Below are 113,797 nucleotides of genomic sequence, written 5' to 3'. Positions count from 1 at the left end.
TTTCGGATTCGATGAGTACGCTCTCACAAGCGGCAGGGGGATGAATATGCGATCCGGGCAGCATCGGCACGGAGACGACGCCGCGAGGTCGGCTGAGCGGCTCAAGGTGGGCTTCGTTCTGGCGCGATCGTTCACGTTGTCGGCCTTCGCGCTCTTCGTGGATACGCTGCGGCTTGCCAGCGACGAGCAGGATCGTTCCGGAAGGGTCCTTGCCGACTGGCAGGTGATCGGTAGCACGCGGCACCTGATCACCTCGAGTTGCGGCGTCCAGGTCGCTCCGACGTCCGATTTCGTCGATCCGTCGAAGTTCAATTACATCGTGGTCGTCGGCGGCCTTCTGACGGTGGAGAACCCTGTCGACCAGGAGACCATCGCTTTTCTCAAGCAGGCGGACGCCAAGAAGGTGCCGCTGATCGGCGTGTGCACGGGTTCGTTCATTCTTGCTGCGGCTGGCCTGATGAAGCGGCACGAGTCCTGTGTGAGCTGGCTGCATTATAAGGAGTTTCGGGAGCGGTTTCCCGATCTCAGTGTTCGCTCCGATCGGCTCTTCAATCTCGATCGCCAGCGCGGATCATGCGCGGGTGGCAGCAGTTCCGCCGACATGGCGGCGTTGCTGGTCCGAAAATGTATCAGCCGCGACGCCGAACGAAACGCGCTGGAGGTCCTTCAGATCGAAAAGGCGCGGGCTCCGGCCGACATACAGCCCCGGCGCCCGCTCTATGACGACTATGACGATGCCCGCGTCAAGGCTGCGATGATTACGATGGAACAGTTCGTCGATGGCAGCATGTCTATCCAGAAGCTTGCCGCCATGGTTGGCCTGTCGAGGCGGCAACTGGAGAGGATCTTCATCGACAAGACGGGGATGTCTCCTGCCAAGGCCTACAATCGTGTTCGCATGGAGCGGGCGAAATCGATCCTTGCCCAGTCGAAGGCGCCGCTGATCGAGATTGCGCTGGATGTCGGCTTTGAAAACGCCTCGCAGTTCACGAGAACCTTCAAGCGCACATTCGGACAAACGCCGTCACAGCATCGTGCCGCGTCGAGAGCGCACTAGAGCGCGTCGCAATCTTTCAGATTCGCTCCTCGCGCTTTAGGTCTTTGTTCTCACGCATGTCGTTGCCGCAAAACCGCCGCACACTTTTGCGCGACATGCTTTCTTCAGATCTCTTCCCACGGAAACGTGTCCAGCCGCTCGGCTCCCCTTGCCGTAATCAGAGCCTGGGTTTCCAGCTTGATGCTCTCGGATCCGGCTTCGGCGATCAGGCTTTCGACGTTGAGAACCATGCCCTCCTCGATGATGCCGCTGAAATCAGGGTCGAAATCCGGATGCAGAAGGATACCCGGCCATTCGTCAGCCATTCCGGTTCCGTGCAGAGCAAGCGTGTATCGATAAGGCTGGTATTTCTCCGGAATCCGCCACGACATTTCGTTGAATTCCTGGAAAGTCATCCCAGGCCTGATGATTGAAAGATTGTGCTCGATCTGATCCCTGGCTACCGCGTAGAGTTCCTTCTGCTTGGCGTTCATCGGCACGTGTCCCGCTGTCCACGACCGCGAGAGATCGGCGCAATAGCCGTAGGGTCCGATCATGTCGGTGTCGAAGGATATCATCTCCCCGCGTTTGATGACGTAGTCCGAACATTCCCGATACCAGGGGTTCGTTCTGGAGCCTGCAGTCAAGAGCTTGGTCTCGAGCCACTCGCCGCCGCTGCGTGCGTTTTCGAAGTGAAGCTCGGCCCAGATCTCTCTTTCGGTGCGGCCCGGCTCGGATACCTCGTACATCCGCGCCATGCCTGCTTCACAGACACGGATCGTCCATCTCATCAGCTCGATCTCCTCAGTGCTTTTGATGGATCGCGCCCGCTCGGCTAGCTCCTGACCGTCTAAGAGCGTGAAGCCGCGTTCCCGCAATTCGAACGCGCCGGCGGGTTCGAGCCTGTCCACCGCCACGCGTTTATTGCCGCCATTGCGGCTCACGAGGTCCGCGACCTCGTCCGCCCAGGCTTTCAGGCGGGGTTCGATAAGGTTCCCTGATGTGAAGAATATCCATGACTTCGCCGGCCGGATCTCGTCGATGCCGGGAAGCCCGTCATTGACGTGCTCGGCGCCTTCGAATTCGAAAAGTATCGCCGGACCATCGGCCAGGATCAGAGCGTAGCGCGAGGCGTTGTGCATCGTCCAAATGCTCATATTCGATGAATCGAAGGCATATCGGATGTTAACGGGATCGTAGAGAAGCAGGGCACCGCAGTCCCATTCGCGAATCTTCCCGCGCAGGCGCTCCAGACGATAGCGGCGAGCCCGATCGAGCGTCGTGGCCGGCACAGGACTGATAAGAGGCCGGTCGGCTCCTTCAGGATTGAGATATGCCTGCTTTCGCTCGTCCTTGAAGACCGTCGAGCCGGTCAACTCGGCGGAATCGCTTTCCTCTCGCAACATCTCAGTCAGTCCTTGTTGTCGGTGAATGACGCGACGCCACGGATGTTCAGCGTTCGATGACCAGATCGCTGAGCGGCTTGGAGCAGCAGGGCAGGAAGAAACCGGCGTCGATTTCCCTCTGACGAATTCCGCCATTGTGGTCCATGTCGACCGTGCCTGACGTAAGCTTCGACTTGCAGGTGCCGCAGACGCCATTCGCGCAGGACGACGGGATCCTGACGCCTGACTTCTTCGCGCATGAGAGCACGCTCTGATCGCCTGTTACCTCGATGCTGCGGGCCTGCTTCGAGAAGGTGACCTGAAAGACCTTGGCAGATGCCTCCTGAACCGCAGGGATTTCGGGTTCGTCGATGACCGCTGCGTCGAAGCTTTCCTCCAGGTAGTTCGAGCCGGGCACGCCGAGTTCGGCGGCAATGCCGCGTGCGGCGGCCATGAACGGGGCGGGGCCGCAGCACATCACGGTTCGCTCGGCGATATCGGGAACCGCCAGCCGCATGTAGTCTTTCGAAATACGACCGGTCAGACCGGGCCAGGACGGCTCGCCGGCCACGGTCTCCGGGAGGAAATGCAGGCGAAGGCCTTTCAACCTGCGGGCGATGCAGGCCAATTCGTCGCGAAAGATCAGATCTTGCGGCGTCCGTCCTGCGTGCATGAAGACGACGTCGGCAGGTTCGCAACTGTCGGCGAGTTCCCGCAGAATGGACATGACGGGGGTAATGCCGGAGCCGCCGGACAAAAGCAGAAGCTGGCGTCCCGACGTCTCGGGCCTGACGAAGTGGCCGAGCGGCCCATTCGCCTTGATGGTCGCGCCGGGAACCAGGGTGTCATGAAGCCAGTTGGAGATCTTTCCGCCGGGAACGCGCTTCACCGTCACGGAGAAGGCGTTTGTCCGATGCGGCGAGGAGGAGATGCTGTAGCACCTGTTTTCAGCGTCTCCATTATGTTCCAGGTCGAATAGAAAATACTGCCCGGCCTTGAACGCGAACCGCTTGCCTTCGCGCGATGCGAAGGTGAATGTCTTGACGTCGTGGGTTTCCTGCTGGACGTCCAGGCAGACGAGCGCGTCGTCTTCTTCCGGGTTCCAGAGGTCGTGAAGGGCTGCCCTGGCTGCGGGCATCTGCGGGCTCCTAGTATCCATGGGCGCGCATCCGATCGATGTACCAGCTGGCGAATTTGTCGAGGTTCGTCTCGGAAAAGCGGGAGTAGGGGCCTGGTTGATATGCCGGGTCGAGAGTGCCTGCATGGGAGCGCGCCACGAGATCGGCGTCCTGGTCCGTCGTCGCGACCCAGACATCCGTCAGCTTGTCGAGATCGTAATCCACGCCTTCGACGGCGTCCTTGTGGACCAGCCACTTGGTTCTGACCAGTGTCTTGCCCGCCGAGAGCGGAATGACGGTCGCCACCACGGCATGGTCGCCCATGAAGTGGTTCCAGCTGTTGTGGCCCCAAAGATGCGTGTCGCCGAGATCCTTGCGGGTCATGTGGCCAAGAAGCTTGGAGGATGCGGCGGTGGCGTCGTGGGTCTGGGATTCGCCGGCGCCTGCGATGATCAGCCGCTGGGTGCGGAAGTTGGTGGCGCAGTCGGCGAGCTGCTCGACGGCAGCCGAGGGGAAGCCGTCAGACTCCCACGCCTTCGTCTGCTCTTCATACAGCCTGAAATGTTCCTCGGCCTGTTCGCGATCCTCCGGGCTCAGCGTCTCCGGGTCGAAGCCGAAGTCGAGATCGACGAAGGAGACGCAAAGCTCCGGATGGTTCGCGGAGCAATGGTAGCATTCGCGATTGTTTTCCATCGTGAGCTTCCAGTTGCCATCCTCGATGACATCCGTTTGGAAGGCAACCTTTGCGTTCCGGATGTCGTAGGGGGCAAGGCGCTCGGTCATGGCCTGTTCGAGGATGGCGATGTCCTCGGGCGGATTGTCGGAGAGACAGACATAAATCAGCCCGCCGATCGACTTGAAAGTGACGGGCTTGAGGCTCCGACACTCCTTGTCGAAGTCCTTGCCCATGTGAGGCGCGTAGCTGAGCTCACCCGTCAGTTCGTATGTCCAGGTGTGATAGGGGCAGACGAGTTTTGAGACGATCGTCTTGCCCGGATCGAGAAGGCGGGAGCCGCGATGGCGGCAGACATTGTGCAGGACGCGAATTTCTCCGTCGTCGTCACGCAGAAGGATCAGGCTCGTCTTGCCGATATCGATCACCGTGGCGTCACCGGGTTCGGGAACATCGCAATCGAGACCGACACAGATCCAGTGATTGTGGAAGAAGACGTCGATGTCTGCTTCGAACACGTCTTCCCTAACGTAAAGGCCGGCCGGCAAAGAGTGACCGTTGGCACGAGCGTCGAGAAGGGCGGAAATGGAAGATGGGAGCTTGTTTAGCATCAGAACCTCTTATGCGAGAGCTTCCCTAGATTGCCCTTGTAGTTCCGGTGTTTCAACGGCATAAAAAATTAGGTTCGCATAAGTTTTTGTCATGCGACGAGGAATTCTGGGATGCACTTTAGAAGACGGATCCCGTCGCTGACGGCACTGGTGACCCTGGAGGCGGTGCTCAGAAAGAAGAGCTTCACCACGGCTGCGACCGAATTGGGTGTCACCCAGGCGGCGGTCAGCAGGCAGATTGCATTGCTGGAGGAGGAATTCGGCCAGCCCCTATTCGTGCGCAAGCATCGAGCGATCGAGCCGACAGCGGCATGCATCAACCTCGGAGCCACGCTGGCCAAGAGCTTTGCCGATATTGCCGAGAGCGTGGAAGCGCTCCAGTCGCGCAGCCAGGACGTGTTGACCATAGGAGCGACCGTTGCATTCTCTTCTTTCTGGCTGCTGCCGCGGCTGGCAGAGTTTCGCCGTGCCAATCCGGGCATCCTGGTGCGGGTGATATCCCAGGACAGCCCGATCGCTCTCGATGACGGAGAAGTCGATGTGGCAATTCGATATGGTGTGCCACCCTTCAGCGATAGCACCGTCATCGCCTCGCACGGCGACGTCATCTGCCCGGTCTGCTCTCCCGACTATCTCAAGCGTCGTGGCGATGGCGCGCTCGGCTCCGCCGACGAATTCATCGAGACGGACGTTCTCGATCGTTCCTGGTATAGCTGGGCGCAGTGGTTTTCGCTGACCGGCGCCAACCTCGAGATAAAGCCGTCGCTTCGGTTCAACCACTATACCGAAACCATCGCAGCCGCACGCGCCGGGCAAGGGATTGCGTTGGGATGGCGCATGCTGGTGGGCACCTTTCTGGAGGATGGAACCCTGGTGCAGGTCGACGGCGGCGAGCTTGCCGCGGAAGATCGTTACAACGTGATCGTGCCCGTCAAAGCCAAGCGAAGCAACGCACGCGATCTTGCCGCCGCCTGGCTGACGGCATCATTGCACGGTTGATCGAAGCGTAATCACAAACCCAGCCCCACGGTTGCCGTTCGGTGAACGCCTTTCGGGACGAAGGCGAAGCGATCCGCCAGTCCCAGGAAATCGGCCGCCAGGTGAATGACGGAAAGCCACATTTCCGTTCCCTGCAAGCTCGGTTCAGCACCATCGGCAAACGGGAACCCTTCGCCATCCCGCCATCTATCCAACGCCCTCGATATGACCTTGCGGGCGATCGCCTCGCCGTCGGCCCGCCTGTAGTCGGTCTGCCGGGCAATCAGCAGCAGAGGATGAATCGTATCGAGCAGGTTGCACGCATTGTATTTTGCTGCAACGAAGCCTTTGTGGTTGCGATAGTTGAGATGAACCGTTTCAAGCGAGGCGTGCGGGTGGGGAAGTGCCACGCCGAACTGGGCGTAGGTGCCGCGCGTCAGGCGATAAAAGCCGTTCACCGGTTGAAGCCATCCTTCCGCCGCGGTCGGTTCACCCCACAGCCCCGAAACGCTGTTGGCATTGCGGCTCAGCCACTCGAAGAGCGCCTGCCGTGAATGCCTGATGCCGAAAGACTCCGCATTGAAGTACATGGCAGTTCCGATCGCATCGACCACGCTTCCGGCGTGCCATGCCCGGGTCGACCAGGGCAGGGCGCTCAGCCATTCATCCAGCTCCCCGGCGCCGAGCTCGACCGCATGGACCGGTTGGCGTGGACCGGAACCAAGCAGTTCAAGCGCATAGCCAACCGCAAGGACGTTATAGAGCGCCTTAGAATCATCCTTCAATGCCCTCCCGTGCTCTCGCGCATGCTCTTCTGGGAAAAGGCCGGTCTCTTGGTCCTGAAGACCTTGGAGACGCTCGACTGTCTCCGCCGCATCGAGATCGGGCGGCAGGTGGCCGAAGCCGGCAGCGATCTCGATTGCATCGCAGAGATGCCGGGTCGCCGGTCTGCGGATCCCGTCTGCTTCCAGCGATTCATAGGACCCCTGCGTTTTCCAGCGTGCCAGAATGTCCGGCCATTGGTCTTTTGCCTTCTGACCGAGCCTGGTCAATTGATCTTCAATGTCGCCAGTGCCGGATTTCTTGGGTGCCGAGCCTCGGCTCCGCAGCACCCGGGCGGGTACGCCACCGGCAATCGCCATGGCGGGAATGTCTCCCGTGACCACCGCTCCGGCGGCGATCACCGCACCGTTTCCAATCGTGGCGCCATCGAGGATCACGCAATTGGCGCCGATCCAGACATCGTCGCCGATCACGATGCCGATGCTGACGACGCCCTGGCGGTGTATAGGAATGGTCGGATCGTCGAAGCCATGATTGAAGCCGACGATCGAGGCATGCGAAGCAATCCGCACGCCATGACCGCACGTCACCGTGCCGGAAACACAGGCATAGGGATTGATGGTGCAATCGTCGCCGAGGATCACATGGCCGCGAACGAGCGCGTGCCCGGCGATCCACGACCGCTCGCCCATCGTCAGGCTTTCGGTGAAGACTGCGGCATTCTCGGCGATGTAGGACGTCTCGGCCAGTTCCGCATCGCATGATCGCCTGAGTTCCGCCTTGCGGGCGAGGTGAGTGGGATGACGGAGGTCCGACGCAATGTGTTCCCAGGTCAGGTATTGAAGCCTGCGCGCTTCCTTCTCTTCGCTCACTGACGATTGCGGGCTATTGACGTGATCCATTCTGCTCCTCATTCCCGGGTTCAACCGCCGAATAATCGTCTGCCTTCAGCGATCAATTGCCTCGCTTCATCAGACGGCCTGATTCGTCCAAAAAGCCGCAATTTGTCGGGGGCTGCTGGCCTTACTACCTAGGAAGAAATCGATCGAAATTCCATCGGTCTCGTTTCCATCGAAGGAGTTCGCTGCCTTGTTATCGCTGAACGGCACCTTAACCTTCAATGGCCCTTATGTATCTTTGAACAGACCCTTCCACGACACGTGAGCCATCTGTTTTGATCGTTCTCCCCGTGAATGCACCGTAAATCGACTCAAATCGATATGGCCGTACGGCCTCCGATATGCCTTCCACAGTTCTGGCGTTGAGCGGAATGAGGTTCGGATAGCTGCGCATGAAGCTCACATACTGACGATCCAGCGTGACTTGCATCGTGTCGCCCACGAACAGAGCGCCCCGTCCAGCTTCCAGCCAGGGACAGTGAAGCACCGAACTGCCAGCGAAATGCCCACCGCAACGAATTACGGTCGCCGGACCGACTTGCAAAGTTTCACCCTTCCAAAGGCGAAGTGCCGGACCAGGTCTCTGTACCCATTCGCCGTCATCGGCGTGGAGATAGATCGGCACGTCGCCATAGGCTGTGCTCCACTCGACCATCGAAGAATAGAAGTGTGGGTGTGAAATTGCGATCGCCGTAAGACCGCCCATCGCAGCAATTTGGGCCGCACTCGCCTCGTCAACGAGGCTGAGGCAATCCCAAAGAATGTTGCCATCCGGTCCCTCGATGAGGAAGGCGCGCTGGTCAATTGCGAAGGCAGGTGAGATCTGCAGGCTGTGAACACCCTGCGCTTCTTGGTTCCAGATCACACTGTGTGTCCGGCTGATTGCCGCCATATCCGTCCACCTTTGCCCCGACTGGGGCACGAACTGACGGTCGTCCTCGCAGACCGGGCAGGCTCGCGGCGGCTCAGATCTCTCGCTGAACTGAGCGCCGCAGGCGGTACAGATAAAACAAGTCATGCTCAAATCCTCAACAGGTTTGGGTGCGGCCTCTGCATCGCCAGCAAAACATGCAGCAGATGTCGAATGTTCCCAATTGCATTGTTCCCATCATGTAGTGTTGCGACATGGGAGATTGGAAGGTGCCAGTGAGGCTAGCCCTCGGCCGTGCATGAAGTCGCCCCCGGTCTTGGGACGACGGGGCCTCAAGCCGAGTGAAATGGGTGAGGCGCACGGAAGCCAGGCTAAAACGTTGTCGCTGACGTAACGGAAGAATCGGACTCGCGGAATGAGCATAGCCGCCCTTACAGCTTATCGAGTGCGGGCTGTTCGGTTGCCGGCACTCCTGACATGGCAAGATAGGCGCCACTCAGCATCACGACGATCTGCAAAGACGTCACATGCCACGCATCGATCATCGGCGACGTGCTGAGCCATCTGGAAACCTTGAGGCGAGTTATGCCGCGCTCAGAAGTTCAGCGCTGACCGGCATGCCCATATGAAAGCCCTGGACGCGGTCGATGCGAAGATCCTTCAGAAGGGAAAATTGTGCTGCAGTTTCTACGCCTTCCACCAGGATCGTATTCCCACGATTGCGGATGAGAGCAATCATGTCCTGAAGCATCATCAGACCGCGTGGGTTCGAGCAGTCGTGCAGGAAGGTTCGATCGACCTTGACCGTCTGAAACTCGATTGCCCTCAGCCAGGAGAGGCCCGCGAAGCCGCAGCCGAAGTCGTCAAGCCAGATTTCGACGCCGAGTGCCCGCAGATCGGCGATGCATTTCAGCACCTCCGACTGCATATCCATGTCCAGGCCCTCGGTGACTTCCAAGGCTAGTCGCGACCCGCAGACCCCGCACCGGGCAAGGATATCTGCGACACTGGCAGCAAAGCCGGGGGAACGCAGTTGTATCGGCGACACGTTGACGCTGACGGTCGCCATGCGATCGGTCATCAGTATATCCCGGCATGCCGTCTCGATCGCCCACCTGCCTAGTTCGAGGATAGCGCCACTTCGTTCCGCAACCGGAATGAATGTCTTCGGCGAAACCGCGGAGCCGTCCGGCATCCTGAGGCGCATCAAAGCCTCGACAGCTCTTGCTTTCCCGTTCGTTACGTCGAAGATCGGTTGGTACACGAGCGAGACCAGTTTGCGATCGATAGCGGCCGCCAGCAGCGGGACGAGTTTGCCAGCATGGTCGTCGGGGCGAGGCAAAAACGGATCAAAACTGCGAATGCAGTTTCGGCCACTTGCTTTGGCATTGTAGAGAGCGAGGTCGGCTTCACGTACTATTCGTTCAACTTTCTCTCCCACTTTCTCGCGGGTGAAGGCGACGCCGATGCTGACGGTTACGATCGACATATCGTCTGGTCGCTCGTCGTGAGCAATCGCAAGAGACTCGACTTCCATTCTGATCTTCTCGGCGAGAGTCATCGCGACCTTGGGGAGGGCAGCCGGCATGACCACTATAAACTCCTCGCCACCATATCTGCCGATCATGCCATCGGACGACTCTACAACCGCCTTCAGCGCAATGGCGATGACGGTCAGGCATCGGTCTCCTTCCTGATGTCCGTAGCGATCATTGAAGCGTTTGAAAAAGTCGACGTCGATGAGGAACACGGAGAAGTCGCGGTGTTCGTCTTTCCAGGCGGCCCAGCATTCGTCGAGCCGCCGATCCAGCGCGCGTCTGTTGCCGATGCCTGTCAGATAGTCAGTATGTGAAAGCTCGAGCAGTGACCTTCCGCGCTCGGACGCTTCCCAGTGCTGGTGGCGAGCCTCCGCCGCGTTCAACAACACGTTTCGACGCTCCACGTTCAATCGCCAATTGACGAAAGACGTGAAGGCAAAGCACGAAATGTAGAACATCCCGAAGGCAAGCTTGTAGGTTTGGCTTGAAGGAAAAAATTCCACGATCGTAATGAAAAATGCGCATAGAACGAGGCCCGAGGTGATCACCGAAAGCCGAAACGGGAAACTGAAAAACAGGTTGGCGCCCATCATGAAGATGGCGCCGAATATCATGTAGTATGACATGGCGGTGACGTCGCGGGTAGCAATCGCCGGGTAAAGCCAGCCTACATAGCCCACAAGCAGAGCAGCGGCGCATGTGATGTCAAGCCAGACGGTTTTCGCATTGGCCAGTCGCAGAATTTCGAACGCCAGCAGCGCGATCGTTGCAACGACGAATCGCGCGGCGATCGTCATAGGGGCAACATCGGGGATCAGCCATCGGTCGGGAAGTGCAAAGGCCACATAAACGGCAACCGCCATCCAAAGACCTTGCCGTGAGCTCCGCCTCCGGACAGCATCATTTTCAGTTTTCAGAGATTTGAGAGCCTCGGCGAATGAAAAGCTGGCGGTAGATTCGTCACTCTGGACATTAGTGCAAGCCGCGATCATGCAACGACGCCGGCCTGACAGCCATCTAAAGTATGTTGAAAAGTAAGCCATACTTCGGCGCCCTCCAAAATCGCGTTCGGCGACCTGCAACCGGTTTGTCTTATTGCTTAGCTTTGTTAGAGGGGTAGCATCTGACCCGCAAGAGTAGAATTACCCTTATCCCGTGTGGATTCTAGTCGCATCCTATTTCGAGGTTGATTATGCTTAACGCTATATCAAGGGGATCTCGAAATGGCACAAAGCCTGGTCTTGGACGGTGAAAGTCTTGTTGCGCCCGGCGAAATTCGTCGGGTGGCAAGGAGGGTTGCTGCCCCAGATCCCGGCCACCTGATCGTTGCCAGAGCCGAGCTTGCCCTCAGCCTTGACGTGTCGATCCGTCAGTTCAAGTCCGGCGTCGAGCCCAATGCGATCATCGAGCGTCTTGCCGAGGCCTTGCACCAGATACGGCGGCGCTTTCATCCGGAGGTGTGGGACGTCATCGTTCCGATCGCGCAATCCCATCCCGTTGCTCACTATCTTCATCAAGATCCATTGACCCGCTGGTCGTTCGAAAAACCGCGCGGCTATTCTGGCGACGCACGCCTTCTCGACTTCATATACGGCCGACCTGAAATCGAGGACGCCGTCTTGTCCGCGAGCAACTTGGGACGTTCGATCTACGCCTACACTCGAAATGCTTCGTCATCCGTCGCGGTGAGGGAGCGTCGAGACATTCTGGCTCGCCGCGTTGACGAAATCGCTTCGACCCGGGCTGGTTCCACCGAAGTTCTCGCCATCGCTGCCGGGCATCTTCGTGAGGGGCCTTTGTCGAGCGCTCTCAGCGCCGGCGCGATCAGACGCTGGGTGGCTTTGGATCAAGACCCGATAAGCGTTGGAACCGTCGCTCGCGATTTCGCCGGCACGTCCGTCGAGGCCGTGAACGGGTCGGTCAAATCCCTGCTCGGTGGGAGGCACGCGCTGGGAATGTTCGATTTCGTCTATGCCGCGGGTCTCTATGATTATTTGCCGGACGCGGTAGCCGTAAGGCTGGCCAGGAAGTGCGTCAGCATGCTGAAGCCTGGCGGCACATTCCTATTCGCCAACTTCTCCCCGGAGACCGACGTCGATGGCTATATGGAGACATTTATGAACTGGGCGCTGCTGTTGCGGTCAGAACCAGAGATGGGCTTGATCGCCAGTGAAAGCGTGACCGGGGCGGATGTGAAGGTGTCTGTTTGGCCCGGCTCAAACCGCAGCATTGTCTACTGTGAAATTCAAAAACCGCATTAGGCCGCACGTCTGCCGTCCGATCCGGTAGTCTTTGGGTAGTCCGTTAGTTCAAAATCCGGGAGCGACCCTGTCAGAGGCTGCATGAGAAAAGGGCGTGGCTGCTCTCCGCCACGGCCTTTGAGCTGTTTATCGGCCGGGGCAAATGAGACGGCCCATGGCTGTGTCCAGTGTGGTCGTGCCCTTCACCGGCTCGCCCTCGAACCGGATCCAGCCTTCGTTGAAGCCATCGATCATACGCATCCGCGGGAGGGGGTTCTGCATGCCCTGATCGGTGAAAATCTGCTCCCAGGTGTCGCGGGCGACCGGCTCCGCCCGGACGGGTTTGCCGAGGATGGATGATAGGACAGCGGCGATATCGTTGGGCGTGACGCCCTCTGGCCCCATCAACTCGACGACCTGTTTGCCCACCCACTCGTGCTGCAGCAGTTCTGCCGCCTTGGCTGCGACGTCGAGGACAGAAACCATCGGATAGGGCTGATCGAGCGGCTGCAGGAAACTCGAGAAGACACAGGTCTCGCGCGCCGGCGCGATATCCCAGGCCGTGTTCTCCATGAACCAGCCGGCACGCAGAAAGGCGATTGGCATTGGCAAGGCAGATAACGTCTGTTCGACGAGACCAAGCTGGCTCAAGAGGTTAGGTTCTCTGGCCTGCGCGCCGATGGTGGAGAGGCAAACGACCTTGGCGGGACGAGACGAAAGAAGCGCGGTCTTCAGGGCCGCAATGACAGCGCGCACTTCCATAAAGCCAGGGGTCGGATCGAAGGTCGGCGGGATCAGCAGAAAGACGCCGTCGGCGCCGGCGAAAGCCTTGGTGAGCGCATCGGCGTCGGTCATCTCGGCCAAGGCCAGTTCCGCTCCTTTGTCCTTCCATTCCGCTGCTTTCTCCGCATTGCGCGCGACGGCGCGTATCGGCACCCCTGCCTTCAGCAGACGCGCGGCGACAATGCCTCCGACTTGGCCTGTTACTCCGGTGATCACAAACATGGTTAGACTCCTTCGCTTCCTGCACCGCCAGCAGGTTGGCGGTTTGTTATGCTGATCATGTCCTTTGGCAGCATTTGACTGAAGCGCGCTTCTGTCACATGATTGGTGACTAAAAATCACGGATGCCCGATGTTTGACGGACGATTATTGAATGGCGTGAGCGTACTGGCCGCCGTTATCGAGAGCGGAAGTTTCGCGCGGGCGGCGGAGCTAATGGGACTATCGGCGTCGGGTGTCAGCCGCGCCATTTCCCGACTGGAGGGGCGGATCGGTCTGCGGCTGCTCGACCGGACAACACGCACGATGCGGCTCACCGATGACGGCGCGCGGTTCTACGAACAGGTGGCCCCACTCTTGAGCGGCATCGAAGAGGCTGCGCAGACAGCTGTTGGCGCCAGACAGGCGGTGCGTGGCCGACTGCGAGTCAATGTCGACCCATATTTCTCACGCCTTGTGCTCGGCCCGCGGCTCGGCGCCTTCCTCGACCGTTACCCGGATATCCAGATCGAGGTCATCACCCGCAACGAGATCGGCGATCTTGTCACTGATGGCATGGACGTCGCTGTGCGCTTTGGCGAGCCTGCACAACGGTCGCTTATTTCGCGCCTGTTGATGCAGACACGCGTGATCACGATTGCGGCTCCCGCTTATATCGAGCGACATGGTCGGCCGGGCCGTCCACAGGATTTGAGCGAGCATACCTGTATCCAGTTCCAGGACCCGCTGACTGCAAGGCCTTTCGAATGGGAGCTTCGGCGGGGTGAAGAGGTCGTCTCGATCGAGACCCGCAGCCGCATTTTAGTCAACGATGCCGGCACGACCTTGGCGACCTGCCTTGCGGGGATAGGCATCGCGCAAGTCTTCTCACTCGGGATGGCGGATTATCTGAACAATGGGCAGCTCGTGAACCTCTTTCCCGACTGGTCGGACGAGACATTCCCGCTCTACGCCTTCTATCCCTCGCGTCAGCATGTCCCGGCTAAGGTCAGGGCCTTTATCGATTTCTGCGTCGAGATCATCGAATAGACGGAGGCGCCTCGTCGAGCGCCTCTGCTGACTAAGCCGGCCGCGGCTTTCTGGTTCTGATATAGGCCATTGCGGAAATTCGTCCTGTTGGGTTCTTTCATGCTTGGGAGGAAGCGATTTCAGATTTCCGGGCATGGAACCCTTGTCAGATTCGCTCTATGCGGACCGGATACTCGCCGCGCACCAGCAACGGCTTGAAGCCATTGTCGAAGCGGCCGAGCCGGATCAGCCCGTCCCAGCGGTAATCGGCGTGGAACAGGGCCAGGTTACCCCACGGTTTGAAGTAACAAAGGTCGCCCGGCTGCTCGTTTCCGAAAGCACCGCTGCCTTCTTCGGTGAGCTTGCGCGGCAGATGGACGATCTTTTCGTTCCTGCCGTAGCCCTCGATCGTGAGGCTCAAGGGCAGCATGGAAACGAGATCGCGCGCCGTCGGATTGTCGAAGAGTGTCGCGGTCAGGGTTAGCTTGTTGAAGCCTATCCTGATCCTGACGTCTGTCACTTCGGGATACGCCGGGCCGCGCTCGTCCTGCCCTTGCGCCACGAGAGGGAGAGCGGCGGCCGCCAAGGTTCCGCCCAGCACCGCGCGACGGCTCATGAACGTGGATGTCATCGACATAGCGCGCCTCGCGTCAGACAGGTTGAGCCGTGGGCCGGAACAGGATTTCGTTGATGTCGACATCGTCTGGTTCGTTCACCGCGAAGGCGACCGTTCGGGCGAACGTGTCCGCGCTGACGGCGATCTTGCTGACGAACTCCTTGGCGCCCGCCTGGATGTCCTTTTCGCTGATATGTTCGAGGAGTTCGGTGCTCACTGCGCCGGGTGAAATGATCGTGGTGCGGATATTGTACGGCTTCACTTCCTTCCGCAGCCCCTCCGAGAGGGCACGCACGGCGAATTTCGTCGCGCAGTAGACGGCGGCACCCGGATCGACCACATGACCGTAGACGGAGGACACGTTGATGATGTGCCCCGACTTCTGCGCCTTCATGTGCGGAAGCGCTGCTGCGATGCCGTAGAGCACCCCTTTGATGTTCACGTCGATCATGCGATCCCACTCGTCAACTTTGAGCCGTTCGAGCGGCGCAAGTGGCATCAAGCCGGCGTTGTTCAGCATCACGTCGATGCGACCAAACGCGTTGACGGCCGTGTCGACGAGCGTCTTGACCTGAAGTTGGTCCGTGACGTCGGTTTGGACTGCCTTGGCCCTATAGCCTTTGGCGGCCAGTTCCTCGGCCAGCGCAGCGATGCGGTCGCCACGCCGCGCGCCGAGGACGACCGAAGCGCCACGCTCAGCAAGGTGACGGGCGGTGGCTTCGCCAAGCCCGCTGCTTGCCCCGGTGATGACGACCACTTTGTTTTCAATTCCTTGGGACATGATGATCTCCTGTTTTGAGGTTTCTGAAGGTTCAGGAACGGCGACCGGCGAGCGCGGCAAGGACAGCCGAACCGGCAAGAAGGCAGGCGGCCAGAAGGAAGGTGCTCCACCATCCCGCGGTGTCGAACAGCATGCCGCCAGTGAAAGCGCCGCCTGCAATGGCAAGTTGGATCAGCGCCACTTGCAGCCCACCTGCCGCTTCCAACTCACCGGGGACGATAGCGGCCATCCATGTGTTCCAGGCGACCGGAAGCGGCGTCGAGAAAAATCCCCACATGACGAGCAGGGATGCGGTAACCGCCGCGAACGGCCCGAGAGCGATCAGCAGCAGGGCAAGGACCGAAAGAGCAGCCGGCAAGCCTACGAGAACGAAGAGGAGGTGGCGCCGGGCGACGAAGCCAATGACGGAGGTTCCGGCCAGTCCACCGACGCCAAGGCCGAGAAGCACCATGGACAGAACATTCAATTCCAGTCCCGTGACGCCTTCGAGGAACGGACGAAGAAAGATAGACAGGGCGTTCTGGCCGATGAAGGCGAGACCGGTCGCCGCCATTCCAATCGCGAATGTGCGATTGCGCAGCAGCCCGAATATTCTGGCCACCGACACGGTTGATGTCGCCGGCATCCTCGGCAGAACGACCAGTTGCCAGACGAGCGCTGCTATTCCGATCGGCACCGTGATGAAGAAGGTTCCGCGCCATCCCATCAACCCGCCAAGAAAACTGCCGAGCGGCGCGGCAAGGACGAGGGCGAATGCGGTGCCGCCTTGAAGAAGCGCAATGGCCTTGGGCAGATCACGGTCTGAAGCCAGGCGTGCCAGAATAGCCGTCGATAGCGACCAGAAGCCGCCGATCGAAACGCCGACCAGGGACCGCCCGACGAGAAAGACAAGGAAGTTGGGTGCGAGGGTAACCGCCAAGCTCGATGCAACAAGAACCGCCGTATAAAGCAGGACGATAGATTTCCGATCAATCTTCGCCAGGAAGGCATTACCGAAAAGGCTGGTGATGACCGCAAAGACTCCCGACACGGTGATCGCTAATCCAGCTTGCCCCTCTGAAATAGAGAGGTCCCTGGCGATCGGGGTCAGAAGGCTCACAGGGAGAAATTCCAACCCCACCAGAAGGAAAGTGAGAAGCGAGAGGCAGGTCACAGCAGACCATGAGGTCGCCGTGTCGTCCGTCAGTGAGGTCTCATTCAATGTCAACTCGACGGTCATTCACGTTCTCCTGTCCGTTGCCAGATAGATAGCCGGACTGGTTTTGCGCGACTAGAAGTTATAATCTGAACATCGTGATGAAGGAGATTCAACAATGCGGCGCGACGAGTTCACGGAAATGCGTGCGTTTCTGGAGGTGGCTCAAGAGCGGAGTTTCACGCGCGCTGCATCAAAGTTGGGAGTCACGCGCTCGGCGTTGAGCCATACGATCAGCGCGCTCGAGGCACGGCTCGGCGTCCGGCTTCTCTCCCGCACGACGCGTGACGTGGCTCCCACAGCGGCCGGTGCGCGCCTGGTGGAAACTATCCAGCCGCATTTCGAGAGTATCGCTGCCGGGATCAGTGCCCTCGGCGCGCTGCGCGACACGCCTTCGGGCACAGTCCGCCTCGTATGTCCCGATGACGCGGTGGAGCTGGTCTTCCGTTCGAGGCTGCCGGCATTTTTACGGGATTGCCCCGATATCACCGTGGAACTCATCGTCGACAACGGTTTCACAAATATCGTGGAGCGCCAATTCGATGCCGGCGTGCGGCTCGGCGAAGCGATTGCGCGCGACATGGTGGCCGTTCGCATTGGACCCGATATCTCTTACGCCGTGGTCGGATCACCCGAATATTTTGCGGCCCGCACTGTGCCTTCGACCCCGCATGACTTGACGAACCACAATTGCGTCAACCTGCGTCTCCCGACGTCAGGCGCTCTCTATGCCTGGGAGTTTGAAAAGGATGGCCGCGAGTTCAGCGTACGTGTGGAAGGCCAGCTCGTGATGAGCAACATAGGGCCGGCGATCAATGCCGCTCTCGACGGCGCCGGGCTGTCTTATGTGCCGAGAGACCTCGTCCGGCAATATTGTGACAGCGGTCAACTGAATGAAGTGCTGGCCGACTGGGCGCCAACATTCCAAGGGTATCATCTCTATTACCCCAGCCGGCGCCATCCATCCCCTGCTTTCTCCGCCTTCGTCGAAGCCTTTCGCTACCGGCATCGGTAACCAATGCTCGTGTCGGGAGGTTCCGCCGGACAAAGGGGGCGCAAGGCGCAACACGCTGCGCCCCTTGTTCATCGAAGGTTGCCGAGGGCCGTTACCGGGCGCTGTCGATGATTGCGCCGCCGTCGGGGGTAAGGCTGTATCCCGTAATGAATTGGGAGTCCCTGCTGGCCAGGAAAAGCACCACCGGGGCAATGTCGTCTTCCGGCGAGCCGAAACGAGCGAGCGCGTTTGTCGGGGGAGGGATGTCCTTATTCTCGGCGCCCCAGGTGTCCGCGACCGGCAGAACGTTGTTTACGGTGATCTTGTCGGCACCCCATTCGCGTGCCGCCGTGCGAGTCAGCGCACGTACCGCCTCCTTGGCCATGTTGTACGGACCGTAACCAGCCAGTCCCACGGTGCCGGCCATCGAACCGAAATTGATGATCCGCCCGTCTCCGCCTTCTCTCAGGTGAGGATAACAAGCCTGCATGAAGCGCAGATACGCGATCGGCCCGGTGTCGAAGTTCCGTTGCAATTGCTCGACCGAAAGGTCGATGACCGACGACGAGACCGCAGAACCATCGAAAGCATTGTTCACGAGAATGTCGATGCGGCCATATGTTGCGACAACCTTGTCCACCGCGGCCGTGATTTGAATGGCTTCAGCGACGTCGCAGACGACGCCGAGGGCGGTGCCGCCCGCTTCGACGATATCATCGACAACGCGTTCGACGCCTTCGGATGTCCGCGAAAGAACTGCGACCTTCGCGCCTTCGGCCGCAAACAGCTTTGCGGTGGCGCGGCCAATGCCGCGGCTTGCGCCAGTGATAACGGCAATTTTTCCATTGAGTCGACCCATGTGTATCTCCATTTGATAAGGCTTAGGAATCATCGAGGTGTCAGAGGGCAGCGGCCTGGACGTAAGGCGAAGGGACGTCGCGGACGTCGTTCTGCGTCATGAATGAGGTGATCAGCAGCGCCAGGCCGATCGCCGCTGGCAGAGCGCCGACAGGTTTTCGAACGCCGATATGCGCCAGACCCGACAGCAGCAGATGAAAGAAGATACCTGCATAGGCTAGATCGCTGAGCGGCACGCTGACGCGCGAAAGGATTGCGATCGGGCCGAAGACCTTAACAATGATCATGAACGGAACGAGGCTGTTCGCGCTGTATCCGAGTTCCGTCAGCGCTTCACGAACCCACTGTTTCCTTGTGGCGTACATGTAGGCTGAAGCGAGATAGAGCGCGGATAGAAGTGCCGTGCTGATCCAGTATCCGTAAAATTCAAGCATAGTTCATCCCTGTCGCTGCCCAGGCAGCAACATTCCTCTCGTCGAGTCTGTCGGTTTCTATGTGAGGGGCGCTCCTTTTACTGCGTCCCTGATGCACGGATGGAAAATGTCGTCTAAGGTCTATCTTTGCAAGTAGGATGAATTACTTGCAGCTAGTATGGAAAACCAGACCATGGCCGATGGCGAAATCAATATGCATGAGGAGATGCGTCGCGCATTCGCGCTGCTCTCCGGCAAATGGAAGCTGGAAATCATGTGGCTGCTCCATCAGCGGATCCACCGGTTTGGCGAACTGAGAAAGGCTATTCCCGGCATTACCCAACACATGCTGACGGCGCAACTCCGCGAGCTCGAAGCAGACGGGCTCGTGTCCCGCACCATCTTTGCGGAGGTTCCTCCGCGCGTCGAATACGAGATCACCCAAAAAGCGCGGGGCCTCGGTCCCACCATGGAAGCGTTGACGACATGGTGGAATGAGTACGGGAGGAGTGTGCCGGTGAAACCGAGCGCACGCGGTCGGAAAGCGAGAGATGGCTGAACTGCCTGTGGGTCGATTGATCATAGTGGCGCGATAGCCGATAGCAATGACGATATCGCAGTCCGTCCGGCGGCTACTCACCGGCAGTTCGTCATCTCAAGGATCACATTCACGAAAAACTCGAACCGGACTTGTTCCAGCCTTCCTTGACCGTTTCCATCGCGACATTCGTCGATGTGTTGGCAACGTGGGGCAGTGTCGAGATGCGCTCGCCGAGGACACCGCGGTAGCGGCCGATATCGCGCGTGCGGATCTTCAAGAGATAGTCGAACCTGCCGGCGATCATATGGCACTCTTCGACTTCGCTGATCTTCTTGATGGCATCGTTGAAGCTTTTCAGCGCGTCTTCGCGGGTATCGGAAAGCTTCACCTCGACGAAAGCAATATGGTCGAGCTGCATTTTCGACGGATTGAGGACGGCCTTGAAGCCTTCGATATATCCTTCGCTGATCAACCTTTTGAAGCGGATCTGGCACGGCGTCTTCGACAATCCGACACGCGCGGCGAGATCGGTGATCGACAGCCTGCCGTCCTCGGTGAGTGCGGTGAGGATCTTTCTGTCGAACTGGTCCAATTCACTAAAGATGTCGGTTTCAGTAGCCATTTGAACTCTCGCGGGCGAATTAATAAGTTCATACAGCCTGGAAACGGCCGAAATCAAGTGAGATCGCGATTTGCGGCTGTGGTAGATTGTAGGCCGGGCAGAAGAGTGCTGAAATCGGTATCGGCGCCGCGCTCAACACGGGGATCATAAATGCACAACAAAGAAGCGGATGACGATCGGACGCCGGATTTGCTCGCGCACTACCGGCCGCTGGCGATCAGGGCCGTGGCCGCGGCGCTCACCCTCAAGCGCGACAGACCGGAGGCGCGCCCGCTGCGAGAGACGGAATATTCCGGCCCCGCCTGCACGGACGATGCACAGTGGGACGATGAGCCCGGCATCTCGTTCATCCGTTAAACCAGACATCGATTGGTAGGTACTTTCATGTTGAACGCAGCGATCGACCCCGCCTCCTCCAATGATCCGGCCGATGGCGCGCCATTCTCGGCCTTTGCCCCACCGATCCGACCGCAATCCGAACTTCGCCAGGCCATTACGGCAGCCTATCGCCGGCCGGAAACCGAATGCCTGCCGCCGCTCGTTGCAGCAGCGCGCGTCTCCGAGGCAAAACGCTATGACATTCGCAGCACGGCCCGCAGCCTGATCGAGGCGTTGCGCGCCAAGCACAAGGGGACCGGTGTCGAAGGGCTGGTGCAGGAATACTCGCTTTCCAGCCAGGAAGGCGTGGCGCTCATGTGCCTCGCCGAAGCGCTGCTGCGCATTCCGGATACCGAAACCCGGGACGCGCTGATCCGCGACAAGATTGCCGAGGGCAACTGGACCTCCCATATCGGCGGCGGAAAATCCATGTTCGTCAACGCCGCCACCTGGGGGCTCGTCGTTACCGGCAAGCTGACGTCGACGGTCAACGATCGGAGCCTTTCGGCAGCGCTGACGCGGCTGATCGCGCGCGCCGGCGAGCCGGTCATCCGTCGCGGCGTCGATATGGCGATGCGGATGATGGGCGAGCAGTTCGTCACCGGTGAAACGATCGCGGAGGCGCTGAAACGCGCCCGGCCGCTGGAAGCACGCGGCTTCCGTTATTCCTACGACATGCTCGGCGAGGCCGCGACGACGGGCGCCGACGCCGAGCGTTATTACCGGGATTACGAAAAGGCGATCCACGCCATCGGCAAGGCGTCGGACGGGCGCGGCATCTATGACGGTCCGGGCATATCGATCAAGCTTTCGGCCCTGCATCCGCGCTACAACAGGTCGCAGGCCGGCCGGGTGATGAGCGAGCTGCTGCCGAAGGTCAAGGCGCTGGCCGTTCTCGCCAAGACCTATGATATCGGCCTCAATATCGACGCGGAGGAGGCCGATCGGCTGGAGCTTTCACTCGATCTCCTCGAGGAGCTTTGCTTTGCCCCTGATCTTGCCGGATGGAACGGGCTGGGCTTCGTCGTGCAGGCCTATGGCAAGCGTTGCCCCTTCGTCCTCGACTACATCATCGATCTCGCACGCCGCTCCGAGCGCCGGGTCATGGTGCGTCTCGTCAAGGGCGCCTATTGGGATGCGGAGATCAAGCGCGCCCAGTTGGATGGACTCGACGACTATCCGGTCTATACCCGCAAGATCTACACCGATGTCGCCTACGTCGCCTGCGCGCGCAAGCTGCTCGATGCTCCGGATGCGGTCTTCCCGCAATTTGCCACCCATAATGCGCAGACGCTCGCCACGATCTATCGTCTGGCGGGTCCTGATTTCACCGTCGGCAAATACGAGTTCCAATGCCTGCATGGCATGGGCGAACCGCTCTACGACGAGGTTGTCGGGAAGGAAAAACTCGACCGGCCTTGCCGCATTTATGCGCCTGTGGGAACGCATGAGACGCTGCTCGCCTATCTGGTTCGGCGTCTTCTGGAAAATGGCGCCAATTCCTCTTTCGTGCACCGCATCTCCGATCCGAATGTCTCGGTCGAGGCGCTGATCGCCGATCCCGCCGAAATCGTCGCGGCCATGCCCGTTATGGGCGCGCCCCACGCGCAGATCGCCTCGCCGAAGGCTCTTTACGGTAACGCCCGGGCCAATTCCGATGGTCTCGATCTCTCGAACGAGGCCACACTTTCGGATTTGGCTGAGGCGCTCATCTCCACGGCTGCTGCCCCATGGCATGCGCTTCCCCTCCTTGCCGACGGCTCTACGGAGGGGGTGACGCGCGATGTTCTCAATCCTGCCGATCACCGGGATGTCGTCGGCACGGTAACCGAGGTGAAGGTCGAGGAGGCTGCGCGCATCGTTCGCATGGCTGCGGATCATGCGCCGCAATGGGCTGCCGTGCCGCCGGCCGAGCGTGCTGCCTGCCTGGAACGGGCCGCCGACATCATGCAGGCCCGCATCAAGGTGCTGATGGGCATCGTCATGCGCGAGGCCGGCAAATCCGCGGCCAACGCCGTCGGCGAAGTGCGTGAGGCGATCGACTTCCTGCGCTACTATGCCGAACAGGCGCGCAAGACCCTCGGCCCCTCGCATGCACCCCTCGGCCCGATCGTCTGCATCAGCCCCTGGAATTTCCCGCTGGCGATTTTCACCGGACAGGTCGCCGCAGCCTTGGTGGCCGGCAATCCCGTGCTTGCCAAACCCGCCGGCGTCACGCCGATTATCGCTTCGGAGAGTGTGAAGATCCTTCACGAGGCGGGCGTGCCTGTCGGTGCCTTGCAGTTCGTCCCCGGCAGCGGCCGTCTCGGCGCCGGCATGGTCGGGGCGGAAGAGACGGCAGGCGTCATGTTTACCGGGTCGACCGAAGTTGCCCGCCTGATCCAGGCGCAATTGGCCGAACGGCTGTCGGCGAGCGGCAGGCCGATTCCGCTGATCGCCGAAACCGGCGGCCAGAACGGCATGATCGTCGACTCCTCGGCATTGGCCGAGCAGGTGGTGGCCGACGTCATTGCCTCTGCCTTCGACAGCGCCGGTCAGCGCTGCTCGGCACTCAGGGTTCTCTGCCTTCAGGACGATGTCGCCGACAGGACCCTCAACATGCTGAAGGGCGCCCTCCGCGAGCTGACGATCGGCCGTACCGATCGGCTGAGCATCGATGTCGGCCCAGTCATCAACGACAGCGCAAAGACGGAGATCGACCAGCATATCGAGCATATGCGCGGCTTAGGCCGCAAGGTGGATCAGCTGCAGTTGCCGGAAAGTGCGGCGGCGGGGACCTTCGTTCCGCCAACGATCATCGAGATCAAATCGCTGTCGGACCTGACGAGGGAGGTCTTCGGACCGGTCCTGCATGTCATCCGCTTCAAGCGAAACGGTCTCGACCGGCTGATCGACGACATCAACGCATCGGGTTACGGCCTCACATTCGGGCTTCACACCCGGCTCGATGAAACGATCGCGCATGTGACCAGCCGCATCAAGGCCGGCAACCTCTATGTCAACCGCAACATCATCGGCGCCGTCGTCGGCGTGCAGCCTTTCGGCGGCCGCGGCCTGTCGGGAACAGGCCCCAAGGCAGGCGGTCCGCTCTATATCGGCCGGCTGGTGCAACGTGCGCCCGTGCCGCCGCAGCAGGATTCCATTCATACGGACCTTGCCCTTCGTGACTACATCGTCTGGCTCGACAAGAAGGGCCTGTCGGGTGAGGGGGAAGCGGCGCGTGGATATGCGAGCCGTTCGGCGCTCGGGCTCGAACGCGAACTCACCGGTCCGGTGGGCGAGCTTAATCTCTACGCGCTCCATCCCCGCGGTCGTATTCTCGTCGTGCCGCAGACGGAGGGCGGGCTTCATCGCCAGATCGCCGCAGCCCTATCGACCGGCAATCACATCGTCGTGGACTCGGGTTCGTTATCGAGGTCAGTCCTGGCGGATCTTCCGGCGGCTGTCGCCGGCCGGATTTCCTGGACCTTGGACTGGGAAAAGGACGGGCCGTTCTCCGGTGCCCTCGTCGAAGGGGATCGCAACAGGGTTCTGGCCGTCAATCAGAAGATTGCTCACCTGCCCGGTCCGCTTCTGCTGGTCCAGGCCGCAACGACCGAAGAATTGGCGAGCGATCCCGAGGCCTATTGCCTGAATTGGCTGCTGGAGGAGGTGTCGACCTCGATCAACACCGCGGCTGCCGGCGGAAATGCAAGCCTTATGGCCATCGGCTGAGTGACAAGACGAGGGCGCAGAAAATGTGCTCTCGTTGGCATGCATGCGCCCTTGATCGTCGGGAAGGGTGGCCGAAAGCCGGCCCATCCAATGGGTTTGCCCAAGCCTGAGAAAACCGCGGTCTTTCATGAGCAGCATAAGCGTCCGCATTCCCCCGGCAGCTCGGCCGCCTCCGCGGTCTCCCGTGCGGTGCAGCCCTGTCCGGGGCGAAATCAGGCAGGTCTGTTGGTATTCATGCCGCCGCGTGCCATCCATCGCGGATATGGCGGTGGCCTTCGCGATAGACTGCTTCCGGTGTCTCGGAGAAGTCGCGCCAGACCTTTGTTGCGGCGGCGAGCTCCTTGAGCGCCCGGCCGAAGGCCTCGATTGTCAGCCACCCGTCGTAGCCGCTCGCGCGTAGCGCCTTGAACGTCTCCGCCCACGGAATGTTGCCCCGCCCCGGTACGCCGCGGTCGTTCTCCGAAATGTGGACATGCACGATGCGGTCACTGTTTCGCGTGAACGCGCCGATGGGATCGGCTTCTTCGATATTGCTGTGGAACGTGTCGTACATGGCGCGGATATGCGGATGTCCGACCGCGTCGATATGGGCCGCAAGATCGTCCATCGTGTTGAACAGGTAGCATTCGAAGCGGTTCAGCGCCTCAAGCCCGATCGTGATGCCGTGCTTTGCTGCATGGTCGCCGATCGCCCGTTGCGAGGAAACCGAACGCTTCAGTTCCGCCGCGCTCGGCCCGCTTCCAGAGAACTTGCCGAGCGTCGAATGTAGCGGGCCGCTGAGCAACGTCGCGCCCAGCGCATCGCTGCAGTCGATTGCCCATTTCACGTAGTCGATGCCGCGCCTGCGGGTCGCGGCGTCGGCGGCGATCAGGTTCATCTGCGGATCGCCCATGGCGGAAACGGCGGTCCGTTCCAGGCCGATCCGGTCAAGCATGTCTGCCAGCCGATGGTAGTCGTCGGGTGTGCCCGAAAAGATCGGGATCTCGACGCCGTCAAACCCCGTGTCCTTGATATCGCGTAACAGTGCCTCGTGTTTCCGGCCGACACTTGTCGTCCAGAGAAACATGCACATGCCGATCTTCATCTCCCCTCCACTTGGCCTGCGGCCACTCCGAGATGGTTTCAACGTCCTATCATTTTTCCAGATCTGGTCATACCAAATCTTGGAATCTGGTCAAGCCAGTTTATTACAAGCTTGGGGTGCCGGATTCGCGCCTAAGCGAGAAAATCAGTATTAAATATCGACCGCCTAAAGAAATATCGACCTTTTGGCCCCGTCTTGCAGAGGGTTAAGAATTGAGCTAGAGCTTTCAAATAACGAGAATTGGCCAAACCAGATTGCCGAAGGTGGCGAGAGTGGCCAACCATAACATGACCTTTTGCCGCCCGATTGGCGGTGGACCGTGCTGCAACTGTCTGGGAGGACCTCATGCATCTTTCGACACATAACTGGATGCGGGCCGAACCGCTCGCCGTTACGCTGAAGCGCATCAGGAAATATGGCTACGAAAGCATCGAGATATCTGGGGAGCCGGCGCAGTACGACATCAAGGAGACGCGCGCGCTGCTGAAAGAGCATGGCATCCGCTGCTGGGGCGCCGTTACGCTGACGCTCGGCGAACGCAATCTTGCCGCCAAGGATGAAGGCCAGCGCGCCAGGTCAGTGGACTATGTCAAGAGCGTCATCACCATGGTCAGCGAACTCGATGGCGAGATCGTCACCCTCGTGCCGGCCACCGTCGGCAAGGTGGTGCCGGATGGCACCGAGGAGGAAGAGTGGACATGGGTGGTGGACGCTACCAAGGAGTGTTTTGCCCATGCCCAGAAGAGGGGCGTGCGCATTGCCGTCGAGCCGCTCAACCGTTTCGAGACCTATTTCTTCAACCGTGCCGCCCAAGCGCTGGCGCTCGCCGATGCCGTCAGCCCCGAATGCGGGGTTTGCCTTGATGCCTTCCACCTGAACATCGAGGAGGAAGACATGTATGAAGCGATCCGGCTCGCTGGAAAGCGCCTGTTCGATTTCCACGTCGCCGATAACAATCGTTTTGCCGCCGGCCTCGGCCAGCTCGACTGGCCGAAGATCATCGGCACGCTGAAGGAGATCGGGTACGACGGCGCCGTCACCAACGAATTCGTCGCTCCGGTCGACCGCACGCCGGCCTCAAAATATCCGGACATGGTCGAGCGTAACCCCGTCGATATTCCCCCGGAGCAACTGAAATTTATCCAGGACCACGGCTCGAGCGTTCTCACTGAGAAGTTCTACGACGATCAGATGCGGATCACTGCCGAGACGATCCTGCCGCTGATCAGGTAACGAACGGAAGACATATGCCCTGTGGCTCGCGGGCCGTGAGGGGCAGGGGATCCGAGACATGCGCATTAAGACCGTAGAGGCCTGGTGGATCAAAATTCCCATCGAGGCGAGCCGTCAGCACCGCAGCGACTTCGGCCGACTGACGACCTTCGATAGTGCGATCCTACGGATCGAAACGGACGACGGCATCGTCGGCTGGGGAGAGGGCAAGAATGCCGCGGGCAGTTCGGGCACCTATGGCACGCTGGTACACATGATCAATCACGAGATTGGGCCGAAGCTCATCGGCCGCGATCCTGCCGACATCTCCACCATATGGGAAATGCTCTACAACGGCGTACGCCACGAGACGGCGGCGAGTTCAGGTCACGCCATGCCCGAGATCGCGCGGCGCGGTCTTTCCGTCGCGGCGATCAGCGCGGTCGACATAGCGCTCTGGGACATTCTCGGCAAGTCGCTCGGCGTCCCTGTCTGGAAGCTGCTGGGTGGGCGCAAGGCGGACAGGTTGCCCGCCTATGCCTCGGGCGGTTGGGAGAGCGTGGACCGGATCGGCGAACAGCTCCGGTCCTATGTCGCGGCCGGCGGTTTCAAGTCAGTCAAGATGCGCGTCGGCGCGATGGATCGTGCGCTGCATGTCTCGGCATCGCGCGTGCGGGCGGCTCGCAAGGCGATCGGCCCCGACGTCGACCTGATGGTCGATGCACACGGCACGTATACTGTTGCGGAGGCAAAGCGCTTCATCCAGATGGTCGCCGATTGCGACCTCGCCTGGTTCGAGGAGCCGGTGATAGCCGATGACAAGCCGGGCATGGCGGAGGTGCGCGCGGCTGGGAACGTGCCGATCGCTGCCGGCGAGAGCGAGGCGACACGTTTTGCCTTCCGAGATCTTGCCATGCTTCGGGCCGCCGACATATTCCAGCCGGATCCCGCCTTCTGCGGCGGCATTACGGAGGCGATGCGCATCAGTTCGCTCGCCAGCGCCTTCAACCTCCGTTTCGCGCCGCATCTTTGGGCCGGCGCGCCCTGCTTCTTCTCCGGCCTGCATTTGTGCGCGGCTTCCCCGGCAAGCTTCGTCATCGAATATTCGCTCGGCGCCAATCCGATGATCCATGATCTTGTCGAGGACACTGTGTCGGTGAAGGACGGTATGGTAGAGATCCCGGACAGGCCTGGCCTGGGCTTCACGATCAATCAGCGGGTCCTGGAGACTCACGCGCAAAGACAGTGACGATGAAAGAAAATTCCCTCCTCTCCGATCTCGCGGCACATCTTTTCTCGAACTCGAGCGGCAACGGCCGCACGCCATCGGAGCGAGAGCTTGCGGAGCATTTCGGCGTCAGCCGGGGCCAGGTTCGCGAGGCACTGGCCATTCTGGAGGCAATGCGCATCGTCGAACGCCGGGCCAAGTCGGGCATCTACCTGACGACCACGGAGGCGAGCGTGGAGGCAATGGCACTTTTTGCCCGCGCCGGCGTGCCGCTTGATCCTATCCTGATCTACGAGACCGTGGAGCTTCGCAAGATCCATGAGATCAAGGCCGCGGAACTCGCATGCGATCGGGCGACGGAGGAGAATTACCAGCAATTGCGCGATATCCTCGCTGCGTCCGAGGCGAAGCTTGCCGCCGGCGAGGGGCTGGCGCGCGAGGATCGGGACTTCCATTTGGAGATCGTCCGAGCCACCAAGAACAGCGTCTTCCATCGGGTGTGCAGCGTCTACTACGTCATGGGCGAGCACCGCCTGCCGATCTATTTTGCCGACGCCGCCCGCAGCCGGCGCTCGCATGAGGAACATATCCGCATCTATGAGGCGCTGCTTGCCCGAGACGGCAATCTGGCCCAGGCGCTGATGAGCGCGCATCTTCAAGGCGCGGAAAGCTATTGGAAGGGTCTCATCGGCGGTCCAGCGACGACAGCCGGATAGGCGCAACCGGCGGGAGGGCCGATGAGCTTCATCTTTTCCACACATCCCCTGCACCCCGCGGCCAAGACCATGCTTGAGGCTGCGGGTGATCTGCGCGTCGCTTCCGCGCCCGATCCCGAAACGTTGCTGCGAGAAGGCCGCGGCGCGGGCATCGTCGTCATACGCGCGCCGATCCCGCCGGCCTTCTTCGAAGATGCGCCGGCGCTTCGCGCGGCGATCCGCCATGGTGCCGGGCTCGACATGGTGCCGATGGATGCGGCGACCCGGGCCGGCGTACTTGTCGCCAACGTCCCGGGCGCCAATGCCTCGACTGTCGCCGAGCACGTCTTTCTCGTGACGCTGGCCCTGCTTCGGCGCTTCCGCCTGATGGACCGCGACCTGCGTCAGAACGGCTGGGTGGCGGGCCGCGCCCAATCGGATACGGCCGTCGACCTCGCCGGCCGCACCATGGGCATCGTTGGAATGGGCAATGTCGGCAAGGCGATCTTCAAGATCGCGAAGTTCGGTTTCGGACTGGAGGTGGTCGCCACGAGCCGGTCGCCGGAAAGCGTGCCGGACGGCGCGCGTTTCGTCACGATCGATGAGCTTGTGGCGACGGCTGACATCGTGGTGCTCTGCTGCCCGCTGACGCCGGAGACGACCGGCTTGCTCAATGGCGGTCGCATCGGGCGCATGAAGCCCGCGGCCATTCTGGTCAACGTCTCGCGCGGCCCCGTGATCGATGATGCGGCGTTGATCGAGGCGCTGCGCGATGGTCGTATCGGCGGAGCCGCGCTCGACGTCTTCGCAACGCAGCCGCTGCCGCTCGACCATCCCTATCTCGGCTTTGACAACGTCATCGTCACGCCCCATCTCGCTGGTCTGACGGAAGAGAGCATGATGCGCATGGGAACAGGCGCGGCGAGCGAAGCCCTGCGCGTCATCAAGGGCGACTTGCCCGTTAATTTGCGCAATCCCGAAGTGGTAGAACACTACCGCCGGCGCTTTCCCGCATAGCGCCTCGTCGCGACAATTCGAAACGCTGGCTGCCCCTGCCGTGCCGCCGAGACCGCTGGCATCCTTCGGACCGATCAGGTCAGCCCGCGTGCCGCAGGCTTACACCGCTTCCGGCATCAAACAGCACGACCTTTTCCGGATTCCACGAAAAGCGAACCTCATCCTCGATCCGAAGCGCCGTCTGTGTCGGCACGGTCGCGTGGATGAACTTCTCGCCGGTGCGCAGCGTCACGATCTTTTCGACACCGTGATTTTCCACGTCGTGGACCCGTGCTTCGCCGGGCGCGCCGCTGTCGAGAAAAATGTCCTCGGGACGGATGCCGAAGGTGAGCGGACGACCGTCTGTCGCGATCCCGTGTCCGTTGCCGAGGGGCAGCCGATAGCCCTCGCTCGCCACTGCCTCGCCGCCGGCAAGCGTGCCGGCAATCAGGTTCATCGGCGGCGAACCGACCGCGCGCGCGACGAAGGTGTTGACCGGGTTTCCGTAGATCTCTTGCGGCGTACCCGTCTGCACCAGTTGACCATTGTTCAGGACGCCGATTTTGTCGCCCATCGACATGGCCTCTATCTGGTCGTGAGTGACGAAGAGGAAGGTCGCGCCGAGGTTCATCTGCAGGTTTTTCAGCTCGGTGCGAAGTGCTTCGCGAAGCTTCGCGTCGAGCGCCGAAAGCGGTTCGTCCATCAAGAAGACCCGCGGTTTGCGCACGATGGCCCGGCCGATCGATACGCGCTGCATCTCGCCTCCCGACAGCCGGTCCGTCTTGCGGTCGAGCAGATGCTCGATGCGCAGGGTTTTCGCAACGCGGTCGACGCGCTCCTTGATTTCCCCGGGTTCAACGCGACGGATACGGGATTTCAACGGAAATTCCAGGTTCTCCCGCACCGTATAGCGCGGGTAAAGCGAGTATTGCTGGAGCACCAGGGCCACGTCGCGCTCGGCGGCACCCCAGTCGGCGACGTCCTGCCCGTCGATGAAGATCTGGCCTGCGGTCGGCTTTTCGAGACCGGCGATTAGGCGCAGCGTCGTCGTCTTGCCGGCGCCGGTCTGCCCGAGCAGCACGAAGAACTCGCCGTCAGCAATGTCGATGTTCAGGTTTTTCAGCGCCGTGTAGCTGCCGAAGGTCTTGGTGATGCCCTTGAGTTCGATATGCGCCATCAGAGTCTGATCCCCAGCGACGAGCCGGTCGCGGTGTTGAAGAAATGTGCCTGGGCGGGGTCGATGCGTGCCCAGACGGCTTCGCCGGGACCAGGCACGAAACCGCTCTTGGTCCGTGCCCTGATCATCTGGTGACCGACCTTCAGGTCCACGATGTCGTGGGAGCCAAGAGGCTCGATGATATGCGCTTCGACCGGCATGAAGCCCTCGCGGGCCTCCCGTGAAACGAGCACGCCCTCAGGGCGTACCCCGAGTGTCAGCTTGCCGTTCTCGGCCCTTGCGTCAGAGAGGCGGTTGGCCAGTACGGCGGGGAACTCGAAGCCCGTCGTCCCGTCGCCGACCTGCACGCTGGTATGGCCGCCCGTTTCGCTGACGGTCGCCGGCGCCATGTTCATGACGGGGCTTCCGACGAACTGGGCGACGAACGTGTTGGCGGGTTGCGCGTAAACCTCTTCCGGCGTGCCGATCTGCTGAAGGATGCCCTCGTGCATGATGACGATGCGGTCGGCGAGCGACATGGCCTCCACCTGGTCATGCGTCACGTAGATGGTGGTTGAACCCTGCTTGATATGCAAACGCTTGATTTCCGCCCGCATCTCCTCGCGCAGCTTCGCGTCGAGCGCACCGATCGGCTCGTCCATCAGCATGGCCTTTGGCCGTCGCACCAGCGCGCGGCCGATTGCGACACGCTGCATGTCGCCGCCGGACAGCGCCGAAGGCTTGCGGGCCAGCAGACCGGTGATGCGCAGCACACCGGCGATCTCGCGGACCGACGCATCGACATCGGCACGGCTCATCCGGGTAGCGCGGAGCGGGAAGGCGATGTTCTCGTAGACCGTCATGTGCGGATAGAGCGAGAAGGATTGGAACACCATGGCGATGTCCCTGCCGGATGCCTTGATATGCTGCACCGGCTGCCCGTCGATCAGAATGTCGCCTTCGTCGATCGTCTCGAGCCCCGCGACGGCGCGCAATGTCGTCGTCTTTCCGCAGCCCGATTGTCCAAGCAGCACGATGAATTCATTGTCGGCGATGGCGAGATTAAGGTCTTTGATGACCTGGACGGCACCGAAATATTTCTGGATCCCGCGAAGTTCGATCTGCGTCATGAATGGCTGCCTTCGTCTGGTTGCGCGTCCCGCGGGATTTTGGTCGTCACCATGAAGGCGATCAGTCCGACGAGCGTCATCGTCATGCCGTAGCGATGCAGAAATAGGTTCCAGGGCTGGCAGAGCGCGATAATGCCGAGGATCATCAGATACTGCGAAGCGGGTTCGAGAAATCTCTGGTTCAAGGCGCGGAAGGTCATTTGCGGATCGCTCCGAAGCTCATGCCGCGCAGGAGATGGTTCCTGAGCAGGAAGGTGAAGATGGCGACCGGTAGCAGGAACAGGAACGTGCCGGCCGCAATGACCGTCCAATCCGGCAGGCCCGAGCCGACCTGGCTCGGAATGAAGGGTGGAGCCGTTTGCGCGCGCCGGTTCGTCATGATCAGCGCAAATGCATATTCGTTCCAGGCCGTGATGAAGCAGAAGACCGCGGTCGCGGCGATTCCGGTCGCCGCTTCCGGGATGACGATCTTGAAAAAGGCCTCCATCCGCGTGTAGCCGTCGACGAGTGCGGCCTCCTCGTACTCCTTCGGGATCTCGTCGATGAAGCCCTTCATCAGCCAGACGGAGAAGGAAAGGTTGAAGGCGGTGTAGAGGATGATGAGGCCCCAATGCGTGTCGTTGAGGCCGACGACACGGTACATGAGGAACATCGGGATCGCGACGACGACGGGCGGCAGCATGCGCGTCGACAGGATGAAGAAGAGAAGGTCTGCCTCCCCCTTCACCTTGAAGCGCGAGAAGCCGTAGGCTGTGAATGTTCCCATGCCGACTGCCAGCACCGTGGACGTGATGGCGACGATCAGCGAGTTCATGAAGCGGTTCGGATAGCCGGATGGCTGCACCTCGCCGCGACCGGAGCGGACGATCTTCTCGCCGCCGTCGAACACCATCCGCTCCCACCAGGGGGCGGCGGCATATTCTTCGGGAGTCGGCGTCCCGCGCAATTGCGAGCGCTTGGTGAAGAGCTTCACGAAGGGCGAGAGTTCCGGCTCGAAAAGTACCGTCGGCGGAATGGTGGTAGCAAGGTTGCGCGGCTTGAAGGCCGTCGAGGTGATCCAGTAGATTGGCGCCAGGAAGATCAGCGTGATGACCAGTACGGCGGCGATCGCCACCCGGTTCAGCGCGCGTTCGGAGCGGGTTTGGACGGCAGCCATCTCAGCGCTCCTTCACTTTGTTGAGGTACTTGACGTAGATGTTGGTGATGGCGAGAACCATGATGAGCACGATGTAGGCGAGTGCGCAGGAGCGCCCCGTCTGCCATTCCTGGAAGGCCATCTTGTAGAGCCGGATGGAGATCACCTCGGTCGTCGGTTGGCTGGTCAGGATGTAGGCCAGGTCGAAGGTTTTGAAGGCTTCCATCGTACGGAAGATGATTGCGATCATGAGGATCGGCGCCACCAGCGGCAGCGTGATGCGGAAGAAGGTATAGAACGGCCCCGCCCGGTCGATCGCCGCTGCCTCGTAGAGATGCTTTGGCACGGCCGAAAGGCCGGCAAGCGACAGCAGCATCACGAAGGGCGACCACATCCAGATGTCCGTGATTGCGACCGCATAGAGCGCCATGTCCGGATTCGACAGCCACTCGAAGGAGCCGAGGCCGAGTGCGTAGTTGATGATGCCGAAGGACGGGTCGTAGAGCAGCTTCCAGAAGAGGCCGACCACTGCCATCGAGAGCATCATCGGCAGCAGCAGCAGTGTCGTCAGAAGACCCTTCAGCGGGATATCGCGGTTGAGCAGCATCGCGGTGCCGAAGCCGACGATCACCTGCCCGGTAACAGAGACGATCACATATTTCGCGGTGATGGCGAAATTCGACCAGATGAAAGGATCGTTCAGCAGCTCACGGTAGTTCTGCAGGCCGACGAAGTTGGCCGGCGCGTTCGACGAGGCGCGAAAGTCGGTAAAGGAATAGCCGAGCGAATAAATCAGCGGAAAGATGTTGAAGACGATCAGGAACAGGATCGTCGGAATGATGAAGAGATTGCGAATCCGGATGTCGCTCATGCCGCGAGATGCGGCACGCGATTTCGTGTCCAGCGATGTCATGACTGCGGTGGCCAATCCTCTCCTCCTCCGAGAGTTCGGCGCCGGATGCCGGAACGGCATCACGATGCGCGAAGTTGATGCCGGGCGCCGCGCCCTCTCGAGCCGCGCCTTCGGCGCGGAGATGCAGAATGAAAGGGGAGGGGCTAGAGCCCCTCCGCCGAGCGCGGTTGCTACTTGTGGCGTCCATATTTCGCGAACGTCGCGTTCCAGTCCGCTGCCAGAGAATCGAGCACTTCCTTCGCCGTGCCTTGGCCGGCGGTGACGAAGGGATAAATGCGCTGGTTCATCTGGATCAGCAGTTCGGCATATTCAGGCGTTGCCCAGAAGTCCTTCACCTTGAACATCGTCTCGTAGAAGGCCTTGTTATAGGGTGTCGCGTTCTGAAACTCCGGCGATTCAAGCACCTTGGCGCTTGCCGTGTAGCCGCCGAGTTCGGCCCAGCGCTTCTGGGTCTCGTCCTTGATGAACCATTCGAGGAATTTCATCGCCTCTTCCTGGTTTTTTGAGTAGGAGATGACCGATATGCCTTGGCCGCCCAGCGCTGCGAATTGCTCGCCGTTCGGGCCCGCCGGATTGGCAAAGAAGCCGGTAACCTTGGCGTTCGGGTTCGACGCCTCGTTCACCAGGGCCGGGAAGAAGGCGAAGTAGTTCATGCTCATCGCCGCCAGGTTCTCGGTGATCGCCTGGTTGTTCTCGACGAAGAAGGACTTGGCCCAGCCCGGAGGTGTAAAGCCGTAGAGCTCGCGATAAAGCTCGAGCGCCTTGACGTTCTTCTCGGAATTGATGATGCCGTCGACCTTGTAGCTCTGGTAGTCGCCGAGTTCGCCGCCAAACGAGAAGATCGCGTTCTCGACACCCATGACGAGACCGTCATAAGAGTTGTCGGTATAGATGGCGATTCCGTATCGCTTCTGGTCTGGACGGTGGAAGAACTCGGCGATGTCACGCATCTCGGCCCATGTCTTCGGCGGGGCGAGGTCGTAGCCGTATTTGGCCTTGAACGCCTCCATCTCCTTGGGATCTTCGAACCAGTCTTTGCGGTAGGACCAGCCGACGGCGTCGCCTTCGGCCGGAATTGACCAGTACTTTTTCGAGTTCGACGGATATTCGGCGTAGTATTTCACTGTTGCCGGGGCCATCACCTGGGTCAGATTATGCTTGGTGAAGAAGTCGGTCAGATCGACGTAATGGCCGGCTTCTGACGCTGCCCCGATCCACTGGCTGTCGCCGACGACCATGTCATAGGCTGAACCCTTGGCGTTGAACTCGGTGAAGGCCTTGGTCTGGAAGTCAGCCCATGGTGTGGTCTCGACCGTGACTTTGACGCCGGTTTCAGCCTCGTATTCGTTGGCGAGTTCCTGAAGGTAGTTTGCCGGGTCCCACTCGGCCCAGAAGATCGTCAGTTCCTGGGCTTGCGCGGACGTTCCGCAGGCCCACATCAATCCGACACCGGCCAACAGACCGGTCATAGTTTTGCGCATAACGTTTCCTCCCATTTATGCACGCTTCCCGCTTCATCGCGGGCCTCCCGATCCGGCTTCCCGATCCCCCTGGGTGGTGTTCGTGCTGGGGGTCCTCCTCGACCCCTAGCTCGTTTCAGATCTCAAGCCTGAATGTCGTTACCTTGATCTGGTATTACCAAATGCCATTATCGTCAAGCGCAACCTCGGAGAGCTTTCGTCAAAGGCTCGTCTTCAGTCTTTCGACGTCTTTCCCCCGCATTTGCAGGCCTGTCGATGCCCTTTTGTCGGTTCGTCTCACATTCATCATCGGCAATCCAGACCACAATACAAGAATATATTACTGGCACTGGTCTAACCAGTTGGTGTGCCAAGTCTGGGCGCGCCACGTCATGACTCGCTCTCCGCCTGCCGTAACGCGGTATCAACAAGCGCCTTGGCCGCCCACTCGGCAACAGACTGCGCGCTTTCCGAGGTCAGGCCCCAGATATCCTTCAATACGATCAGCACCTCGACGCCGAAGACAAGCGAAAGCGCCTGCGCAAGGCGTTCCCGGGACTCGGGCGGCACGGTGCCCTGCAGCGGGGCCGTCACGCTCTTCAGCAGGTCGACCCGGTGGCCGCGCTTGAACAGCGGCTCGTTGCCGAGCGTGCCCGCCTGACGCTGCGCCCACTGGTCCAGTGAAAGTTTCAGCGCCGCCTTGAAGGTGGCCTCGAACTCGTCGATGCGCGGCATTGCGGTCGCCAAGAGGTCGGCAACGCGGGTGCGCGCATCCGGACTGTCCGACGACCAGCCGAGGATCGGCCCCAGAGCCTCATCCACCACGGCATGCACGAGCGCGGCCTGGCTCGGAAAGTAACGGTAGGCCGTCGCGCGCGAGACTTCGGCAGCCTCGGCGACTTCACTTACCGACGGCGTGATACCGGACTGCATGATCCGCGTTGCCGTTTCGAGCATCAGTTTTCGCGTTCGGGCACGCGGGCCTCGCTCGGTCCTGGCTGTTTCGTTCTGTTGACGTGAGACATCCATGTCTTTATGATACGCACGTCTCACAAATTTGCAAGGGCCCGTCGCTTTGTCCCAACGTGAGATATGCCGGGAGGAAATCCACCCGGTCGCGGAGGGGAAATGAAGCAGATCTACGTGGTCGGCACGGCCGACACGAAGGGCGAGGAGCTTGCGTATCTTGCCGCTTGCATCGAAGCGGCGGGCGGCGGTGTTGTCCGCGTTGACGTCGGCATAGGCGAGTCTGCGACCGCCGTCGATGTGAAGGCCGACGCAGTGGCGGCGTGCCATCCGGACGGGGCTGGAGCCGTTCTTGCCAGCGGGGACCGCGGAAGGGCGGTCGAGGCGATGGGCATTGCTTTCGCGCGCTTCCTTGTGGAGCGCCAGGACATCGCCGGCGTCATCGGTATCGGTGGAGGCGGAGGCACTTCGATCATTACCGCAGGCATGCGCCAATTGCCGCTCGGTCTGCCAAAGATCATGGTCTCGACGCTCGCATCCGGCGATGTTGCTCCCTTTGTCGATGTTTCAGACATCGTGATGATGCCTTCGGTCACGGACATGGCGGGCCTGAACCGGCTGAGCCGCGTCATCCTTCACAACGCCGCTCAGGCGATCACCGCCATGGCCCACCGCCCGGCTGAGGTGACTGCATCCAAACCGGCCCTCGGGCTTACCATGTTCGGCGTTACCACACCTGCCGTATCCGCCATGGTCGAGCGCCTCCGAGCGGACTGTGATTGCCTGGTCTTCCACGCCACAGGCACGGGCGGGCGGGCGATGGAGAAGCTTGCCGACAGCGAGCTCATCTCTGGCGTGCTCGACATCACGACGACCGAGGTCTGCGACCTGCTGTTCGGCGGCGTCTTGCCCGCCACTTCGGACCGTTTCGGCGCCATTGCTCGCAAAGGCTTGCCCTATGTCGGTTCGGTTGGTGCGCTCGACATGGTGAACTTCTGGGCGCCGGAGACCGTTCCGGAGCGCTATGCCGGCCGGCTTTTTTACCGGCACAACCCGAACGTCACCTTGATGCGCACGACGTCGGCCGAATGTGCGCAGATTGGCCGCTGGATCGGCGACAAGCTCAATCTCTGCCACGGCCCCGTACGCTTCCTCATTCCCGAAAAGGGCGTTTCGGCCCTCGACATCGAAGGCGGTCCGTTCTTCGATCCGCAAGCCGACGCCGCGCTTTTCGCCGCTCTCGAGGCGACGGTGAAGCCGACGGCGTCGCGACGTATTATTCGCCTGCCGCTCCATATCAACGACCCGCACTTCGCCGAGGCCGCCGTCGCGGCCTATCGTGACATCGCCAACCCCTGAGAGACAAATCGATGCCAGTCATACCGCGCAACACCATCCTCGAAAAATTTCACGGCATGATCGCAGCCGGCGTGCCGATCGTCGGCGGCGGCGCCGGCACCGGCATCTCCGCCAAGGCCGAGGAGGCAGGCGGCATCGACCTCATCATTATCTACAATTCCGGGCGCTACCGCATGGCGGGGCGCGGTTCGGCGGCCGGACTGCTCGCCTATGGCAATGCCAACGAGATCGTCAAGGACATGGCACTTGAAGTGTTGCCGGTCGTGAAAAAGACGCCGGTACTCGCCGGCGTCAATGGCACGGACCCCTTCGTACTGATGCCGCGCTTCCTCGCCGACCTCAAGGCAATGGGCTTTTCCGGCGTACAGAACTTCCCCACAATCGGCCTCTTCGATGGCCGGATGCGGCAGAGTTTCGAGGAGACAGGCATGAGCTATAATCTGGAGGTCGAGATGATCGCCACCGCCCACGGGCTCGACCTGCTGACGACGCCCTATGTTTTCAACGAGAGCGAGGCGATCGCCATGACGGCCGCCGGCGCCGACATCGTCGTGGCGCATATGGGCGTGACGACCGGCGGCACGATCGGCGCCACATCCGGCAAGTCGCTCGATGACTGCATCGATGAGATCACCGCGATCGCCAAGGCAGCGCGTTCCGTGCGCGACGACGTCATCGTGCTCTGCCACGGCGGCCCGATCTCCATGCCGGAGGATGCGCGCTACGTCCTCGAGCGTTGCCCTGGCTGCCACGGCTTTTATGGCGCAAGCTCGATGGAGCGCCTGCCGGCAGAGGCGGCGATCCGCAAGCAGACGGAAGATTTCAAGGCGCTCGCCATCGGCGCGGTCGTCTGAGGAAGGGCATGAGGAGGCCGTTTCATGGTAAAGGACAAGTACTTCATCTATCCTGAGGATGTGAGCGCCTTCGGCTTCGACTGGGGCAAGCTGTCGCTGACTGTGGCGCCCGAGGTCAACGGCGCCAGCCGCTTTTCGGGCGGTGTCGTCGAACTGCCAAGCGGCGAGGGCCATTCCCGCCACAATCATCCTGGCGCGGAGGAAATCATTTTTGTGATTTCCGGCGAGGGCGAGCAGATGGTCGAGGACGAGACGGGTACTCCGATCACGCGGAAGGTCGCCAGCGGCTGCACGATCTATGTTCCCGAAAGTCGCTTCCATTCGACGAAGAACACTGGCGGCGGACCGATGCTCCTCTTTGTGGTCTACTCACCGGCGGGGCCGGAGCTTGCGCTTCGCGATTTGCCGGACTTCCGCCTGCTGCCGCCGGGCTTCTGAAGTGGCGCATCCATTTTCTGGGAGGAAAGACAATGAACGACAATGCAGGGCAAACGAGGCAGGCCGCCGTGACGCCGTTCGATACGGCCAAGCTCGACCGTCTCATGGAGGAAGCCGGTATCGACGTCGTCGTCGCCACCTCCAAACACAACACGCAATATCTCATGGGCGGCTACAAGTTCATCTTCTTCGCGGCCATGGATGCGATCGGGCATAGCCGGTACCTGCCGATGGTGATTTATGAGAAAGGCGCGCCTGATCACTCCGCCTATGTAGGTAACCGCATGGAGGGCGCAGAGCACCAGAACAACCCATTCTGGACGCCCGCCGTGCATACGGCGACCTGGGGCACGCAGGATGCCGCCGGGCTCGCCGTCGAACACCTGAAGAAAATCGGCAAGAGCGGTGGGCGCATCGGCATCGAGCCAGCCTTTCTGCCATCCGACGCCCGCGACCTCCTTGCCTCTCGGCTGGATGGCGCTCGATTTGTCGATGCCACGCATGTGTTGGAGCGGCTAAGGGCGGTCAAGACGCCGGATGAACTGGCAAGGCTAAGACGCGCCTCCGAACTGATTACCGACTCCATGCTGGCGACGATTGCGGCGGCCCGCGCCGGCTCGACGAAGATGGAGATCATCGAGCAGCTGCGCCGGGAGGAAACGAACCGCGGCCTGCACTTCGAATATTGCCTGCTGACGCTCGGTTCCAGCCATAACCGCGCGGGCTCGCCGCAGGCCTGGGTCGAGGGCGAGATCCTGTCGATCGATTCCGGCGGCAACTATCACGGATATATCGGCGACCTCTGCCGCATGGCTGTGCTCGGCGAGCCGGATACGGAGCTGGAGGACCTTCTGGCCGAAGTCGAATGCATCCAGCAAGCGGCCTTCGCCAAGGTCAGGGCAGGGGCTGCGGGCAGTGAGATGATCGTGGCAGCGGAGGCCGAGCTCAAGGCCTCGCCGTCGGCGGCCTTCACCGACTTTTTCTGCCATGGCATGGGCCTCATCGCCCACGAAGCACCGTTCCTCATGACGAACCACCCCGTCACCTATGATGGCATCGATGCCGACAAGCCGCTGGAAGCCGGGAGCGTGATCTCGGTCGAGACGACGATGCTTCACCCAAAGTGCGGATTCATCAAGCTGGAGGATACGCTTGCCATCACCGATGGCGGCTATGAAATGTTCGGCGACCGTGGCCGCGGCTGGAACCGCGGCGGAGCGTGATTGTAGGCCCAACCGCAAAGAAGGCCCGGCAGATGTCAGCTGCCGGGCCTTTTTCGTTACTTGGTATCGTCGTCTCAGCTGTGGTGGATCTCCGTTCCCAGCACCTTCAGGCATTCGCGGATAAAGGCGGCGAGCGCCGTCCAGCCCTTGGCCGAAACCATGGTGCCATCGACATAGGCTTCGGTTGGCGAGAGGTCGATATAGGTTCCGCCCGCCAGGGTGACTTCGGGTTCGCAGGCCCCAAGTGCACCCACCTTCTTGCCGCGAACGACACCGTCGACCGCGATCAGGATCTGGACCCCGTGGCAGATGGTGAAGATCGGCTTCTTCTCGTCGTGGAAATGACGCACCATTGCCTGCACCCGCTTGTCGGTGCGGATATATTCCGGTCCGCGCCCGCCGGCGCAGTAGACGGCATGATACTGGTCGAGCTGGTTCTCGGCCTCGGAAAATGTCTTGTTGATGGTGACGTTGTGCCCGAGTTTTTCGGTGTAGGTCTGGTCTCCCTCGAAATCGTGCAGCGACGTCCTGAGGATATCGCCGGCCTTCTTGTCCGGGCACACGACGTGCACCGTGTGGCCGACCGCCTCCATCGCCTGCTGATAGACGAAGATTTCGTACTCCTCGGTGAAATCGCCGGTGAGCATCAGGATTTTCTTGCCTGGCATGGGTTCTCCTCCTCTTGTCAGATCGGGCAGGCACGATCGTGCCTGCCGGGTTGCTCAGATTTCGTCGAATGCCGGCAACAGCCGGTCGCGCGAGTGTTCGATATGAATGCGCATTGCGTTCGCAGCCGCGCCCGGGTCGCGCGCCGCAAAGGCATCGAGCAGCGTCTGATGCTCGGCGAGCGCCTCCTCGGTGACGCGGCGATGGAACATCAGGCGGAAGATATGGAAATGCGTGTGCTGGAATGTCAGCATCTCGCGGATCAACTCGTTGCCGGCAAATTCCATGATCCGGTCGTGAAAGATGGCGTCCTGGCGCGCGAAGGCCGAATAGTTCGCTCGTTCGTCCCTGTTGTCGCTGCGTGTCATCACGCCTGCGGCCTCGGTGAGAATGGCGAGCTTTTCGTCGTTCATCGCCTCGGCTGCCTTCGCAGCGCCGGCAGGTTCCAACAGTAGACGCAGTTCATAGAGCTCGTCGAAGCGGTGGCGCGTGATCTGGGGCGCGGCACGATAGCCAACGAGATGCTGCTTGACGACAAGGCCTTCGCCTTCAAGCCGGCCGAGGGCTTCGCGGATCGGCGTATGGGAGACGTTGAACTCCTTGACCAGGTTGTCGACCGTGATGCGCGTCCCTGGCGCAATCTTCAACGACATGAGCTGGTTGAAAATTGCCTCGTAGACGTCGCCCGCCAGGCTGTTGGCGCGCGGTATCTGGGTTGTGCCCGTTGAGGGTTCCTTCGGTCTCGTTGAAATCATCTGCTGGCTTGCCTCTTGACAGGTTCAATCGCTAGCACGATGCTGCGGCCAAGACAATCCTATATCCTATACGATTTAATATAGGGAGGAAAAATCATGCGCGTATCCGAAGCGGCAGCGCTTGCGCTTGCCACCCGCCTGCTGGAAGAGCATGGCGCACCGCGTGACCATGCGGCCCTGCAGGCTCGCGTCCTGGTGACGGCGGAGATGAAGGGGCACCCTTCGCATGGCCTGTACCGGCTTCCGCGGCTGGTCGAACGGATCGAGCGCGGGGTCATTGACCCGCAGACGAAGGGCACCCAGCGCTGGCGCGCGGATGCGGTGCTGGAGGTGGAGGGGTCGTCGGGATTTGGCCCCGTCGTCGCCATGGCCGCGATCGAACGGCTGGCGCCTCACATTGCGGATCTTGGTATCGGCCTTGTCGCCGTGCGCAATGCCAACCATCTCGGAATGCTCGCGCATTATGTGGAGGCCATCGCTGCAATGGGTTTCGTCGGCATCGCGCTCTCGTCAAGCGAGGCGCTGGTCCATCCCTTCGGCGGCACCCGGGCCATGCTCGGCACCAACCCCATCGCCATCGCCGTGCCGACCGCCGAGGAACCGCTCGTGCTCGACCTGGCCACCAGCCTCGTGCCGATGGGCAGGATCCATCATCACGCGGCGACCGGCAGACCTATTCCCGAGGGATGGGCGCGCGATGCGGCCGGTAACCCGACGACCGATCCGGGGCGTGCGAAGACCGGCGCGATTGCGCCCTTCGGCGACGCGAAGGGCTACGGCCTCGGTATCGCTTTGGAGCTGCTGGTGGCAGCTCTTGCCGGCTCGGCGCTCGCGCCGGATGTGCGCGGCACGCTCGACAGCCAGTCGCCGTGCAACAAGGGCGACGTCTTCATTTTGATCGAGCCCAGTCTGGCGCCGGGACTGCCGGCGCGACTGTCGACCTATCTCGATGCCGTGCGCGCTTCACCACCCGCCAGCACTGGCGAACCGGTTCTCGTCCCGGGCGATCGTGCCCGCCGGCGGCGGGCGGCAGCAAGCCGCAACGGTTTCGAGATCGACCAGCGCCTCTGGGAAGACCTCAACGCGCTTTCGCGCCCTCGCATTCTGGCCTTCGAGGGACAAAGATCATGAGCCTGTTTGCCGCCTTGAGGCTGCCGCGGGAAATCCTGTTTGGCGTCGGCCAGCGCCATGCGCTCGCGAGCGTCGCCAGCAGAACCGGCCGGCGCGCACTCGTCTGCACGGATGCGCGTTTTGCCGCAACACCCGTCTTCGCGGAAATGATCGCCGCGCTTGAAGCAGCCGGCATTGTCGTCCTGGTGCATGACCAGACGCTGCCGGACGTGCCGCAAGATACGGTCGCGGTTTGCGTTGAAGCCGCGCGCGGCTTTGAGCCCGATATGGTGATCGGCATCGGTGGCGGCAGCTGCCTCGACATGGCCAAATGCGCCTCACTCCTGCTCGCCCATGGCGGCGCGCTCGCCGATTACTACGGTGAGTTCAAGGTGCCGGCACCCGTCCTGCCGGTCATCGCCGTGCCGACGACGGCAGGCACGGGCTCCGAGGTGACGCCGGTCGCGGTTGTTTCTGATCCTGACCGTATCCTGAAGGTTGGCATTTCCAGCCCATATCTCATCGCCGCAGCGGCGATCTGCGACCCGGAACTGACCTTATCCTGCCCGCCTGGGCTTACGGCGATTGCCGGTGCGGATGCGTTGACGCATGCCATCGAAGCCTTCACGGCCATGCGCCGCCCCGGCGATCCTGAACTCGCGCAGCAGCATGTCTTCATCGGCAAGAGCGATCTCTCTGACCAGTTCGCGCTGCATGCCATCCGGCTCCTCAGCCGGAGCCTGGAAAAGGCCTTCGTCGACGGCGCCGACATCGATGCGCGCGCCGATGTGATGATGGGCGCGCTCGCAGCCGGCTGCGCCTTCGGAACGGCAGGCACCGCTGCGGCCCATGCCGTGCAATATCCGGTTGGTGCCGTGACCCATACGCCGCATGGGCTCGGGGTTGCGACCATGCTTCCCTATGTGATGACATATAATCGCCGCGTCTCGAGCGCGGACATCGCCATTGTCGGTAGGGCGCTCGGCCTCGATCCCACCGGAGTGGAGGACGACGAGACGCTTGCCGATGCCGCGATCGGCGAGGTGAGCCGTCTCTTCGCCGCGATCGGCATCGCGCCGACGCTTGCCGGGCTCGGCCTGCCGGAAGACCGGATCGACTGGGCCGCAGAGCAGGCGCTCGGCATCGGCCGGTTGATCAAGAACAATCCACGCCCCTTCGATGCGGCCGCCATGCGCGGCCTGGTGCGCGCCGCTTATGACGGCGACCTGGCCGCTTCCGCCCTCTGACCTAGGAAAACCATCATGAACGTCAACCAGCATTCTCCGCATCCAGACCACGATCCCTTCGAGCTCAACGCGTTCTGCCGCGGCCTCTATATTGGCGGCGCCTGGCGGCCTGCGGCGGGCGCGGGTCGGATCGAGGTGATCGACCCCTCGACCGAGGCGGTCATTGCCGCCGTACCGGATGCGACCCTTGCGGATGCGGCGGCGGCCGTGGAGGCTGCCGCAGGCGCCGCGGAAAGCTGGCGCGAGACGCCGCCGAGAAAGCGGTCCGAGATCCTGCGCCGCTGCTTCGAACTCATAGTGGAGCGCTCCGAAACGCTTGCCAGGCTGATTTCGCTCGAGAACGGGAAGGCGTTGCGCGACGCGCGCGGCGAGGTGGCCTATGCGGCGGAGTTCTTTCGGTGGAACGCCGAGGAGGCGGTGCGCATCTCTGGTGAGTTCGGCCTTGCCCCGGCCGGTGGAAACCGCATCGTCGTCGATTACCAGCCTATCGGCATCTGCGTTCTCATCACTCCGTGGAATTTCCCGGCCGCGATGGCGACCCGCAAGATCGCTCCGGCCCTTGCCGCAGGCTGCACCGTCATCTTGAAGCCCGCGAGCGAGACGCCGCTGACGGCCTACGCGCTTGCGGCTCTCTACGAGGAGGCTGGCGTGCCGCCGGGCGTCGTGAACGTGATGACAACATCGACGCCAGGCCCCGTCATCGCCGCCATGCTGACCGACCCGCGCGTGCGAAAACTCTCCTTCACAGGCTCGACGGGCGTCGGCCGCACGCTTCTGGCGGAAGCGGCGAAAAGTGTCATCTCCTGTTCCATGGAACTCGGCGGCAACGCGCCGTTCATCGTTTTCGACGATGCGGACATTGACGCGGCGATCGAGGGGCTGATGGTCGCGAAAATGCGCAATGCGGGTGAGGCGTGCACGGCGGCAAACCGCATTTATGTCCAGTCCGGTATCCACGATGCCTTCGCTGAAAAATTTACTCGACGCATGGCCGCCCTCAGGGTCGGCCCGGGTGTGGATCTGAATACCGAGTGCGGTCCGATGATCACGCGCAAGGCGGTGGAGAAGATCGAGCGCCTCGTTGCGGACGCCATTTCGCGCGGCGCGCGCGCGCTCTGCGGCGGACGAACATTGGCAGGACGCGGCTTTTTTTATCCGCCGACGGTGCTCGTCGATGTTTCCTCGGCCTCCGACATGGGGTGCGAGGAGATTTTCGGTCCCGTCGCGCCGCTCTACCGTTTCGAGAGCGAGGCAGAGGCGATCGCTGCCGCCAACGATACGGAATATGGCCTCGCCGCCTACATCTATACCCGCGACATTGGCCGCGGCATGCGGGTCGCCTCCAAGGTCGAGGCCGGCATGATCGCCCTTAATCGTGGACTGGTCTCCGATCCCGCTGCCCCCTTTGGCGGTGTGAAACAGAGCGGCCTTGGACGTGAAGGAGGGCAGCATCACGGTATCGCGGAGTTCATGGAAGCCAAGTACATTGCGACAAGTTTCTGAGGGAGGAACCTGTGGCCGCCGATCCCTTCCGCATTCGTGACCATGTCGCAGATTTCGACGCGATCGTTGGCGATATCCGAGCTCGCAGCCTTGCAACGCGGCGCACTGTCGCCATGGAGGCCAACGTCGCCTACGGGACTGCGCCGGGCGAGACGCTTGATATCTTCCTGCCAAACAGCGCCGGCTCGGATATGCCGATCCACATGTTCATCCATGGCGGCTATTGGCGGATGTTTTCCAAGGAGGACTATTCCTGCGTCGCTGAAACGATCACCGGCGCCGGCGCGGTCGCAGCCATCGTCGACTATTCGTTGATGCCCATGGCGCGAATGGACGTCCTGGTTGGTCAGGTCCTGAAGGCCAAGGCTTTCCTGCTGGCGCATGCCGATCGTTTTGGCGCCACACCAAAGCGGTTCTCCGTCAGCGGCCACTCCGCCGGTGCACATCTTGCAACCTTTCTCTTCCATCGCTCGCAAGCGCCTTCGGGCGTGGTTGCTGCTTTCCTGCTTGGCGGGCTATACGATCTCGAACCCCTGCAGACGTCCTTCCTGCGTGACGAGATCGCCTTGTGCGACGAGGAGGTGCGACGGTTTACGCCCATGCGTCACGAGCACGATCCTGCAACACGTGTCGCTATCATGACCGGCGAACTGGAAACTGATCCGTTCAAAATCCAGGCAAATGCGTTCAAGGACATTCTTGCCGCCCAAGGGCTTGACGTGCAGGCATCGCAGGTCGCAGACGGCAATCACATGAGCACGGTGCGCGATCTCGCCGTCGCTGGCTCGCCTGTGGCGGCAGCATTGCGCGCCTTGATTGCCAATGATGCCGGTGAGGAGCCGAAGCGATCAACCTCCCCTTGACCGCCGGTTTTTAGTGATCGTGGCAATCGAAGCGCGATGCATCGGCTCCTATGGCCGGTACCAAGTCGTGCCGATCCGCGTCGTCGAACGTCGCACAAAGGCCGACCGTGCCCTAAAAATCGGCCACTTTGCCCCAGGCGGTTCCCCCGAAGCGGTCGGGATGGTAGGGCCTCGGATCAACGATCGGCTCATCACCTGTGACGATATCGGCGATCAGATGACCGGCGCCCGGCCCGATGCCGAAACCGTGGCCGCTGAAGCCGGCAGCAAGGATGAAACCCGGCAAGGTGGCGATCTCGCCGATCCCCGGCACGCCGTCGGGCGTGCTGTCGATATAGCCTGCCCAGGCCGCGCTGATGGCGGTCTTCTTCAAGTCGGGCAGAAGCTCGAGCGCCCGCGCATGCGTAAGGGCAATGGTGGCCTCGTCGACCGCCGGCTCGAGGATGCGCATGCGCTCCATCGGCGTCGGCCTGTCGAGCCGCCAGCGGGTGAGAGTTTCGTGACCGGAGCGAAAGCCCTCCCACCCGCCGGGTGCGAGACTGCGCCAGCGCCGGGCGAACATCGGCAGGAACTGCCGCGCGAAGCGGAACTGCTGTGGAGTGGGATCGACGCGGGCGCGGCCGCTGATCGCCAGCGTGTGGCCGCCATCGCGGCGTCGCGTCACCGAAACGGCTGATGTATGCAGCGCATCCGGCAGGCTGCTTGCCCCTGGAGATACGGAGAGGATCGAGGAGCGTATCGAGGCTTGCGGAAATCGAATACCGAGCTGGCGGCAAAAGGAGGAGGCCCAGGCGCCGCCGGCGAGGACCGCAATCTTTGTCCGGATCGTGCCATGCTCGGTGACGACGCCCGAGAGCCTGCCGCCTTCGACGTCGAGGCCGCGGGCCGCACAGGACTGATGCACCGTGCCGCCGAGTTTCAGGATCGCGCGCGCGACGGCTGGCGCAGCGCTCGCCGGATCGGCGGTGCCGTCGGTCGGCGAAAACACCCCGCCTTTCCATGAGGTGCCGGTGGCACGCCCGCGTTCGGTCGCCTCGGCGCTGCTCAGCATAAGTGTCGTGACGCCGACCGAGCGGGCGAAATCGCGCCAGCGTGCCCAGGCGGACAGTTCCTCTTCGCTATTGCTCAGATAGAAGAGGCCGCAACGACGGAACCCGGTGTCCTCCCCGGTCTCAGTGGCGAAGCGCTCCCACAGGTCGAGGCTCTTCGTCGACATCGGCAATTCGCGGGCGTCGCGGTTCTGCTGGCGGCACCAGCCCCAGTTGCGGCTCGATTGTTCGGCGCCGATCAGACCCTTCTCGACGAGGGCCACCTTCAATCCGCGCCGGGCGAGATAATAGGCCGTGAAAACGCCGACGATGCCGCCGCCGATAACCACGACATCAGCGGTGGAGGGCAGTTCCGGCGTGGTGTCGACGCGAGTGAGAGGTGCGGGCATGGGAGAGTCTCCGTTTTAACGGTAGTGTAGCGGATCCGACGCCACGGCTTTGCCGGAGATCGGTTGGCGGCAGCAGAAGATTCCGTGTTGGGAGGATACCAGCAGCCGTTTGTGCTTCGGCCTGTCTCGCAACGCGATCGACAGGCCAACGTCATGTGCTAAGGTTGGTGCCGGGAACAAGCAGCATAATCTGCTGCGTCATTGGCGATCTCCAGCAAGTGAGGGCGTATGAGATGAAACTCGACCGGATCGACGTAAAAATCCTTTACGAACTGCAGAAGAATGGCCGCGTCACGAATGTGGAACTCGCCGAACTGGTCAATCTGTCGCCGAGCCCCTGCCTGATGCGGGTAAAGAAGCTGCAGTCGGAGGGCTATATCGAAGGTTATTCGGCTCAGATCAACGTCAGCAAACTTGGGCAGACGCTGACTGTGTTCACCGAGATCACCCTGAAGAACCATCGGCAGATCGATTTCGCTCGCTTCCTGGCGGCGATCGAAAAAGTTGACCAGGTGATCGAATGCCATCTGGTTTCGGGCGGCTACGATTATCTGCTGAAATTCGTCACCGCCGGGATCGACGAATACCAGACGATCATGGAGCGCCTTACCGATATGGACGTCGGCATCGACAAGTATTTCAGCTTCGTCGTCCTGAAATCGCCGATCATCAAGGCCCACATGCCGCTAACCACCTTGTTTCCGCATTAGGGCTATTTCAGCAAAAGTGAGCAGTTTTTGCGTCACTCATCAGTCCTGCGCGGATACTGCTCTCTCTGTCGCAGGTTGTTCTCCCTATAACTCTAAGCTTCTACCGGTTGGAAGGACTTGCGACAAAATTTCGGCCTTACCTTCCAAAGCCATGTTCGCTGCCACTTGCTGGGCTCCTGCCGCGGAGTCGAGGCTTTCCAGCACGACCTGACCCGGTGGGCGCTTGATCTGGCAAACGCCCAACTCTGGTTTCGAGGAGGGCAGAGCAGTTTGCTGCCTAATTTCTTGAAGCAAATCCGACCCGAGAAATTTCGCGTTAGAATCGTCGCTCAGTGCCGGCAATAAGCCCGCACCAGTTCCGGATCCTGCTGGAGCCCGTCGAGCCAGGCCGGATCGAGCGTTGGCACCGATGAGAAGAGCAGTTGCGAATAGGGGTGTTGCGGCGCCTTCACCGTCAGGGATGTGATTTCCTCGACCTTCCGGCCTCCATACATCACGACGATCTCGTCGCAGATCGCCTCCACCACCGAGAGGTCGTGGCTGATGAAGATGTAGGAGAGGCCGAGTTCGCGTTGCAATTCCTTGAGCAGGTCGATGACCGCGGCGGCGACCACCGTGTCGAGCGCCGAGGTAATCTCGTCGCAGAGGATCAGCTTCGGATCGGCGGCGAGCGCCCGGGCGAAGTTGACACGTTGCTTCTGGCCGCCCGAGAGTTCGCCCGGCCGGCGATGGCGCAGGTTGCGGGGCAGGCGTACCATGTCGAGCAGTTGATCGATCCGGGCGTTCCGCGCCTTTCGATCCATGCGGTGGTAAAAGACCAGAGGCCTGTCGAGAATGTCCTCGACCGATTTTGCCGGGTTGAGTGCGGTATCGGCATATTGGAAGACGATCTGCATCTCGCGCAACTCATCACGCGAACGCTCGCGCGCGTTGCGATGCAGTTCCGTGCCGTCGAAGACGATCTTGCCGACCGCCGCCGGCAGGATGCCGGCGATTGTGCGGGCGAGCGTCGACTTGCCGCAACCGGATTCGCCGATAATGCCGAGATTGCGGCCTCTTTCCACCTTCAGGCTCACATGCTCGACCGCGCGAACGAGCGGCAGGCCGTCAGCCTGGCGCTGCCCATAGCCCGCGACAAGACCTTCGATGCTCAGCAGGGGAGCCGTCGCGGGTTCGGCGAGGCCAGTTGCGCCGCGCGGTTTCGGTTCGAAGGCTGCGAGCAGCTCCCTGGTATAGGGGTGCTTGGCATTGTTGAGGATTTCGTCGGTGGTGCCGGTTTCCTGCGTCTCTCCGCCTTTCAACACCACGATGCGGTCGGCGATCTGCGCGACGACGGCAAGGTCGTGCGAGACATAGACGCCAGCGATACCACCCTTCTTCATCACCGACTTGAAAGCCCGCAGGACTTCGATCTGGGTCGTCACGTCGAGCGCCGTCGTCGGCTCGTCGAAGATGACGAGGGTCGGGTCGCCGATCAGCGCCATGGCGGCCGCCAGACGTTGCAGCTGGCCGCCGGAAACCTGGTGCGGATAACGGCTGCCGATCGTCTCGGGTTCCGGCAGGGACAGCGCCCGGAAGAGCTCGACTGCCCGGGCACGCGCATCGTCCGGCGACATCAGCTGGTGAATACGCGTGACTTCGATCACCTGGTCCATGATCGATTTGGCCGGGTTGAACGCGGCAGCCGCCGATTGCGGGACATAGGCGACTTCGGTGCCGCGCACCTTGGCGCGCTGCTTCTCGCTGAGCGTGACCATGTCCTTGCCGCCGACCGAAACGCTGCCGCCGGAGATACGACAGCCCGCACGGGTATGGCCCATGAGGGTCAGGGCGATGGTTGTCTTGCCCGAGCCGCTCTCGCCGATCAGCGCGACGATTTCGCCCTCGGCAACATCGAGGCTGACACCCTTGATGATCTCGACGCGACGGCCGGAATCGGTGGTGGCTTCGACCTTCAGATCACGGATTTCGATGAAATTGCTCATGACACACTCCGGTCGCGGATTTTCTGCGGCAGGTTGTCGATCAGCAGGTTGACGCTGATCGTCAGGCTGGCGATGGCAAGCGAGGGGAACATCACCGCCGGCGCACCGAATGGCAGGCCGCCGATGTTCTCGCGCACGAGCGCACCCCAATCGGCATAGGGCGGCTGGACGCCAAGGCCGAGGAAGGAAAGTCCGGAGAGCAGCAGAACGATGAAGACGAAGCGGATGCCGAGATCGGCAAGCACCGGCCCGACGATGTTGGGCAGGATTTCCGAGCGAATGAGATAGAGGGTGCTTTCGCCGCGGATGCGCGCAACCGTGATGAAATCCATCGCATTGATGTTGACGGCGAGCGCCCGGGCGAAGCGGTAGGCGCCGGGGATGTAGATGACAGACAGCGTCATGATCAGCACCGGGACCGAGGAGCCGACGGCAGCGACGACCACCAGGCCGAACAGTTTGCTCGGGATGGAGTTGAGCGCGTCGAGAAAGCGGCTGAGGATCGTGTCCAGCCAGCCGCCGGCGACCGCTGCGATCATGCCGAGCACGACGCCGCTGAAGCAGGCGATCGTGACCGCCGCCAGCGAGATACCGACCGTGTAGCGTGCGCCCATCAGAATCCGCGAGAGCATGTCGCGGCCGAGATAATCGGAGCCGAACCAGAGTTCCCGGCTCATCGGGCCGAAATAGTCGAGATCGATAATCTCGCCGACGGGGTAGGGGATGACCCATGGCGCGAAAATCGCGACGAGCGCCCATAAGAGGATGACAGTGAAGCCAATCGCGCCGACGATGTTGAAGCGATAGCCAAACCGGGTTCCGGACAGCCGGCCGGAGGTGGTTTCGGAACTGGTCATGGTCATCGTAGCCTCGGATTGGAAAGGATGGCGATGATATCGGCGATGGTGATCAGGAGCAGGTAGCCCAGGCAGAAGATCATCGCACAGCTCTGGATCAGCGGTAGGTCGCGGGTGGCGACGGCATCCAGCATCAGTTTGGCGATACCGGGATAGTTGAAAATGGTCTCGACGATGATGACGCCTCCGAGCAGATAGGACAGCGAAAGCGCAACGGCATTGACGATCGGGCCGAGCGCATTCGGCAGTGCATGACGAAAAACGATGCGCGGCCGGGAAGCGCCCTTGAGCAATGCCATCTCGACATAGGGTGTGTTGAGCGTCTCGATGACAGCCGCGCGCGTCATGCGGATCATCTGGGCCGAGACGACGAAGGTGAGGGTGATCACCGGCATGGCATAGACGCGCAACAGGTCGGTCAGACTGTGGACTTCATTGGCGAAAGACAGCGCCGGCAGCCATTTCAGATAGACGGCGAAGATGAGCGCTGCGGAGGTCGCGACCATGAACTCGGGCACGGAGATGACGCCGATGGTGATTACCGTGACGATCCGGTCGTAAAGGGTGCCGCGCAGCATCGCCGCAGTGATCCCGAGCGTCAGCGCGATCGGTACGGAGAAAAGCGCGGTGACGCCGGCAAGTTTCAGCGTGTTGACGAAGCGGCCGGCGATGAGAGCGGCGATCGGCATGTCGTTGGCATAGGACGTGCCGAGGTTGCCTTGCAGCAGCCCGACTAACCAGCGCAGGAAACGAAAGAGCGCCGGCTCGTCGAGATGCATGGCCTTGCGCAGGCCTTCGACGGCTTCCGGGGTGGCGGCTTGGCCGAGCAGGATCGTCGCCGTATCTCCAGGCAACAGTGTTGTCGCGAAGAAGACGGCGAAGGAGACGATCACCAGGGTGATCACGGCGACGAACAATCTGCTCAGTACAAGGGATAAGACCTGGCGGTTCACTGGCGTCTTCCCTTTGCGTTCGAGTTAAGTTCCATCAATGCAGATGGAGGAACTGGGGCGCGGCTGCAGCCCCAGTCTGCTTTGCTGTATCAGGCTTCAAGCCAGACATATTCCGCGAAAGCGTATCCCATCTGGCCGCCGAGCGGGTTGGCTTCCAGGCCCTTGAGCTTGGCGGTCGTGGCATCGACGTTCGAGATATAGGCCGGAATGATTGTACCAGCTTCCTGGGCGACCATGCCCTGCATCTCGTTGTAGATCGTCTTGCGCTTGTCTTGATCGAGAGAGCCGCGCGCCTCGATCAGCATCTTGTCGAACTTCTCCGACTTGTAGTGGCTTTCGTTCCACGGAGCGTCCGAGGTGTAGAGCAGGGAGAAGAGGATATCGGGGGTCGGCCGCGGGTTGATATTGCCGAAGTGGATCGGCGCCTTGAGCCAGTAATTGTCCCAATAACCATCAGATGGCACTCGCTGCACATCGAGCTTCATGCCGATTTCGGCGCCGGCCGCCTGGATGATCATGGCCATGTCGATCGACGAGCTCGCCGCATCGGAAGCGATGATCGGGATGGATTGGCCAAGCACGCCGGCCTTGTCGAAGTGGAACTTCGCCTTCTCAGGATCAAAGGCTCGCGCTTTCAGCTCTGCGTCATGATAGAAGTTCGCCGGCGAAACGGGTTGATCGTTGCCGACTTCACCGAGACCGCGCAGCGCCGATTTGACGATCTGTTCGCGGTTGACGAGATACTTCATGCCCTCGATGAAGTCCCGCTTGTTGCCGGGCTCCATATCCAGTCGCATGTTGAGATTGGTATAGTTGCCGGACGTGGTCTTCGACAAGGTGAAGCCGTCGCCCTGGGCCTCGACGAGGCGCATAGAGCGCGGATTGATCGTGGCTGCGAGATGGATGTCGCCCGCAAGCAGTGCGTTTACACGGGCATTGTCGTCGCTGATCGCGAAATATTCGAAGGAATCGACATTCGGGCCGGATTTCCAGTAATTCTTGTTCTTGATCCCGACGGACCGGACGCCCGGCTCGAAGACTTCCTTGACGAAAGCGCCGGTGCCGTTGGCCTTGGTGAAATCGGTCGTGCCGTCGGCGACGATCATGAAATGATGCATCGACAGAATGGTCGGCAGGTCGGCATTCGGGCTGGCGAGTGTGATCTCGACGGTCTGTTTGTCGACCGCCTTGAAGCCGGTCATCTGGGCGGCGATCTTGGCGACCTTCGAGCCGACGGATGGGTCGAGATGGCGCTTCAGCGAGAAAACCACGTCATCGGCGGTCAGCGGCTTGCCGTCATGGAAAGTAACGCCGTTCTTCAGCTTGACCGTCCAGGTCTTCGCATCCTTGGACTCGATCGCTTCGGCAAGCTCCATCTGCGGCGTGCCTGATTTGTCGAGGAAGGTGAGGCGGTTATAGAAGGAGCAGCACCGGACATAGTCGGTGGAGAGCGACGCCTTGGCGGGGTCGAGCGTATCGGCCGTCGAGGACGACCAGCCGGCCGCCTTGAGCGAGCCGCCGGAAACGGGCGTAGCGGCGAGCGCCTTGCCGGCGCGGCCAAGCACGAGCCCGCCAGCTGATATGGCCACGCCGCCCGCAAGCATCATATGCAGCAACTCGCGACGAGTGGCGCCACGACGGATGGCGCTTTCGACTATGGCGTCGTCGGATCTGGTCCAATTGGTGATCTTGTCGTTCATCTCATTCCCCTTTTCTTGTGTGGCGGGCTGCCCGTTGCGGGCAGGCCCGATCTGCTTCAAAGTCAGGCGCGCGCGGCGGCCACGGCATCGGCAAGGCCGGCCATGGAGGTGAAATGGTAATCGGGTTTGGTGAACTCGGCCGGTTCGATCGTGCCGCCGTAACCCTTCTCAGCATGGCGCCGCTCGATCCAGCAATTGGTCAGCCCGAGTTTCCTGGAAATCCCGATGTCGTGGTACTGGCTCTGGGCGACATGCAGGATGTCGTCCTTCGAATGTCCTTCCGAGGCAACGTAGGCGAATACCTTCTCGAAGAAGGCGGGATCGGGTTTCTCGGTCCCGGTATCATCCGCGGTGAAGGCGGCATAAAAGGGATTGCCGAGCTCTTTCTCGAAGAAATCGAATGCCCAGCGGCGGGCATTGGTCATTGCAACAAGGCGGTAATCCTTCGCAAGACTTGCCAGCGCTGCGGCGCTGTCTGCAAAACCGTTCCAGCTCTTCGCCGAGTCCCGTAGCCGCTCGCCATATTTTTGGTCAGTGGGCAGGCCGAGCTTCGGCGCGATCGCCAGGTAGACGCGCACGAGGTCGTCCGGAAAGAGATCGGCATCCTTGGAGTAGCGGGCTGCGCGGTAGAGGCTAAGCGCTTGCTCGCCGTCGACTGTGCTTCCTACCTCGGCCGCGATCTCGGCGAAGCAGGTCTTGAGGCCGCCCTCGAAGTCGATAAGCGTGCCGACGACGTCGAAGGTCATGTATTTGAATTCCGAAAGGCTCTTGCTCACGTGAATTCCCCAGTGTTCGGCTCCGATGGGAGCTCGGCTTCTCGAAGAAGAAAATTCTGTTCCGCTGGCGGGGTCATTGTCCCGCTCTTGTATGGGAAGGCCCGCATCTGCCGGGATCCAGGCCTTTCGTTGACTTCAGTTTGTCACCTGCACTGCGCCGGATTCGCCGAATAGACGCCATGAGGCGGCACAAAATACCGAATCTGACGGTTTCCCGATATTCTCAGACCTGCAGCGCCCGACGCACATCTGGGTCCTCCAGCGTCTCGTCCAGCGTGATGCGGGTGCGCTCGACGATCGCGTCTATCTCCGTTTCGGTGCAGCAGAGCGGCGGAGCATAGCCAAGCACACCATTGCCGAAGGCGCGGATGACGAGGCCGTTCTCCCAGGCGCGATCGAAGATGCGGCGGGCGGGTTCGGCGGATGCCGGCAACGGCGTCTTGTTGACCTTATCGACCACGAGCTCGACGGCAGCGAGCATGCCGCGGCCGCGGACATCGCCGACGAGCGGATGATCCCTCAGCGATTCCAGGCCATGCATCAGCCGCGCACCGGCTCTGACGCCGTTTTCGAGAAGACCGTTTTCATAAAGCTTCAGGACTTCCAGGCCGACCGCGGCGCTAACGGGATGGGCCGAATAGGTATAGCCATGGCCGACGGCAGCAGCACCCGCGCCCTCGGCAATCGTTTGATAGACGTGATCGGCCATCAAGACGGCGCCCATGGGGACGTAACCCGAGGTGAGGCCCTTGGCGGTCGTCATGAAGTCGGGCACGACCTCATCCTCGCTGCAGGCAAAAAGCGGGCCGGTGCGGCCAAAGCCGGTGATCACCTCGTCTGCCACGAAAAGGATGTCCTGCGCGCGGCAGAATTCGCGCATGGCTTTCATCCAGCCTTTCGGCGGCACCAGAACACCGCCCGAGCCCTGGATCGGCTCGACGTAGAAGGCGGCGACGCGTTCCGGCCCGATCGTCTCGACCTTGCTTTTAAGCGCCGCAAGCGAGGCTTCGATGATCGCCTGCGGATTGTCGCCCACCGGGTTGCGATAGGCATAGTGAGACGGAATTTTATGCTGCCAATCGAAGGGAACGCCGAAGCCGGCATGGAAGGCAGGCAGCGCGGTCAGGCCCGCGCCGACTGTCGAGGAGCCGTGATAGCCCTGTTCGACCGAGATGAACTGATCGCGCTCAGGCTGTCCTCGGGCATTCCAGTAGTAGCGGATGAAGCGGACCGTGCTGTCCACCGCGTCGGAGCCACCGAGGGTGAAATAGACATGGTTGAGGTCGCCTGGCGCGCGGTCGGCGAGTTCGCCGGCAAGCCGGATCGCGGGCTCGGAGCCGAGGCCGAAATAGGCCGTCGCATAGGGAAGCTCGCGCATCTGCCGAGCCGCTGCCTCGACGATGCTCTCGTGGCCGTAACCGGCATTGACGCACCAGAGGCCGGCGAAGCCGTCGATCAGCTGCTTGCCGGAGGCGTCGGTGACTGTCGCGCCCTTGGCCGAGGCCAGCACGCGCACGCCGAGCTTTTCGTGGCCGCGATAGGAGGCGACCGGATGGATGAGGTGGGCGCGATCGAGTTCGATGAGAGAATTGCTGTACATGGAGATCTCCGGATCAGCCGAGTGCCTGGCTGGCGAGGGCAAAGGTGGTGACGGCCGGGTCGGCGGCGTGATGGACGAGGGGCTTTTTCATCGTGATTCCGCCGCCGACATGGGCGAGCCCGTGTTCGGCGAGCCATGGCGAAAGCCCGGTCTCGGCCGTGGTGTCGACCCTGAGGAACCGTCCGGGCCGTCTGGCGATGAAATGTTCGATGAGTTTTCGGGCCTCGCCGACGTCGGCGGCCACCACGGGCCCGATCACTTCGCCGCGGCCGAAGGGGCGCAGGCAAGCGAAGCCCGAAACGTGGCCGTCTCGGCGAAGGACGGCGAATGCGCCGATCCCGGCCAAATAAGAGAGCAGCCCTTCGCGGTCGGCGCCGAAGGCAAGGCGGTCGAGTGCCGCGATAGCAGGGAGGTCGGCGTCGGTGGCGGCTTGCGTTTCCGCCGGCGCGGCGATGTCTCCGGCAAGGCCCTGATGTTGCGCCACGGTTCCCGTCTCGTGGAAGCCAAGCTTCTGGTAGAGCGGCAGGCCTGCCGTCGTCGCCACCAGCCTCAGCGGCCGGTCTCCGGCGGCCAGCAATGCGGCGTCCATTAGCTTGCGGCCGAGACCCCTGCCGCGCATTGTCTCGTCGACGATGACCATATTGATGGTCGCACAATCGCCCTTGTACGGCGTGACGAGTACTGTGCCGACGACCCTGCCATCCTCGACCGCAACCATCCCTTCGCTCAAAGCGAGCGCAAGCTGCCAATCTTCCGTCCGATGCGGCCAGCCCGCCTGCCGGGAGAGCGCGACGGCGGCTTCCAGATGGTCGGGGCCGAACGGGACGATTTCGATCTGACTTGCTTGCATGGGGGCGTCCTTCATGTCGTGCCCGCCAGTCTGCCGGAGCGCCGGCGGGCAGATCGTCTGAAGGCCATGGTTCAAGCAGTATCTTATGGCTTTGCCATCATCGGCCGCCGCATCTTATGCTAGAAGCGATCGATATCCATCCTACCCAGGTCCTGTCAGTGCATCATCGCCAGCGCTGCCGTAAAGAAATCTTCGCCTCCGAAGTTTCCTGATTTCAACGCCAGAAGCATGTCGCCCTGCGCATTGCCGACCGTGCGCAGCACCGGCACGCCGGGCGCAATCTCGGGGCCGATCAGAAATGCCGGAATAGCGAGCCTGTCGACTGCCGCGCCCGAGGTTTCGCCGCCGGCGACCACAAGGCGCCGCACGCCTCTCTCCACCAGTTCGGCTGTAATGATCGACGTCGCGGTCTCGATCGCATGGCCGGAGGCCTCTCGTCCATAGATCGATTGCAGCCGGGACACGGTTTCAGGCGAAGCACTCGCGGCGACCACGACGGGGCCGGCGGAGATGCGGTCTCCGGCCCAGGAAATTGCCGCGGCGATCTCATCGGGACCGGCAAGCAGCCGCTCCGGGTCGAGCCGCAGGACGGGCATCGATCGTTCGGCGATGTCGAGTTGATGGAGTGTCGCCTTGGAACAACTGCCGGCAACGATCGCTGAAAGCCCGCCCACCGGGCGAATGGCGTCCGCCGTCGTTGCGCCGCCGGAGGATATCCGGCCGGAGCGGACGAGCGCACGGGCAAGGCCGAGGCCGAGGCCGGACGCACCGGTGGACACCGGCGTCTCGAGAGCGACCTCGCCGAGCGTTTCAAGATCCCGTTCGAAAATCGCATCGGCGATAACAGCAGTGACGCCTGCGGTGCGAAAGGCATCGAGCCTCATTTTGACGGCGCCGGGTCCGGCCGCGATGGTCGTCAGATCGATTAGTCCGACAGTGTTGCGCGATTGTCGGGTGAGCACCCGAACGAGATTTGCGTCATGCATCGGATTGAGGGGGTGGTCCTTGAGCGGGCTTTCGTTCAGCGGCTGTCCGCCAACGAACAGATGGCCAAGATAGACGGTGCGTCCCGTTTCCGGAAAGGCGGGCGTTACCAGTACGATGCCGCCGCCGGCAGCATCGCTCAAGGCCTCGGTGACCGGACCGATATTGCCGGCATCGGTGGAATCGAAGGTCGAGCAGATCTTGTAAAGCACATGGCCGGCGCCCCGCTGACGCAGCCATCGCTCGGCGCTCGCCGCCGCCGCCACGGCGTCCGAGGCCGGGACGGAGCGGATCTTCAGAGAAACGACCACAGCGTCGACATCCGGTAGTGCCAGCGACGGGTCGGGGATGCCGACCGTCTGCACCGTGCGCAGACCGTTCTTCGTCAGCGTGTTGGCGAGGTCGGAGGCGCCCGTATAGTCGTCGGCGATTGATCCGAGCAAAATAGCCATCGTCTAGCTCCGTACAAAAGGTTTGAACCAGCCAAGACCGTCCAGTGTGTGGCCGCGCGGGATGTATTCGCAGCCGACGAAACCGTCGTAACCAAGGCGATCGATTTCGCCGAACAGATAGGGATAGTTCAGCTCCTCCCCATCCGGCTCGTTGCGGGACGGCACGCTGGCGATCTGGATATGGCCGGCAATCGGCAGCAGGCGTCGCAACGCCATGGTGACGTCGCCATGGATGATCTGGCGGTGATAGATGTCGAACTGGAGCTTCAGGTTCGGCAGACCGCATTCGGCGATCAGCCGCTCGGCGGCGCCGAAGTCGTTGAGGAAATATCCAGGCATGTTTCGGCCGTTGATCGGCTCGAGCAGGAGATCGATGCCCTTTTCCGCAAGCCGCCCGGCAGCATAGGTGACGGAGCGCCGATAAGAGGAGGCGGCGTCTTCGTCATGAAGGTCGGCGATGCCTGCCATCAAGTGCAACCGTCTGACGCCCGTTGCCGCCGCATAGTCCAGTGCCCGCTCGACATCCGCTTTCAGCGCATCGAACCGTCCGGGAAGAGCGGCGATGCCACGTTCGCCTGCTACCCAGTCGCCCGGCGGCAGGTTGAACAAGGCCTGCTGCAGATTGTTGCGGGCAAGCCGTTCGGCGATTGCCTCGGGCGTGGCTTCATAGGGAAAGAGGTATTCGACGGCGGCAAAGCCGGCATCGGCTGCGGCGTCGAAGCGGTCGAGGAACGCCCATTCGTTGAACATCATCGTCAGGTTGGCGGCGAAAACCGGCATGTCTAGCGTTCCTTCTACAGGCTCTGCGGCTCTTTGGTGGAGCTGGGCAATTCAGCGCCGGAAAGCCTGGCATAGAGCCGCGCGAGCGAGGAATCGTCATCACGGCCCATGCCGGCCCCGGAGGCGGCCAGATACATCTGCAAGGCCGCTGCCGCGAGCGGCACCGGGTAGCGCTCGGAACGGGCCATGTCTTGGACAATACCGAGATCCTTGACGAAAATCTCGATGCTGCTGAGCGGAGTATAGTCTCCGGCCAGCACATGCGGCACGCGGTTTTCGAACATCCAGGAATTGCCGGCCGAAGCCGTGATCACCTCATAGACCTTGTCGAGGTCGAGGCCCTGCTTGGCGGCAAAGGTTATGGCCTCACAGGCAGCCGCGATATGCACGCCCGCGAGAAGCTGGTTGATCATCTTGAAGGCAGCACCTTTTCCGGCCTCGTCGCCGAGTTCGTAGACCTTGGCGGCCATGGCGTCGAGACCCGGGCGCGCCGTATCGAAGGCCTGTCTGGAGCCGGATGCCATGATCGTCAGTTCGCCACGCGCCGCCTTGGCCGCGCCGCCCGAAATCGGCGCGTCGAGATAATGCAGGCCGAGAGCCTCCACCCGCCCGGCCAGATCGCGCGCGACGGCGGGATCCATGGTGGCCGACGAGACGAAGACGGCGCCGGGCTTCATCGCATTTGCGACGCCTTGAGGCCCGAACAGCACGGCCTCGGTCTGCGCGCCGTTGACGACCACGGAGACGACGATGTCGGCATCCTTTGCCGCAGCGGCTGGGGTCGCCGCGCCACGTCCGCCCTCGGCGACGAAGCGGTCCACTGCCGCCGGCGTGATGTCATATCCAACGACATCGAGACCTGCGCGCTTCATCGACTGGGCCATTCCAAGCCCCATGGAACCAAGACCGATGACGGCCGCGATAATGTCGGGACCTGAGTTTTCAGCAAGCGGTGACATGAGGAGCTTCTCCAGTCTTGTGAGGAAAGGTCTGCGCCCCTCCGGGTATTATCCCGGAGGAGCTGTAGCTCAGCGATTGACGCTTTTCGCAGGAACCGTCAACACGGCCAGCGAACCAATGATTAACGCAGCCGCCAGCAGATACATGCCGGCGCTGTTGGTGCCGGTGAAGTCTTTGAGATAGCCTACCAGAAACGGCCCGAGAAACCCGGCGAGATTACCGACCGAGTTGATCCAGGCAATGCCGGCCGCAGCGCCCGTGCCGGCGAGAAAAGCCGTCGGAAGCGACCAGAACAGCGGCGCGCAACTGATGGCGCCGGCGGCAGCCAGCGAGAGGCAGACAATCGAGACCGTCGTGCTCGTCGCCATCGTCGCCGCGACGAAACCACCGGCGGCGATGAAGGCCGGGACGACGAGGTGCCAGCGGCGTTCGCGCAGCCTGTCGGCGGAACGTCCGAGCGCCAGCATCACGACGAATGTGCAGATATAGGGGATCGCGGAAATCAGGCCGATATTGAGGTTTCCGTTGACGCCCGAGGCCTTGACGATGGTCGGCATCCAGAAATTCAGGCCATATTGCCCGAGCACGAAGCAGAAATAGATCAGGCACATCAGCCAGACGCGGCGGTCGGTCAGCGTTGCGCCGATGCTGTGCGGGCTTGCTGTCTTGGCCCGGTTCTCCGCCTCGATATTGGCCGTCAGCACGCGTTTTTCCTCATCGCTCAGCCATTTCGCGCCCTGGATCGTATCATCAAGGTAGAAGAACGTCGCAACGCCGAAAAGAATAGCCGGAATGGCTTCGATCAGGAACATCCACTGCCAGCCGGAAAGTCCGTGCGTGCCGTGGAAACTGTCCATCAGGAGACCCGAAAGCGGATTGCCGAAAATGGCGGATATCGGGATCGCCGACATGAAGGTGGTGATGATCCTGGCGCGGCGATGGGCTGGATACCAAGTGGTCAGATAAAGAATGATGCCGGGAAAAAATCCGGCTTCGGCAACGCCCAGCAGGAAACGCAGGATATAGAAGACGGTTTCCGACGAGGTGAACATGAAGGCGGCGGAAATGATGCCCCAGGTGACCATGATGCGGGCGATCCACACCCGCGCGCCAACCTTGTTCATGATGATGTTGCTCGGCACTTCAAACAGAAAATAGCCGATGAAGAAAATGCCTGCGCCGATGCCATAGGCGGCTTCCGAGAGGCCGAGTTCGCTCGACATCTGCAGCTTGGCGAAGCCGACATTGACGCGGTCGAGATAGGCGACCACGTAGCACAGCATCAAAAAGGGTACGATGCGCCAGAATACCTTGCCATAGGCACGGTCTTCGAGCGTCTGGGCGGGATGTGCGCCAACAACTGGCGCCTGCGTCTGCAGCGTCATGATTTTCTCCTCCGATTGTTGCCGCCGTCTCCTTGAGATCCTACCGCGGCACGCCATGCCGTTTTTTGGCAGCGCTGCCATTATCATTAATCCATTTTGGCAGCGCTGCCAACGGCAAATTGGTAGCGCTGCCAAAAAAACCTTGCTTCTTGGCGGGAGCGGTGAAAAATGGGGGCAGAGCGGTGGTCATCGGGCGGGCAGGCCGGGCAACCACCTCAACAGTCGGGTTCAAACGTAACGATGGAATTCAAACATCAGGCGACGGTGACGCTTGCCGAGGTCGCAGAAGCGGCCGGTGTTGGCGAGAGCACGGTGTCGCGCGTACTGCGCAACCACGGTTCGTTTTCCGGCAAGACGCGCGAGCGGGTGATGGCCGCCGTCGAGCGGCTGGGCTATGTGCCGAACCGGATTGCGGGAACGCTGGCCTCCACCGGTTCGCGTCTTGTGGCCTTCGTCATTCCCTCGCTGTCCAACATCGTCTTTCCCGATGTGCTGCGCGGCGCCAGTGCCGTTCTGGAGGAGAACCGGTATCAGGCGGTCTTCTCCGTGACCGACTATGATCCGGGCAAGGAGGAAGCGCTCGCCGCCGCGATGCTTGCCTGGCGGCCGGCGGCGGTCATGCTGGCGGGATGCGAGCATACCGAGGGCACGGTGAAGATGCTGCGCGCCAGCGGGTGCCGGGTCGTCGAACTGCTCGATCTGGACGGCGATGCTCTCGATATCGCGGTCGGTTTCTCGAACCGCGCGGCCGGGCGGGAGAGCGCTGCATTCCTGCTGAAGCGGGGCTATCGCCGGATCGGCTATGTCGGCCACGACCTGAACCGCGATACCCGTGCCGGCAAGCGGTTTTCCAGCTTTTGCGAAACGCTCGCTGCGCATGACGCCCCCCTCGTCGCCCGCGAGATTCTCCCAGGCGCTTCGTCCGTGGAAAATGGCAGGCTGGGGCTGGAGCTGCTGCTTGCCCGGACGACCGATCTCGATGCGGTTTATTTCTCCAATGACGACATGGCGCTGGGCGGCTATTTTCACTGTCTGGCTAAGGGAATCGCGATCCCCTCGAAGCTCGCCATTTTCGGCTATAACGGCCTCGATATCGGCCGGGCAACACCGCAGCCGTTGTCGACCATCCGAACGCCGCGCGTCGCGACCGGGGAGATCGCCGCGCAACTGGTCGTCACCAATGCGCCGCCACAGGCCGTCGATCTCGGCTTTGAATTGATCGAAGGGGCAACCGCCTAATATTGGAGGAACTGTCATGTCCGACGCGCGCCTGCGTGAGGAAATCTGCCGATACGGCCGCTCGCTGTTCGAACGCGGGCTGACGCCCGGTTCGTCGGGCAACATATCGCTGCGGCTGGAGGACGGCGGCTGGCTGGTCACGCCGACCAACGCCTCGCTCGGTTTCCTCGACCCGGCACGGATCTCCAGGCTCGATGCCGAAGGCCGGCTCCTGTCCGGCGACAAGCCGACCAAGGAGATCCCGCTGCACACTGCCCTCTATGATACGCGCGGCAGCGCCCGCGCCATCGTCCATCTTCATTCCACCCACGCGGTGGCACTGACCATGCTGCCGGAGATCGATCCGCGCGCCGCCCTGCCGCCGATGACGCCATATTATCTGATGCGCGCCGGCGAAACCGCGCTGGTGCCCTATTATCGTCCCGGCGATCCGGCGGTGGTCGACGCGATCCGCGGACTGGCGGGCAAATATTCGTCAGTGCTTCTGGCCAATCACGGACCTGTTGTTGCCGGCGACAGCCTGGAGGCGGCGGTCTTTGCGACCGAGGAACTGGAGGAAACGGCGAAGCTCTATCTGCTGTTGCGCAACCTCAATCCCCGTTTCCTCAGCCCGGCGCAGGTGGCCGATCTCGTCAACACCTTCGGCCTCGACCTCCCGTCGCATCACGATCATGATCACGACGGCGATTGAATGAGTCACTCCGCCGCCCGTTGACCGCGGGCAGGCGCGCAACCTTCTGCCAAACCCTGCTTTCGATACGATAGATTCTGCTTCCGATGGCGGCAATTCAGGCGAGCTGTGGGTGAAGCGGTGCCTATGATTGTGACACGTCCCCAGTTCCGATCGCTCAAGGATACTCAAATGACGACATTCCGTCCGAAATACATCACCTTCGACTGCTACGGCACGCTGACCAACTTTCAGATGGCGGAGGCAGCACGCGATCTCTACGGCGAAGAGCTCGACGAGCCACGCATGGCGGAGTTCATCAAGAATTTCGCCGCCTATCGGCTCGACGAGATTATGGGTGACTGGAAACCCTATGCCGAGGTGGTGCACAATTCACTCGAGCGCACGTGCAAACGCAACGGCGTGACATTTCGCGACGAAGCCGCCCGGATGGTCTATGAGCGGGTTCCGACCTGGGGGCCGCATTCAGATGTCCCGGCCGGTCTCGCCAAGGTCGCCAAGGAAATCCCCTTGGTCATCCTCTCCAACGCCATGAATTCGCAGATCATGTCGAACGTCGAAAAACTGGGCGCGCCCTTCCATGCGGTCTATACCGCCGAGCAGGCGCAGTCCTATAAGCCACGCTTCAAGGGCTTTGAATATATGCTCGATATGCTGGGTTGCGGACCGGAAGACGTGCTGCATTGCTCGTCCTCCTTCCGCTACGACCTGATGTCGGCCCACGATCTCGGCATCAAGAACAAGGTTTGGGTCAATCGTGGCCACGAGCCGGCCAACCCCTATTACGGCTATGTCGAAATTCCTGACATCTCGGGCCTGCCTGGCGTCGTCGGGCTCTGACGGAGACGCGCGGATGCAATTCGAATCCTACTGGCACAACACCGCCCAGCCCTTTGCCGGCGGCGCTCAGGGCCCCGTCGAAGGACATTATGACGTCGCCGTCATCGGCGCCGGCTTCACCGGGCTTGCCGCTGCGCGCCAGCTTGCGAAAACGGGCGTCAAGGTCGTCGTGCTGGAAGCCGAAAGGGTCGGCTGGGGGGCATCGGGGCGCAATGGCGGCCACCTCAACAACGGGCTCGCCCACAGTTTCCTGTCCGCCAAATCAGCACTCGGCGTGGAGCGGGCCGTCGCCCTCTACAAGGCGTTCGACGATTCCATCGACACGATCGAGGCGATTATCGCCGAAGAGGGGATCGACTGCAATTTCCGCCGCGCCGGAAAGCTAAAGCTTGCCTCCAAGCCGCAGCATTTCGATGCCCTTGCCCGCAATTTCGAGGCTGTTCACAGAGAGGTCGATCCGGACACGGCGCTTCTGACGGCGAGTGACCTGAAAAGCGAGGTCGGCTCGCCTTTTCATGGCGCCATGCTCTCGAAGAAGAGTGCAATGATGCATATGGGCCGTTATGTCGCCGGGCTCGCTACAGCGGCCGCCCGTCGTGGCGCCGTCATCTTTGAAAGCGCGGCGGTGACCGCGCACCGGCAGGGCAACGGTCGCCACAGCCTTGAGACCGCACGCGGCACCGTCACCGCAGACCACGTCCTGGTCGCGACAGGCGCCTATACGCCGTCGCTCTTTAATTATTTCCGCCGCCGGATCATTTCCGTCGGCAGCTTTCTGATCGCGACCCGTCCGCTGACCGACGCCGAAATCGCCGCTACGATGCCGGGCAACCGCACCTGTGTCACGTCGATGAACATCGGCAACTATTTCCGGCTGTCGCCCGACAAGCGGCTGATTTTCGGCGGTCGCGCCCGGTTTTCCGCCACATCGGATCAGCGCTCGGACGCAAGGAGCGGCGACATTCTCCGCGCCAGCCTGGCTGAAATCTTCCCGCAGCTTGCCGGCGTCGAGATCGACTATTGCTGGGGCGGGCTCGTCGACATGACGAAGGACCGCTATCCGCGTGCCGGCTATGTCGATGGTGTCTGGTATGCCATGGGTTATTCCGGCCACGGCGCCCAGCTCTCCACCCATCTCGGCATGATCATGGCCGACGCCATCCTCGGCAAGGCCGACCGTAATCCGATCAAGGGGCTCGAATGGCCGGCCGTTCCCGGCCATTTCGGAAAGCCGTGGTTCCTGCCGCTCGTCGGGCTCTATTACAAGACCCTCGATCGCTTCCAGTAACGGACCGGATCAGTCCGATTGCAGCCGAACCGGCTCGATGGGGGCAGGATTGAGATGAGCACCTGCGCGGAGTTCAACTATCTGGCATCGCTGACGGGATAGATCCTGAGAATCCCAAGGCGGTTATCAGTCGTGATCGCTGCAATACCCGCTTCATATGCGGCGCGGACGATTGCCTCATGCAATTGCTCGGGTTCGCTCTCTCCGGTAAGGACCTCCAAACAGATTCTCACCGCCGTGAGGAATTCTTCACCATCGTCGGTGGGCCATTCCTTCAGCAACAGTTGGGCAGCCTCGTGAGCGGTACGGATCACCTTGCGATCTTTCCCTTCGGCAAAAACAAGAATTATCGTTGGGAACTTTCTCAACATATCGAATCTCATTGCCCCTGAACTCCGCGGGATGGCCAGTGCCAATGCCGGGTCATGGTTCGGACCGAGATTGGCCACACATGCTCGTCAACCATCTTCCGCGTCGTTTGGACAATCACGTGCCTATCCTCCGGTTGGTGGGAAGGAGGAGTTCGCTAGATTGGCTTTTAGCTCGCGGGCTGCCGCCTCAAGGAGTCGCTTGAATTCTTCGGAGGTCACGCCATCCGCGCGCATCACGATGGCGATCAGTGGATCACGAAGAGCTTCGGTTATCGTCAGCTCATCGTTCTTTCCGGCAGTTGCGCCAACGGGGCAACAATATTCCGAGGAAAATAGCGCGATCATGGACATACCTTACATTCGGGGTGTTTTAAGAGAGTGCAGCTCGGCTTGATCGCCTTTGAGGTCCAATATCCATTGGCGTCCCCGGGCGACCGAGTGTTTCGAAAGGCAGTTTTGGGCGATCTGCGACACCGCAAGGCCGGCGACCAATGGGTTGTCGACGGTGGCCGGCGGGGTGCGAAAGCCGCCGTCGGTTGCAACTTGGGTGGCGCAATGGCAGACGGAACATGCGTCCTCATGCACCAAGACCAACGGACCTGCCATGCAATAGTTTGCAGAGCGGCCGACATGTAGATGCGGCGGCAGGCCGGCTTTCAATGCTCGGCAGGCCGACAGGAGATCTTGGGTTGGATGAGAATCGTCGCCGGCGAGGATGAAGAACGGGTTATTAGCGTAGTCTGCGATTAACCGTAGCGCCGAGGCGCCTTCCGCAAATTCCGGCAGCGCGAAGACATAGGCCGAGAAACCCGCGGCCAGATGGGTCGCTAGCCTGTCCGTCTTCAGCCAGCCGAGATCAGCCTCGCTTGCCCATGGGAGATGATTCAAATCGTTTTCGTCGATACGATCCGCATCCACGAGAAGGAAATGGCGCGCGCCGAGGGCCGCAAGCTGGATGGCGATCTGTGAGCCCAAGTCGCCGCATCCGATGATGACAAAGTCGATATCGCCAAACCGTGCGATGTCGCGTTGCCGATGGAGAGGCGCCAGGATGGCGTCGTGGTGATCGATTGCGGCGGAGTCATATTCGTCCTCCGCCGGCATATCGGAAGCCTTCAACGAGACGACGAATGCAGACCTGGTAACATGGGGGCTCTGTTCCTCGACAGAATCGGCACTATTGCCGGTGAACAGAGCCCCCCGGCCGCCCCGCCCAAGGCTGTGGGTGACGAGGTTTGGGAAGTCGACGGACGCGGTGGCGGCCGCCGATAATCGTTTGGACCGATAGTTGACCATCACATCGCCTCCATCTCGCTGGGCGCAACTCCGCGGATCGTCGCGGCATAGTGACCGTAATCCTCGCCCATCGCATGGTCGGGGGTCTTCACAATCACGTGGAATTTGCCGTCGTACCAGAGGCTGAGATTGTCGCCGCTGTCATCGATCTCTCGCCGGCCCATCCGAGGATCGATCGGCTCCTTGCCGCGCAGCAGCATCTGTCCGATATCCCAGGCTTGGCGATCGAGAACTCGCTGGCGCTCGGCAAGATGCGCCTGCCGGTGCGCAATGGGTTCTTCGGCAAGCAACTGGCTGACGAGGAACAGGATCCGACTGCTCCAGGAAGGAATGGCGGCGATGTCTGGGAGGTCGAGGAGGACATGGCCGCCGAGACGTTCGATACCTTTCCGAGCGATGTCGATAAGCGGCACTTGCCGCGCGGCATAGGCGATTATGAATGCCGCTTTACGGGAGCGGCGCTCAGGATCCGCCTCGGTGGATAGGCATGCCATGCGCAAGGCGCACTCCCAGGGAATGGTGTAGGCCGTATGCAGGATGCTCTCGAGCGTCTGTAAGTCCTTCTTGTATGGGGAAACATATTGGAACTCGCCGGGCAGGGATGCCGCCGCCGAGGTCGTATAGAACCCGAGCAGGATATTCCCCGCCTCATGAAGCAGTTGGGCCGCTGTCGCGGCATGATCGCCGGCGCGCAATCTCTCTCTGGAAAGGACGATGAGCGCGCTGCCCGGCAATTCGTTCGAACTCGAAAAGGAGCACTGCGGTTCGCGCCGCACGCCAACGCAAAGCGTGTGCAGGCCGGCGATCAGACGCTGATGGCCGTACTCGTCCAAGTCCGCGATCAATGCGAAGGCCTTCTCCAGATGGTCGGCGATTCGATCCAATTCCGCATCGTCGGTGATCGGATAGCCGGGCCGGGGATAGTCCGGCATGCATTGGCGGAGGAGGGCTTGCATGATACGGCTTCGCGCCGGACTTTCGATGTGCACGAGGCCGATGCCGCAAGAGAGCCGGCACGCTGTCTGACGTTCGAGTTCAAGATCCGATGCGATCAGATCCGGCTGCAGATAGCGGCCGACGACCTGCACATCGGGGCGGGCTGCCTGCCATTCCAGACTGCGCGCGAGCGCACCCATCCAGGCTGCAAGTACGGATGAACGGTAGGGGTCGGCGCCGACCGGTCCGGCAACCGCTGGCGGAAGCTCCGGTAGGCGAGTGTATCCGCCATCTGCAAGGTCGGGGAAATAACCTGACAGTGCCTCTACCCCAGCCGAACAACCGGCGAGCTTCGAAGCCGCCGCAAGCGTGCGGCCATATTGGAAGCGTCGCTTCAAAAGGTTGCGTGTTGCCACGCGCTGCAGGGAGACGGAACTTGCCATCAGGGGATTGCGCTTGAGCAGGAGGCGCGCCTCATCTGCCAACTGTTGTATGCGTGACGCGGACATCGGCAGCCTCCGTGAGTTTGTCTTCGGGCGGATCAAGGTTGCATCTCAGGCAAGAATGCCGGAGTTCGGGCCGGCTTCGTCGAGTATCGGAACGGTATGCGCCGTCCGTTGAGAGGCACTATTGCCCAAGGGCGTCATTCGCCCGCCAGTACCGCGTTAAAAATCCGTAAAAAGGGGCGTAAACAAAGAAAAAGCCCCCTCGATAGAGGAGGCTTGGAATCTTTCGAAAAGCATCCCCGGGCTTCAGATGGCCAGAGCTGCCTGTACCGCCGCCCGCGCATTTGGCAGGCCCGATCCAAAGAAATAGGCCATCTCGACGGCGTCCTCGTTTTCGGCGTTCATGCAATCCGCCGTCAATTTCCTCGTTCCGGGCGCGACAATGGCGTCCAGGCGGGATGCGGTCTTCAGAATCGATTTCACTTGGGGCCCGGAGAGGCGGTCACCCAGATTGTGGCGGCTTTTGTAGGCCCGCTGTATCAGGGCACATAGCCCGCCCACCTGCGCCGCCGCGCCTGATGTGCCTCCGAAGGTGGTGTAGTATCCGCCCCCGATGCCGGGATTGGTTCCGAACGGCACGACGGCCGACCACGGATCGGAGCCATGATCATAGCCGAAAATCCCCGATAGGTCGGTCGTCAGCAGCGAGAAGTGCGAATAGCAGTATTCCCGCGTTCGAAAAACGCTGTAGTCGTGCTGTGCGGCAAATGGAGAAAGCCGGTCGAGGCGCAACTGATGCCTGTTGAAGACTTCCCCGTCGTCGGAGGGGGAGACAACCGTCAATCCTTCGCCGTAATTGCTGTAGCCCGAACGGAAACCTTCGACGGTAACGGCTCCAACTGCAATGACGCCGTTGTTGTCGGCGGCAAGACTTGCCGGATAGATCAGCTGGCTCTCGCCACTGTTTCCTGCGGCGCAGACGATCGGGATGTGCCGGCTGATGGCGAGGATGAGCTGTTTGAGGACATGCCATGGGCGATCCGGATTGGAGCCTTTCTGCGCAGCCTTCGGCTCCAGTTCAGGCCCACCCTGATCAGCAACGGCAATGCGCGTGAACAGATTGGCGGCATCCTGGTTTTTCCACAATTCCAGGTCGGCCTTCAGCTCGTTCTTCGGATCAACGATGCTGTGTTTCGGGTCAGGCAGACCGCGCGGCAAGACGATCACGTCTGCTTTCTGAAGATAGGCATAAAGGAAGGCCGCAATAAACTGCCTGACATCGTCTTCGAAGGAGGTTCTGATCGAGATGAGCCTTGAGAAAGGATCAACGCCGAAATAGGGGATGACATTGCGATTGCCGCTCGTCCGCAGCTCGTCGCCATTTCCGTAGAAGGCTCCTTCCGGCGGAAGGCTTGGCGTGCCTTCTTCCGCAACAACGGCGGGTTCGCCGACGATCAGCCCTGCGCAGCAGGTACCATGCGACGCAAACAGCGATTCCGGATTGTAGAGCCGCCGGAGAACCCCTTCCGACGCGGCGTATTCGGCAACCAGATCACCGAGATAGTCCCGGTCGTCGTTCGAAAGGCCCATATTGCCGAGCGGAGCGATGTCGAGCCCGCCAAAGAAGGCATGTCTTTCCTCACGGTCAAAGGACGTGGTCGTATCGAGAATTTCGAGCACGCGGGCGCCGTAACGATGGGTCGTCAAATCGATTGACGCCTCCCGGTCAAGCCGGGTTGCCAGATTGGGATGATCCGGAGATACGCCGACATCGATCAGCGCGACCCGTGCCGGCCGCAACGGGCCGGCGGATACGATGGCATCCCAGACCGTGCCGGTGATGAGGGGATCGGGGAGCGCGCGTGCGGCGCTCACGTCGGGCGCTGGAGGCGTCGGCGGAGCCGATCCGTATTCCGCGTCGACTACGCCAAGAGCAGTCAGGTGCCAGAGATAGTAGTAGTTGATCGGCGCGGGACCAGGCATTTTTGTTTGATCCGTCATGGTTGTAACCCTATTGAGCAGCGGTTGGAGAATTCAGACCCATTCGTCGTGTACGGCCTGGAACAGAGGACCGAACGCGTCGTGGAGGTAGGGAGCGAAGCGTCGGGCGAGATCTCGCCCTGCCTGTGTGTCGCTCGGATAGTGCAGGCCGGCCCATTCGCGATTTTCGGCGACGTTCTGGGCGATGCGGGCAAGCTCGTCGGTGGCCGGATGTTCCGGCAGGATCGTCGAGAACGCGAAGGCGATCGAAAAGCACTGGAACGAATGGTTGCTGGGATAGGACTCGTGGACCGGCACGGCCAGCAACGGCCGCAGCATGGGCTCAAACTGGTTTGGCCGCAGCCGGTTGAACTGGCTCTTGTAGATCAGTCCGACATATTCGCAGGCCGTCAGGATCGCCTGGAAAAGCCCTTCCGTCTGCTCGAATCCGCCGAGATCCTCGATATGCAATGCGCGGGTAAATTCCCCCACGGAGATCGTCGACTCGATTTGGATGTCGGGCAGGCGCCGCACACGCTCGCGGTCGCGGCGCTGCATAGAGAGCAGCACCGTCGTTTCGAGGCGGGTATAATCCGGGCCGGGCGGCGGAAGTATATCCAGCATTTCCCAGGTGAAGCGCCGCGCCGCGGTATAGGCGTTGCGTGACGGCTGCTGGTGCAGCCTGCGCAGCTCGAAGGAGGGGATAAGCTGCGACACGCCGAGGCTGGCGCCGTCCATCGTCGACTTGTTCTTGTTCTTGTTTTTATTCTTATTTTTGTTCTTGTTTTTGTTCAGCGATGCCTTGTTGAGCACCGACTTATTCGCCACGCTCGTGAGGACCGAGGCTACGGCCATCGTCGCCATCATAGGCCCTGCCAGAGGCGATGCATCTTCACCCGTGCCGGGGAAAAGCGCAGGTTCGGAGGCTGCATCAGGTGCTGCCGGCGACGCACCGGCGAGAGGATCAGCAGCGGCATCGTCCCTGGGTTCGCATGGGAGGACCGTATCCGGCTCAATCCTGAATTTATAACTGTTTAGAAATAAAACTAATTTTGATTGCGATTCGTGGGCAGTGTCCGCTTCCATTGCAGCCTCCTTGCGCGATGATGTGAAGAATTGTCCGGGGCTCAGCGCAGCTTGGCGCCGGCCTTGAGCAGGCCGTCGATCAAGATCTGGCCGCCGCCTGTGTCGAGCAGCGGATAGCCGCTGCCGCGGAAGTCGTTGATGGAGAAGCCGCCCTCGACTGCCTCAAGACGCTGCAGGTAATGCCGCGCGCCGCCGAGATCGTTGGAATGGGCATGACTGGAGGCAAGATAGCGCAGCAGGCTGTTGAAGTTCGGCCGTGCCCGCAAGGCTTCTTCGCCTGCAGTTATGGCTGCGGCATGGTCGCCTGCAAGCGCTGCCGCAATGCATTTGGTCGTATCGAAGTAATATTTATGCGGGCTGTAGACGCCGAGCTCTTGTACCCAACGCGCCATCGCCACCGCCTTGTCGGGCTGGCCTGCATAGCAGTGCAGCATCGCGTAGAGGTCCCAACCGAGCGGCAGGGCCGGATTCAGGCGGATCGATTTTTCGAACAGGTTGGCCGCATAGTCGTATTCGCCGAACAGGAACGAATGGACGTGGCCGACGAGCGCGAGCGACACGGAATTCTGCGGATCGAGTTCCAGCGCCTTGCGTGCATAGGCCTGGGCTTCCTCGATCAGATGCGCGTCCAGCGCGTTGAAACGTTGGCCGACCTGGAAAGTCCGAATGAATGACAGCCAGGCAAAAGTCGATGATCGCGGCTGATACTGGATCTGTGCTTCCAGGCGCCGTTCCGCGTTATCGAGGTCGTCGCGCGACAGCCGAAAGATCGCACTGACGGCGTCGATCAGGAGACCGTCTTGCGACAATCGGCTGTCGGTTGCCTGGAACTCCTGGAAATAGGCCAGCTGATCGACGGCCTGGCTGATCAGCGCAGCGGCGATGCCGAACTCGCCCCGCTCGAACTGCGTGCGGTTGATTGCCTGACTGCCCAGCCAATGAATGCGGTTGTTGATCAGGTGCTTCATCACCAGCTCGATCAGCACCATGTCACCATCAAACGTCAGGCGAAGCTGTAGGCATATGGGAAGGCTGATCTGCTGTTCGTTCTCTTCAATATGCTGCAAGGTGAAGGAGAGGTCGGTGACGCCAAAGCCCAGCCCATCGATGATGGCTTTTGCAATGAGGTTCTGGAACCGTGTCGCAGCAATTTGTCCGCCCTCTCCGGCACCCACCACGATGGGGGACAGAAGAGCCATCATCCATTGCCAGCCACCGCCGCCCCGCCGCCCATCTGGGCCGCTGCTGGCGCTGTCCACGGGTTTGCCTGTTCTCGACGTATCCGGGGCGCCTGTTAAAGGCAGCAGGGCGGAATGTTTGGCGATATCGCGGCTCGGTTGCTGTCGCGGCTCGAAGACGTCGTGGACTTGTCCTTCATCGAGGCGGCGATACCAGTTTTGCCGTTCCAGCGCCAACCAGTCCTCGAATTCGGGATCGCGGATGTCGATGCCTTCGAGCAATTCGTCGGTGACTTGATCTGGAGACCGCTCCGTCCGAATCATCAGGTCGGTATCGAGCACGAGTCGGTCCGTATCCAGCCAAACGGTATTCTTATCCGCAATCAAGAGATCACGTGCCGGTCCCAGACTCTTATGAATGTCCAAAAGCGCCTGGCGTAGACTGGCTGCCGCCTGGTCGTCGGAGCGATCGCTCCATAACTTGTCCCTAAGCCAGATTCTCGAGCGCGAGCCCCGGGTGGACAATGCAAGCATCGCCAGAAGAGCCTGTGCCTTTTTGGATTTCGGAGCAACCGACCGCCCCCCGGCGTCCACAAGGGCAAAAGGCCCGAGCAGGAACATCCGAAACGGATAGTGCCCCTTGTTCATGCGATCCACCGGCCCCGCCCCCGCTGCCTCCGATACGCTCGTTTGGCGGCCAGAAGACCTAGCATCCAGGGGCCAGTCTGCCACAACTTCGGCTCCTGGCAAGCAACCGGGAAGGGAAACCGGGATTGCGAAATGTAAATCTATGCTATGACGATGATCGAACTGAAGCATAACCGGTTGAAATCCCTCTGCGTAACTTCGCAAACCGGCCGTAGCATCCTGCCGTCAAAGCAGCGTCAAAGAAATGTTGTTTGGGTACCGTAATTCTGCAGGCATCCGCCAAAGGCTGCGGAGTACTTAAAACGACGTGTCGGAGTTGCTCCAGCAGGAGCATCGACAGTCGCTCCGATCATCCAGCGCCGGGATGATGTCCCGGCGCTCTTTTGTTTTCCTGTAGTTAGGCGAGCCCGCCGATGTGGAAGCTCTTCATCTCGAGATATTCCTCGATGCCGCACTGCGCGCCCTCCCGGCCAAGACCGGATTGTTTGACGCCGCCGAAGGGTGCGACCTCGGTCGAGATCGCCCCTGTGTTCAGGCCGACCATCCCGAATTCGAGCGCTTCGGCGACACGCCAGGAGCGTTTCAGGCTCCCGGTGTAGAAATAGGCCGCAAGCCCGAAGGGCGTGGCGTTGGCGATGCGGATTGCCTCTTCCTCGTTGTCGAAACGGAAAAGCGGGGCAACGGGTCCGAACGTCTCTTCGCTGGCGAGCTGCATCTCGGTCGTCGCACCGCCAAGCACCATTGGCACCGCATATTGATTGCCTTCAGGCACGGAATCTGCGGTGGCGAGGATCCTCGCTCCCTTTTCCACCGCATCGTCGACATGACGCTTGATCTTCTCGATCGCCGCCTTGTTGATCATCGGCCCGATATCGGTGCCGGCATCCGTGCCGGCCCCGACCTTCATGGCCGATACGCGCGCGGAAAGTTTGGCGGCAAAGGCCTCATAGACGCCGGACTGGACGAGAAGCCGGTTGGCGCAGACGCAAGTCTGCCCGCCATTGCGGAATTTCGATGCGATCGCGCCTTCCACGGCCAGATCGAGATCGGCATCGTCGAAGACGATGAAGGGCGCGTTGCCGCCGAGTTCGAGGCTGAGCCGCTTGATGCTGTCGGCCGCACCGCGCATCAGCAGCGAGCCGACGCGGGTCGAGCCGGTGAAAGAGATCTTGCGGACGGTTTGGTTCGCCATCAGTTCGTCGCCGATGCCGGCCGGCATGCCGGTGACGATATTGATCACGCCCTTGGGGATGCCGGCGCGCTCCGCCAATACGCCGAGCGCCAGCGCCGAATAAGGGGTGAGGTCCGATGGCTTGACGACGACGGTGCAGCCTGCGGCGAGCGCCGGTCCGACCTTGCGGGTGATCATCGCATTCGGAAAATTCCACGGCGTGATGATCGCCGACACGCCGACGGGCTCCTTCAGAACGACGATCCGCCGATCTGCCGTCGGCGAGGGAATGGTCGTCCCGCCGATGCGGCGCGCCTCCTCGGAAAACCATTTGATGAACGAGGCGCCATAGCGGATTTCGCCGCGCGCTTCCGTCAGTGGCTTGCCCTGCTCTCGGGTGAGGATCAGCGCCAGATCCTCGATATTGTCGAGCATCAGATCATGCCAGGCTTCCAGCAATGCGCCGCGCTCGGCATTGGTCTTTGCGCGCCATGGACCAAAGGCCTTTTCCGCCGCGGCGATCGCCGTCCTCGTATCGGCTCCGTTCATGTCGGGCACCGTGCCCAGCACATGCTGGGTCGCCGGGTCGATCACCTCGATCGTGCGCCCAGCTTCAGCCCCGCGCCATTCTCCGTCGATCAGCCCCTGCTGGCGAAGCAGACTGCTATCTCTTAATCCGTTCATTCTGTTCTCCATTGATCAGCCGAGTGCCGAAAGCACCGATGCCGTGATCGCGTCGGTCTTGTCCTTGCCGGGAATTGCGCCGATGCCGCGCGCCGTTGTTGCTTCGATTGATGCCATCACCCTTGCGGCAGCAGCCTTTTCTCCCAAATGCTCCAGCATCATCGCGCCCGACCAGATGGCGGCGATCGGATTGGCGATGCCGAGATCAGCGATATCGGGCGCCGAGCCGTGGACCGGTTCGAACATCGATGGCGCTGAGCGATCGGGATTGATGTTGGCGGAGGCGGCAAAACCGAGGCCGCCCTGGATGGCGGCGCCGAGGTCGGTCAGGATATCGCCGAACAGGTTGGAGGCGACCACGACGTCGAGACTATCAGGCGCCATCACCATGCGGGCGGCCATGGCGTCGATATGGTAGCTGGTCACCTCGACATCGGGATATTCCGCTGAAAGCCTCTGGGTGATCTCGTCCCAGAAGACCATCGAATATTTCTGGGCATTGGACTTCGTCACCGAGGCAAGCTTGCCGCTGCGCGCACGCGCTTGCTCAAAGCCGAAGCGCAGAATGCGTTCAACCCCCTTGCGGGTGAAAATCGAGGTCTCGACCGCCACCTCATTATCGGTGCCCTGGTGGACGCGGCCACCGGCGCCGGAATATTCGCCCTCGGTATTTTCACGAATGCAGAGGATGTCGAAGCCATCAGCCCTTAACGGCCCCTGCACACCCGGCAGCAGCCGGTGCGGGCGGATATTGGCATATTGCACGAAGGCCTTGCGGATCGGCAGCAGCAGCCCATGCAGCGACACCGAATCCGGCACTTTGCTGGGCCAACCGACGGCGCCGAGCAGGATGGCATCGAAGGGCCTGAGCGTTTCGATGCCGTCGACGGGCATCATGCTGCCGTTCTCCAGATAATAGTCGCAGGACCAGGGATAGCTGGTTGCATCAAGAGAAAATCCGTTCGATTGAGCTGCCTTTTCGAGCACGGCCCAGGCGGCTGCCGTCACGTCGCGGCCGATCCCGTCTCCGGATAGAAGGGCGATCTTGTAGGTTTTCATCGCAGGTCCTCACAGGCTGATGAGCACACTCTTGCTCTTGCGGTTGGCGAGATAGGCTTCGCGGCCGAGATCCTTGCCGATGCCGGACTGCTTGTAGCCGCCGGTCGGCAGGATATGGTCGCGTGAGCGGCCGTAGCGGTTGACCCAGACGGTGCCGGCCTGCAGGCGGCGGGTCACGCGGATGGCGCGTGAGAGGTCGCGGGTGAAGAGGCCTGCGGCAAGCCCATAGGCCGGATGGTCGGCGAGGCTCAGCGCCTCCTCCTCGTCCTCGAAGGTCTGAATGGTCAGGACCGGTCCAAAAATTTCCTCCAGAACCGCCGGCGACGTTGCCGTCACGCCGGAAATCAGGGTCGGTGCGTAGAAATAACCTTCGCGGTCGAGCCGGCGGCCACCGGTGAGGCACTCGGCGCCGTCGTCGATCGCGGCGCGGATGATGCCGTCCATGCGGGCGATCTGTCGTTCGGAGATGACGGGCGAATAGTCGGTCGCCTCGTCCCAGGTGGGGCCGGGGCGGATGGCCGCCAGCCTCTCGACGAGTGCGGCTGCGAGCGCGTCCGCCACCTTCGCCTCGACGATCAGGCGGGAGCCGCAAACGCAGGCTTGACCGGCGTTGGAGAGAATGCTGCCGGCGATTGCGCCCGCCGCAAGCTCGAGATCGGCATCGGCGAAGACCAGTTGCGGGCTTTTGCCGCCGAGTTCCAGCGTCATCGGCTTGACGCCGGTGCGGGCGATATTGGTCATGATCGCCGAGCCGGCCGCCGTCGAACCGGTGAAGCTGACCTTGGAGATGCCGGGATGTCCGGTGATCGCATTTCCCGTGGTCAGGCCGTCGCCGAGCACGATGTTGACGAGACCGGCCGGCAGGCCGGCTCGCACCGAAAGTTCGGCGAGATAGAGCGTCGAAAACGGCGTCATTTCCGATGGCTTCAGCACCACCGCATTGCCTGCCGCCAGCGCCGGACCGAGCTTCCAGCCGGCCATGGACAAGGGAAAATTCCAGGGGGTTATGGCGCCGACGACGCCATAGGGTTCCGTCATGATCATGCCGAAGTTCGCATCGTCGGTCGGGACGAGGTCGCCGCCTTCCTTGTCGGCGAATTCGGCAAAGAAGCGGATCTGTTCGGCGGTGACGGCGATGTCGCCGGCGACGAGATGGCCGATGGGACGTGTCGAGGAGAGCGCTTCGAGCCTGGCGAGGGTCTCCGCCTCGGCTTCGATCAGGTCCGCCCAGCGCTGTAGCGCCACGGTGCGCTCGCGCGGCCGCACGCCACCCCAATTGCTCGTCTTCAGTGTTTCTCTGGCGGCTTCGACGGCCTGGTCGACCAGGGCCTCGTCAGCCAGCGGGCAGCCTGCATAGGACTTGCCGTCGGATGGACGATGCATGTCGATGACGGTTTCGGCCGGAACCAGCCGGCCGCCGATGAAATGTCCAACGGGCGGGGAAATCGTGTTCGGATCGAAGCTGAGTGTCATCGCATGTCCTCGGGATGGGCTGAGACAAGCCTAACCGGGGAAGGCGAGCAGCATGCGTCGACCGGCGATGCCGCAGCGGCGAAAAATTGCGTTTTCGCCGCCGCCGCAGTCAAATCTACGGCGTCACGTCACGTCACGGTGACGTAGATCTTGCGCACCGTCTCGATCGTCTTCCAGACGCCAACGAAGCCCGGCTTCATGACGAAGCTGTCGCCGGCCTTGTAGACCACCGGTTCGCCGCCTTCCGGGGTGAGTTCGATCAGGCCGGACAGGATATGGCAGAACTCGAACGTCTCGCCCTTGATCGAGCGCGTCTCGCCGGGTGTCGCTTCCCAGACGCCGCTATGAACCGTCTCACCGCGGGCGACATCCTGCGCCCAGGTCTTGAAGGCAGGATTGCCCGAGATCAGGCGTTCGGGGAGGGGCCCGGACTCGCGCGGCGCGAAGGATGGGTTGGTGTCGATCGTCTTGAGGAGGGACATGATTTTGCTTTCCTAGGTTGAGAACTCAGTAGCCACGGTTGCGATCGACCAGACCGATCGGATCGACGCCCGCCTGATGTCGTTTGATGTTGCCGATGACGGCCGCCGCGGCGGTTTCAGGCTGGGTGACGCTCGCAATGTGCGGCGTCAGCAGGATCTTCGGATGGTTCCAGAAGGCGTGGTCCTGAGGCAGCGGCTCCGGATCGGTGACGTCGACGACGGCGCCGGAGAGATGCTCGGTGTCGAGCGCGTCGACGAGCGCCTGATGATCGAGCTGAGGACCGCGACCGACATGGACGAGTGCGGCAGCGGCCGGCAGTCTGGCGAAAAGCTCGGCATTCAGGAAGCCCCGCGTCTCGTCCGTCAGCGGCAGCAGGCAGACGAGAATGTCGGTGGTTGCAAGCAGAATGTCGAGGCCGTCCCGGCCGCTCAGGCATCGGACGCCGTCGATCTCGCGCGGGTTGCGGCTCCAGCCCGAAAGCGGAAAGCCGAAGGGCTGTAAACGTTCGAGCACGGCGCTGCCAAGCATGCCGAGCCCGAGCACGCCGATGCGGCGTTCCGAGGCCTGCCTAGGAGCGATAGCCTGCCAGGTCCGGCGCCGCTGCTGGTCGAGATAGGCCGGCAGGCCGCGATGCAGCGCAAGGACTGCCAGCGTCACATATTCCTGCATCATCCTGATGATGCCGTCCTCGACCATGCGCACCACCTTCACCGAAGCAGGCACTGCATCGATACGGAGCTGGTCGATGCCGGCGCCGATCGAAAACAGGATTTCGAGATTGCGATAGCGTGCGAGATCCTCCGGCACCGTCCAGGTGATCAGGTAGCGCACGGCGTCCGGTTCGACCGACTTGGGATCCATGGAGAAAGCAATGTCGGGCAGTTCCCGCGCGAAGGCTTCGGCGAATATGGCGCCGCGCTTCGCATCGGAATTGAAGAGAAGGGTCATGGCGTCGGCTCCTTGATCCGATGTCATCAGGTGCAGCGGCGGCCAAGCGCCTCGACCATCGCCTGGCAGGCGAGCAGTTCGCCGGCGAGGATGAATTCGTCCGGCTTGTGGGCGCGGCCGATGTCGCCCGGTCCGCAGATGATCGCATCGATGCCTGCGCGCTGGAAAAGCCCGGCCTCCGTGCCGTAGCTGACGGCGGCGAGCGGCTCGATGCCGGTCAGTTCGCCGAGCAGAGTTGCAAGCGGCGCATCGGCGGCAAGTGAAAGCGCCGGATAGGCGCTGAGTTCGCGCCATTCAACCTGAAAGCCGAACTGCGACAGCGCCTCGGCCGATGTTCGAAGGGGCGCTAGCAACGCGGCGGGATCGACGCCGGAAATAGCCCGCGCCTCGAACTCGGCCTCGCAGCTGTCGGGAATGATGTTGACCGCCTGGCCGCCTTTCAGCGTGCCGACCTGAAGCGAGGAGTAGGGCGGTTCGAAGACAGGCTCATACGGGCCGCGCGTGAGCCGTTCGGCTTCGGCGCGAGCGCAAGCCAGGACGTCGGTAATGGCATGGATTGCGTTCAGTCCCTGGTCCGGGCGCGAGGAATGGCCGGACCGGCCCCTGACCGTCAGCCGGGCGGCGGCCTTGCCCTTGTGGGCGCGGATCGCCCGCATGCCGCTCGGCTCGCCGATGATCGCGCCAAGCGGAGTTGCACAGAGCTCCGGCAGGCGGGCGATCATGTGCTGCACGCCGCGGCAGCCGGCCTCCTCGTCATAGGAAAAGGCAAGGTGGACGGGGCGGCGAAGCGGTGTTTTCGCCAGCGCGGGGACGGCCGCGAGAACCGCGGCCAGGAAGCCCTTCATATCCGTGGCGCCGCGACCGTAGAGGCGGTCCGCTTCGGCGCGCAGGCGAAACGGGTCGCTGGTCCAACCGCCTTCGGCGGCGGGGACCACGTCCATATGGCCTGAGAGGATATAGCCCGGCTCCCCCTTTGAGCCGATTGTGGCGAAGAGGTTCGAGCGATCGCCCTCCGGGCCGGGAAGCTCCGTGACGACGGCGCCGTGGCTTCGCAGGTAGTGCCGAATCCACGCCACGATCTCGCCGTTCGGCGTGCCGACGACGGAGGGGAAACCGACGAGCCTTTCGAGAATTTCAATGGCCTGCATCGGTGACCTCACAAGCATGCCCTGCTTGCCGAGACGGCCATGCCGCCGACGGAAACGACAATTCGGCCCAGCGGGATGTTAGAGGTGTTTGCAACTGGGCTGAGGGAGGTGACATTTCCGGGCTCTCACAGTGAATGGCGACTCCGGCCGCTGGATCTGTCGATGAGTCTAGAGGGAGGCGCAGGCGTTACTTGCCGAAAGCGCATCGGGATTTGGTCGATTGTTGTGTTTGCGCAGGCTTCACCAGTGAATTGTGTCGAACGATCTGTTTTAGTCTGGGCGGAGAAGTTTCCGGGCGCAGACTTGGCCAGAAAAATGCGGCAGGAGGGCGGGAGTGAGTGAACTGATATCCGAATCCAGGTTCGTCGATAGTTTCGAGACGCATATCGCCGGGATCGACAGCGTTGCCCTTGACCAGTTGCACGCACTTTCGATGACCGTCGCCTGGCCGCATCGCGGTGAGGACTGGCAGTTCCTGCGGGAGTTCGGACAGGGCATCGTGGCGATCGATGAAATCGGCCGTATCCTGGGCTCTGCCATGTGGTTTCCCTATGACGCGCAATTTGCCACGGTCGGTATGGTCATCACCTCGCCGCGTCTTCAAACCAACGGCGCCGGTCAATGGTTGATGGGCCATGCGCTGAATCAGGTCGCCGGGCGGAACCTCGGGCTGAATGCGACGCGCGCAGCGCGCCGTCTTTATCGGTCCCTGAATTTTGTTCGGGAGGCGCTCGTCTTTCAATGCCATGGCGAAGCGATATTGCCGCCGGATGTGGCGCCGCCGTCCGGCGCCGTGATACGGGCCGTCGAGGCTGGCGATCTGGAAGCGATCGCCGAATTGGATTGCGTGGCCTTCGGCACGGATCGCAAACTGCTCCTGGCCCGGCTCCTGGCAAATTCCAAGGGCATCGTGTTGAGCCGCGCCGGCCGGATCGAGGCATTCTCGCTTTGCCGGCGGTTCGGGCGTGGCCATGTCATCGGTCCGGTTGTGGCGCGCAGTGACGCAGACGCGATCGCCGTCGTCCGCCCGCATGCGGCCGAGCATGCAGGGGCGTTCCTGCGCCTCGACACACGCGAGCAGGGCGGGACCTTTTCCGATTTCCTCTCCCGCTGCGGTCTTCCTGTCTACGATATCGTGACGACCATGTCGCTCGGTGGCCCTTGGCTTCCGGTTGCCGGACGCGCGATGGCGCCCGAGCCGAAGACCTATGCGCTCGTCAGCCAAGCACTCGGTTGACACAAGCCTACTGACGATCGTTGTCGGGTTTTAGGCGCCGGGACAGATGGGTATGCAGGTCAGAGCCTGCTGACGTTCGAATTCGGGCCGGAACGAGCGGTATTGCCAGAAACCCTCCGGGCTTTCCTTGCGGTATACGGTCTCGAGCCAGAACACTGTGTCATCCGTCGGCAAGACAGGATGCCACGCGTACCATTCCGACCAGATTTTTCCTGCCGGGTCGCTGTCCATGATCGCCACTCGCCTCCTCATCATCGGCGCAACTCGAACATCCGTGCGGCACGGGAGCCGTTGCGGTCCCGACGTGCCTCGGCAAATGTTCTGTTGTGGAGAATAACAGCGAGAGAATATTCTTCAATGGAGATCATTTTCCCGTATTGCGCGAAGTCTTTCTTGTCGGCGGTCGGTGGATGTTTCAGGTTGTAAGATGTGGCTCTGTTGACGAATAATTTCGTCGGTAGATGCAACGCCTCGATTGGGCTTCGACACCGGGCGATGAGCTGCGGTGTTCAATCACCACTGATCTGTTTGCGTGATGGTTGGATGGCTTAGCTAATCGAACGCAGCCCGAGATAGGCCGCCAAACTGACGGCGGAGAGGGCGATCGTCAGCCTGGGTCTCGCATCGTCGAACATCGCCGCCAGCGAAAGGCCGAGCATCAGGATGATGGATTTTGCCCAAAGCTCCTGATCGGAGACGGTGAAAGCGATTGCCGCCAGAAAGACGGCGCTTGCGACGATCGTCACAGGGGCGGATTTCTCAGCGAGATCGCCGCCTGGGAAATACGGCAGGAGAAAACGGCGCATGCTCAACCCTGAAGCGACGCTCAGAAGAAGACAGGTCAAGACAAGTTGCAACATTAAGGTCGTCGCCGATCGATCTGCAGATGGCCTTGCGGATGCAAACCGCATGCCAGCCTCAAACCCGCAAATCCTCATCCGACAGAGGCAATGCCGCCGCCTGCATGGCTATTTCCTCGGCGTCGCGATCCTTTTTTCGGCAATCGCTTGCCTGTTCGGTCCGCGGATGGCGTTTTTTCGCCCAATGCCGAAATCGGCTTGAGCCTGCGCAATGATTTTTATATAGAGAATTATCTGTCGTCTTAATTCCGGAAACGAGATCTTTTCATTGGACCTTTCATCGATCGAGATATTCCTCGCTGTCGCCAGCGACCGCAGCGTGACGAAGGCTGCCAAGGCTGTAGGGCGGGTACCGTCGAATGTGACGACGCGCATCCAGCAGTTGGAAGAGGACCTCGGGGTTTCCCTCTTCAGCCGTGACGGCAAGAAGATGACGTTGACACGCGAGGGCGAGACGTTTCTCGCCTATGCCAACCGGCTTATGGCGCTTGCGCTCGAAGCGCGCCAGGCCGTGCGGCCTCTCGCCCCATCGGGGACATTGCGGGTCGGCACCATGGAGAGCACGGCGGCAAGCAGGCTGCCGGCGGCGCTGACGCAATTCAATCAGATGTGGCCGGAGGTGTCGCTTCATCTGACGATGGGGGCGTCTCGCGATCTGACCCGCGACGTTCTCTCTGATGCGCTGGATTGTGCGCTGATTGCCCGCCTGCCGAAGACGATGCGCGAGGAAGACTCGAGCTTCGATGCCGAACTCAAGGCGCTCGAGATCGAGCCGGTCTTTGTCGAGGACCTGTTGATCGTGTTGCCGTCCGGGCATCCCTCCATCAAATCCGCCGCCGACCTGCGTGTCGGGTCGCTCGCCGCTTTGGAGCCCGGTTGCACCTATCGCCGGATCGCCGAAAACTGGGCGCGCAAATCGAGCGCCCTGCCGACGAGCGAACTCGGCTCCTACCACGCGATCCTGGCGAGCGTTGCGACCGGCAACACGGCGGGTGTCATGCCGCGATCCGTCCTTGACCTCATGCACTGGCCGACGCATGTCCAGACCCACCAGCTAGGCCCCGTCGAGACGCTGCTCGTCTATCGCAAGAATGATCGCCCCAGCGCCTTCAACGCATTCCACGAAGTCCTCAGCGCGACAAAAGGCAGAGATGTCAGGCTGGCGACAAACTAGTCCGCACGTCTTCCTCTTTGGTCCGCTAGATAATCCTCGCTTAAAATTGGTCTTGTCATGCAGTATCCCGTTTCCCCGAAAGTGGGACCGAGCCGCTTCCGCTTGTTCTCACCTATATTGGCCGGTGCGACCTTACGAGAGCGATTGATTGCATGTCTCGGCGCTTTGCTGGCCATCGGTCTCACCGGCGTCATCAGCGGCTATATGTTCGGGCAGGGGCCACATCTTCCGCTGATCGTCGCGCCGATGGGCGCGTCCGCGGTGCTGCTTTTTGCGGTGCCGGCAAGCCCGCTTGCACAGCCTTGGTCGATCATCGGCGGCAATACCATTTCCGCCCTGATGGGGATTATTGCTGCCTATTTCATCCGCGATCCGATCATCGCGACCGGCGTCGGCGTTTCGCTTGCCATCGGCGCGATGTCCTTCACGCGCTGCCTTCATCCACCCGGAGGAGCCGCCGCACTGACCGCCGTTCTCGGCGGCCCTGTCGTTGCCGGCTGGGGATTCCTTTTTCCCTTCGTGCCCGTCGCTTTGAACTCCTGCATTCTCGTCGGCCTTGGCCTGCTGTTCCACAAGCTTTCCAAGCGGAATTATCCGCACGTCGTTCCGAAACCGGCAGAGAACACCCATCAGACGATCGACCTGCCATCAGCCGTGCGGGTGGGTTTTCGCGAGGAGGATGTCGATGCGGCCCTTGAGGCGCTCGACGAAACCTTCGATATCGACCGGGCAGACCTTAGCCGGCTGCTGCAGCAGGTCGAGCTGCAAGCGGCCATCCGCTCAAACGGCAAGATCAGCTGTGCCGATATCATGTCGCGCGACGTGATCGCCATTGGCGAAGCTTCGGAACCGGATGCCGCACGGCATCTTCTTTTGAAGCACAATATCCGTACGCTGCCGGTGAAGGACCCGGAGGGCCGTCTCGTCGGCGCTATCGGCTTGCGGGAGTTGTCGATGAGCACCGAGACCATCGGGCATGCGATCTCGAGGCCAGCAGTGGCGAGACCTTCGGATCCTGCTCTGTCGCTGTTGCCCGTCCTGACAGACGGGCGCACGCATGCCGTCATCATCGTCGACGACGATTACCGCATCCTTGGCCTGATATCTCAGACGGATCTGCTGAGCGCAGTAGCGCGGCTGCTGCCAAAGGAGGACAATGCGATTCCGGCGGTGGCCTGAGCCGTGAGCGTGGAACTTAGCTGGAGAAAAAATCGGTGCTGATTGAGCGCGATTCAAATGGCGATTTTATCCTGGAATCATCGGAGCTGGCGAAACGGTTCGGATTGTCGCTGGCCGATCTTCGCCGCCACATGCGCCATGGTTCCGTCGTCAGTTCCGTGGAAATCGGGACTGCCGAACATGAGGGGACAAAACGCGTGTCGCTTCGGCTCGGCAACAGGCTTTGGCAAGCCGTTCTGAACGATGAAAATGAAGTGCAGCAGGAACAGATGACCGTTCTTCGGGGTAAATCCTCCGGACGGCATCCGCGCTAAATCGACGCCAGCTGTCGGCAGATTGGCCATGCCGGCTGGAAGCCCCTTGTTCAGTGCAGTCCGAGATAGGCTTTGCGGACCTCTTGGTTATCGAGCAGGGCGGCGCTGTCGCCTGAAAGGTGGATGCGGCCGTTGACCATGACATAGGCCCGCTGCGACAGCTTCAGTGCATGGTTGGCGTTCTGCTCGACGAGAAATATCGTTTTGCCCATCGCAGCGATCTCCCGCAAAACTTCGAAAACGCGCTTGACGATCAGCGGCGCCAAGCCGAGCGACGGTTCATCGAACAGGATCAGCTCGGGCCGCGCCATCATGGCGCGGGCGATGGCGAGCATCTGCTGTTCGCCGCCCGACATGGTGCCGGCGGTCTGATTTCGGCGCTCCTTGAGGCGCGGGAAGAGCTCGAACATGGTGTTCCGGTCTTCTTCGAAGCGGGCCATGCCGATTGGCGTCGTGCCCATCATCATATTCTCTTCGACGGACATCTCCTGAAAGATCTGACGACCTTCCGGAACGAGCGCGATGCCGCGCCGGGAAATCCTGCTGGTCGGCATCTGGGAGATATCTTCGCCGCGATGCAGTATCTTGCCGGATGAGGCGCGCGGCGCGCCGAAGATGGAGGAAAGCAGCGTGGTCTTGCCGGCGCCGTTTGCGCCGATCAGGCTGACGATCTCACCGGCTGAGATATGGACGTTTACCGCCTTCAGCGCTTCTACCGGGCCGTAATGGGCGTGAACGCCGGCGAATTCGAGAAGCGGTACCTGCGTGTCGGACGACTGGCTCATGCTGGTACCTCTTCTTCGCTGACCCCGAGATAAGCGGCGACGACGGCCGGGTCGTTGGCGACATACTCAGGCGTGCCGTCGGAGATCACCTCGCCATGATCGAGCACGACGATGTGGTTCGAAATGCGCATGACGAGACCCATGTCGTGCTCGATGACGAGAACCGTCTGCTTGTGATCGGTACAGAGCCGTTGGATGACCTCCGCCAGATCGAGCGTTTCGGAGGGGTTGAGGCCCGCGGCCGGTTCGTCGAGGCATATGAGGCTTGGACCCGTGCACATGGCGCGGGCAATCTCGACGCGGCGCTGCCGGCCGTAGGGCAGTTCGCCGGCAAGACGGTTGGCGTCGTCGGCAAGCTTCATCTGTCCAAGCCAGTGATAGGCGCGGTCGACGGCGTCTGCCTCGGCCTTGCGAAACGCCCCGGTTCGGAAAACGCCGCTGAGAATATTGTTGCGGGTGGCCAGATGCTGGGCGACCAGAAGGTTCTCGATGACCGACATTTCCTTGAACAGGCGGATGTTCTGGAACGTCCTGGCAATCCCGGCGCGCGTCACGAGGTGCGAGCCGCCGGTCATCGGTTTCGTCACCAATTGGCCGATATCCGTCGGACCATCGCGTCCGTTCAGCATGATACGGCCTTCGCTGGAGCGGTAGAATCCGGTGATGCAGTTGAACATCGTCGTCTTGCCGGCGCCGTTGGGGCCGATCAGGGCGGTGACATCACCGCGTTCGACGGAGAAGCTGACGTCCCGGTTGGCGACGATGCCGCCGAAACGCATGGTGACATTCTGCACTTCGAGGATGGGTTCGTTCATCGCCCCGCCTCCGCCTTGCCCTCAAAGGACAGTTCGGTGCCGATGCCTTCTTTCATCGAGCTCGGAAAGAATGCCGGACGCTTGATGCGGACCAGGCCGCGCGGTTTCCAGATCATCATCACCACCATCAGGATGCCGAAGACCAGAACGCGGTATTCGGCGAACTCACGCAGAAGTTCCGGAAGAATGGTGAGAACGAGAGCTGCCGAGATGACGCCTGCCGTCGATCCGAGGCCACCGAGCACGACGATGGCGAGGATCAGCGCGGATTCGAAGAAGGTGAAGGAGGTCGGGTTCACGAAGCCCTGTTGCGCGGCGAAGAAGACGCCGGCGAGGCCGCCCGTGGAGGCGCCGAGCATGAAGGCCGTGAGCTTTGTGAAGACGTGATTGACGCCGAGCGAACGGCAGGCGATCTCGTCTTCCCGCAGCGCTTCCCACATGCGGCCAAGAGGGATGACGCGCAGCCGCTCCACGGCGTAGATGACGAAGCAGACGATGAGAAACAGCACGAAATAGAGGAACCAGAACCGGTAGTCCGCACTGTAGGGGATGCCCAGATATTCATGAATGGGAACGCCGCCCTGTTTGGCCGTACGGGTGAATTCGAGGCCGAGGAAGGTGGGTGCCGGAACCGGAGCGCCGTTGGGGCCGCCGGTGAATTCCAGCCAGTTGTTCAGCACCAGACGAATGATTTCGCCGAATCCGAGCGTGACGATGGCAAGATAGTCGCCATGCATCTTGAGAACGGGGAAGGCGAGGATCATGCCGAAGAGACCGGCCAGAAAAGGCGCAAGGACCAGAGCGCCCCAGAACCCGATGCCGAGATATTGCGACCCGAGCGCCAGGAGATAGGCTCCGACGGCGTAGAAGGCGACGTAGCCAAGGTCCAGCAGACCCGCAAGCCCGACGACGATGTTGAGCCCCAGGCCGAGCAGGCAATATATCAAGGCGAGGATCGCAATGCCCAGGAAGTATTTGTCGGCAAAGAACGGCAGGCTCAACCCGGCGAAAAACAACAGGGCAAGGACCAGCATCGGCGACCGTTCCTTGCCGGTCATGACGGTCACACCGGCGCCGTTGCCTGCCATGCCCCGGGTGAGCTTTCGGCCGAGGCTGCTCATCTGGAACAGCGAGAGTGCCGATCGGCCTGCCGTGACGACGGCCGCCAACAACACCGCGCGCATCAATTCGTTCGTGAACGAAAATCCGTCGAGCACCAGCCCCGAGATCGGGCCGAACAGGATGAGGGAGACCGTAAAAGTGAGGAGTGCTTGCTTGAAGAGTGCGCGAAGGCGGTTGGATTCCATGGTTCGTGCGCCTCTTCAGACTTTTTGGATTTCCGCCCGGCCAAGCAGGCCATACGGTCGGAAAAACAGGAGAGTGATGAGCAATGCGAAGGCGAAGACGTCCTTGTAGTCGGTGCTGACATAGCCGGCGAACAGAGCCTCGGTCAGGCCGAGGACGATGCCGCCGAGTACGGCGCCGGGCAGCGAGCCGATCCCGCCGAGAACCGCGGCCGTGAAGGCCTTGATGCCCATGACAAAGCCGATGAAAAAGTTGAAGGAGCCGTAGTTGAAGGTAACGAGCGTGCCGCCGACGGCGGCAGTGGCCGCGCCCATGACGAACACCGCCGAAATGATCCGGTCGGTATTGACCCCGAGTATCGCGGAGATCCGGATATTCTGCTGGGTGGCGCGGCATTCGCGGCCGATCCTGGTGTAGTTGATCACATAGGTCAGCACGCCCATGGCGATCAGCGACGCGAACAGGATCACCGTCTGCATGTAGGTGATCTGCGCGAAGTGGGTATCGTTTCCGATGCGAAACGCCCCCTGGATGAGCGTCGGCACACCCTGGTCGCGTGCGCCCTGGGCGATCTGGACGTAGCTCTGCAGCATCAGCGAGATGCCGATGGCCGATATCAGCGGAGCAAGCTTGGTCGAGCCGCGAAGCGGACGATAGGCGACGCGCTCGATCACCCAGCCATAGACGGCGGTGATCGCGCAGCTGATCACCAGCACTGATATCAGGGCGAAGGGAACCGACTGAACACCGAAATAACCGAGAGCGGCAAGCGTGATGGCGGCGATATAGGCCGATACCATATAGACGTCGCCATGGGCGAAGTTGATCATCCGGATGACGCCGTAGACCATGGTGTATCCAACCGCGATCAGGCCGTAGATCGTCCCCAGCGTGATGCCATTGAACAATTGTTGAACCAGGATGTAAAAGTCCATGGTGAACCCCTCTTATGGTTTTCGGGGATGGATAAGCCGGCCGAACCTAAAGCGCGTCGCGATCTTTCAGAGTCTCTGGTCGCGCTTTAGGTCCTTAGTTTTCCGCATGTCGTTACCGCAAAACCGCTGCACAGTTTTCCGTGACAAGCTTCAGGTCCGGCCGGCTCGGGCAAAATGCCTTACTTCACCAAGACAGGGGTTCCCTTGTCGTCGAAGTTGTAGAAGACGAACTTGAAGTCCTTGATGTCGCCCTTGGCGTCCCAGGTGATCTTGCCGATGGCGGAATCGACGGTGTTGTTGCGAAGATAGTCGGCCTGGGCCTTCAACTCGTCGCCGGCCTTCAGCGCGGCAATGACGGCCTGCGCATTGGCATAGCCATAGAGCACGTAGTTGGCCGGCGTGATGTTGGCTTTCTTCAGCGAGTTCTGGACGCCCTGCGTCGAGGGATCGGCCAGCGGATCGGGCGTTGCCGAATAATAGACGTTCTTCAGGTTTTGCGCGCCGCCGGCTGCCGCGATGAGTTCCGTCTGGGCGAAGGCGTCGCCGCTGACGACGACCACGTCGACACCCTGCTCCTTCAGCTGGCGGATCAGCGGACCGCCTTCGGGGATGAGGCCGCCGAAGTAAACGGCGTTGGCGCCGGAGCTCTTGATCTTGGTGACGAGCGCGTTGAAGTCGCGTTCGCCGCGGGTCAGGCCCTCGTACATCACAGGCTTGATTCCGCGCGCTTCGATCGTCTTCTTGACGGCGTCCACCAGGCCTTGGCCATAGGTGTCCTTGTCGTGAATGAGCGCGATCTTGTCCCGCTTCAGCGTATCCAGAATGAAGCTGCCGGCAACGACGGCCTGCTGGTCGTCACGGCCGCAGCCACGGAACAGATTGTCGAAACCGCGATCGGTGACGGTCGGATTGGTCGAGGACGGCGTCATTTCGAGGATGCCGGCATCATTGTAGATTTCGGAAGCGGGAATCGTGTTGGACGAGCAGAAATGCCCGATCACGGCCTGGACCTTGTCCTGGTCGACGAAACGATTGGCGACGGAAACGGCTTGCTTCGGTTCGCAGGCGTCGTCCCCCTTCACCAGTTCAATCTTCTTGCCATTGATGCCGCCCGACGCATTGACGTCGGTGACGTAGGCGGACACGCCGCTGAACACCTGCTCGCCGAAGGTCGCATTGGCGCCGGTATAGGGGCCGGCGACGCCGATCTTGATCGTGTCGGCCGCCAAAGCGTTGGAAAACAGCAAGGCGGAGGCGACGGCGGTGGCGCTAAGAAGTGTCGAGATGGATTTCATGTGTTTTTCCCTCTGGTTGAAGCCATTCGATTTTTAGTCATTCTCGACGCGGTTTAAGTCCGCGTTCATGCTTCGTCGTTCGGCGAAGCTATTATTTTTGCTGTGTAATTCGTTCTCGTTGAAAACACTAAGAAGAGCGGGTTTCGAGATTTTCGATCCTTTTCTTAATTGACACTTATATGATAAGTGACATATACGAAGATCGTCAAGCGGAAATGTTGCGACATCGCTTGCAACAGTGAAGAATGGCAGGATCGATGATCGCGCAAGCGCGGTCTCAAAGGTTAAGAAAGCGGGGAACAAGACGGTGAGCAGCACGCCACGAAACTGCCGGGTGGGCGTCGATATCGGCGGCACCTTTACGGATATCGCTCTCGACCTCGATGGGACGCTTCACTCGACGAAGATCCTGACGGACTATACGGCGCCGGAGCGGGCAATCCTGAAGGGTGTGAAGACCGTCGCAGACATGGCGGGCATCGCTCTTTCAGAGATCGGCATCCTCATCCATGGCACGACGCTTGCCACCAACGCGCTCATCGAGCGGCGCGGCGCCAAGACCGCCTTCGTGACGACGGAAGGTTTTCGCGACGTGCTTGAAATGCGCACCGAGAACCGTTTCGAGCAATATGATCTCAATATTTCCCTGCCGCCGGCTCTCATCGCGCGCGCCGACCGCTTCGTCGTGCGTGAGCGTATCGATGCGGCGGGCAAGGTTCTGCTTGATCTCGACGAGGCTTCGGTCGCAGCCGTCGTCGAGAAGGTCGTGGCAGGCGGTTATGGGAGTGTCGCAATCGGCTTCATCCATGCCTATGCCAACGGCGCGCACGAAGTCGCCGTCCGCGACGCGATCCTGAAGCGCCTTCCTGGCCTCTCCGTTTCGATCTCGTCGGAGGTTTCTCCGCAGATGCGCGAATTCGAGCGCTTCAATACGGTCTGCGCCAATGCCTACGTCAAGCCGGCGATCAAATCCTATCTCGACCGTCTCGTCGTGTCGCTGAAGGATATCGGAGTCGGCTGCCCGGTTTTCATGATCCACTCCGGCGGTGGGATCGTGTCGGTCGAGAGCGCCTCCGAGTTTCCGGTGCGCCTGGTCGAATCCGGTCCGGCCGGCGGCGCGATCTTCGCGGCCGACATCGCCCGCCAATACGGTCTCGACACGGTTCTCTCCTTCGACATGGGCGGAACCACCGCCAAGATCTGCCTGATCGAAAACCAGGTGCCGATGACGGCCAAGACGTTCGAGGTCGCGCGCACCTATCGATTCCGCAAGGGATCCGGCATGCCGATTTCCATCCCTGTTGTCGAGATGGTCGAAATCGGCGCGGGCGGTGGTTCGATCGCTTCGGTCGACGCAATGCGTCAGATCCGCGTAGGGCCGCATTCGGCAGCCTCCGAGCCGGGCCCGGCATGTTATCAGCGCGGCGGCAAGAACCCCACCGTCACCGATGCGGACCTGATCCTCGGCAAGCTCGATCCCGCCAATTTCGCCGGCGGCGCGATCCCGCTTTCCGTCGAGGCGAGCCGCCAGGCGATGAGCGACGATATCGGTTCGGTCATCGGCCTCGACCCGGAGGCTTCCGCTTACGGCACGTGCGAAATGGTCGACGAGAACATGGCCAATGCCGGCCGCGTTCACACCGTCGAGAACGGCAAGAATATTTCCGATTTCACCATGATCACCTTCGGTGGCGCGGGACCGCTGCATGCCGCACGGCTCTGTGAAAAGATGGGAATCTCGACCTTCCTCGTTCCGCCGGGTGCCGGCGTCGGTTCCGCGATCGGTTTCCTCAAGGCGCCATTCGGCTATGAGTCCGTCCGCAGCGCCGTCTTCAAGCTGTCGAATTTCGAATATGCGGAGGCCAACCGCCTCCTGGAAGCGATGAAGGCCGAAGCGCTTGGCTTCGTCGAAGGCGGGCTCGACGCAGGCTCCCCGGTGATCGAACGCACGCTCTTCATGCGCTATGCCGGGCAGGGCTGGGATATTCCGGTCCCGCTTGCCGACGACAATTTCGACGCCGCGAGTGCTGAGACGATCGCGGCCTTGTTCGAAAGGGAATATGAGCGCTTCTTCGGCCGCGCCATCGAGGGTCTCGATATCGAGATTGTCAGCTGGTCGGTCAAGGCGAGTTCGCCGCTGCCGCCGGTCGAGCGCATCGCCTCCATCGCCGAAGGCAATGTCGTGCAGCCGGGCAAGACCCGCCGCCTGTTCGAGGCTTCGCAAGGCGCCTATCTCGAAGCCGGCATTCACGAGCGTACCGGTTTGAAGCCCGGCGACGTGATCAAGGGTCCTGCGGTCATCGTCGAGCGTGAGACCTCAGCCGTTCTCACCTCTTTCTTCAAGGCCATCGTTCAGCGCGACGGCAGCCTTCTCGCAACCCGGATCTGAGGATAGTCACATGAACCAATCCATGATCGATATCCATATGCAGGTCATGTGGAACCGGCTGATCTCCGTCGTCGAGGAGCAGGCGCAGACCCTGATCCGCACGGCCTTCTCCACCTCGGTGCGCGAGGCGGGCGATCTGTCGGCCGGCGTCTTCGACCTGGAAGGCCGCATGCTGGCGCAGGCGGTCACCGGCACGCCCGGCCACGTCAACGCCATGGCGGAATCCGTCGCGCATTTCATTCGCGACATTGGGCCGGACAATATCTTCGAAGGCGACGTCTACATCACCAATGACCCGTGGAAGGGGACGGGCCACCTGCACGACATCACCGTCGTCACGCCCTCCTTCCATCACGGCAAGCTGGTCGGTTATTTCGCCTCGACCGCGCATGTCGTCGATGTCGGCGGTCGCGGTTTCGGCCCGGATGCCCGCGAAGTCTATGAAGAGGGCATCTTCATTCCGATCATGAAGTTCTTCGAGCGCGGCGAGCTGAACCGCACGCTGATCCATATCGTCCGAAACAATGTTCGCGAAAACGACAAGGTTGTCGGTGACTTCTATGCGCTTGCCGCCTGCAACGAAACGGGCCAGCGCCGGCTGGTCGACATGCTGACGGAATTCAATCTCCCTGATCTTTCAACGATCGGCGGCTTCATCCTCAAGCATAGCCGCGAGGCAACGCTGGAGCGGCTGAAAAACCTTCCGCATGGCTCCTGGAACTATAGCCTCGACCTCGACGGCTATGACGAGCCGGTGCATCTCGCCGCCAAGCTGAGCATCGGCCCCGATGGCGTCGTGGTCGATTTCGACGGCACCTCAGGCATGAGCAAGTTCGGCATCAATGTGCCGCTCGTCTATGCCAAGGCCTATGCCTGCTACGGCATCAAATGCGTCGTGGCGCCGGAAATTCCAAACAATGCGGCCTCGCTTGAGCCCTTCGAGGTGGTGGCGCCGGAAGGCTGCATCCTCAATGCCAAACGGCCGGCGCCGGTCGCCGTCCGCCACGTTCTCGGCCATTTCGTCCCGGATCTCGTGCTGGGCGCGCTGCATCAGGCGCTTCCAGGCCAGGTCCCGGCTGAGGGTGCGAGCGCGCTCTGGAACCTGCATATGAGCGTGCGCCCCGTCTCCGATCAGATCGGCGGCAAGGGCGCGGAAATCCTGATGTTCAATTCCGGCGGCACCGGCGCCCGCGCCACTCTCGACGGCTTGAACGCCACTGCCTTTCCGAGCGGCGTGCACACGATGCCGATCGAGGCGACGGAGAATGTCGGTCCCGTCATCATCTGGCGCAAGGAATTGCGCGAGGGGTCCGGAGGGGCCGGCGCGCAGCGCGGCGGTCTCGGCCAGATGATCGAGATCGAAGCGGCCGAGGGCTTCAGCTTCCGCTTCTCCGCCATGTTCGACAGGCTTGGCCACCCCGCGCGTGGCCGCGAAGGCGGACTGAGCGGCACGGCCGGCGCAGTTGCGCTCGACGACGGTACGGTTCTCAAGGGCAAGGGGCTGCAATTCGTGCCGGAAGGCCGGCGCCTGGTTCTGTCGCTTCCGGGCGGCGGCGGTTACGGCGATCCGGCACACCGCCCGGCTGACGCGATCGAGCACGATCTGAAACATGGATACATCACAGAAGAACAGGCTGAAGCCTACGGCAGGAGCCGGACCAAGGGAGGCGAGGCATGAATATGATTGCATTCGAAAGTACACGCGTTGCGACGATCAAGTCCTCACCGTCCATGGCGGTATCGGTCGCCGCCAAGGCGATGCGGGCCAAAGGAGAGCATGTCGTCGACCTTTCGCTCGGCGAGCCTGATTTCGAGACGCCGGATCATATCGTTCAGGCGGCGATCGAGGCCATGCGCAAGGGGCTTACCCGCTATACTGCGCCGGACGGCCTGGTGGAGCTGCGCGAAGCGATCGTCGCCAAGTTCAAACGTGAGAACGGCCTCGACTACGCCATGGATGAGATCTCCATCGGCAACGGCGCCAAGCAGATACTCTTCAATGCATTTCTGGCCACGCTGGAGCCCGGCGACGAAGTGGTCGTGCCGGCGCCTTACTGGGTCTCCTATACCGACATCGTCATCCTGCATGGCGGCATTCCCAAAACCGTGTCTTGCGGTGTCGAGGACGCCTTCAAGATCACAGCCGAGCGGCTGGAAGCAGCCATCACGCCGAAGACGCGTTGGTTCCTGTTCAATTCTCCCTCGAACCCGACGGGGGCGATCTATACGGCGGACGAACTGAAAGCGCTTGGCGCGGTGCTGGCTCGCCACCCCCACGTGGCGATCATGTCGGATGAGATCTACGAACATATCGTCTGCGGCGACGTGCCCTTCACGTCGTTCGTCGTCGCGTGCCCGGAGCTGAAGGACCGCACGCTCATCATCAACGGCGTATCCAAGGCCTATGCCATGACAGGATGGCGCCTCGGCTATGCGGCCGGTCCGCGGGAACTGACCCGGGCCTTGAACAAGCTTCAGTCCCAGAGCACGACCTGCCCGTCCTCCATCACCCAGTTTGCGGCCGCCGCAGCGCTCAACGGTCCCCAGGACTTCGTCAGGACGGCGGTTGCCGAATACAAGGCGCGCGGCGAACTGGTCGCAAGGGGCTTCAGCGCGATACCCGATCTCGATGTGCGAGCTCCGGAAGGGGCCTTCTACCTCTTTCCGAAATGCGCCCACTATATCGGCAAGACGGCGCCCGACGGCGCCAGGATTTCCAACGATACGGAACTGGCCTCCTATCTCCTCAGGGAAGGCAAGGTCGCAACCGTTCCCGGCGCCGCTTTCGGTGTCGAACCCTATATTCGCCTTTCCTTCGCGACATCGCGTGACAATCTTGCCATTGCCATCGAGCGCACCGCCGATGCACTGGCCAAACTTCGCTAAAGGGAAAATTCGATGACTGATTATCAGCGTACGCTTCTGACTGGCGCGGCCGGCGCTCTGGGAACCCAGCTGCGCAAGTCAGGAACAAGGCTTGGCAAGATCGTCAGGCTGTCTGCACGCAGGCCCTGCGAGAACGTCAAGCCACACGAGGAAGATGTTCCGGCGGACCTTTCCGACTTCGACGCCGTTTCGAAAGCCGTGGAGGGTTGCGACGCCATCATTCATATGGGCGGTCAGGGGCTGGAAGCCCCCTGGAACACCATCCTCAACGCCAACATCGTCGGCAGCTACAACATCTATGAGGCGGCCAGGCAGCATGGCGTCAAGCGCATCGTCTATGCCAGCTCCGTTCACGCCATCGGTTTTTACGAGCGCACCGAGACGATCGACGGCGACGTTCCGACCCGCCCCGACAGTCTCTACGGCGTGTCGAAGACCTTCGTCGAAAACCTCGGCAGTTACTATTTCGACAAGTTCGGGATCGAGACCGTGAGCCTGCGCATCGGCTCGTCCTTCCCGGAGCCGACGGACCGGCGCCACCTCATCACCTGGCTTTCCTATCGCGATTGCCGCCAGCTCGTTGAAAAGAGCCTGTCGGCCGAACGCGTCGGCTTCATGGTCGCCTATGGCATGTCCAACAACAGCCGGGCGTTCTGGGACAACCGCACGGCGGCATCGCTTGGATACAAGCCGGAAGACAGCGCCGACGACTACGCGGACAAGGTCTTCGGCAAGACGAAACAGGGCGATCCCAACGATCCGGCGGTGCGCTTCCAGGGCGGCAGCTTTGCCGCCGCCGGCCACTATGAAGACGAGAAAAAGTGAGACGCCCTGATGCAAGCTTCCAAGTCATCCTATGACGTGGTGATCGTCGGTGGAGCAGTGGTCGGCAGTTCGACGGCATATTTTCTGGCGACCAATCCCGACTTCAACGGATCGGTCCTGGTGATCGAGAAGGACTGGACCTATCAGCGTTCGGCGACGGCGCTGTCTTCCAGCTCTATCCGTCATCAGTTCTCGAATGCGATCAATGTCAAAGTCTCGCAGTTTGGGACGGAGTTCATCCGCAACTTCAAGGAAAATGTCGCCGTCGATGACGACACGGCGGAGATCGGCTTTCATGAGGCCGGTTATCTGTTCCTCGCCGAGGACGATCGCGGCGATCAGGTTCTCCGGCGCAATCACGAAACCCAGATCTCGTGCGGCGCGGAAGTCACGCTGCTCGATCCTGATGGTCTCGGCCGGCGGTTTCCCTGGCTGAACCTCGAAGGACTGACACTCGGCAGCACCGGCGAGCGGGGCGAGGGCTGGTTCGACAGTGTCGGTCTGCTGCAGGGCTTTCGCAAGAAAGCGCGCGCGCTCGGCGTCGAATACATCGAAGACGAAGTTGTTGCCGTCAATAGAGAGGGAGACCGCATCGTTTCCGTGTCGACGAAGAGCGGCCAGACGATCGCCTGCGGCACGATGGTCAATACATCAGGCACCAACGGCAAGAAAATCGCTGGGATGGCCGGGCTCGACGTTCCCGTGGAGCCGCGCCGACGCTCGCTGTTCGTCGTCGATTGCCGCACGCCTCTGGAAGGAAAAGTGGGCCTGACGATCGATCCTACCGGCGTCTTCTTCCGGCCCGAGGGCAAGTTCTACCTGATGGGCACCTATCCCAAACATGACCCTGAGGTAGACCCCAACGATTTCGATGTCATGCACGACGAATTCGATGAGGAAATCTGGCCGATCATGGCGAACCGGGTTCCGGCCTTCGAGGCAATCAAGGTCGTCAACTCCTGGGCCGGCCACTATGACTATTGCACCCTCGATCACAATGTCGTCCTCGGACCGCATACCGAGGTCGGCAATTTCCTATTCGCAAACGGCTTCTCGGGGCACGGTCTCCAGCAGTCGCCGGCGATGGGACGGGGTCTCTCGGAACTGATTACCTATGGCGGCTTCAAGACCCTTGATCTTTCGCCATTCAGCTACGAGCGGGTAGTAGCACAGCGCCCCTTCCTCGAAGACGCCGTCATTTAACGAATAGCAGAGGGGCTCCCCGATGAAAAACGAAACATCCAAGCGCAGCGGCGGCCAGGTGCTCGTCGATGCCTTGCGCATCCATGGTGTCGAGCGCGTGTTCGGCGTGCCGGGCGAAAGCTATCTCGCTGCCCTCGACGCCCTTCACGACGTGGAAGACGCCATCGAATTCATCGTCTGTCGGCAGGAAGGCGGCGCCGCCTACATGGCGGAAGCCTACGGCAAGATGACCGGCAAACCCGGCATCTGCTTCGTGACCCGCGGGCCGGGCGCGACGAACGCGTCCGTGGGCGTGCATACGGCCTTCCAGGATTCGACGCCGATGATCCTGTTCATCGGGCAGGTGGCGCGTGATCAGATGGAGCGCGAGGCGTTCCAGGAGATCGATTATCGCCGCATGTTCGGCCAGATGGCAAAGTGGGTCGTCGAGATCGAGGATGCTGCCCGCATCCCTGAGCTCATCAGCCAGGCATTCCACCGAGCCGTCAACGGCCGGCCGGGACCGGTGGTCGTCGCTCTTCCGGAAGACATGCTGACCGATATGGTCGATGTTGCCGACACCCCGCCTTACAAGAGGGTTGAGGGCTTTGCCGGTCCGCAGCAATTCGAGGAATTGCTCGGCCTTCTCGCCGAGGCGAAGCGCCCGATGGTCGTCGTCGGCGGCGGCGGCTGGACCCAGCAGGCCGTTGCCGACCTGAAGGCGTTTTCGGAAGCCTTCGGCCTGCCGATCGCTGCCTCCTTCCGCTGCCAGGATCTGTTCGACAATACGCACGAAAACTATGCCGGCGATCTCGGCCTTGCGGCAGGGTCGAAGCTGATCCGCCATATGAAGGATTGCGATCTGCTGATCTCCATCGGCGCCCGTCTCGGCGAGATGACGACAGGCGCCTATACGCTGATCGACATTCCGGTTCCGAAGCAGTTGCTCGTTCACATCCATCCGGGCGCGGAGGAACTGGGGCGCGTTTATCACGCGCGATTGCCGATCAATGCCAGCGTCGCTGGTTTCCTGTCGCAGGCGGCAAAGCTGAAGCCATTAGCTGCCCCGGTATGGAAGGATTGGACCAGGACGGCCCATGCCGACTACCTCGAAAACCTCGATCATCCCATGGTGCCGGGTCCGGTGCAGATGGGCGATATCATGGAATGGCTGCGCGGCCATCTCAAACCGGATGCCATCCTGACCACCGGCGCCGGCAATTATTCCGCCTGGGCGCATCGCTTCTATCAGTATCGCACCTTTCGCACCCAGCTCGGACCGACGAACGGTTCCATGGGCTACGGCGTGCCGGCGGCGATCGCTGCCAAGATCACCGATCCCGCGCGCACGGTCGTTGCCTTCGCCGGCGACGGATGTTTCCTGATGAACGGTCAGGAACTCGCAACCGCCATGCAGTATGACGCTCGCGTCATCTTTCTCGTCATCAACAACGGCATGTATGGCACGATCCGCATGCATCAGGAGCGTGAGTATCCCGGCCGCGTCTCCGGCACCCGCCTGACGAATCCGGATTTTGCCTCGCTGGCGCGATCTTATGGCCTCCACGGTGAGACGGTGGAAAAGACCGAGGATTTCGCCGGCGCCTTCGAACGCTGCGAGTTATCCGGCAAGCCGGGTCTCATCGAAATCCGAATCGACCCGGAGGCGCTGACGCCGAAAATGAGCCTGACGCAAATTCGCGACCAGGCAATCGCCCAGGGAAAGTGATCGCAGGCAAAGGCGCCGCCTCAAAAAGCCGGCGGCGCCTCAGCAGACCAGCTTTAATTGAAGTCGCTTGAGGGGCGTGAAAAAGGGCGAGATAGGAGCGCAGGATGTGTCGCAGCAGGCGGACCATCCTTTCCCTCCCCCTGACTCAATCCTCGGTTTCGCTGCTCGTCGGCTCATTGAGCATCGTGCGGTAACGATGGAGGCTTTCCTCCAGATGGACGATCAGCGCGGCCTTCGCAGCCTTGGCATCACCCTGGGTGATGGCGGCCAGGATAGCGGCATGTTCCTTGTTGATTTTCTTCAGGTAGGTGCTGTAGCCGCGCGCCGATTGGCGATGCTTGAGCACGAGGTCGAAATTGATGCTCTCTATCACCGCTTCCAGAAAACTCGGGAAGTGGGGATTGCGGGTGGCGCGGGCGATCGCGAGATGGAATTCGAAATCGGCGCGTGCCTCGACCTCGGCATCCTCAGTCACCAGGTTTTCGAGGTTGTCGTAGGCGCGGGCAATTTCAGCCAGCGCCTCCGGCGTGCGCCTCGACGCGGCAAGGGCGACGGATTGGATCTCAACGCCGAGCCGCAATTCCAGGATCTGCATCGCGGAACGAATATCCTCGATGCGGCTGATTTCGAAATTGAGGGTCTTTGCGTCCTTGTCGCTCACATAGACGCCGGCACCCTGTCGCGTCGTGACCCTTCCGCCCACCTTAAGAGAGGTGAGCGCCTCGCGAATGACGGTTCGGGACACGCCGAACTCTTCGCACAGCTGGGCGCTTGACGGAATTTTCTCGCCGGGAGCATAAAGGCCGGAGTCGATCCGTTCCATCAGCTTCGCAACGACGATTTCCGCAAGATTGCCTCGTTGCGTGATGATTGACACTGGTTTGCTCCGATTTTCACGATAAAATTTAGCACATATCACATATCATGCCACGTCTGATTGCGGAACGTCGGCTTTTTCAGACATTATCTTATCGATCACCTGAAAGGGATGCGGGATGCGCTTGTTGTCGATTTCCTTCACCTGCGAGCGGCATGAATATCCGGTGGCCATGAGACTGTCGGTGTCGCCGGCGGCATCGATCTCCCGCTTCCAACTCATCGCATAGAGGCGCTCGGAGATCGGCCGATTGCGGGCCTCGTGGCCAAAGGTGCCGGCCATTCCGCAGCACCCCGTTTCTGCTGCCTGAAGGTCGATGCCGAGGCTTCCGAATACGCTTTTCCATTGTGCGATGGAGGCGGGCGCATTGGTGCGTTCGGTGCAATGGGCCATCAACCGGAAGCTCCTGCCTTTGCTGGCGGAGGGGGAAGCGGCGAGCCTGTCGAGCTTGGCGATCAGCCATTCCTGCGGAAGGAGAATGGTTGCCTGCAGCCTCCCTTTGTATTCGCTGCGAAAGGCGAGCGTCATCGACGGATCGAGCCCGACCAGCGCCACGCCTGTATCATCCAGCCGTTGCAGATAGCGCGCGGTCCGCTCGGCCGCAGCCTCAAAGCGTCCGAGATAGCCATGCACGTGCAGGGCTTTGCCATTGACATGCGACGCCGCGAGGAAGGGCGATAGCCCCATTTTCCGCGCGAGTCCAATTGCGGCGAGGGCGACCTCAGGATCGAAATAGGCGGTAAACGCATCGGCGACAAAGATGACGCTCTGCTCCCTCTCACGTGGCGACAAGGCCTCGATTTGCGGAAGGGTCGCAAGCGGCACGCCAAGGCCGGCGGCTTCCTTCGCCAGAGAGATCCGCGGCAGGCGAGGCAGGGACGTCAGGCCGGCAACGCGCATCATCATCCTGCCGGCTCGCGTGCCGACGACCAGGTTGTAGGCAGGTCGTATCCGGTGGACCAGCGGCAGGGTGGTCTCGATGGCTGCGACCAGCGGATCCTTCAGCGGACGCAGGTAGCGTCCGTAGTAAAGCTCCAGGAATTTGGAGCGGAAAGCCGGGACGCTGACTTTCACCGGACATTGTCCCGAGCAGGCCTTGCACGCCAGGCAGGTGTCCATTGAAGCGCGGACCTCGTGGGAAAAGTCGTCGCGATTTTGAGGATTCAGCGAGTTGAAAACGCGCCGAGCGAAGCGCGCGAGCGGAACGCTCTGCCGCAGGCGTTTTGCCTCCTGGCGAGGATCGATGCCTTTCTCGGCAAGCAGCCTCAGCCATTCCCGCATCAGAGCGGCGCGGCCTTTGGGCGAAAAACGCCGGTCGCGTGTCGCCTTGTAGGAGGGGCACATCGGGCTCGTTTCGTCGAAATCGAAACAGGCGCCGTTGCCGTTGCAATAGGCGGCGTTGTCGAAGGCTGCGCGGATCTCGTTGCCGATGATACGGTCGGTATCTCCCCGCAGCGGAACCTCGTCGATCTTCAGCAGCGCTTGGCCGGAAGGAGTTGCGATCTTGCCCGGATTGAGGCGGTTTTCCGGATCGAAAGCCCGTTTGATCTCCTGCAGGCTGGGATAGAGATCGCCGAAGAATTCCGGCACATATTCGGAACGTACCCCCTTGCCGTGCTCCCCCCAGAGCACGCCGCCATATCTGCGCGTCAGCGCCACCACGCCATCGCTGACCTCCCGGACCAGCCGGACATGGTCATTGCGGGTGAGGTCGAGGGCAGGCCGCACGTGCAGGACGCCGGCATCGACATGGCCGAACATGCCGTAGGAAAGGCCCGCGCCATCAAGCAATGCGCGGAACTCGCGGATATAGGCCGCGAGGTTTTCCGGCGGCACGGCGGTATCCTCGACGAAGGCGACGGGCCTGACCGGCCCGTCCACATTGCCGAGCAGGCCGACCGCCCGTTTGCGCATCGACCAGATCGCCTCGACGTCGGTATGGCTCCGCGCGATCGTATAACCCAGGTGACGGGCATCTGCGCCCGTGTCGAGAGCGGCGATCACTTCGGCCAGTTTGCGGTCGAGTTCGGCTTCATCGTCGGCGAGCACTTCAGCGATATTGATGCCGTTTGTGGTTCCGCCTGCATCGTCAGGGAAAAAGCGGGCAATGCCCGTCCAGACGATGTCGCCCCTGGCGAGGCCTAGAACTTTTTCATCGACCGTTTCCACCGAGGCGACATTCAGCGCGACAAGCGTGCGGGCATCCTCCAATGCCGTGTTGAAGTCCCCGTAACGAATGTTGATCAGCGCCGCATGGGCTGGAATCGGTAGAAGGTTAAGTTCCGCTTCGGCGATCATCGCCAGCGTTCCCTCCGAGCCGCAGAGAATGGCATTGAGGTCAAAGCGTCCGTCGCTGCGCCGGATGTGAGCGAGATCGTAACCGGTCATATAGCGATTGAGTTTCGGAAAAATCTCGGCGATCCGGTCGCGTTTTTCACGCGCGATTCGGTCGACCGTCCTGTGGATCTCACCGACGCTGTCCTCACGCGCGACGATCTCTTCGAGCGCCGCTTCATCGAGCGGGCGCGACCACCAGTCGGTTCCATCCGCGAGCACGATGCGCAATCCCAGCACATGGTTGCTGGTCTTGCCGTAGAGGCATGAACCCTGGCCGCAGGCATCGGTGGAGACCATGCCGCCGATGGTAGCGCGATTGGAGGTGGAGAGTTCAGGCGCAAAAAACAGGCCGTAGGGCTTCAACGCTTGGTTCAGCTGATCCTTGACCACGCCCGCCTGGACCCGAGCAATTCTCCTGATCGGGTCGATTTCGAGAATGGAATTCATATGTCGCGAACAGTCGACGACGATGCCTGAGGTGAGGGATTGACCGTTCGTGCCGGTTCCGCCGCCGCGCGGCGCGACGGTGATCCCCAGAAAAGCCGGCTCCGACAGCACGGCCGCCGTAATCTGCAGGTCTTCGACGCCTCTGGGGAAAAGGATACCGGCCGGCTCGACCTGATAAATGGAATTGTCGGTCGAAAAAACGGTCCGGCTCGCCGCGCCGCTTTCGATGTCGCCACCGAACCCCGCCTCGATGAGCCGCTGGAAGAATCCCGCAGCGGGAAGGGGGATTGAACCGTTCGGCCGGAGGCGTGGAATCATGTCGAGACCTTCAGAATGCACTTGAGCTTTATCGAAGTTGGCATATAAGTGATAACATACAATGCCAGCGGTGCAACGCAAAACACTGAGGTGGAACTTTGAAGAACCAGACCGCAATCATCGTCGGCGGCGCTTCCGGGCTCGGATTGACGACGGCCAAACTGATGATCTCGCATGGGGCGACCAGGATCGGGCTCATCGATCGTGATGAGCAGTTGCTTGCCTCTTCGGCCGAGGCGCTTGCCGCGCTCGGCGCCGAGGTCGCAACCGCGGTTGCTGACATTTCCCGGGCGGAAACGGCTCATCGCGGGTTCAACGAGATCGCCGGCAAGCTCGGTCGGGTCCACGTGCTCGTCAACAGCGCTGCCATCTATCCGAGACGCCCTATCCTCGAGATCACCGACGAGGAATGGGACCTCGAAAATGCGATCAACGTGAAGGGTACCTATCATATGATGGTGGCCGCCGTTCTTCATATGCGCCAGCACGTGAACGCGCCTGCGGTTACCGGGCGGATCGTCAACGTGACCTCGGTCGATGCTTTCAAGGCCCATCCCCAGAATGCGCATTATGCCGCAACCAAGGCGGCTGTCGTCAGCCTGACGAAATCCTTTGCCCAGGAATGCGCCAAGGACCAGATCCTTGTCAATTCCGTCGCTCCTGCCGGCTTCGCCACGGATCGCGCCAAGGAGCTGGGATTCCTTCCGGAACTGGCCAAGGCCAGCGCGCTTGGCCGCGCGGCCGAGCCGGTCGAAATGGCGGAGTGGATCGTCATGATGGCATCGAGCCGCAACACCTATGCCACCGGCGAAAACGTCGTCGTCAGCGGAGGCTATATCTATGTCTGAGCCGCTGCCCTATCGGGTCGCCGTGGTCACCGGTGCGACGAGCGGCATCGGCCGCGCCACCGTCGGCAAACTACGCGAGATGGGGCTGACGGTTTATGCCGTTGGCCGAAACGCCGAGGCTCTTGAGGAACTCGCGCGGGAAAGCGGGGCGAAGCCGGTCCGTGCCGATGTACGCGATACCGCGGAAATCGTCAGGCAGCTTCACGGAACAGACGTCGATATCCTGATCAACAATGCCGGCATTCTCTCGACACGGGCGACATTCAACGAGATCGAACCGTCCGAGATCGATGCCATGATCGACATCAATCTCAAGGCGCCGATGCATCTGACCCGCGCATTCCTGCCTGCTATGGTCGAGCGAAAGCGCGGCCACCTGATCTATATCGGTTCGAGCGGCGGTCAGGCGCCCTATCCGAACATGGCCGCCTACGGCCCGTCGAAGGCCGGGCTCAGCCTGTTTTGCGACAATTTGCGCTGCGACCTGCTCGGGACCTCGGTTCGTGTGACGGAGGTGGTGCCGGGCCGCGTCCAGACGGAGCTTTATCGAACCGCAATGGCGGGCAACCAGGCGCGGACCCTGCTCTATGACGGCTACCGTCCGATACAGCCCTCTCACATCGCCTCGATCATCTCGAATGCCATCGAGCTTCCCGTCTTCGTCGACGTCGCCAGGATAGAGGTCTTCCCGACGGACCAGGCGACCGGTGGCGGCACCATGGTCAAATTCCCGGAGCAGTAGGCGGGCGCTCGCTCGTTTCGAAGAGGCCGCGGGTCGCCTCGACCATTGACTGCAGGTGATCGGGGTCGCGCACGCCCTGCCGGTAAAGCTCGATGATGATGCTCGCCATTCGTTCGGCTTCGTCGCTGTTCCTTACCACCCCGTAATCGGTGCTCAGCCTGTCGAAGACGCGCTGGCAGGTTTCAAGATCGCGGGAGTCCAGCGGCACCTGCGATCGGTTTCTGATCGTTTGAACCATCTCTATTCCCTCAGATAAGGCCCGCCCAGCGAGGCCGGCGGGCCGGCAAACGCCTTAGAAGTCCATGCCGGGGCCGGCGGGCATTGGCGGCGGCGCGTCCTTCTTGGGCTTGTCGGCGATCATGGCTTCCGTCGTGACGAGAAGACCGGCGATGGAGGCCGCATCCTGCAGCGCGGTGCGAACCACCTTGGCCGGATCGATGACTCCCTGTGCATAGAGGTCGCCATATTCGCCCGTCTGCGCGTTCCAGCCGTAGGAGAACTCGCTTTTCTCGCGCAGCTTGCCGACGATGACCGAGCCTTCCGCGCCAGCGTTTTCGGCGATCTGGCGAGCCGGAGCCTCGACCGCGCGGCGAACGATGTCGACACCGACGCGCTGGTCGCCATTGGCTGTCTTGAGGTTGTCGAGCGCCTTGACGGCGCGCAGCAGCGCCACGCCGCCGCCCGGCAGAATGCCTTCCTCGACCGCCGCGCGGGTTGCATGAAGCGCGTCGTCGACGCGGTCCTTCTTTTCCTTCACTTCGACTTCCGTCGAGCCGCCGACGCGGATGACGGCAACGCCGCCGGCGAGCTTGGCAAGACGTTCCTGCAGCTTCTCGCGGTCGTAGTCCGAAGTGGTTTCTTCGATCTGGGCCTTGATCTGGGCCACACGGCCTTCGATGTCGGACTTGGCGCCTGACCCATCGACGATTGTGGTGTTTTCCTTCTCGATCGAGACTTTCTTGGCACGGCCGAGCATGTCGAGCGTGACGGATTCGAGCTTGATGCCGAGATCTTCAGAGATGACGGTGCCGGCGGTCAGGATGGCGATGTCTTCGAGCATGGCCTTGCGGCGGTCGCCGAAGCCGGGCGCCTTGACGGCGGCGATCTTGAGGCCGCCACGCAGCTTGTTGACGACGAGCGTTGCGAGGGCTTCGCCTTCGACGTCTTCAGCGATGATAAGCAGTGGCTTGCTGGATTGGACGACGGCTTCGAGAACCGGCAGCATCGACTGCAGGTTCGAGAGCTTCTTCTCGTGGATGAGGATATAAGGTTCTTCGAACTCGACCCGCATCTTGTCGGCATTGGTGACGAAGTAGGGGCTGAGATAGCCGCGATCGAACTGCATGCCTTCGACGACTTCGAGTTCGGTTTCTGCGGTCTTGGCTTCTTCGACAGTGATGACGCCATCATTGCCGACCTTTTCCATCGCTTCCGCCAAAAAACGACCGATTTCGGCATCGCCATTGGCGGAGATCGTGCCGACCTGGGCGATTTCGGAATTGTTGGAGATCTTGCGGGCGTTGGCCTTCAGTTCCGCGACGATGGCGGCGACCGCAAGATCGATGCCGCGTTTCAGGTCCATCGGGTTCATGCCCGAAGTAACCGCCTTGGCGCCCTCCTTGACGATCGCCTGGGCCAGCACCGTTGCCGTCGTGGTGCCGTCGCCGGCGACGTCGCTGGTCTTCGAAGCAACTTCGCGGACCATCTGGGCGCCCATGTTTTCGAACTTGTCTTCGAGTTCGATTTCCTTGGCGACCGAAACGCCGTCCTTGGTGATGCGCGGCGCGCCGAAAGATCTTTCGATAACGACGTTGCGGCCTTTCGGGCCGAGGGTCGCCTTCACCGCGTTGGCCAAAATGTCGACGCCACGCAGCATCTTCTCGCGGGCTTCGGTGCTGAATTTGATTTCTTTAGCAGCCATGTCCTCACTCCTTCATAGGCAGCCAGAGCAGTTCCAGGAAAAGTGCAACGCGGTTTTCCGTTCGGAACTGCGTCAGAAATAAGAGGTTGGAGCGGTTTTGCGTTTCCATGAAAAGCTGAAGCGCTCCAGCGTCGACTGATGTCCGCAGGGATCTCAGGCGGCCTGCTTCTTTTCGCCCTGCGGCTCGATGATGCCCATCACGTCGCTTTCCTTCATGATCAGCAGGTCTTCGCCATTGATCTTGATCTCGGTGCCGGACCATTTGCCGAACAGGATGCGATCGCCGGGCTTGAGGTCGAGCGCCTGGATCTGGCCGGCTTCGTTGCGCGCGCCGGGGCCGACGGCGATCACTTCGCCTTCCTGCGGTTTTTCCTTAGCGGTGTCGGGAATGATGATGCCGCCCTTGGTCTTTTCCTCTGAATCGACCCGGCGGACGAGAATGCGGTCATGAAGCGGTCGGAACGACATGTCTTCCTCCATCGACAAACAGTGATGACGTTTGTTTCCCTGGCCGGACCGGATGACCAATCCGGGCGGGTGCTCGCGCGCGAGCCTTGCGACAATGATTTGGTTCGATGGTTTTGCAATTCAAGAGGTGATGGAAGAGAAATTGGCACTACCTGCTCGTGAGTGCTAACGCCCGGCAGGGAACAGAAAATCGCCTCCCGCGTTCGAATAACGAAGGCGACGGCGTGGTGCCGGAGGCGAGTTCGAGCAGGATTGAGGCTTGAATCCGGATTTCGGCATTCCCAACTCTTTGATGATCGAGGCTTGCTTGAGCTCGGTCATCGTCCCACGTCTTTTTGGAGTGAGTGACATGGAAGAGAAGACCAATATCATCAAAGACCTCAGTATCGAGGAACGCGAGGAAATCCTCGTCGATATCGCTCGTACACTGGAGGACACGGCGCGTGAGGCTTTTGTCGAAGGCAACACGCACTTTGCCGCACTCTCCAACAACATGGCCGAAGCGATCCGCGGCAACGCCGATGAGCTCGCCCGTGACGATCCGGAAAATGCCGAGCTCGTATTGCAGCAGGCAACGGCGATGATCTCGCAATTCGAAGCCGTGCACCCCTATCGGATGGTGAGTATGGCCGTCCATTGAGCGCAGGCTGTGTGGCTCCGCCTCGACCGCCCGCTCAAATCAATCGCCACCCATGCGGAACTCTCACTGCTTGCGAAGGTTATTGGATCACAACATCGAAAGGTGATCCATGACGACTTTCAAATCCAGCGTGCCGCCCGAGAGTGGCACCGACGACGCGCGGTCCGCCGATACCGAACGGGCCGAGACCGATCGCAAAAGGGCATTGGAAACAGCCCAACGCAACGCGAGCTCGGCATCAGATCGCGATAGCGGCACCGATACCGAAACCCCAAGCCTGAAGGTTGCAAAGGAATATCTCAGCCTCGGCGGCCACCGCCGATCCATGATCGACGACAATATCACCGATGTTCGCCAATGGGACGAGGATCCGCCGGAAGCCGAACGGTTCTGGAAGGAGCGGGTGGAGACGCTTCCAAAGGATCGACGCAAACAGGTGGAGGATTTCCTTCCAACCATCAACACGCCCTGATAGGCGGCTGGCCGCTCTTCGGACGGCCCATTCAATTGCGCTTGGAGGAGATCATGGCTATAGACAAGCACGAGCAGATACGCCAGCGCGCCTACGAAATCTGGGAGGCCGAGGGGCGTCCTGATGGCGCCGACCAGCGCCATTGGCTGCAAGCCTGCGACGAACTGGCCGGCGAGGATGAGCATGAGACGCTGCAGGACCTGCTCGATGAAGACGACAGGGATGATGCGGCACTGCTTCAAGGCGCCGGTGAAAGCGGCGATTTCGATCGGCCAGGAACGAGGCCCGTTCAGGTCGCCAGGGCGCCGGTGCCTGACATCGAGATGACGACGGGCGAAAAGCCTTTCCGACGGAAAGTCAAGAAGACCGAAGGGCCGTGATCGCCATGCAGCATCTCGACCATGCCATCCAGATCGCTCTTACGGCCCATGAAGGTAAGGCGGACAAAACCGGCCGGCCGTTCTTCGAGCACTGCCAGCGGGTAGCACTCCTGGTTTCCGGTGACGAAACGCGAACGGTCGCCTACCTTCATGACGTCGTCGAGAAGGGCAGCGGCTGGACGCTCGACAGGCTGAAGGAAGAAGGCTTTCCGCCGGCGATCATCTCGGCGGTGAATGCTCTGACACGGCGGCCGGACGAGCCGGATGACGACTTCGTCAGACGTGCGGCATCAAACCCGCTGGCCTTGCCCGTCAAACGGGCCGATCTCGAAGACAATCTCCGGCAGGCCGAACAGACGGGCAAAAAAACGGAAAAATACCAGCGCGGCCTGGATCTCCTGCATGACATCAGGAACGGACAATAGAGCCTCGGGTGGATTTGCCAATTAGGTTACAACTGCCTGCTCCGTCGGCGGTCGGCGCGAGCCCGTGCACAACCACGCTTCCATGTCATGTCCCGGGAGCGACCGTAACCTGCTCTCCGCTGCGGCGGAGGCTTCTGGCCCCTATTTCATGTTTTGTTGGTAAACCACACCGTCGGCGCGCCGAGCACGCCTCCCGTGCGCATCGCCGTCTTCAGCTCGTCCAGCTTGCTGAACGACTGAGCCGCTTCCAGCGTGGCAAATTCGTGGGTCACGGTAATATCATTCGGATTGTCGACGGCTCGATAAACGGCTTGCGCCGTCACCCCATTGGCCTTCTGCACTGGCGAAAAGGCATCATATATTTTGCGCCAGGCGGCGTAGTCGGAGACCTCGTGCCTCACGAATAATGTCGTCATATCATCCTCCCGCGTTGCATTTCCGGGTTTGGTCGAGACACACGTTATGATTGAACGAGGAACACCATGGTCTCGGGCAAGACGCCGTCACTCGCCATCGCATCGGCCGCAGCTTTGGTCTGCATGAAGGCCATCAACTTATCTATGTCTGCAACGTCCATGACCAAGCCGACGCGGTTAGACGTCTGAGGGTCTGTAAACGTGCGAATGTTCGTGACGCCAACGGGTTCCAATACCTGTTTGCGGATGGGTGAGGCGAGCCAGTGCTTCGTGTCTTTGACGTCGTGGCAGATCATTATGGTGGGCATTGCGTCCTCCTCTCAAGATTTCGGAAACTGAAAGCTGAGTATGCTGCTGCGCTTTGCCGGATTTCATTACAGCAATGTTACGAAGAGTGGGTTTTTCTTATTCATTAGTTGAAGATGTAAATATAATTATTGAGTAATTCGAAAATATTATGCGGCGGCGGCGTTGAGCGCGCATTGGTTTTTTTAGAATAGCTTTGGTGACGGTTCCGGAGTCAGCGAGCGTCATTGGCGCTAAGATATGATCGTGATGCCCGCACGGCGCCCGTAGTCCCGCAGTTCGAGAAGGAGATCGGCGTCCGCACCGGCGTCAATGGATTGAACGACGTCGAGCCGGTCCTCTGCCAAGCGATCCTCGAACAGGATGATACATTGCTCGGGGTCGCACTGGCGGGACGTCCAGATCAACCCGTCGACGTCGGCGCGCGCCCAATGAATGGCTTCGGCCCATAGGACGGTCTCTCCATAGGTCGACTTCGGCGTTTCGATGAGATCCGTTCGACTGAGTTTCCAGGCCTTCAAATCGGGTGCGAAAAGGCTTGCCAGCCGCAGATCACGCTTTGGCGCGATGACGCTCACCGTCCGCGCTTCGACGACGGCAAGCCGGACGGTCTTGAAAGCGGCGGTGGGTTCGATGTCGTGAAAGATCGACTCGAAGGCGGCCGCCTCTCTGCTCGTTGCGGCATAGAGCGTGGCGACACAATTGCCCTGCGCGTCGTTGAACGGAGCAAAGCGGGTCGGCTGTCCCTGGCAGGGATTGAATTGTCCTGCCCGGAACGATGACAGATGGCTTCGATGAAGCGCCGTACCTGCCTTGATCGTCCGGATGTTGATCGTTGGAAAAGGCGACGGCGGACTTGGCAGAGGAGGGTGGCTCACCCAGCGACCTCTTGCCGCTCGTGGGTTGCGGCAGCCGTCACCGCGTCCATATCGTCAAGCACATCCATGGGCGCCTTGTCGTCCAGCCAGCCGTTCGTTGAAACGAACCAGAATGCGCGCTGCCATGGAGACAGGTTCTCCGGAAGAGCCGCAAGCGCCTTCTTGATTGCAGGATGCGGCCGTCCGTCCCGGAGCTGAAACGCCGGAAAATATTCGGTGCCGCGATGATATACCGAGAAAATGTCGCCGGCTTTCTTCCAGCGCGCTGCGGTCGCGTACAGGTTTCGCGCGCTTGAGCCGGCGCGGTTTCCGACCTCCGCGCTGGTGAGCTGCGGCACCTCAGCGATGAAGCGATCCCTGAGCTCCAGATTGTCCGCTGCGAGCACGCCGCGCGCCTCGCCAAGCTCATCAGGCAGGATAACGTCCGCGAGCTTGTTGATCGCGTCTTCCAGCCGGCTTTCCTCCAGCGAACCGCTGACGCGGACCATCGTCTGGAAGAAGGTCTTGACGGATCTGCGATGTCCTTCCGGGAGATCGGGTTTCAAGCGGATGATCACGGAATCCCCGACCGCAACATTTGCCATCGCCCTGGCGAGCTTCGCGAGTTCGGGGTCCGCGTTCTCAGGAAAAGCAGATCGATCGACGGCGAACTTCGTCAGGGTCTGCAGGAAGGCATCCGCGAAGGCGTCACGCAGAGCGTTTTCATCCGAGGTCCGTTCTGGAGCAACGCCTTTGCGCCGGCGGCCAGCCAATGGCACGGTTCGTCCCTCGTTGGCGGACGACCGGTCAATCATGAGAAATTCGGAAAAGAGAGCTTCGGTCATTTCGGCCACGTGAGATTGGTGATGAACATCTCAATATCACTTAAGTCATGCAAAGTCGATTGCAATGGGCGTCTGCAATCCGAAAGCCCGTACACCTCCGTCGTCCCCTGTTCTTCCAACCTCAGGTTACAGCTGAAGGTCGAATGCCGGCACCCGGGTACCTTTCTCGCGGAAGAGCCGCTCTACCTCGTCGAGGTGAGGACAGGTTGGCGGATTATCGAGCGCTTTTACCCAGTTCTCACGGCTGGGCAGAGCCATCGCGGCGGTTACGAGCACGGTGGTTCCGGGGCCGATTTCGCCGCGTAGCTGCGGCAGTAGGGTCTTGGCGTGGATGAGATTGGTGTTCGGGATCGGGCTCATCGCATGGCCGGCCCTCCGATCGGGCGACAGATCGACGATCGCGCTGATGTCAGTCTGTCCGTACCAGACGGCCCGGCCATCGCCTGCATCGGAGCGATCCGCATTGAAATCCGCGCGTTCGATCGCAAAGCCGCCCTCGATGGTCATCAGGGCGCGTGGTGTGGCGATGCGGTGAATGCGGATGTGCCATGGGCTTTCGGGAAGCAGCCAGGTTTCGACCGTGACATCGCTCCAGGGGCGCCAGCGCGAATAGAGCAGGTCGCCAGCGATCAACGCCTCTTCGAGAGTTTCCCGCATGCGGAAATGGACGCCGTCATCGGAGAGGCCGAGCATGCCGTCGAAGCTTGCGGCGGAGAAATTCCGATCGTCGGCTTCGATGTTGAAGGCGTAGCGGGTGGAATAGACGAATTTCGAATATTTCTCGTTTGCGCCGAGCATCTTGTCGTGCTGCTGCCCTGAGGAGAGCACGACCACGTTGCCCGGCGTGTGCATGGCGACCATTCCCGCCGGCTTCAGCGCAACCGGCTCCGGAAATTCCGGCTGCGGCGCCTCCTCGGCAGCCCAGAACGGATGATCCCCTGCAAGGGCGAGCGGCAGGAAGAATTTCAGCGCCCAATAGGGCGAACCGGGCGAGTTGTAGCTCTCGCTCATGAAGAGGTTCGGATAGCCGTAGCCGACCGAAAGAACGCCGTCGCGATCGGCAATCGGCATCGCCGACCACCAGCGGATATGTCGCATGTAATAGCCCTTGATCTCCGCCCAGGGCAGCGCTTCGACGCCGGCAAAGGCAAGCGCGCCCCAAAAGCCGCCCGCTGCAAAGCGGTAGGTCTGGCTGCGGCCGAAGGCAAGGGCTGCGCCATCGGGGCCGAACCAGTGGCGGATATCCCTGGCGAAGATCTCGGCACGATCGCGGAAACGAACCTTGCGCGCCTCGTCGCCTTTGGCGAGCACCGCATAGATCAGGCCGTAGAAATGCATGGCGAAGGGAATGTAATGATCGACCCGCCGGACCGGCCCGTCGCGATACCAGCCTTCTCCGAGGTCGAAAGCCTCCACTTCGTCGAGATAGGCGAGGGTTTTCCGGTGATCGAACGCCACGCTCACGCGTTCCAGCCCGAGATCGATGAGCACGCGGAAGAATTTCCAGTTGTTGTCGATGAATTCCAGCTCGCGCGCTCTGAGAAGATAGGCAGCGACCGTCTTCTTCTCGCTGTCCTCAAGCGGTTCCCAGATGTGCTCGGGCACGAGCGCCAAGGCGAAGCCGACGGCGGCGAGCTCGACCAGCCGCTGATTGCGGTCGGCAAGATCGCCCCAATATTCGGGATGAGCCGGATTGGTGCCGTTTGCCAGCCCGCGGCGATAGAGATCCCAGTGCGGAAACGCGCCGCCGCCGGCAACGAGCGGAACGATCCCCCAGAGCGGCCGCGCAAATCCCTCCAGATCCGCCGCCGCCCGATCGAAGATCGCGCCGGCCGCACCGAGGCGCACACGGGCGCCGCCCTCGGAAAAATACGGCAGCAGCGGCTCGAAGAGATCGATGACGGCCTTGGCGAGGTCGTCGCGTGTCTTCAAGGGATTGCCGAAAA

The 113,797-nt window shown here is 61.3% G+C and carries 106 protein-coding genes; 41 read left to right on the top strand and 65 right to left on the bottom strand.

What is annotated here, in order from left to right:
• Positions 1-46 precede the first annotated feature (46 nt).
• Positions 47-1,057, top strand: coding sequence for a GlxA family transcriptional regulator (locus HX899_RS08235; protein ID WP_062941982.1), 1,011 nt, complete (start codon positions 47-49; stop codon positions 1,055-1,057).
• A gap of 104 nt (positions 1,058-1,161) precedes the next feature.
• Here the strand turns inward: HX899_RS08235 and HX899_RS08230 are convergent, their stop codons facing one another.
• The 3 genes from HX899_RS08230 to HX899_RS08220 are packed head-to-tail and all read right to left on the bottom strand — an operon-like array spanning position 1,162 to position 4,823.
• Positions 1,162-2,442 carry a Xaa-Pro peptidase family protein gene (locus tag HX899_RS08230; RefSeq protein WP_181292195.1) on the bottom strand — a complete coding sequence of 427 codons (1,281 nt, stop codon included), beginning with the start codon at positions 2,440-2,442 and terminating at the stop codon, positions 1,162-1,164.
• 46 nt (positions 2,443-2,488) lie between these two features.
• A complete protein-coding gene (locus HX899_RS08225) occupies positions 2,489-3,559 on the bottom strand; it encodes an FAD-binding oxidoreductase (RefSeq protein ID WP_181292193.1) in 1,071 nt (356 codons plus the stop codon).
• Positions 3,560-3,569: 10 nt separating this feature from the next.
• On the bottom strand, positions 3,570-4,823 hold the full coding sequence (locus HX899_RS08220; protein ID WP_168264237.1) for an SRPBCC family protein: 1,254 nt from the start codon (positions 4,821-4,823) through the stop codon (positions 3,570-3,572).
• A gap of 111 nt (positions 4,824-4,934) precedes the next feature.
• Here HX899_RS08220 and HX899_RS08215 point away from each other — a divergent pair, with 111 nt between their 5' ends.
• Positions 4,935-5,822: a LysR substrate-binding domain-containing protein gene (locus tag HX899_RS08215; protein WP_171600571.1), complete on the top strand. Its 888-nt coding sequence runs from the start codon at positions 4,935-4,937 to the stop codon at positions 5,820-5,822.
• An 11-nt stretch (positions 5,823-5,833) separates the two neighbouring features.
• Here HX899_RS08215 and HX899_RS08210 read toward each other — a convergent pair whose 3' ends face one another.
• From HX899_RS08210 to HX899_RS08200, 3 genes are all read right to left on the bottom strand, one after another.
• On the bottom strand, positions 5,834-7,486 hold the full coding sequence (locus HX899_RS08210; protein ID WP_180196594.1) for a DapH/DapD/GlmU-related protein: 1,653 nt from the start codon (positions 7,484-7,486) through the stop codon (positions 5,834-5,836).
• A 208-nt stretch (positions 7,487-7,694) separates the two neighbouring features.
• Complete coding sequence (locus tag HX899_RS08205; RefSeq protein WP_171600569.1) at positions 7,695-8,501, bottom strand: MBL fold metallo-hydrolase; 807 nt, start codon at positions 8,499-8,501, stop codon at positions 7,695-7,697.
• Positions 8,502-8,937: 436 nt separating this feature from the next.
• On the bottom strand, positions 8,938-10,935 hold the full coding sequence (locus tag HX899_RS08200) for a bifunctional diguanylate cyclase/phosphodiesterase (protein WP_180196596.1): 1,998 nt from the start codon (positions 10,933-10,935) through the stop codon (positions 8,938-8,940).
• A 180-nt stretch (positions 10,936-11,115) separates the two neighbouring features.
• On the opposite strand from HX899_RS08200, the gene HX899_RS08195 reads away from it, so the two are divergent.
• Positions 11,116-12,153 (top strand): class I SAM-dependent methyltransferase, encoded by a 1,038-nt coding sequence (locus HX899_RS08195; protein WP_171600567.1) that lies wholly within the window; start codon positions 11,116-11,118, stop codon positions 12,151-12,153.
• A gap of 126 nt (positions 12,154-12,279) precedes the next feature.
• Here the strand turns inward: HX899_RS08195 and HX899_RS08190 are convergent, their stop codons facing one another.
• Positions 12,280-13,137, bottom strand: coding sequence for an NmrA family NAD(P)-binding protein (locus HX899_RS08190; RefSeq protein ID WP_138388646.1), 858 nt, complete (start codon positions 13,135-13,137; stop codon positions 12,280-12,282).
• Positions 13,138-13,266: 129 nt separating this feature from the next.
• On the opposite strand from HX899_RS08190, the gene HX899_RS08185 reads away from it, so the two are divergent.
• Positions 13,267-14,163 carry a LysR family transcriptional regulator gene (locus HX899_RS08185; protein ID WP_138388647.1) on the top strand — a complete coding sequence of 299 codons (897 nt, stop codon included), beginning with the start codon at positions 13,267-13,269 and terminating at the stop codon, positions 14,161-14,163.
• A gap of 145 nt (positions 14,164-14,308) precedes the next feature.
• Here the strand turns inward: HX899_RS08185 and HX899_RS08180 are convergent, their stop codons facing one another.
• The 3 genes from HX899_RS08180 to HX899_RS08170 are packed head-to-tail and all read right to left on the bottom strand — an operon-like array spanning position 14,309 to position 16,758.
• Complete coding sequence (locus tag HX899_RS08180) at positions 14,309-14,779, bottom strand: cyclophilin-like fold protein (protein WP_181292191.1); 471 nt, start codon at positions 14,777-14,779, stop codon at positions 14,309-14,311.
• 13 nt (positions 14,780-14,792) lie between these two features.
• On the bottom strand, positions 14,793-15,539 hold the full coding sequence (locus HX899_RS08175) for an SDR family oxidoreductase (RefSeq protein WP_181292189.1): 747 nt from the start codon (positions 15,537-15,539) through the stop codon (positions 14,793-14,795).
• Positions 15,540-15,570: 31 nt separating this feature from the next.
• A complete protein-coding gene (locus HX899_RS08170) occupies positions 15,571-16,758 on the bottom strand; it encodes an MFS transporter (protein ID WP_181292187.1) in 1,188 nt (395 codons plus the stop codon).
• 94 nt (positions 16,759-16,852) lie between these two features.
• Between HX899_RS08170 and HX899_RS08165 the strand changes: the two genes are divergently transcribed.
• Complete coding sequence (locus HX899_RS08165) at positions 16,853-17,749, top strand: LysR family transcriptional regulator (RefSeq protein WP_181292185.1); 897 nt, start codon at positions 16,853-16,855, stop codon at positions 17,747-17,749.
• Between the two features lie 91 nt (positions 17,750-17,840).
• Here HX899_RS08165 and HX899_RS08160 read toward each other — a convergent pair whose 3' ends face one another.
• Both HX899_RS08160 and HX899_RS08155 read right to left on the bottom strand, forming a co-directional pair.
• The gene (locus HX899_RS08160) at positions 17,841-18,587 is read right to left on the bottom strand and encodes an SDR family NAD(P)-dependent oxidoreductase (protein WP_171600562.1); all 747 of its coding nucleotides are present in this window, start codon (positions 18,585-18,587) and stop codon (positions 17,841-17,843) included.
• 40 nt (positions 18,588-18,627) lie between these two features.
• Complete coding sequence (locus HX899_RS08155) at positions 18,628-19,020, bottom strand: DoxX family protein (RefSeq protein ID WP_105008942.1); 393 nt, start codon at positions 19,018-19,020, stop codon at positions 18,628-18,630.
• Between the two features lie 157 nt (positions 19,021-19,177).
• Between HX899_RS08155 and HX899_RS08150 the strand changes: the two genes are divergently transcribed.
• The gene (locus HX899_RS08150; protein WP_181292183.1) at positions 19,178-19,558 is read left to right on the top strand and encodes a helix-turn-helix domain-containing protein; all 381 of its coding nucleotides are present in this window, start codon (positions 19,178-19,180) and stop codon (positions 19,556-19,558) included.
• A gap of 109 nt (positions 19,559-19,667) precedes the next feature.
• Here HX899_RS08150 and HX899_RS08145 read toward each other — a convergent pair whose 3' ends face one another.
• Positions 19,668-20,162, bottom strand: a complete 495-nt coding sequence (locus HX899_RS08145) for an Lrp/AsnC family transcriptional regulator (protein WP_181292181.1) — start codon at positions 20,160-20,162, stop codon at positions 19,668-19,670.
• Between the two features lie 150 nt (positions 20,163-20,312).
• Between HX899_RS08145 and HX899_RS08140 the strand changes: the two genes are divergently transcribed.
• Positions 20,313-20,519 (top strand): hypothetical protein, encoded by a 207-nt coding sequence (locus HX899_RS08140; protein ID WP_131712861.1) that lies wholly within the window; start codon positions 20,313-20,315, stop codon positions 20,517-20,519.
• Between the two features lie 27 nt (positions 20,520-20,546).
• A complete protein-coding gene (putA, locus tag HX899_RS08135; protein WP_181292179.1) occupies positions 20,547-24,254 on the top strand; it encodes a trifunctional transcriptional regulator/proline dehydrogenase/L-glutamate gamma-semialdehyde dehydrogenase in 3,708 nt (1,235 codons plus the stop codon).
• Positions 24,255-24,486: 232 nt separating this feature from the next.
• Here the strand turns inward: putA and HX899_RS08130 are convergent, their stop codons facing one another.
• Positions 24,487-25,338, bottom strand: coding sequence for a sugar phosphate isomerase/epimerase (locus HX899_RS08130; protein ID WP_181292177.1), 852 nt, complete (start codon positions 25,336-25,338; stop codon positions 24,487-24,489).
• Between the two features lie 345 nt (positions 25,339-25,683).
• Between HX899_RS08130 and HX899_RS08125 the strand changes: the two genes are divergently transcribed.
• Genes HX899_RS08125 through HX899_RS08110 form a run of 4 tightly spaced genes read left to right on the top strand, consistent with a single transcriptional unit; the run spans position 25,684 to position 29,490 of the window.
• Entirely contained in the window at positions 25,684-26,571 is an 888-nt protein-coding gene (locus HX899_RS08125) for a sugar phosphate isomerase/epimerase (protein ID WP_181292175.1), read from the top strand.
• 58 nt (positions 26,572-26,629) lie between these two features.
• On the top strand, positions 26,630-27,799 hold the full coding sequence (locus HX899_RS08120) for a mandelate racemase/muconate lactonizing enzyme family protein (RefSeq protein ID WP_181292173.1): 1,170 nt from the start codon (positions 26,630-26,632) through the stop codon (positions 27,797-27,799).
• A 2-nt stretch (positions 27,800-27,801) separates the two neighbouring features.
• The gene (locus HX899_RS08115) at positions 27,802-28,494 is read left to right on the top strand and encodes a FadR/GntR family transcriptional regulator (RefSeq protein ID WP_138388660.1); all 693 of its coding nucleotides are present in this window, start codon (positions 27,802-27,804) and stop codon (positions 28,492-28,494) included.
• 21 nt (positions 28,495-28,515) lie between these two features.
• Positions 28,516-29,490, top strand: a complete 975-nt coding sequence (locus tag HX899_RS08110; RefSeq protein ID WP_138388661.1) for an NAD(P)-dependent oxidoreductase — start codon at positions 28,516-28,518, stop codon at positions 29,488-29,490.
• Positions 29,491-29,569: 79 nt separating this feature from the next.
• Here HX899_RS08110 and HX899_RS08105 read toward each other — a convergent pair whose 3' ends face one another.
• From HX899_RS08105 to HX899_RS08075, 7 genes are all read right to left on the bottom strand, one after another.
• Positions 29,570-30,646, bottom strand: a complete 1,077-nt coding sequence (locus tag HX899_RS08105; RefSeq protein WP_138332482.1) for an ABC transporter ATP-binding protein — start codon at positions 30,644-30,646, stop codon at positions 29,570-29,572.
• Complete coding sequence (locus tag HX899_RS08100) at positions 30,646-31,755, bottom strand: ABC transporter ATP-binding protein (RefSeq protein ID WP_181292171.1); 1,110 nt, start codon at positions 31,753-31,755, stop codon at positions 30,646-30,648. Before HX899_RS08100 ends, HX899_RS08105 begins: the two co-directional genes overlap by 1 nt.
• Entirely contained in the window at positions 31,752-31,955 is a 204-nt protein-coding gene (locus HX899_RS08095) for a hypothetical protein (RefSeq protein WP_138388663.1), read from the bottom strand. The genes HX899_RS08100 and HX899_RS08095 overlap by 4 nt, the downstream gene beginning before the upstream one ends.
• Positions 31,952-32,911, bottom strand: a complete 960-nt coding sequence (locus tag HX899_RS08090; RefSeq protein WP_138332488.1) for a carbohydrate ABC transporter permease — start codon at positions 32,909-32,911, stop codon at positions 31,952-31,954. Before HX899_RS08090 ends, HX899_RS08095 begins: the two co-directional genes overlap by 4 nt.
• Before the next feature lies 1 nt (position 32,912).
• Positions 32,913-33,818, bottom strand: a complete 906-nt coding sequence (locus HX899_RS08085) for a carbohydrate ABC transporter permease (protein WP_003562956.1) — start codon at positions 33,816-33,818, stop codon at positions 32,913-32,915.
• 155 nt (positions 33,819-33,973) lie between these two features.
• A complete protein-coding gene (locus HX899_RS08080; RefSeq protein ID WP_181292169.1) occupies positions 33,974-35,284 on the bottom strand; it encodes an ABC transporter substrate-binding protein in 1,311 nt (436 codons plus the stop codon).
• Positions 35,285-35,653: 369 nt separating this feature from the next.
• The gene (locus HX899_RS08075) at positions 35,654-36,292 is read right to left on the bottom strand and encodes a TetR/AcrR family transcriptional regulator (protein ID WP_180196613.1); all 639 of its coding nucleotides are present in this window, start codon (positions 36,290-36,292) and stop codon (positions 35,654-35,656) included.
• Between the two features lie 99 nt (positions 36,293-36,391).
• On the opposite strand from HX899_RS08075, the gene HX899_RS08070 reads away from it, so the two are divergent.
• The 4 genes from HX899_RS08070 to HX899_RS08055 are packed head-to-tail and all read left to right on the top strand — an operon-like array spanning position 36,392 to position 40,103.
• A complete protein-coding gene (locus tag HX899_RS08070) occupies positions 36,392-37,588 on the top strand; it encodes a Tm-1-like ATP-binding domain-containing protein (RefSeq protein WP_181292163.1) in 1,197 nt (398 codons plus the stop codon).
• Positions 37,589-37,599: 11 nt separating this feature from the next.
• Positions 37,600-38,442, top strand: coding sequence for a phosphoenolpyruvate hydrolase family protein (locus HX899_RS08065; protein WP_181292161.1), 843 nt, complete (start codon positions 37,600-37,602; stop codon positions 38,440-38,442).
• A 24-nt stretch (positions 38,443-38,466) separates the two neighbouring features.
• Positions 38,467-38,880: a cupin domain-containing protein gene (locus tag HX899_RS08060; protein ID WP_181292159.1), complete on the top strand. Its 414-nt coding sequence runs from the start codon at positions 38,467-38,469 to the stop codon at positions 38,878-38,880.
• A gap of 32 nt (positions 38,881-38,912) precedes the next feature.
• Complete coding sequence (locus tag HX899_RS08055) at positions 38,913-40,103, top strand: Xaa-Pro peptidase family protein (RefSeq protein ID WP_181292157.1); 1,191 nt, start codon at positions 38,913-38,915, stop codon at positions 40,101-40,103.
• Positions 40,104-40,177: 74 nt separating this feature from the next.
• Here the strand turns inward: HX899_RS08055 and HX899_RS08050 are convergent, their stop codons facing one another.
• Together HX899_RS08050 and HX899_RS08045 are read right to left on the bottom strand one after the other, a co-directional pair.
• On the bottom strand, positions 40,178-40,771 hold the full coding sequence (locus HX899_RS08050; protein ID WP_181292155.1) for a DJ-1/PfpI family protein: 594 nt from the start codon (positions 40,769-40,771) through the stop codon (positions 40,178-40,180).
• Positions 40,772-40,825: 54 nt separating this feature from the next.
• Positions 40,826-41,524, bottom strand: a complete 699-nt coding sequence (locus HX899_RS08045; RefSeq protein WP_011649359.1) for a GntR family transcriptional regulator — start codon at positions 41,522-41,524, stop codon at positions 40,826-40,828.
• 96 nt (positions 41,525-41,620) lie between these two features.
• On the opposite strand from HX899_RS08045, the gene HX899_RS08040 reads away from it, so the two are divergent.
• The 4 genes from HX899_RS08040 to HX899_RS08025 are packed head-to-tail and all read left to right on the top strand — an operon-like array spanning position 41,621 to position 46,247.
• Complete coding sequence (locus HX899_RS08040; protein WP_181292153.1) at positions 41,621-42,655, top strand: Ldh family oxidoreductase; 1,035 nt, start codon at positions 41,621-41,623, stop codon at positions 42,653-42,655.
• Entirely contained in the window at positions 42,652-43,881 is a 1,230-nt protein-coding gene (locus tag HX899_RS08035) for an iron-containing alcohol dehydrogenase (RefSeq protein WP_171600547.1), read from the top strand. Before HX899_RS08040 ends, HX899_RS08035 begins: the two co-directional genes overlap by 4 nt.
• Positions 43,882-43,896: 15 nt before the next feature.
• Positions 43,897-45,384: an NAD-dependent succinate-semialdehyde dehydrogenase gene (locus tag HX899_RS08030; RefSeq protein ID WP_181292151.1), complete on the top strand. Its 1,488-nt coding sequence runs from the start codon at positions 43,897-43,899 to the stop codon at positions 45,382-45,384.
• Positions 45,385-45,395: 11 nt separating this feature from the next.
• Positions 45,396-46,247, top strand: a complete 852-nt coding sequence (locus HX899_RS08025) for an alpha/beta hydrolase (RefSeq protein ID WP_181292149.1) — start codon at positions 45,396-45,398, stop codon at positions 46,245-46,247.
• A 112-nt stretch (positions 46,248-46,359) separates the two neighbouring features.
• On the opposite strand, the gene HX899_RS08020 is transcribed toward HX899_RS08025, so the two are convergent.
• The gene (locus tag HX899_RS08020) at positions 46,360-47,685 is read right to left on the bottom strand and encodes an FAD-binding oxidoreductase (protein ID WP_181292147.1); all 1,326 of its coding nucleotides are present in this window, start codon (positions 47,683-47,685) and stop codon (positions 46,360-46,362) included.
• Positions 47,686-47,918: 233 nt separating this feature from the next.
• Here HX899_RS08020 and HX899_RS08015 point away from each other — a divergent pair, with 233 nt between their 5' ends.
• Positions 47,919-48,395, top strand: coding sequence for an Lrp/AsnC family transcriptional regulator (locus HX899_RS08015; protein WP_003549758.1), 477 nt, complete (start codon positions 47,919-47,921; stop codon positions 48,393-48,395).
• Positions 48,396-48,724: 329 nt separating this feature from the next.
• Here HX899_RS08015 and HX899_RS08010 read toward each other — a convergent pair whose 3' ends face one another.
• From HX899_RS08010 to HX899_RS07960, 11 genes are all read right to left on the bottom strand, one after another.
• A complete protein-coding gene (locus HX899_RS08010) occupies positions 48,725-50,380 on the bottom strand; it encodes an ABC transporter ATP-binding protein (protein ID WP_171600544.1) in 1,656 nt (551 codons plus the stop codon).
• The gene (locus HX899_RS08005) at positions 50,377-51,243 is read right to left on the bottom strand and encodes an ABC transporter permease (protein ID WP_164026049.1); all 867 of its coding nucleotides are present in this window, start codon (positions 51,241-51,243) and stop codon (positions 50,377-50,379) included. The genes HX899_RS08010 and HX899_RS08005 overlap by 4 nt, the downstream gene beginning before the upstream one ends.
• Positions 51,240-52,190, bottom strand: coding sequence for an ABC transporter permease (locus tag HX899_RS08000; RefSeq protein ID WP_180196623.1), 951 nt, complete (start codon positions 52,188-52,190; stop codon positions 51,240-51,242). Before HX899_RS08000 ends, HX899_RS08005 begins: the two co-directional genes overlap by 4 nt.
• 89 nt (positions 52,191-52,279) lie before the next feature.
• Positions 52,280-53,890, bottom strand: a complete 1,611-nt coding sequence (locus HX899_RS07995; protein ID WP_181292145.1) for an ABC transporter substrate-binding protein — start codon at positions 53,888-53,890, stop codon at positions 52,280-52,282.
• Positions 53,891-53,952: 62 nt separating this feature from the next.
• A complete protein-coding gene (locus HX899_RS07990) occupies positions 53,953-54,666 on the bottom strand; it encodes an HAD-IA family hydrolase (RefSeq protein WP_181292144.1) in 714 nt (237 codons plus the stop codon).
• 223 nt (positions 54,667-54,889) lie between these two features.
• A complete protein-coding gene (locus tag HX899_RS07985) occupies positions 54,890-56,266 on the bottom strand; it encodes an aspartate aminotransferase family protein (protein WP_181292142.1) in 1,377 nt (458 codons plus the stop codon).
• Between the two features lie 13 nt (positions 56,267-56,279).
• A complete protein-coding gene (locus tag HX899_RS07980) occupies positions 56,280-57,116 on the bottom strand; it encodes a GNAT family N-acetyltransferase (RefSeq protein WP_138388679.1) in 837 nt (278 codons plus the stop codon).
• Positions 57,117-57,271: 155 nt separating this feature from the next.
• Entirely contained in the window at positions 57,272-58,552 is a 1,281-nt protein-coding gene (gene otnK, locus HX899_RS07975) for a 3-oxo-tetronate kinase (RefSeq protein ID WP_181292140.1), read from the bottom strand.
• A gap of 3 nt (positions 58,553-58,555) precedes the next feature.
• Positions 58,556-59,332 carry a 2-oxo-tetronate isomerase gene (otnI, locus tag HX899_RS07970; RefSeq protein ID WP_138388681.1) on the bottom strand — a complete coding sequence of 259 codons (777 nt, stop codon included), beginning with the start codon at positions 59,330-59,332 and terminating at the stop codon, positions 58,556-58,558.
• 14 nt (positions 59,333-59,346) lie between these two features.
• On the bottom strand, positions 59,347-60,291 hold the full coding sequence (ltnD, locus tag HX899_RS07965) for an L-threonate dehydrogenase (RefSeq protein WP_181292138.1): 945 nt from the start codon (positions 60,289-60,291) through the stop codon (positions 59,347-59,349).
• A gap of 69 nt (positions 60,292-60,360) precedes the next feature.
• Entirely contained in the window at positions 60,361-61,677 is a 1,317-nt protein-coding gene (locus HX899_RS07960; RefSeq protein WP_181292136.1) for an MFS transporter, read from the bottom strand.
• A 240-nt stretch (positions 61,678-61,917) separates the two neighbouring features.
• On the opposite strand from HX899_RS07960, the gene HX899_RS07955 reads away from it, so the two are divergent.
• The 4 genes from HX899_RS07955 to HX899_RS07940 all read left to right on the top strand — a co-directional run bounded on the left by HX899_RS07955 (position 61,918) and on the right by HX899_RS07940 (position 65,735).
• Positions 61,918-62,916 carry a LacI family DNA-binding transcriptional regulator gene (locus HX899_RS07955; protein ID WP_181292134.1) on the top strand — a complete coding sequence of 333 codons (999 nt, stop codon included), beginning with the start codon at positions 61,918-61,920 and terminating at the stop codon, positions 62,914-62,916.
• Positions 62,917-62,932: 16 nt separating this feature from the next.
• On the top strand, positions 62,933-63,607 hold the full coding sequence (locus HX899_RS07950) for an aldolase (protein ID WP_138332536.1): 675 nt from the start codon (positions 62,933-62,935) through the stop codon (positions 63,605-63,607).
• 171 nt (positions 63,608-63,778) lie between these two features.
• On the top strand, positions 63,779-64,447 hold the full coding sequence (locus HX899_RS07945; protein WP_003562909.1) for a haloacid dehalogenase type II: 669 nt from the start codon (positions 63,779-63,781) through the stop codon (positions 64,445-64,447).
• A 13-nt stretch (positions 64,448-64,460) separates the two neighbouring features.
• Entirely contained in the window at positions 64,461-65,735 is a 1,275-nt protein-coding gene (locus tag HX899_RS07940; protein WP_181292132.1) for an FAD-binding oxidoreductase, read from the top strand.
• Positions 65,736-65,812: 77 nt separating this feature from the next.
• On the opposite strand, the gene HX899_RS07935 is transcribed toward HX899_RS07940, so the two are convergent.
• From HX899_RS07935 to argE, 13 genes are all read right to left on the bottom strand, one after another.
• The gene (locus tag HX899_RS07935; RefSeq protein ID WP_181292130.1) at positions 65,813-66,118 is read right to left on the bottom strand and encodes a DUF982 domain-containing protein; all 306 of its coding nucleotides are present in this window, start codon (positions 66,116-66,118) and stop codon (positions 65,813-65,815) included.
• Positions 66,119-66,229: 111 nt separating this feature from the next.
• Positions 66,230-66,451 (bottom strand): hypothetical protein, encoded by a 222-nt coding sequence (locus tag HX899_RS07930; RefSeq protein WP_003549783.1) that lies wholly within the window; start codon positions 66,449-66,451, stop codon positions 66,230-66,232.
• Positions 66,452-66,460: 9 nt separating this feature from the next.
• The gene (locus tag HX899_RS07925; protein ID WP_181292128.1) at positions 66,461-67,405 is read right to left on the bottom strand and encodes a ThiF family adenylyltransferase; all 945 of its coding nucleotides are present in this window, start codon (positions 67,403-67,405) and stop codon (positions 66,461-66,463) included.
• Positions 67,402-68,883 carry an aKG-HExxH-type peptide beta-hydroxylase gene (locus tag HX899_RS07920; RefSeq protein WP_348647908.1) on the bottom strand — a complete coding sequence of 494 codons (1,482 nt, stop codon included), beginning with the start codon at positions 68,881-68,883 and terminating at the stop codon, positions 67,402-67,404. Before HX899_RS07920 ends, HX899_RS07925 begins: the two co-directional genes overlap by 4 nt.
• 207 nt (positions 68,884-69,090) lie before the next feature.
• Positions 69,091-70,785: a S8 family serine peptidase gene (locus HX899_RS07915; RefSeq protein ID WP_181292124.1), complete on the bottom strand. Its 1,695-nt coding sequence runs from the start codon at positions 70,783-70,785 to the stop codon at positions 69,091-69,093.
• Between the two features lie 33 nt (positions 70,786-70,818).
• The gene (locus HX899_RS07910) at positions 70,819-71,850 is read right to left on the bottom strand and encodes a phosphatase PAP2 family protein (protein WP_181292122.1); all 1,032 of its coding nucleotides are present in this window, start codon (positions 71,848-71,850) and stop codon (positions 70,819-70,821) included.
• Positions 71,851-71,891: 41 nt separating this feature from the next.
• The gene (locus tag HX899_RS07905; RefSeq protein WP_181292121.1) at positions 71,892-73,847 is read right to left on the bottom strand and encodes an SARP family transcriptional regulator; all 1,956 of its coding nucleotides are present in this window, start codon (positions 73,845-73,847) and stop codon (positions 71,892-71,894) included.
• 226 nt (positions 73,848-74,073) lie between these two features.
• The gene (locus HX899_RS07900; protein ID WP_181292119.1) at positions 74,074-75,531 is read right to left on the bottom strand and encodes an NAD-dependent succinate-semialdehyde dehydrogenase; all 1,458 of its coding nucleotides are present in this window, start codon (positions 75,529-75,531) and stop codon (positions 74,074-74,076) included.
• Between the two features lie 15 nt (positions 75,532-75,546).
• The gene (locus HX899_RS07895) at positions 75,547-76,590 is read right to left on the bottom strand and encodes a tartrate dehydrogenase (protein WP_181292117.1); all 1,044 of its coding nucleotides are present in this window, start codon (positions 76,588-76,590) and stop codon (positions 75,547-75,549) included.
• A 9-nt stretch (positions 76,591-76,599) separates the two neighbouring features.
• The gene (locus HX899_RS07890) at positions 76,600-78,063 is read right to left on the bottom strand and encodes an aldehyde dehydrogenase (protein ID WP_181292115.1); all 1,464 of its coding nucleotides are present in this window, start codon (positions 78,061-78,063) and stop codon (positions 76,600-76,602) included.
• A 128-nt stretch (positions 78,064-78,191) separates the two neighbouring features.
• On the bottom strand, positions 78,192-78,545 hold the full coding sequence (locus tag HX899_RS07885; RefSeq protein ID WP_130705033.1) for a cupin domain-containing protein: 354 nt from the start codon (positions 78,543-78,545) through the stop codon (positions 78,192-78,194).
• A gap of 25 nt (positions 78,546-78,570) precedes the next feature.
• Positions 78,571-79,494 (bottom strand): glyoxylate/hydroxypyruvate reductase A, encoded by a 924-nt coding sequence (locus HX899_RS07880; protein ID WP_181292113.1) that lies wholly within the window; start codon positions 79,492-79,494, stop codon positions 78,571-78,573.
• 26 nt (positions 79,495-79,520) lie between these two features.
• Positions 79,521-80,642 carry an acetylornithine deacetylase gene (gene argE, locus HX899_RS07875; RefSeq protein WP_181292111.1) on the bottom strand — a complete coding sequence of 374 codons (1,122 nt, stop codon included), beginning with the start codon at positions 80,640-80,642 and terminating at the stop codon, positions 79,521-79,523.
• A 334-nt stretch (positions 80,643-80,976) separates the two neighbouring features.
• Here argE and HX899_RS07870 point away from each other — a divergent pair, with 334 nt between their 5' ends.
• Entirely contained in the window at positions 80,977-81,879 is a 903-nt protein-coding gene (locus HX899_RS07870; RefSeq protein WP_171600525.1) for a GNAT family N-acetyltransferase, read from the top strand.
• A 30-nt stretch (positions 81,880-81,909) separates the two neighbouring features.
• Here the strand turns inward: HX899_RS07870 and HX899_RS07865 are convergent, their stop codons facing one another.
• Both HX899_RS07865 and HX899_RS07860 read right to left on the bottom strand, forming a co-directional pair.
• Positions 81,910-82,134, bottom strand: coding sequence for a hypothetical protein (locus tag HX899_RS07865; protein ID WP_138332566.1), 225 nt, complete (start codon positions 82,132-82,134; stop codon positions 81,910-81,912).
• Between the two features lie 293 nt (positions 82,135-82,427).
• A complete protein-coding gene (locus HX899_RS07860; protein ID WP_138332568.1) occupies positions 82,428-82,739 on the bottom strand; it encodes a hypothetical protein in 312 nt (103 codons plus the stop codon).
• 268 nt (positions 82,740-83,007) lie between these two features.
• Between HX899_RS07860 and HX899_RS07855 the strand changes: the two genes are divergently transcribed.
• Genes HX899_RS07855 through HX899_RS07845 form a run of 3 tightly spaced genes read left to right on the top strand, consistent with a single transcriptional unit; the run spans position 83,008 to position 85,406 of the window.
• Positions 83,008-83,913 (top strand): LysR family transcriptional regulator, encoded by a 906-nt coding sequence (locus HX899_RS07855; protein ID WP_181292109.1) that lies wholly within the window; start codon positions 83,008-83,010, stop codon positions 83,911-83,913.
• A gap of 57 nt (positions 83,914-83,970) precedes the next feature.
• A complete protein-coding gene (locus HX899_RS07850; RefSeq protein WP_181292108.1) occupies positions 83,971-85,092 on the top strand; it encodes an HPP family protein in 1,122 nt (373 codons plus the stop codon).
• 35 nt (positions 85,093-85,127) lie between these two features.
• Positions 85,128-85,406 carry a DUF6522 family protein gene (locus HX899_RS07845; RefSeq protein ID WP_018445068.1) on the top strand — a complete coding sequence of 93 codons (279 nt, stop codon included), beginning with the start codon at positions 85,128-85,130 and terminating at the stop codon, positions 85,404-85,406.
• A 50-nt stretch (positions 85,407-85,456) separates the two neighbouring features.
• Here the strand turns inward: HX899_RS07845 and HX899_RS07840 are convergent, their stop codons facing one another.
• The 5 genes from HX899_RS07840 to HX899_RS07820 all read right to left on the bottom strand — a co-directional run bounded on the left by HX899_RS07840 (position 85,457) and on the right by HX899_RS07820 (position 90,541).
• Positions 85,457-86,191: an ABC transporter ATP-binding protein gene (locus HX899_RS07840; protein WP_138388700.1), complete on the bottom strand. Its 735-nt coding sequence runs from the start codon at positions 86,189-86,191 to the stop codon at positions 85,457-85,459.
• Positions 86,188-87,006, bottom strand: coding sequence for an ABC transporter ATP-binding protein (locus tag HX899_RS07835; protein WP_138388701.1), 819 nt, complete (start codon positions 87,004-87,006; stop codon positions 86,188-86,190). The genes HX899_RS07840 and HX899_RS07835 overlap by 4 nt, the downstream gene beginning before the upstream one ends.
• A complete protein-coding gene (livM, locus tag HX899_RS07830) occupies positions 87,003-88,313 on the bottom strand; it encodes a high-affinity branched-chain amino acid ABC transporter permease LivM (RefSeq protein ID WP_180196646.1) in 1,311 nt (436 codons plus the stop codon). The genes HX899_RS07835 and livM overlap by 4 nt, the downstream gene beginning before the upstream one ends.
• 15 nt (positions 88,314-88,328) lie before the next feature.
• Positions 88,329-89,246, bottom strand: coding sequence for an ABC transporter permease subunit (locus tag HX899_RS07825; RefSeq protein WP_181292106.1), 918 nt, complete (start codon positions 89,244-89,246; stop codon positions 88,329-88,331).
• 179 nt (positions 89,247-89,425) lie between these two features.
• Entirely contained in the window at positions 89,426-90,541 is a 1,116-nt protein-coding gene (locus tag HX899_RS07820) for an ABC transporter substrate-binding protein (RefSeq protein ID WP_181292104.1), read from the bottom strand.
• Between the two features lie 307 nt (positions 90,542-90,848).
• Here HX899_RS07820 and HX899_RS07815 point away from each other — a divergent pair, with 307 nt between their 5' ends.
• The 6 genes from HX899_RS07815 to HX899_RS07790 are packed head-to-tail and all read left to right on the top strand — an operon-like array spanning position 90,849 to position 99,552.
• The gene (locus HX899_RS07815; protein WP_181292102.1) at positions 90,849-92,930 is read left to right on the top strand and encodes a hydantoinase/oxoprolinase family protein; all 2,082 of its coding nucleotides are present in this window, start codon (positions 90,849-90,851) and stop codon (positions 92,928-92,930) included.
• Between the two features lie 10 nt (positions 92,931-92,940).
• Positions 92,941-94,608: a hydantoinase B/oxoprolinase family protein gene (locus HX899_RS07810; protein WP_171600517.1), complete on the top strand. Its 1,668-nt coding sequence runs from the start codon at positions 92,941-92,943 to the stop codon at positions 94,606-94,608.
• Positions 94,605-95,816: a pyridoxal phosphate-dependent aminotransferase gene (locus HX899_RS07805; RefSeq protein ID WP_171600516.1), complete on the top strand. Its 1,212-nt coding sequence runs from the start codon at positions 94,605-94,607 to the stop codon at positions 95,814-95,816. Before HX899_RS07810 ends, HX899_RS07805 begins: the two co-directional genes overlap by 4 nt.
• A gap of 12 nt (positions 95,817-95,828) precedes the next feature.
• Positions 95,829-96,641 carry an NAD(P)-dependent oxidoreductase gene (locus tag HX899_RS07800; protein WP_181292100.1) on the top strand — a complete coding sequence of 271 codons (813 nt, stop codon included), beginning with the start codon at positions 95,829-95,831 and terminating at the stop codon, positions 96,639-96,641.
• A gap of 9 nt (positions 96,642-96,650) precedes the next feature.
• Positions 96,651-97,844, top strand: coding sequence for an FAD-binding oxidoreductase (locus HX899_RS07795; protein ID WP_181292098.1), 1,194 nt, complete (start codon positions 96,651-96,653; stop codon positions 97,842-97,844).
• Between the two features lie 22 nt (positions 97,845-97,866).
• Positions 97,867-99,552 carry a thiamine pyrophosphate-binding protein gene (locus HX899_RS07790; RefSeq protein WP_181292096.1) on the top strand — a complete coding sequence of 562 codons (1,686 nt, stop codon included), beginning with the start codon at positions 97,867-97,869 and terminating at the stop codon, positions 99,550-99,552.
• Positions 99,553-99,697: 145 nt separating this feature from the next.
• On the opposite strand, the gene HX899_RS07785 is transcribed toward HX899_RS07790, so the two are convergent.
• The gene (locus tag HX899_RS07785; protein WP_138388710.1) at positions 99,698-100,429 is read right to left on the bottom strand and encodes a FadR/GntR family transcriptional regulator; all 732 of its coding nucleotides are present in this window, start codon (positions 100,427-100,429) and stop codon (positions 99,698-99,700) included.
• Between the two features lie 45 nt (positions 100,430-100,474).
• Positions 100,475-103,531 carry an FAD-binding and (Fe-S)-binding domain-containing protein gene (locus tag HX899_RS07780; protein ID WP_180196655.1) on the bottom strand — a complete coding sequence of 1,019 codons (3,057 nt, stop codon included), beginning with the start codon at positions 103,529-103,531 and terminating at the stop codon, positions 100,475-100,477.
• Between the two features lie 98 nt (positions 103,532-103,629).
• On the opposite strand from HX899_RS07780, the gene HX899_RS07775 reads away from it, so the two are divergent.
• Positions 103,630-104,379, top strand: a complete 750-nt coding sequence (locus HX899_RS07775) for an SDR family NAD(P)-dependent oxidoreductase (RefSeq protein ID WP_181292094.1) — start codon at positions 103,630-103,632, stop codon at positions 104,377-104,379.
• Positions 104,372-105,121, top strand: coding sequence for an SDR family oxidoreductase (locus HX899_RS07770; RefSeq protein WP_181292092.1), 750 nt, complete (start codon positions 104,372-104,374; stop codon positions 105,119-105,121). The genes HX899_RS07775 and HX899_RS07770 overlap by 8 nt, the downstream gene beginning before the upstream one ends.
• On the opposite strand, the gene HX899_RS07765 is transcribed toward HX899_RS07770, so the two are convergent.
• From HX899_RS07765 to HX899_RS07755, 3 genes are all read right to left on the bottom strand, one after another.
• On the bottom strand, positions 105,102-105,359 hold the full coding sequence (locus tag HX899_RS07765) for a hypothetical protein (RefSeq protein WP_181292091.1): 258 nt from the start codon (positions 105,357-105,359) through the stop codon (positions 105,102-105,104). The two genes, HX899_RS07770 and HX899_RS07765, sit on opposite strands and share 20 nt — an antisense overlap.
• Positions 105,360-105,413: 54 nt before the next feature.
• A complete protein-coding gene (gene groL / locus HX899_RS07760; protein ID WP_138388715.1) occupies positions 105,414-107,042 on the bottom strand; it encodes a chaperonin GroEL in 1,629 nt (542 codons plus the stop codon).
• A gap of 153 nt (positions 107,043-107,195) precedes the next feature.
• Entirely contained in the window at positions 107,196-107,510 is a 315-nt protein-coding gene (locus tag HX899_RS07755) for a co-chaperone GroES (RefSeq protein WP_181292089.1), read from the bottom strand.
• 349 nt (positions 107,511-107,859) lie between these two features.
• On the opposite strand from HX899_RS07755, the gene HX899_RS07750 reads away from it, so the two are divergent.
• From HX899_RS07750 to HX899_RS07735, 4 genes are all read left to right on the top strand, one after another.
• Positions 107,860-108,150 carry a hypothetical protein gene (locus HX899_RS07750; protein WP_181292087.1) on the top strand — a complete coding sequence of 97 codons (291 nt, stop codon included), beginning with the start codon at positions 107,860-107,862 and terminating at the stop codon, positions 108,148-108,150.
• Positions 108,151-108,259: 109 nt separating this feature from the next.
• A complete protein-coding gene (locus HX899_RS07745; protein ID WP_181292085.1) occupies positions 108,260-108,622 on the top strand; it encodes a hypothetical protein in 363 nt (120 codons plus the stop codon).
• Positions 108,623-108,675: 53 nt separating this feature from the next.
• Positions 108,676-109,002: a DUF2934 domain-containing protein gene (locus HX899_RS07740; RefSeq protein WP_181292083.1), complete on the top strand. Its 327-nt coding sequence runs from the start codon at positions 108,676-108,678 to the stop codon at positions 109,000-109,002.
• Between the two features lie 5 nt (positions 109,003-109,007).
• On the top strand, positions 109,008-109,427 hold the full coding sequence (locus tag HX899_RS07735) for an HD domain-containing protein (RefSeq protein ID WP_181292212.1): 420 nt from the start codon (positions 109,008-109,010) through the stop codon (positions 109,425-109,427).
• A gap of 146 nt (positions 109,428-109,573) precedes the next feature.
• Here the strand turns inward: HX899_RS07735 and HX899_RS07730 are convergent, their stop codons facing one another.
• The 5 genes from HX899_RS07730 to HX899_RS07710 all read right to left on the bottom strand — a co-directional run.
• A complete protein-coding gene (locus HX899_RS07730) occupies positions 109,574-109,843 on the bottom strand; it encodes a cyclase (protein WP_138388721.1) in 270 nt (89 codons plus the stop codon).
• Between the two features lie 44 nt (positions 109,844-109,887).
• Positions 109,888-110,151, bottom strand: a complete 264-nt coding sequence (locus tag HX899_RS07725) for a hypothetical protein (protein ID WP_181292081.1) — start codon at positions 110,149-110,151, stop codon at positions 109,888-109,890.
• Between the two features lie 231 nt (positions 110,152-110,382).
• Positions 110,383-111,027 (bottom strand): RES family NAD+ phosphorylase, encoded by a 645-nt coding sequence (locus HX899_RS07720; protein WP_181292079.1) that lies wholly within the window; start codon positions 111,025-111,027, stop codon positions 110,383-110,385.
• Complete coding sequence (locus HX899_RS07715) at positions 111,024-111,851, bottom strand: hypothetical protein (RefSeq protein ID WP_181292077.1); 828 nt, start codon at positions 111,849-111,851, stop codon at positions 111,024-111,026. Before HX899_RS07715 ends, HX899_RS07720 begins: the two co-directional genes overlap by 4 nt.
• A 126-nt stretch (positions 111,852-111,977) precedes the next feature.
• Positions 111,978-113,797 (bottom strand): DUF2264 domain-containing protein (locus tag HX899_RS07710; protein ID WP_181292075.1); only part of this gene is annotated, 1,820 nt, incomplete at its 5' end.

The organism is Rhizobium sp. WYCCWR 11146 (assembly GCF_013591995.1).
Taxonomy (GTDB): Bacteria; Pseudomonadota; Alphaproteobacteria; order Rhizobiales; family Rhizobiaceae; genus Rhizobium; species Rhizobium indicum.
Note: the sequence above shows the minus strand (reverse complement) of the source record. Positions and strands in the feature narration are given on the sequence as shown.

What these genes read in the sequence shown, in the direction of transcription:
- HX899_RS08030 (WP_181292151.1), top strand. Translation starts at nt 43,897, where the DNA reads ATGAACGTCAACCAGCATTCTCCGCATCCAGACCACGATCCCTTCGAG.
- HX899_RS07940 (WP_181292132.1), top strand. Translation starts at nt 64,461, where the DNA reads ATGCAATTCGAATCCTACTGGCACAACACCGCCCAGCCCTTTGCCGGC.
- HX899_RS07800 (WP_181292100.1), top strand. Translation starts at nt 95,829, where the DNA reads ATGACTGATTATCAGCGTACGCTTCTGACTGGCGCGGCCGGCGCTCTG.
- HX899_RS07915 (WP_181292124.1), bottom strand. Translation starts at nt 70,785, where the DNA reads ATGACGGATCAAACAAAAATGCCTGGTCCCGCGCCGATCAACTACTAC.
- HX899_RS07740 (WP_181292083.1), top strand. Translation starts at nt 108,676, where the DNA reads ATGGCTATAGACAAGCACGAGCAGATACGCCAGCGCGCCTACGAAATC.
- HX899_RS08040 (WP_181292153.1), top strand. Translation starts at nt 41,621, where the DNA reads ATGCGCGTATCCGAAGCGGCAGCGCTTGCGCTTGCCACCCGCCTGCTG.
- HX899_RS08115 (WP_138388660.1), top strand. Translation starts at nt 27,802, where the DNA reads ATGAAAGAAAATTCCCTCCTCTCCGATCTCGCGGCACATCTTTTCTCG.
- HX899_RS07745 (WP_181292085.1), top strand. Translation starts at nt 108,260, where the DNA reads ATGACGACTTTCAAATCCAGCGTGCCGCCCGAGAGTGGCACCGACGAC.
- HX899_RS07980 (WP_138388679.1), bottom strand. Translation starts at nt 57,116, where the DNA reads ATGCAAGCAAGTCAGATCGAAATCGTCCCGTTCGGCCCCGACCATCTG.
- HX899_RS07935 (WP_181292130.1), bottom strand. Translation starts at nt 66,118, where the DNA reads ATGAGATTCGATATGTTGAGAAAGTTCCCAACGATAATTCTTGTTTTT.
- HX899_RS07790 (WP_181292096.1), top strand. Translation starts at nt 97,867, where the DNA reads ATGAAAAACGAAACATCCAAGCGCAGCGGCGGCCAGGTGCTCGTCGAT.
- HX899_RS07860 (WP_138332568.1), bottom strand. Translation starts at nt 82,739, where the DNA reads ATGTTGCAACTTGTCTTGACCTGTCTTCTTCTGAGCGTCGCTTCAGGG.
- HX899_RS08170 (WP_181292187.1), bottom strand. Translation starts at nt 16,758, where the DNA reads ATGACCGTCGAGTTGACATTGAATGAGACCTCACTGACGGACGACACG.
- otnI (WP_138388681.1), bottom strand. Translation starts at nt 59,332, where the DNA reads ATGCCGGTTTTCGCCGCCAACCTGACGATGATGTTCAACGAATGGGCG.
- HX899_RS08155 (WP_105008942.1), bottom strand. Translation starts at nt 19,020, where the DNA reads ATGCTTGAATTTTACGGATACTGGATCAGCACGGCACTTCTATCCGCG.
- HX899_RS07825 (WP_181292106.1), bottom strand. Translation starts at nt 89,246, where the DNA reads ATGGACTTTTACATCCTGGTTCAACAATTGTTCAATGGCATCACGCTG.
- HX899_RS08130 (WP_181292177.1), bottom strand. Translation starts at nt 25,338, where the DNA reads ATGAAGATCGGCATGTGCATGTTTCTCTGGACGACAAGTGTCGGCCGG.
- HX899_RS07985 (WP_181292142.1), bottom strand. Translation starts at nt 56,266, where the DNA reads ATGTACAGCAATTCTCTCATCGAACTCGATCGCGCCCACCTCATCCAT.
- HX899_RS08180 (WP_181292191.1), bottom strand. Translation starts at nt 14,779, where the DNA reads ATGTCGATGACATCCACGTTCATGAGCCGTCGCGCGGTGCTGGGCGGA.
- putA (WP_181292179.1), top strand. Translation starts at nt 20,547, where the DNA reads ATGTTGAACGCAGCGATCGACCCCGCCTCCTCCAATGATCCGGCCGAT.
- HX899_RS07900 (WP_181292119.1), bottom strand. Translation starts at nt 75,531, where the DNA reads ATGAACGGATTAAGAGATAGCAGTCTGCTTCGCCAGCAGGGGCTGATC.
- HX899_RS08160 (WP_171600562.1), bottom strand. Translation starts at nt 18,587, where the DNA reads ATGGGTCGACTCAATGGAAAAATTGCCGTTATCACTGGCGCAAGCCGC.
- HX899_RS07955 (WP_181292134.1), top strand. Translation starts at nt 61,918, where the DNA reads ATGGAATTCAAACATCAGGCGACGGTGACGCTTGCCGAGGTCGCAGAA.
- HX899_RS07945 (WP_003562909.1), top strand. Translation starts at nt 63,779, where the DNA reads ATGACGACATTCCGTCCGAAATACATCACCTTCGACTGCTACGGCACG.
- HX899_RS08045 (WP_011649359.1), bottom strand. Translation starts at nt 41,524, where the DNA reads ATGATTTCAACGAGACCGAAGGAACCCTCAACGGGCACAACCCAGATA.
- HX899_RS07835 (WP_138388701.1), bottom strand. Translation starts at nt 87,006, where the DNA reads ATGAACGAACCCATCCTCGAAGTGCAGAATGTCACCATGCGTTTCGGC.
- HX899_RS08035 (WP_171600547.1), top strand. Translation starts at nt 42,652, where the DNA reads ATGAGCCTGTTTGCCGCCTTGAGGCTGCCGCGGGAAATCCTGTTTGGC.
- HX899_RS07995 (WP_181292145.1), bottom strand. Translation starts at nt 53,890, where the DNA reads ATGAACGACAAGATCACCAATTGGACCAGATCCGACGACGCCATAGTC.
- HX899_RS07895 (WP_181292117.1), bottom strand. Translation starts at nt 76,590, where the DNA reads ATGAAAACCTACAAGATCGCCCTTCTATCCGGAGACGGGATCGGCCGC.
- HX899_RS08075 (WP_180196613.1), bottom strand. Translation starts at nt 36,292, where the DNA reads ATGGATGTCTCACGTCAACAGAACGAAACAGCCAGGACCGAGCGAGGC.
- HX899_RS08060 (WP_181292159.1), top strand. Translation starts at nt 38,467, where the DNA reads ATGGTAAAGGACAAGTACTTCATCTATCCTGAGGATGTGAGCGCCTTC.
- HX899_RS08195 (WP_171600567.1), top strand. Translation starts at nt 11,116, where the DNA reads ATGGCACAAAGCCTGGTCTTGGACGGTGAAAGTCTTGTTGCGCCCGGC.
- HX899_RS07880 (WP_181292113.1), bottom strand. Translation starts at nt 79,494, where the DNA reads ATGACCCTTCTCTTCAATTCCGATGCGAAGCGCGGCGCCATATTCGCC.
- HX899_RS07805 (WP_171600516.1), top strand. Translation starts at nt 94,605, where the DNA reads ATGAATATGATTGCATTCGAAAGTACACGCGTTGCGACGATCAAGTCC.
- HX899_RS08215 (WP_171600571.1), top strand. Translation starts at nt 4,935, where the DNA reads ATGCACTTTAGAAGACGGATCCCGTCGCTGACGGCACTGGTGACCCTG.
- HX899_RS07750 (WP_181292087.1), top strand. Translation starts at nt 107,860, where the DNA reads ATGGAAGAGAAGACCAATATCATCAAAGACCTCAGTATCGAGGAACGC.
- HX899_RS08185 (WP_138388647.1), top strand. Translation starts at nt 13,267, where the DNA reads ATGTTTGACGGACGATTATTGAATGGCGTGAGCGTACTGGCCGCCGTT.
- HX899_RS08050 (WP_181292155.1), bottom strand. Translation starts at nt 40,771, where the DNA reads ATGCCAGGCAAGAAAATCCTGATGCTCACCGGCGATTTCACCGAGGAG.
- HX899_RS08165 (WP_181292185.1), top strand. Translation starts at nt 16,853, where the DNA reads ATGCGGCGCGACGAGTTCACGGAAATGCGTGCGTTTCTGGAGGTGGCT.
- HX899_RS08210 (WP_180196594.1), bottom strand. Translation starts at nt 7,486, where the DNA reads ATGGATCACGTCAATAGCCCGCAATCGTCAGTGAGCGAAGAGAAGGAA.
- HX899_RS07725 (WP_181292081.1), bottom strand. Translation starts at nt 110,151, where the DNA reads ATGCCCACCATAATGATCTGCCACGACGTCAAAGACACGAAGCACTGG.
- HX899_RS07715 (WP_181292077.1), bottom strand. Translation starts at nt 111,851, where the DNA reads ATGACCGAAGCTCTCTTTTCCGAATTTCTCATGATTGACCGGTCGTCC.
- HX899_RS08095 (WP_138388663.1), bottom strand. Translation starts at nt 31,955, where the DNA reads ATGACCTTCCGCGCCTTGAACCAGAGATTTCTCGAACCCGCTTCGCAG.
- HX899_RS07905 (WP_181292121.1), bottom strand. Translation starts at nt 73,847, where the DNA reads ATGCTTCAGTTCGATCATCGTCATAGCATAGATTTACATTTCGCAATC.
- HX899_RS07755 (WP_181292089.1), bottom strand. Translation starts at nt 107,510, where the DNA reads ATGTCGTTCCGACCGCTTCATGACCGCATTCTCGTCCGCCGGGTCGAT.
- HX899_RS08205 (WP_171600569.1), bottom strand. Translation starts at nt 8,501, where the DNA reads ATGACTTGTTTTATCTGTACCGCCTGCGGCGCTCAGTTCAGCGAGAGA.
- HX899_RS08010 (WP_171600544.1), bottom strand. Translation starts at nt 50,380, where the DNA reads ATGAGCAATTTCATCGAAATCCGTGATCTGAAGGTCGAAGCCACCACC.
- HX899_RS07890 (WP_181292115.1), bottom strand. Translation starts at nt 78,063, where the DNA reads ATGACACTCAGCTTCGATCCGAACACGATTTCCCCGCCCGTTGGACAT.
- HX899_RS08020 (WP_181292147.1), bottom strand. Translation starts at nt 47,685, where the DNA reads ATGCCCGCACCTCTCACTCGCGTCGACACCACGCCGGAACTGCCCTCC.
- HX899_RS07765 (WP_181292091.1), bottom strand. Translation starts at nt 105,359, where the DNA reads ATGGTTCAAACGATCAGAAACCGATCGCAGGTGCCGCTGGACTCCCGC.
- HX899_RS07910 (WP_181292122.1), bottom strand. Translation starts at nt 71,850, where the DNA reads ATGGAAGCGGACACTGCCCACGAATCGCAATCAAAATTAGTTTTATTT.
- HX899_RS07795 (WP_181292098.1), top strand. Translation starts at nt 96,651, where the DNA reads ATGCAAGCTTCCAAGTCATCCTATGACGTGGTGATCGTCGGTGGAGCA.
- HX899_RS08230 (WP_181292195.1), bottom strand. Translation starts at nt 2,442, where the DNA reads ATGTTGCGAGAGGAAAGCGATTCCGCCGAGTTGACCGGCTCGACGGTC.
- HX899_RS07930 (WP_003549783.1), bottom strand. Translation starts at nt 66,451, where the DNA reads ATGATCGCGCTATTTTCCTCGGAATATTGTTGCCCCGTTGGCGCAACT.
- HX899_RS08100 (WP_181292171.1), bottom strand. Translation starts at nt 31,755, where the DNA reads ATGACGCAGATCGAACTTCGCGGGATCCAGAAATATTTCGGTGCCGTC.
- argE (WP_181292111.1), bottom strand. Translation starts at nt 80,642, where the DNA reads ATGCAGGCCATTGAAATTCTCGAAAGGCTCGTCGGTTTCCCCTCCGTC.
- otnK (WP_181292140.1), bottom strand. Translation starts at nt 58,552, where the DNA reads ATGGCTATTTTGCTCGGATCAATCGCCGACGACTATACGGGCGCCTCC.
- HX899_RS07735 (WP_181292212.1), top strand. Translation starts at nt 109,008, where the DNA reads ATGCAGCATCTCGACCATGCCATCCAGATCGCTCTTACGGCCCATGAA.
- ltnD (WP_181292138.1), bottom strand. Translation starts at nt 60,291, where the DNA reads ATGTCACCGCTTGCTGAAAACTCAGGTCCCGACATTATCGCGGCCGTC.
- HX899_RS08090 (WP_138332488.1), bottom strand. Translation starts at nt 32,911, where the DNA reads ATGGCTGCCGTCCAAACCCGCTCCGAACGCGCGCTGAACCGGGTGGCG.
- HX899_RS08005 (WP_164026049.1), bottom strand. Translation starts at nt 51,243, where the DNA reads ATGACCATGACCAGTTCCGAAACCACCTCCGGCCGGCTGTCCGGAACC.
- HX899_RS07780 (WP_180196655.1), bottom strand. Translation starts at nt 103,531, where the DNA reads ATGATTCCACGCCTCCGGCCGAACGGTTCAATCCCCCTTCCCGCTGCG.
- HX899_RS07810 (WP_171600517.1), top strand. Translation starts at nt 92,941, where the DNA reads ATGAACCAATCCATGATCGATATCCATATGCAGGTCATGTGGAACCGG.
- HX899_RS08150 (WP_181292183.1), top strand. Translation starts at nt 19,178, where the DNA reads ATGGAAAACCAGACCATGGCCGATGGCGAAATCAATATGCATGAGGAG.
- livM (WP_180196646.1), bottom strand. Translation starts at nt 88,313, where the DNA reads ATGGAATCCAACCGCCTTCGCGCACTCTTCAAGCAAGCACTCCTCACT.
- groL (WP_138388715.1), bottom strand. Translation starts at nt 107,042, where the DNA reads ATGGCTGCTAAAGAAATCAAATTCAGCACCGAAGCCCGCGAGAAGATG.
- HX899_RS08145 (WP_181292181.1), bottom strand. Translation starts at nt 20,162, where the DNA reads ATGGCTACTGAAACCGACATCTTTAGTGAATTGGACCAGTTCGACAGA.
- HX899_RS07850 (WP_181292108.1), top strand. Translation starts at nt 83,971, where the DNA reads ATGCAGTATCCCGTTTCCCCGAAAGTGGGACCGAGCCGCTTCCGCTTG.
- HX899_RS08065 (WP_181292161.1), top strand. Translation starts at nt 37,600, where the DNA reads ATGCCAGTCATACCGCGCAACACCATCCTCGAAAAATTTCACGGCATG.
- HX899_RS08070 (WP_181292163.1), top strand. Translation starts at nt 36,392, where the DNA reads ATGAAGCAGATCTACGTGGTCGGCACGGCCGACACGAAGGGCGAGGAG.
- HX899_RS08120 (WP_181292173.1), top strand. Translation starts at nt 26,630, where the DNA reads ATGCGCATTAAGACCGTAGAGGCCTGGTGGATCAAAATTCCCATCGAG.
- HX899_RS07840 (WP_138388700.1), bottom strand. Translation starts at nt 86,191, where the DNA reads ATGAGCCAGTCGTCCGACACGCAGGTACCGCTTCTCGAATTCGCCGGC.
- HX899_RS08080 (WP_181292169.1), bottom strand. Translation starts at nt 35,284, where the DNA reads ATGCGCAAAACTATGACCGGTCTGTTGGCCGGTGTCGGATTGATGTGG.
- HX899_RS08225 (WP_181292193.1), bottom strand. Translation starts at nt 3,559, where the DNA reads ATGCCCGCAGCCAGGGCAGCCCTTCACGACCTCTGGAACCCGGAAGAA.
- HX899_RS08140 (WP_131712861.1), top strand. Translation starts at nt 20,313, where the DNA reads ATGCACAACAAAGAAGCGGATGACGATCGGACGCCGGATTTGCTCGCG.
- HX899_RS08235 (WP_062941982.1), top strand. Translation starts at nt 47, where the DNA reads ATGCGATCCGGGCAGCATCGGCACGGAGACGACGCCGCGAGGTCGGCT.
- HX899_RS07865 (WP_138332566.1), bottom strand. Translation starts at nt 82,134, where the DNA reads ATGATGAGGAGGCGAGTGGCGATCATGGACAGCGACCCGGCAGGAAAA.
- HX899_RS07730 (WP_138388721.1), bottom strand. Translation starts at nt 109,843, where the DNA reads ATGACGACATTATTCGTGAGGCACGAGGTCTCCGACTACGCCGCCTGG.
- HX899_RS08055 (WP_181292157.1), top strand. Translation starts at nt 38,913, where the DNA reads ATGAACGACAATGCAGGGCAAACGAGGCAGGCCGCCGTGACGCCGTTC.
- HX899_RS07820 (WP_181292104.1), bottom strand. Translation starts at nt 90,541, where the DNA reads ATGAAATCCATCTCGACACTTCTTAGCGCCACCGCCGTCGCCTCCGCC.
- HX899_RS08125 (WP_181292175.1), top strand. Translation starts at nt 25,684, where the DNA reads ATGCATCTTTCGACACATAACTGGATGCGGGCCGAACCGCTCGCCGTT.
- HX899_RS08175 (WP_181292189.1), bottom strand. Translation starts at nt 15,539, where the DNA reads ATGTCCCAAGGAATTGAAAACAAAGTGGTCGTCATCACCGGGGCAAGC.
- HX899_RS08190 (WP_138388646.1), bottom strand. Translation starts at nt 13,137, where the DNA reads ATGTTTGTGATCACCGGAGTAACAGGCCAAGTCGGAGGCATTGTCGCC.
- HX899_RS08105 (WP_138332482.1), bottom strand. Translation starts at nt 30,646, where the DNA reads ATGGCGCATATCGAACTCAAGGGCATCACCAAGACCTTCGGCAGCTAC.
- HX899_RS07770 (WP_181292092.1), top strand. Translation starts at nt 104,372, where the DNA reads ATGTCTGAGCCGCTGCCCTATCGGGTCGCCGTGGTCACCGGTGCGACG.
- HX899_RS07950 (WP_138332536.1), top strand. Translation starts at nt 62,933, where the DNA reads ATGTCCGACGCGCGCCTGCGTGAGGAAATCTGCCGATACGGCCGCTCG.
- HX899_RS07885 (WP_130705033.1), bottom strand. Translation starts at nt 78,545, where the DNA reads ATGTCCCTCCTCAAGACGATCGACACCAACCCATCCTTCGCGCCGCGC.
- HX899_RS08110 (WP_138388661.1), top strand. Translation starts at nt 28,516, where the DNA reads ATGAGCTTCATCTTTTCCACACATCCCCTGCACCCCGCGGCCAAGACC.
- HX899_RS07960 (WP_181292136.1), bottom strand. Translation starts at nt 61,677, where the DNA reads ATGACGCTGCAGACGCAGGCGCCAGTTGTTGGCGCACATCCCGCCCAG.
- HX899_RS08015 (WP_003549758.1), top strand. Translation starts at nt 47,919, where the DNA reads ATGAAACTCGACCGGATCGACGTAAAAATCCTTTACGAACTGCAGAAG.
- HX899_RS08200 (WP_180196596.1), bottom strand. Translation starts at nt 10,935, where the DNA reads ATGGCTTACTTTTCAACATACTTTAGATGGCTGTCAGGCCGGCGTCGT.
- HX899_RS08220 (WP_168264237.1), bottom strand. Translation starts at nt 4,823, where the DNA reads ATGCTAAACAAGCTCCCATCTTCCATTTCCGCCCTTCTCGACGCTCGT.